The organism is Pseudomonas sp. MF6751, assembly GCF_016613265.1.
Lineage (GTDB): Bacteria > Pseudomonadota > Gammaproteobacteria > Pseudomonadales > Pseudomonadaceae > Aquipseudomonas > Aquipseudomonas fluorescens_BV.
The window spans coordinates 57,219-172,299 of record NZ_JAENSV010000007.1 but is presented as its reverse complement, the minus strand read 5'-3'; the positions used below and the strand labels follow the sequence as shown (position 1 = coordinate 172,299).

General features: G+C 61.5%; 105 protein-coding genes (2 of these 105 only partly in view). 78 read left to right on the top strand and 27 right to left on the bottom strand.

What is annotated here, in order from left to right:
- The 13 genes from cobO to JJD66_RS09115 form a co-directional block, all read left to right on the top strand.
- Positions 1-199: the end of a cob(I)yrinic acid a,c-diamide adenosyltransferase gene (gene cobO / locus JJD66_RS09175; RefSeq protein WP_034128326.1), read on the top strand. 413 nt of this gene lie to the left of the window's left edge; only the last 199 of its 612 coding nucleotides appear in the window; its start codon lies off the left edge, out of view; the stop codon is at positions 197-199.
- Positions 196-1,578, top strand: coding sequence for a cobyrinate a,c-diamide synthase (locus JJD66_RS09170; protein WP_200647995.1), 1,383 nt, complete (start codon positions 196-198; stop codon positions 1,576-1,578). The genes cobO and JJD66_RS09170 overlap by 4 nt, the downstream gene beginning before the upstream one ends.
- Entirely contained in the window at positions 1,575-2,225 is a 651-nt protein-coding gene (gene bluB, locus JJD66_RS09165; RefSeq protein ID WP_054899035.1) for a 5,6-dimethylbenzimidazole synthase, read from the top strand. Before JJD66_RS09170 ends, bluB begins: the two co-directional genes overlap by 4 nt.
- Positions 2,222-3,130, top strand: coding sequence for an adenosylcobinamide-phosphate synthase CbiB (gene cbiB, locus JJD66_RS09160; protein WP_200647994.1), 909 nt, complete (start codon positions 2,222-2,224; stop codon positions 3,128-3,130). Before bluB ends, cbiB begins: the two co-directional genes overlap by 4 nt.
- Entirely contained in the window at positions 3,123-4,112 is a 990-nt protein-coding gene (gene cobD / locus JJD66_RS09155) for a threonine-phosphate decarboxylase CobD (RefSeq protein WP_200647993.1), read from the top strand. Before cbiB ends, cobD begins: the two co-directional genes overlap by 8 nt.
- Entirely contained in the window at positions 4,109-5,560 is a 1,452-nt protein-coding gene (locus JJD66_RS09150; RefSeq protein ID WP_200647992.1) for a cobyric acid synthase, read from the top strand. The genes cobD and JJD66_RS09150 overlap by 4 nt, the downstream gene beginning before the upstream one ends.
- A gap of 130 nt (positions 5,561-5,690) precedes the next feature.
- Positions 5,691-6,212: a bifunctional adenosylcobinamide kinase/adenosylcobinamide-phosphate guanylyltransferase gene (cobU, locus tag JJD66_RS09145; protein ID WP_200647991.1), complete on the top strand. Its 522-nt coding sequence runs from the start codon at positions 5,691-5,693 to the stop codon at positions 6,210-6,212.
- On the top strand, positions 6,209-7,264 hold the full coding sequence (gene cobT / locus JJD66_RS09140) for a nicotinate-nucleotide--dimethylbenzimidazole phosphoribosyltransferase (RefSeq protein WP_200647990.1): 1,056 nt from the start codon (positions 6,209-6,211) through the stop codon (positions 7,262-7,264). Before cobU ends, cobT begins: the two co-directional genes overlap by 4 nt.
- The gene (gene cobC, locus JJD66_RS09135) at positions 7,261-7,836 is read left to right on the top strand and encodes an alpha-ribazole phosphatase family protein (RefSeq protein WP_198716380.1); all 576 of its coding nucleotides are present in this window, start codon (positions 7,261-7,263) and stop codon (positions 7,834-7,836) included. Before cobT ends, cobC begins: the two co-directional genes overlap by 4 nt.
- Positions 7,837-7,838: 2 nt before the next feature.
- Complete coding sequence (locus JJD66_RS09130; RefSeq protein WP_200647989.1) at positions 7,839-8,567, top strand: adenosylcobinamide-GDP ribazoletransferase; 729 nt, start codon at positions 7,839-7,841, stop codon at positions 8,565-8,567.
- A 42-nt stretch (positions 8,568-8,609) separates the two neighbouring features.
- A complete protein-coding gene (locus tag JJD66_RS09125) occupies positions 8,610-9,014 on the top strand; it encodes a MarR family winged helix-turn-helix transcriptional regulator (RefSeq protein ID WP_003193031.1) in 405 nt (134 codons plus the stop codon).
- Positions 9,015-9,068: 54 nt separating this feature from the next.
- A complete protein-coding gene (locus tag JJD66_RS09120; RefSeq protein WP_431191595.1) occupies positions 9,069-10,277 on the top strand; it encodes an MFS transporter in 1,209 nt (402 codons plus the stop codon).
- Between the two features lie 150 nt (positions 10,278-10,427).
- Complete coding sequence (locus tag JJD66_RS09115) at positions 10,428-10,979, top strand: glutathione peroxidase (RefSeq protein ID WP_200647988.1); 552 nt, start codon at positions 10,428-10,430, stop codon at positions 10,977-10,979.
- A 60-nt stretch (positions 10,980-11,039) separates the two neighbouring features.
- Here JJD66_RS09115 and JJD66_RS09110 read toward each other — a convergent pair whose 3' ends face one another.
- The 4 genes from JJD66_RS09110 to JJD66_RS09095 all read right to left on the bottom strand — a co-directional run bounded on the left by JJD66_RS09110 (position 11,040) and on the right by JJD66_RS09095 (position 14,198).
- Entirely contained in the window at positions 11,040-12,317 is a 1,278-nt protein-coding gene (locus JJD66_RS09110) for an OmpP1/FadL family transporter (protein ID WP_200647987.1), read from the bottom strand.
- Between the two features lie 145 nt (positions 12,318-12,462).
- Positions 12,463-12,945, bottom strand: coding sequence for a hypothetical protein (locus JJD66_RS09105; RefSeq protein ID WP_200647986.1), 483 nt, complete (start codon positions 12,943-12,945; stop codon positions 12,463-12,465).
- Between the two features lie 279 nt (positions 12,946-13,224).
- Positions 13,225-13,449 (bottom strand): hypothetical protein, encoded by a 225-nt coding sequence (locus JJD66_RS09100; protein ID WP_003193022.1) that lies wholly within the window; start codon positions 13,447-13,449, stop codon positions 13,225-13,227.
- A gap of 443 nt (positions 13,450-13,892) precedes the next feature.
- Positions 13,893-14,198, bottom strand: coding sequence for a hypothetical protein (locus JJD66_RS09095; protein ID WP_105227642.1), 306 nt, complete (start codon positions 14,196-14,198; stop codon positions 13,893-13,895).
- Between the two features lie 457 nt (positions 14,199-14,655).
- Between JJD66_RS09095 and JJD66_RS09090 the strand changes: the two genes are divergently transcribed.
- Both JJD66_RS09090 and rmuC read left to right on the top strand, forming a co-directional pair.
- Complete coding sequence (locus tag JJD66_RS09090) at positions 14,656-14,979, top strand: hypothetical protein (protein WP_034128342.1); 324 nt, start codon at positions 14,656-14,658, stop codon at positions 14,977-14,979.
- Between the two features lie 175 nt (positions 14,980-15,154).
- The gene (gene rmuC / locus JJD66_RS09085; protein WP_169918249.1) at positions 15,155-16,519 is read left to right on the top strand and encodes a DNA recombination protein RmuC; all 1,365 of its coding nucleotides are present in this window, start codon (positions 15,155-15,157) and stop codon (positions 16,517-16,519) included.
- A gap of 39 nt (positions 16,520-16,558) precedes the next feature.
- Here the strand turns inward: rmuC and JJD66_RS09080 are convergent, their stop codons facing one another.
- The 3 genes from JJD66_RS09080 to JJD66_RS09070 form a co-directional block, all read right to left on the bottom strand.
- The gene (locus JJD66_RS09080; protein ID WP_054899071.1) at positions 16,559-20,029 is read right to left on the bottom strand and encodes a hybrid sensor histidine kinase/response regulator; all 3,471 of its coding nucleotides are present in this window, start codon (positions 20,027-20,029) and stop codon (positions 16,559-16,561) included.
- 119 nt (positions 20,030-20,148) lie between these two features.
- Complete coding sequence (locus JJD66_RS09075) at positions 20,149-20,532, bottom strand: YbaN family protein (protein ID WP_019818414.1); 384 nt, start codon at positions 20,530-20,532, stop codon at positions 20,149-20,151.
- A gap of 20 nt (positions 20,533-20,552) precedes the next feature.
- Complete coding sequence (locus JJD66_RS09070) at positions 20,553-21,140, bottom strand: UPF0149 family protein (RefSeq protein WP_034128344.1); 588 nt, start codon at positions 21,138-21,140, stop codon at positions 20,553-20,555.
- A 276-nt stretch (positions 21,141-21,416) separates the two neighbouring features.
- Here JJD66_RS09070 and recQ point away from each other — a divergent pair, with 276 nt between their 5' ends.
- Both recQ and JJD66_RS09060 read left to right on the top strand, forming a co-directional pair.
- On the top strand, positions 21,417-23,546 hold the full coding sequence (gene recQ / locus JJD66_RS09065; protein WP_200647985.1) for a DNA helicase RecQ: 2,130 nt from the start codon (positions 21,417-21,419) through the stop codon (positions 23,544-23,546).
- Between the two features lie 121 nt (positions 23,547-23,667).
- A complete protein-coding gene (locus tag JJD66_RS09060) occupies positions 23,668-24,102 on the top strand; it encodes a MarR family transcriptional regulator (protein WP_003193007.1) in 435 nt (144 codons plus the stop codon).
- Between the two features lie 120 nt (positions 24,103-24,222).
- On the opposite strand, the gene JJD66_RS09055 is transcribed toward JJD66_RS09060, so the two are convergent.
- A complete protein-coding gene (locus tag JJD66_RS09055; protein ID WP_200648020.1) occupies positions 24,223-26,412 on the bottom strand; it encodes a patatin-like phospholipase family protein in 2,190 nt (729 codons plus the stop codon).
- An 83-nt stretch (positions 26,413-26,495) separates the two neighbouring features.
- On the opposite strand from JJD66_RS09055, the gene JJD66_RS09050 reads away from it, so the two are divergent.
- Positions 26,496-26,783: a SelT/SelW/SelH family protein gene (locus tag JJD66_RS09050; protein ID WP_073527233.1), complete on the top strand. Its 288-nt coding sequence runs from the start codon at positions 26,496-26,498 to the stop codon at positions 26,781-26,783.
- A 35-nt stretch (positions 26,784-26,818) separates the two neighbouring features.
- Here the strand turns inward: JJD66_RS09050 and JJD66_RS09045 are convergent, their stop codons facing one another.
- From JJD66_RS09045 to JJD66_RS09035, 3 genes are all read right to left on the bottom strand, one after another.
- Positions 26,819-27,100, bottom strand: coding sequence for a hypothetical protein (locus JJD66_RS09045; RefSeq protein WP_198716384.1), 282 nt, complete (start codon positions 27,098-27,100; stop codon positions 26,819-26,821).
- Between the two features lie 130 nt (positions 27,101-27,230).
- Positions 27,231-28,115, bottom strand: coding sequence for a DMT family transporter (locus tag JJD66_RS09040; protein ID WP_105227632.1), 885 nt, complete (start codon positions 28,113-28,115; stop codon positions 27,231-27,233).
- Between the two features lie 100 nt (positions 28,116-28,215).
- Complete coding sequence (locus JJD66_RS09035) at positions 28,216-28,965, bottom strand: AraC family transcriptional regulator (protein ID WP_200647984.1); 750 nt, start codon at positions 28,963-28,965, stop codon at positions 28,216-28,218.
- 137 nt (positions 28,966-29,102) lie between these two features.
- Here JJD66_RS09035 and JJD66_RS09030 point away from each other — a divergent pair, with 137 nt between their 5' ends.
- Positions 29,103-29,912 carry a UDP-2,3-diacylglucosamine diphosphatase gene (locus JJD66_RS09030; RefSeq protein ID WP_014719368.1) on the top strand — a complete coding sequence of 270 codons (810 nt, stop codon included), beginning with the start codon at positions 29,103-29,105 and terminating at the stop codon, positions 29,910-29,912.
- A 179-nt stretch (positions 29,913-30,091) separates the two neighbouring features.
- Here JJD66_RS09030 and JJD66_RS09025 read toward each other — a convergent pair whose 3' ends face one another.
- The 3 genes from JJD66_RS09025 to phhA all read right to left on the bottom strand — a co-directional run bounded on the left by JJD66_RS09025 (position 30,092) and on the right by phhA (position 32,531).
- Positions 30,092-31,285: an amino acid aminotransferase gene (locus tag JJD66_RS09025; RefSeq protein ID WP_200647983.1), complete on the bottom strand. Its 1,194-nt coding sequence runs from the start codon at positions 31,283-31,285 to the stop codon at positions 30,092-30,094.
- Positions 31,285-31,641, bottom strand: coding sequence for a 4a-hydroxytetrahydrobiopterin dehydratase (locus JJD66_RS09020; protein ID WP_003192995.1), 357 nt, complete (start codon positions 31,639-31,641; stop codon positions 31,285-31,287). The genes JJD66_RS09025 and JJD66_RS09020 overlap by 1 nt, the downstream gene beginning before the upstream one ends.
- A 98-nt stretch (positions 31,642-31,739) precedes the next feature.
- Positions 31,740-32,531 (bottom strand): phenylalanine 4-monooxygenase, encoded by a 792-nt coding sequence (gene phhA, locus JJD66_RS09015; RefSeq protein ID WP_003192992.1) that lies wholly within the window; start codon positions 32,529-32,531, stop codon positions 31,740-31,742.
- 256 nt (positions 32,532-32,787) lie between these two features.
- On the opposite strand from phhA, the gene JJD66_RS09010 reads away from it, so the two are divergent.
- The 37 genes from JJD66_RS09010 (at position 32,788) to JJD66_RS08825 (ending at position 70,224) form a co-directional block, all read left to right on the top strand.
- Positions 32,788-34,353, top strand: a complete 1,566-nt coding sequence (locus JJD66_RS09010) for a sigma-54-dependent transcriptional regulator (RefSeq protein WP_198716388.1) — start codon at positions 32,788-32,790, stop codon at positions 34,351-34,353.
- 305 nt (positions 34,354-34,658) lie between these two features.
- Complete coding sequence (locus tag JJD66_RS09005) at positions 34,659-35,399, top strand: flagellar basal body rod protein FlgF (RefSeq protein WP_003192988.1); 741 nt, start codon at positions 34,659-34,661, stop codon at positions 35,397-35,399.
- A 62-nt stretch (positions 35,400-35,461) separates the two neighbouring features.
- Positions 35,462-36,247, top strand: a complete 786-nt coding sequence (gene flgG, locus JJD66_RS09000) for a flagellar basal-body rod protein FlgG (protein WP_003192986.1) — start codon at positions 35,462-35,464, stop codon at positions 36,245-36,247.
- A 53-nt stretch (positions 36,248-36,300) separates the two neighbouring features.
- Positions 36,301-36,996, top strand: coding sequence for a flagellar basal body L-ring protein FlgH (gene flgH / locus JJD66_RS08995; protein WP_034126774.1), 696 nt, complete (start codon positions 36,301-36,303; stop codon positions 36,994-36,996).
- 6 nt (positions 36,997-37,002) lie between these two features.
- Entirely contained in the window at positions 37,003-38,112 is a 1,110-nt protein-coding gene (locus JJD66_RS08990) for a flagellar basal body P-ring protein FlgI (RefSeq protein WP_161793221.1), read from the top strand.
- 4 nt (positions 38,113-38,116) lie between these two features.
- Positions 38,117-39,376 carry a flagellar assembly peptidoglycan hydrolase FlgJ gene (gene flgJ, locus JJD66_RS08985; protein WP_105227626.1) on the top strand — a complete coding sequence of 420 codons (1,260 nt, stop codon included), beginning with the start codon at positions 38,117-38,119 and terminating at the stop codon, positions 39,374-39,376.
- A 10-nt stretch (positions 39,377-39,386) separates the two neighbouring features.
- Positions 39,387-41,432: a flagellar hook-associated protein FlgK gene (gene flgK, locus JJD66_RS08980; RefSeq protein WP_034126776.1), complete on the top strand. Its 2,046-nt coding sequence runs from the start codon at positions 39,387-39,389 to the stop codon at positions 41,430-41,432.
- Positions 41,433-41,446: 14 nt separating this feature from the next.
- Entirely contained in the window at positions 41,447-43,051 is a 1,605-nt protein-coding gene (locus tag JJD66_RS08975; RefSeq protein WP_198716389.1) for a flagellar hook-associated protein 3, read from the top strand.
- 276 nt (positions 43,052-43,327) lie between these two features.
- Positions 43,328-44,257, top strand: a complete 930-nt coding sequence (locus JJD66_RS08970; RefSeq protein WP_003192977.1) for a ketoacyl-ACP synthase III — start codon at positions 43,328-43,330, stop codon at positions 44,255-44,257.
- 397 nt (positions 44,258-44,654) lie between these two features.
- Positions 44,655-46,130 (top strand): flagellin N-terminal helical domain-containing protein, encoded by a 1,476-nt coding sequence (locus tag JJD66_RS08965; RefSeq protein ID WP_060764472.1) that lies wholly within the window; start codon positions 44,655-44,657, stop codon positions 46,128-46,130.
- A 74-nt stretch (positions 46,131-46,204) separates the two neighbouring features.
- Complete coding sequence (locus JJD66_RS08960; protein ID WP_060764473.1) at positions 46,205-46,555, top strand: flagellar protein FlaG; 351 nt, start codon at positions 46,205-46,207, stop codon at positions 46,553-46,555.
- 80 nt (positions 46,556-46,635) lie between these two features.
- Positions 46,636-48,027, top strand: coding sequence for a flagellar filament capping protein FliD (gene fliD / locus JJD66_RS08955; protein WP_198715473.1), 1,392 nt, complete (start codon positions 46,636-46,638; stop codon positions 48,025-48,027).
- 139 nt (positions 48,028-48,166) lie between these two features.
- Complete coding sequence (gene fliS, locus JJD66_RS08950; RefSeq protein ID WP_200647982.1) at positions 48,167-48,586, top strand: flagellar export chaperone FliS; 420 nt, start codon at positions 48,167-48,169, stop codon at positions 48,584-48,586.
- A 10-nt stretch (positions 48,587-48,596) separates the two neighbouring features.
- Positions 48,597-48,893 (top strand): flagellar protein FliT, encoded by a 297-nt coding sequence (locus tag JJD66_RS08945; RefSeq protein ID WP_034126783.1) that lies wholly within the window; start codon positions 48,597-48,599, stop codon positions 48,891-48,893.
- 169 nt (positions 48,894-49,062) lie between these two features.
- Entirely contained in the window at positions 49,063-50,535 is a 1,473-nt protein-coding gene (locus JJD66_RS08940) for a sigma-54 dependent transcriptional regulator (RefSeq protein WP_200647981.1), read from the top strand.
- A gap of 110 nt (positions 50,536-50,645) precedes the next feature.
- Positions 50,646-51,857, top strand: coding sequence for a sensor histidine kinase (locus JJD66_RS08935; protein WP_105227616.1), 1,212 nt, complete (start codon positions 50,646-50,648; stop codon positions 51,855-51,857).
- Between the two features lie 7 nt (positions 51,858-51,864).
- Positions 51,865-53,241, top strand: a complete 1,377-nt coding sequence (locus tag JJD66_RS08930) for a sigma-54-dependent transcriptional regulator (RefSeq protein WP_200647980.1) — start codon at positions 51,865-51,867, stop codon at positions 53,239-53,241.
- Positions 53,242-53,372: 131 nt separating this feature from the next.
- On the top strand, positions 53,373-53,702 hold the full coding sequence (fliE, locus tag JJD66_RS08925) for a flagellar hook-basal body complex protein FliE (RefSeq protein ID WP_003192959.1): 330 nt from the start codon (positions 53,373-53,375) through the stop codon (positions 53,700-53,702).
- Positions 53,703-53,718: 16 nt separating this feature from the next.
- Positions 53,719-55,494, top strand: a complete 1,776-nt coding sequence (gene fliF, locus JJD66_RS08920) for a flagellar basal-body MS-ring/collar protein FliF (RefSeq protein WP_014719351.1) — start codon at positions 53,719-53,721, stop codon at positions 55,492-55,494.
- The gene (gene fliG / locus JJD66_RS08915; RefSeq protein ID WP_003192957.1) at positions 55,487-56,503 is read left to right on the top strand and encodes a flagellar motor switch protein FliG; all 1,017 of its coding nucleotides are present in this window, start codon (positions 55,487-55,489) and stop codon (positions 56,501-56,503) included. The genes fliF and fliG overlap by 8 nt, the downstream gene beginning before the upstream one ends.
- Before the next feature lie 10 nt (positions 56,504-56,513).
- Positions 56,514-57,278 (top strand): flagellar assembly protein FliH, encoded by a 765-nt coding sequence (fliH, locus tag JJD66_RS08910; RefSeq protein WP_198715476.1) that lies wholly within the window; start codon positions 56,514-56,516, stop codon positions 57,276-57,278.
- Positions 57,268-58,626 carry a flagellar protein export ATPase FliI gene (gene fliI, locus JJD66_RS08905; RefSeq protein ID WP_003192955.1) on the top strand — a complete coding sequence of 453 codons (1,359 nt, stop codon included), beginning with the start codon at positions 57,268-57,270 and terminating at the stop codon, positions 58,624-58,626. Before fliH ends, fliI begins: the two co-directional genes overlap by 11 nt.
- 3 nt (positions 58,627-58,629) lie before the next feature.
- The gene (gene fliJ / locus JJD66_RS08900) at positions 58,630-59,079 is read left to right on the top strand and encodes a flagellar export protein FliJ (protein ID WP_200647979.1); all 450 of its coding nucleotides are present in this window, start codon (positions 58,630-58,632) and stop codon (positions 59,077-59,079) included.
- A 93-nt stretch (positions 59,080-59,172) separates the two neighbouring features.
- Positions 59,173-59,478 carry an STAS domain-containing protein gene (locus tag JJD66_RS08895; RefSeq protein WP_105227614.1) on the top strand — a complete coding sequence of 102 codons (306 nt, stop codon included), beginning with the start codon at positions 59,173-59,175 and terminating at the stop codon, positions 59,476-59,478.
- Positions 59,475-61,193: a fused response regulator/phosphatase gene (locus JJD66_RS08890; protein ID WP_200647978.1), complete on the top strand. Its 1,719-nt coding sequence runs from the start codon at positions 59,475-59,477 to the stop codon at positions 61,191-61,193. The genes JJD66_RS08895 and JJD66_RS08890 overlap by 4 nt, the downstream gene beginning before the upstream one ends.
- A 30-nt stretch (positions 61,194-61,223) precedes the next feature.
- On the top strand, positions 61,224-61,571 hold the full coding sequence (locus JJD66_RS08885; RefSeq protein ID WP_014719347.1) for an Hpt domain-containing protein: 348 nt from the start codon (positions 61,224-61,226) through the stop codon (positions 61,569-61,571).
- Positions 61,572-61,655: 84 nt separating this feature from the next.
- Positions 61,656-62,960 carry a flagellar hook-length control protein FliK gene (locus tag JJD66_RS08880; RefSeq protein WP_200647977.1) on the top strand — a complete coding sequence of 435 codons (1,305 nt, stop codon included), beginning with the start codon at positions 61,656-61,658 and terminating at the stop codon, positions 62,958-62,960.
- Between the two features lie 129 nt (positions 62,961-63,089).
- Positions 63,090-63,590, top strand: a complete 501-nt coding sequence (fliL, locus tag JJD66_RS08875) for a flagellar basal body-associated protein FliL (protein WP_019818373.1) — start codon at positions 63,090-63,092, stop codon at positions 63,588-63,590.
- A gap of 9 nt (positions 63,591-63,599) precedes the next feature.
- The gene (gene fliM, locus JJD66_RS08870) at positions 63,600-64,568 is read left to right on the top strand and encodes a flagellar motor switch protein FliM (RefSeq protein WP_014719344.1); all 969 of its coding nucleotides are present in this window, start codon (positions 63,600-63,602) and stop codon (positions 64,566-64,568) included.
- Between the two features lie 43 nt (positions 64,569-64,611).
- Entirely contained in the window at positions 64,612-65,079 is a 468-nt protein-coding gene (gene fliN, locus JJD66_RS08865; protein ID WP_003192941.1) for a flagellar motor switch protein FliN, read from the top strand.
- A 1-nt stretch (position 65,080) separates the two neighbouring features.
- Positions 65,081-65,515, top strand: a complete 435-nt coding sequence (fliO, locus tag JJD66_RS08860) for a flagellar biosynthetic protein FliO (RefSeq protein ID WP_034126791.1) — start codon at positions 65,081-65,083, stop codon at positions 65,513-65,515.
- Positions 65,515-66,258, top strand: a complete 744-nt coding sequence (gene fliP / locus JJD66_RS08855; RefSeq protein ID WP_003192937.1) for a flagellar type III secretion system pore protein FliP — start codon at positions 65,515-65,517, stop codon at positions 66,256-66,258. The genes fliO and fliP overlap by 1 nt, the downstream gene beginning before the upstream one ends.
- Positions 66,259-66,262: 4 nt before the next feature.
- Positions 66,263-66,532 carry a flagellar biosynthesis protein FliQ gene (fliQ, locus tag JJD66_RS08850; RefSeq protein WP_003192936.1) on the top strand — a complete coding sequence of 90 codons (270 nt, stop codon included), beginning with the start codon at positions 66,263-66,265 and terminating at the stop codon, positions 66,530-66,532.
- 4 nt (positions 66,533-66,536) lie between these two features.
- Positions 66,537-67,322 carry a flagellar biosynthetic protein FliR gene (gene fliR / locus JJD66_RS08845; RefSeq protein WP_034126792.1) on the top strand — a complete coding sequence of 262 codons (786 nt, stop codon included), beginning with the start codon at positions 66,537-66,539 and terminating at the stop codon, positions 67,320-67,322.
- A 3-nt stretch (positions 67,323-67,325) separates the two neighbouring features.
- On the top strand, positions 67,326-68,462 hold the full coding sequence (gene flhB / locus JJD66_RS08840) for a flagellar biosynthesis protein FlhB (RefSeq protein WP_054920172.1): 1,137 nt from the start codon (positions 67,326-67,328) through the stop codon (positions 68,460-68,462).
- A gap of 676 nt (positions 68,463-69,138) precedes the next feature.
- Positions 69,139-69,342: a cold-shock protein gene (locus tag JJD66_RS08830; protein WP_200647976.1), complete on the top strand. Its 204-nt coding sequence runs from the start codon at positions 69,139-69,141 to the stop codon at positions 69,340-69,342.
- Between the two features lie 672 nt (positions 69,343-70,014).
- Entirely contained in the window at positions 70,015-70,224 is a 210-nt protein-coding gene (locus JJD66_RS08825; RefSeq protein ID WP_105229172.1) for a cold-shock protein, read from the top strand.
- A 140-nt stretch (positions 70,225-70,364) separates the two neighbouring features.
- On the opposite strand, the gene JJD66_RS08820 is transcribed toward JJD66_RS08825, so the two are convergent.
- Positions 70,365-70,619 carry a DUF6124 family protein gene (locus JJD66_RS08820; protein ID WP_200647975.1) on the bottom strand — a complete coding sequence of 85 codons (255 nt, stop codon included), beginning with the start codon at positions 70,617-70,619 and terminating at the stop codon, positions 70,365-70,367.
- A 553-nt stretch (positions 70,620-71,172) separates the two neighbouring features.
- Here JJD66_RS08820 and flhA point away from each other — a divergent pair.
- From flhA to yegS, 15 genes are all read left to right on the top strand, one after another.
- The gene (gene flhA, locus JJD66_RS08815; protein WP_198716714.1) at positions 71,173-73,287 is read left to right on the top strand and encodes a flagellar biosynthesis protein FlhA; all 2,115 of its coding nucleotides are present in this window, start codon (positions 71,173-71,175) and stop codon (positions 73,285-73,287) included.
- Positions 73,288-73,298: 11 nt separating this feature from the next.
- Positions 73,299-74,615: a flagellar biosynthesis protein FlhF gene (gene flhF / locus JJD66_RS08810; RefSeq protein ID WP_003192914.1), complete on the top strand. Its 1,317-nt coding sequence runs from the start codon at positions 73,299-73,301 to the stop codon at positions 74,613-74,615.
- A gap of 105 nt (positions 74,616-74,720) precedes the next feature.
- The gene (gene fleN, locus JJD66_RS08805) at positions 74,721-75,554 is read left to right on the top strand and encodes a flagellar synthesis regulator FleN (protein WP_003192912.1); all 834 of its coding nucleotides are present in this window, start codon (positions 74,721-74,723) and stop codon (positions 75,552-75,554) included.
- Complete coding sequence (gene fliA / locus JJD66_RS08800; RefSeq protein WP_003192909.1) at positions 75,551-76,291, top strand: RNA polymerase sigma factor FliA; 741 nt, start codon at positions 75,551-75,553, stop codon at positions 76,289-76,291. Before fleN ends, fliA begins: the two co-directional genes overlap by 4 nt.
- Before the next feature lie 167 nt (positions 76,292-76,458).
- Positions 76,459-76,833, top strand: a complete 375-nt coding sequence (locus JJD66_RS08795; RefSeq protein WP_003192908.1) for a chemotaxis response regulator CheY — start codon at positions 76,459-76,461, stop codon at positions 76,831-76,833.
- Positions 76,834-76,851: 18 nt separating this feature from the next.
- Positions 76,852-77,640 (top strand): protein phosphatase CheZ, encoded by a 789-nt coding sequence (locus JJD66_RS08790; protein WP_003192906.1) that lies wholly within the window; start codon positions 76,852-76,854, stop codon positions 77,638-77,640.
- Between the two features lie 11 nt (positions 77,641-77,651).
- Positions 77,652-79,838: a chemotaxis protein CheA gene (locus JJD66_RS08785; RefSeq protein WP_200647974.1), complete on the top strand. Its 2,187-nt coding sequence runs from the start codon at positions 77,652-77,654 to the stop codon at positions 79,836-79,838.
- Positions 79,839-79,886: 48 nt separating this feature from the next.
- Positions 79,887-81,017 (top strand): protein-glutamate methylesterase/protein-glutamine glutaminase, encoded by a 1,131-nt coding sequence (locus JJD66_RS08780; RefSeq protein WP_200647973.1) that lies wholly within the window; start codon positions 79,887-79,889, stop codon positions 81,015-81,017.
- Entirely contained in the window at positions 81,017-81,757 is a 741-nt protein-coding gene (locus JJD66_RS08775) for a flagellar motor protein (RefSeq protein WP_003192902.1), read from the top strand. Before JJD66_RS08780 ends, JJD66_RS08775 begins: the two co-directional genes overlap by 1 nt.
- A gap of 205 nt (positions 81,758-81,962) precedes the next feature.
- Positions 81,963-82,850 (top strand): flagellar motor protein MotD, encoded by an 888-nt coding sequence (gene motD / locus JJD66_RS08770; protein WP_105227584.1) that lies wholly within the window; start codon positions 81,963-81,965, stop codon positions 82,848-82,850.
- Positions 82,851-82,901: 51 nt separating this feature from the next.
- Complete coding sequence (locus JJD66_RS08765; RefSeq protein ID WP_014719332.1) at positions 82,902-83,690, top strand: ParA family protein; 789 nt, start codon at positions 82,902-82,904, stop codon at positions 83,688-83,690.
- On the top strand, positions 83,690-84,481 hold the full coding sequence (locus tag JJD66_RS08760) for a CheW domain-containing protein (RefSeq protein WP_200647972.1): 792 nt from the start codon (positions 83,690-83,692) through the stop codon (positions 84,479-84,481). Before JJD66_RS08765 ends, JJD66_RS08760 begins: the two co-directional genes overlap by 1 nt.
- 79 nt (positions 84,482-84,560) lie before the next feature.
- Positions 84,561-85,043 (top strand): chemotaxis protein CheW, encoded by a 483-nt coding sequence (locus JJD66_RS08755; protein WP_003192896.1) that lies wholly within the window; start codon positions 84,561-84,563, stop codon positions 85,041-85,043.
- Positions 85,044-85,436, top strand: a complete 393-nt coding sequence (locus JJD66_RS08750; protein WP_105227582.1) for a DUF2802 domain-containing protein — start codon at positions 85,044-85,046, stop codon at positions 85,434-85,436. It abuts the gene before it with no gap.
- A 515-nt stretch (positions 85,437-85,951) separates the two neighbouring features.
- On the top strand, positions 85,952-86,872 hold the full coding sequence (gene yegS / locus JJD66_RS08745; RefSeq protein ID WP_198716371.1) for a lipid kinase YegS: 921 nt from the start codon (positions 85,952-85,954) through the stop codon (positions 86,870-86,872).
- Here the strand turns inward: yegS and JJD66_RS08740 are convergent.
- The 3 genes from JJD66_RS08740 to JJD66_RS08730 form a co-directional block, all read right to left on the bottom strand.
- On the bottom strand, positions 86,831-87,490 hold the full coding sequence (locus tag JJD66_RS08740; protein ID WP_105227578.1) for a response regulator transcription factor: 660 nt from the start codon (positions 87,488-87,490) through the stop codon (positions 86,831-86,833). The two genes, yegS and JJD66_RS08740, sit on opposite strands and share 42 nt — an antisense overlap.
- Complete coding sequence (locus JJD66_RS08735) at positions 87,487-88,380, bottom strand: sensor histidine kinase (protein WP_034126804.1); 894 nt, start codon at positions 88,378-88,380, stop codon at positions 87,487-87,489. Before JJD66_RS08735 ends, JJD66_RS08740 begins: the two co-directional genes overlap by 4 nt.
- 358 nt (positions 88,381-88,738) lie before the next feature.
- A complete protein-coding gene (locus JJD66_RS08730; protein ID WP_198716370.1) occupies positions 88,739-89,182 on the bottom strand; it encodes a hypothetical protein in 444 nt (147 codons plus the stop codon).
- Positions 89,183-89,729: 547 nt separating this feature from the next.
- On the opposite strand from JJD66_RS08730, the gene JJD66_RS08725 reads away from it, so the two are divergent.
- From JJD66_RS08725 to JJD66_RS08715, 3 genes are all read left to right on the top strand, one after another.
- Complete coding sequence (locus JJD66_RS08725) at positions 89,730-90,665, top strand: chemotaxis protein CheV (RefSeq protein ID WP_034126805.1); 936 nt, start codon at positions 89,730-89,732, stop codon at positions 90,663-90,665.
- Positions 90,666-90,703: 38 nt separating this feature from the next.
- Complete coding sequence (locus JJD66_RS08720; protein ID WP_200647971.1) at positions 90,704-91,510, top strand: MOSC domain-containing protein; 807 nt, start codon at positions 90,704-90,706, stop codon at positions 91,508-91,510.
- A 322-nt stretch (positions 91,511-91,832) separates the two neighbouring features.
- Entirely contained in the window at positions 91,833-92,048 is a 216-nt protein-coding gene (locus JJD66_RS08715; protein WP_158688695.1) for a hypothetical protein, read from the top strand.
- A gap of 249 nt (positions 92,049-92,297) precedes the next feature.
- On the opposite strand, the gene ppnP is transcribed toward JJD66_RS08715, so the two are convergent.
- From ppnP to JJD66_RS08675, 8 genes are all read right to left on the bottom strand, one after another.
- Complete coding sequence (gene ppnP, locus JJD66_RS08710; protein ID WP_105227574.1) at positions 92,298-92,582, bottom strand: pyrimidine/purine nucleoside phosphorylase; 285 nt, start codon at positions 92,580-92,582, stop codon at positions 92,298-92,300.
- A gap of 222 nt (positions 92,583-92,804) precedes the next feature.
- Positions 92,805-93,347 carry an exonuclease domain-containing protein gene (locus JJD66_RS08705; RefSeq protein WP_019818536.1) on the bottom strand — a complete coding sequence of 181 codons (543 nt, stop codon included), beginning with the start codon at positions 93,345-93,347 and terminating at the stop codon, positions 92,805-92,807.
- 74 nt (positions 93,348-93,421) lie between these two features.
- On the bottom strand, positions 93,422-95,305 hold the full coding sequence (locus JJD66_RS08700) for an acetyl/propionyl/methylcrotonyl-CoA carboxylase subunit alpha (RefSeq protein WP_200647970.1): 1,884 nt from the start codon (positions 95,303-95,305) through the stop codon (positions 93,422-93,424).
- 109 nt (positions 95,306-95,414) lie between these two features.
- Complete coding sequence (locus tag JJD66_RS08695) at positions 95,415-96,176, bottom strand: enoyl-CoA hydratase/isomerase family protein (RefSeq protein WP_200647969.1); 762 nt, start codon at positions 96,174-96,176, stop codon at positions 95,415-95,417.
- Complete coding sequence (gene atuD, locus JJD66_RS08690) at positions 96,173-97,330, bottom strand: citronellyl-CoA dehydrogenase (RefSeq protein ID WP_105227568.1); 1,158 nt, start codon at positions 97,328-97,330, stop codon at positions 96,173-96,175. Before atuD ends, JJD66_RS08695 begins: the two co-directional genes overlap by 4 nt.
- A 17-nt stretch (positions 97,331-97,347) precedes the next feature.
- Positions 97,348-98,964, bottom strand: a complete 1,617-nt coding sequence (gene atuC / locus JJD66_RS08685; protein WP_200647968.1) for a geranyl-CoA carboxylase subunit beta — start codon at positions 98,962-98,964, stop codon at positions 97,348-97,350.
- Positions 98,965-98,968: 4 nt separating this feature from the next.
- On the bottom strand, positions 98,969-99,841 hold the full coding sequence (locus tag JJD66_RS08680) for an SDR family oxidoreductase (protein WP_200647967.1): 873 nt from the start codon (positions 99,839-99,841) through the stop codon (positions 98,969-98,971).
- Between the two features lie 12 nt (positions 99,842-99,853).
- Positions 99,854-101,632, bottom strand: coding sequence for an acyclic terpene utilization AtuA family protein (locus JJD66_RS08675; protein WP_200647966.1), 1,779 nt, complete (start codon positions 101,630-101,632; stop codon positions 99,854-99,856).
- 153 nt (positions 101,633-101,785) lie between these two features.
- Between JJD66_RS08675 and JJD66_RS08670 the strand changes: the two genes are divergently transcribed.
- Positions 101,786-102,409: a TetR/AcrR family transcriptional regulator gene (locus tag JJD66_RS08670; RefSeq protein ID WP_034126813.1), complete on the top strand. Its 624-nt coding sequence runs from the start codon at positions 101,786-101,788 to the stop codon at positions 102,407-102,409.
- Positions 102,410-102,501: 92 nt separating this feature from the next.
- On the top strand, positions 102,502-103,290 hold the full coding sequence (locus JJD66_RS08665) for a substrate-binding periplasmic protein (protein WP_200647965.1): 789 nt from the start codon (positions 102,502-102,504) through the stop codon (positions 103,288-103,290).
- Positions 103,291-103,674: 384 nt separating this feature from the next.
- Here the strand turns inward: JJD66_RS08665 and JJD66_RS08660 are convergent, their stop codons facing one another.
- Positions 103,675-104,226: an RNA polymerase factor sigma-70 gene (locus JJD66_RS08660; protein WP_032904207.1), complete on the bottom strand. Its 552-nt coding sequence runs from the start codon at positions 104,224-104,226 to the stop codon at positions 103,675-103,677.
- A 301-nt stretch (positions 104,227-104,527) separates the two neighbouring features.
- On the opposite strand from JJD66_RS08660, the gene JJD66_RS08655 reads away from it, so the two are divergent.
- Together JJD66_RS08655 and JJD66_RS08650 are read left to right on the top strand one after the other, a co-directional pair.
- Positions 104,528-105,280: a thioesterase II family protein gene (locus JJD66_RS08655; RefSeq protein WP_020302031.1), complete on the top strand. Its 753-nt coding sequence runs from the start codon at positions 104,528-104,530 to the stop codon at positions 105,278-105,280.
- A gap of 51 nt (positions 105,281-105,331) precedes the next feature.
- Positions 105,332-115,081: the 5' portion of a non-ribosomal peptide synthetase gene (locus JJD66_RS08650; protein ID WP_200647964.1), read on the top strand. It continues 3,147 nt past the right edge of the window; 9,750 of the gene's 12,897 nt are visible here — the first part of the coding sequence; its start codon is at positions 105,332-105,334; the stop codon falls past the right edge of the window.

Genomic DNA, 115,081 nt, shown 5'->3' with positions numbered 1-115,081 from the left:
CGCCCTCAAGCACGGTTACCTTGACCTGGACCAGGTACTCAGCGATCTGCAAGCGCGCCCGCCCATGCAGCATGTGGTGGTCACCGGCCGTGGCGCCAAGCCTGAGCTGATCGAAATGGGCGACACCGTCACCGAAATGGGCATGCTCAAGCACGCGTTCCAGGCCGGTATCAAGGCACAGAAAGGCGTCGAACTTTGAATCAGCCCCGTCATTGCCCGGCCGTATTGATCGCCGCTCCGGCGTCTGGCCAGGGCAAAACCACGGTCACCGCCGCGCTGGCCCGTTTGCACCGCAACCTGGGGCGCAAGGTGCGCGTGTTCAAATGCGGGCCGGACTTTCTCGACCCGATGATCCACGAGCGTGCCAGTGGCGCGCCGGTGTACCAGTTGGACATGTGGATGGTGGGCGAGCAGGAAAGCCGCCGCCTGCTCTGGGAGGCAGCGGGGGAAGCTGACCTGATTCTCATCGAAGGCGTCATGGGCCTGTTCGACGGCACGCCTTCGAGCGCTGACCTGGCGCGGCACTTCGGTGTACCGGTGCTGGGCGTGATCGATGGCACCGCCATGGCCCAGACGTTCGGCGCCCTGGCCTTGGGGCTGGCGCGCTATCAGCCCGACCTGCCGTTCGCCGGCGTGCTGGCCAATCGCGTCGGCACCCTGCGCCATGCGCAATTGCTTGAAGGCAGCCTCACCGAGGGCTTGCGTTGGTACGGCGCGTTATCCCGTGAGACTGGCATCGAACTGCCCAGCCGCCACCTGGGCCTGGTGCAAGCCAGCGAACTGAATGACCTTGATATACGCCTGGATGCCGCCGCCCAGGCGTTGGGCAGCAGTTGCGAAGTGGCTCTGCCGCCGCCGGTGACCTTTGCCGCGCCGCAAGTGATGGAGGCCGAGCCCTTGCTGGCCGGTGTGCGGATTGCCGTGGCCCGTGACGAAGCCTTTGCCTTTACCTACGGTGCCAGCCTGGATTTGCTGCGGGCGATGGGCGCCGAGTTGAAGTTCTTCTCACCGATCCATGATCGCCAATTGCCTCAAGCTGACAGCCTCTATTTGCCCGGCGGCTATCCGGAACTGCACCACCAGGCATTGTCGGCCAATACCTCGATGCTGGACGCCATTCGTGCTCATCACGCCGCTGGCAAGCCACTGCTCGCTGAATGTGGCGGCATGCTCTATCTGCTCGACTCCTTGACCGATGTGGACGGTACACGCGCCGAACTGGTTGGCTTGTTGCAAGGCGATGCGGTGATGCAAAAGAAACTCGCGGCCCTGGCGCTGCAAAGTGTCGAGCTGCCGGAGGGGACCTTGCGTGGGCATACCTATCATCATTCCCTGACCAGTACCGAATGGGCGCCGATTGCCCGTGGGCTTAGCCCTAACGGCGGGCGCGGTGCCGAAGCGGTCTATCGACAGGGGCGGATGACGGCGTCCTATGTGCACTTTTATTTTCCGTCGAATCCTGGCGCGGTGGCCGCGTTGTTTGCGCCTGACCTTGAGACAGCTATCGCAGGCAAGCCAGCTCCCACAGGGGAATGCATTCCAAATGTGGGAGCGGGCTTGCTCGCGAAGAGGCCATGACTGACAACGCTTTCCCCCAAGCCGATCGCGAGGCCGTCTATCGCGCCATCGCCGAACGCCGCGACATGCGCCACTTCCGCGGTGGCAGCGTCGCGCCTGAGCTGCTGCAACGCCTGCTCCACGCCGCGCACCAGGCGCCCAGTGTCGGCCTGATGCAGCCGTGGCGTTTTATCCGCATCAGCGACCGTTCGTTGCGCAGCCAGATTCAACAGTTGGTGGAAGAAGAGCGCGTGCGCACCGCTGAAGCATTGGGCGAGCGCTCCGATGCGTTCATGAAGCTCAAGGTCGAAGGCATCAACGACTGCGCCGAGGTACTGGTCGCCGCCTTGATGGACGATCGTGAGCGCCACATTTTCGGGCGCCGCACCTTGCCGGAAATGGACATGGCCTCGCTCTCCTGCGCCATCCAGAACCTGTGGCTGGCGGCGCGCGTGGAAGGGTTGGGCATGGGCTGGGTTTCGCTGTTCGACCCCCAGGCCCTGGCCGAGTTGCTGGGTTTGCCACCCGGCGCAAAGCCCCTGGCAGTGTTGTGCCTGGGCCCGGTGGCAGAGTTTTACCCAGCACCGATGTTGCAGCTCGAGGGCTGGGCCGAGCCGCGACCGCTAAGTGACATGCTGTATGAAAACAAGTGGGGAGTGAGTCAATGAGTGTGGCCTTGCTGTGTGTCGCTGCGGTGGCGCTGGATGCGCTGCTGGGTGAGCCCAGGCGCTGGCATCCGCTAGTGGCGTTCGGCAATTTCGCCGGGCGCATCGAGCAACGTTTCAATACTGGCGGGCGTGGCTGGCGCAGCCATGGTGTGACCGCGTGGTTTATCGCGGTGGTGCCGCTGACCCTGCTGGCCACGGCGTTGTCGTGGGCGCCTTATATCGGCTGGCTGCTGGAGATCCTGGCGCTGTACTGCGCCTTGGGCATGCGCAGCCTGGGCGAGCACGTGATGCCGGTGGCCCAGGCCCTGCGCAGTGACGACCTGGACGAAGCGCGTACACGTGTGAGTTACCTGGTCAGCCGCCAGACCAGCGAACTGGACCACACGGAAGTCGCGCGCGCAGCCACCGAATCGGTGCTGGAGAACGGCAGCGATGCGGTATTCGCCGCGGTGTTCTGGTTCGTGGTGGCGGGTGTGCCGGGCGTGGTGCTCTATCGTCTGAGCAACACCCTGGACGCCATGTGGGGCTATCGCAATGAGCGCTTTGAGCGCTTCGGCTGGGCAGCCGCCAGGATCGATGATGTGCTCAACTATATTCCTGCGCGCTTGGTGGCTTTAACCTACGCGCTATTGGGTAAAACCCGCCTGGCGCTCAAATGCTGGCGCACCCAGGGGCCTACCTGGGACAGCCCCAACGCCGGCCCGGTGATGGCGGCGGGGGCCGGTGCCTTGGGTGTGGAGCTCGGCGGCGCGGCGATTTATCACGGCGAGGTGCATCAGCGCCCGCCATTGGGCGAAGGCCCGCCGGCCGACGCCGATTCCATTGATCGCGGCTGGCAACTGGTGCAGCACGGCGTATGGCTGTGGCTGCTGGTCCTGTGCGTGGGGGCGCAAATCTATGCTTGAACATGGTGGTCGGCTGCGTAAGGCCGCGATTGAGTACGGCATTGCCGAAGCGGATTGGCTCGACCTGTCCAGCGGCCTGGCGCCCTGGCCGTGGCCGATTCCCGAGATTCCCTTGCGTGCCTGGGCGCGCTTGCCGGAAACCGATGACGGCTTGGAGAAGGCTGCCAGCGAGTATTACGGTGCCGGCCCGTTGCTGCCGGTGCCGGGCTCCCAGGCAGCGATTCAACTGCTGCCGCGCCTGCGTCGTTCCGGTAAGGTCGGCGTGCTTTCGCCCTGTTACGCCGAGCACGCCGAAGCCTGGCGCCGCGCCGGTTATGTGGTGCGCGAAGTGCAGGAGCAGGAAGTCGACTTCTTTCTCGACAGCCTCGACGTGCTGGTGGTGGTCAACCCCAACAACCCCACGGGCTTGAGCCTGAGCCCGCAACGCCTGCTGGACTGGCATGCGCGGCTGGCCCAGCGCGGTGGCTGGCTGGTGGTGGACGAGGCGTTCATTGACGTGACCCCGGACTTGAGCCTGGCCAGCCATGCCGATCAGGTCGGCTTGATCGTGCTGCGCTCATTCGGCAAGTTCTTCGGCCTGGCCGGCGTGCGCCTGGGCTTTGTGCTGGCCGAGCGCAAGTTGCTCAAGCTGTTGGCCGAACAGGTCGGGCCCTGGGCCGTCAGTGGGCCGACGCGGGTGCTGGGCAAAGTGTGCCTGCGCGACACCGACGGGCATGCGCGCCAGCGCAGTCGTTGCATCGCAGCCGGCCAGCGTCTGTTTGAGTTGCTTGAGCGCCGCGGCCTTCAACCTCAGGGTGGCTGCGCATTGTTCCAGTGGTTGATTACCCCCCACGCTGAACGGCTTCACGAGTTCATGGCCCAGCGCGGCATCCTGCTGCGCCTGTTTGTGCACAACAGCAGCGTGCGCTTGGGCCTGCCCGACACCGAAGCTGACTGGCTGCGCCTTGATGAAGCCCTGGCCGCCTACAAGGACGCCACATGACCACGTTGATGGTGCAGGGCACCACCTCCGACGCCGGTAAAAGCACCCTGGTGACTGCGCTGTGTCGCTGGCTGGTACGCCAGGGTGTCGCGGTGGTGCCGTTCAAGCCGCAGAACATGGCGCTCAACAGCGCGGTGACCGCCGAAGGCGGCGAGATCGGCCGCGCCCAGGCGGTGCAGGCCCAGGCTGCCAACCTGGCGCCCCACACCGACATGAACCCGGTGTTGCTCAAGCCCAACAGCGACACTGGCTCCCAAGTGATCATCCATGGCCGTGCTGTCACCAGCATGAATGCCGTGGCCTATCACGACTACAAAGCCATTGCGATGCAAGCGGTGCTGGCCTCCCACACGCGTTTGAGCCAGGCCTACCCGGTGGTGATCGTCGAAGGCGCGGGCTCACCGGCCGAGATCAATTTGCGCGCCAATGACATCGCCAACATGGGCTTCGCCGAAGCGGTGGACTGCCCGGTGCTGTTGATCGCGGACATCAACCGCGGCGGCGTGTTTGCCCATCTGGTTGGCACCCTGGAGCTGCTGTCGCCCAGTGAACAGGTGCGGGTCAAGGGCTTCATCATCAACCGTTTTCGCGGCGATATCGCGTTGCTGCAACCAGGCCTGGACTGGCTCGAAGCGCGCACCGGCAAACCGGTAGTCGGCGTGCTGCCCTACGTGATGGACCTGCACCTGGAAGCGGAAGACGGCATCGACCAGCGCCAGATCGACAAGGCCGCCCAGGTGCTCAAGGTGGTGGTGCCGGTGCTGCCGCGCATCAGCAACCATACCGACTTCGACCCGCTGCGCTTGCACCCCCAGGTGGACTTGCAGTTCGTCGGGCCGGGCCAGGCGATACCTGCCGCTGACCTGATCATCTTGCCGGGCTCGAAAAGCGTGCGCAGTGACCTGGCCTATCTGCGTGCCAACGGCTGGGATACTGCCGTGGCGCGGCATCTGCGTTATGGCGGCAAGGTACTGGGGATCTGCGGCGGGTTGCAGATGCTCGGCGAGCAAGTCCACGACCCGTTGGGCCTGGAAGGGCTGGCCGGTTCCAGTGATGGCCTTGGGTTGCTGGCGTTCAGCACCACCCTGGAACAAGAGAAACAACTGCGCAATGTGCGTGGGCGTCTGGTATTGGAAGATGCCGACGTCAGCGGTTATGAAATCCATGCGGGGGTGACCTGCGGCGCTGCCTTGGCAAGCGCTGCGGTCCTGCTGGACGATGGTCGCAGCGATGGCGCGCAGAGCCCCGATGGGCAAATTCTAGGCACCTACCTGCACGGCCTGTTCGAGACCCCGGCAGCGTGCAGCGCGTTGCTGCGTTGGGCCGGGTTGCAGGATGTGCAAGAGGTGGATTATCACCGCTTGCGCGAGCGCGATATCGAGCGGTTGGCGGACTTGGTGGAGCACCACTTGGACACCGATTTGTTGCGCAAGCTATGTGGGATCTGACGGTGTTCACACGATCCGATTGTGGGAGCGGGCTTGCTCGCGAATGCGGTGGGTCAGCCATAGGTGCATTCACTGATACACCCTATTGGCGAGCAAACCCGCTCCCACATTGTTTCTCAGGGGCCTTTGCATGTATCAATTGATCCTCGGCGGCGCCCGTTCGGGCAAGAGCCGCCTGGCCGAAAAGCTTGCCGCAGAGAGCGGGCTTGCCGTCATTTATATCGCAACCAGCCAGCCGCTCGACGGTGAGATGAACAAGCGTGTCACTTTGCACCGCCAGCGTCGCCCCGGCCATTGGGGCCTGGTTGAGGAGCCCATCGAGCTGTCGCGCGTGCTGCGCGAGAACGCCGCCACTGATCGCTGCCTGCTGGTGGATTGCCTGACCTTATGGCTCACCAATCTTCTGATGCTCGAAGACCCGGCGCGCCTTGCGTGCGAGCGTGATCAACTGTTGCAAACCCTGGCCTCGCTGCCGGGGGAAATCATTTTTGTCAGCAACGAGACCGGTCTGGGTGTCGTGCCGCTGGGCGAATTGACTCGCCGTTATGTGGATGAAGCCGGTTGGCTGCATCAAGCCTTGGCCGAGCAATGTCAGCGCGTTGTGCTGACGGTCGCCGGCTTGCCCCTGACTTTGAAAGGTACTGCGTTATGACCGATTCCTGGTGGCTCAACCCCTGTAAGGCGGTGAATGCCACAGCCCACGAACAGGCGCTGGCGCGTCAGCAGCAGTTGACCAAGCCCGCTGGCTCCCTCGGCCAGTTGGAGGCCCTGGCGGTGCGGTTGGCGGGTTTGCAGGGCCAGGTCAAACCGTCGGTTGATCACCTGTGGATCGCGATTTTTGCCGGCGATCACGGTGTGGTCGCTGAAGGTGTGTCGGCGTTTCCCCAGGAGGTCACCGGGCAGATGCTGCAAAACTTCGTCACCGGTGGTGCGGCAATCAGCGTGTTGGCGCGGCAACTGGAAGCGCAATTGGAAGTGGTTGATCTTGGCACGGTCACGCCTTCCCTGGCTTTGCCTGGCGTTCGTCACCTGAATATCGGTGCGGGCACGGCCAATTTTGTCCATGCCCCGGCGATGACCCAGGCCCAGGGCCAGTTGGCCCTGCAAGCCGGGCGAGACAGCGCACACCGCGCCCTGCAAAGCGGGGCACAGCTGTTTATCGGCGGCGAGATGGGCATCGGCAACACCACCGCGGCCAGTGCCTTGGCCTGCGCATTGCTGGATTGCCAAGTCACTGACCTTGCAGGCCCTGGTACCGGTTTGAACGCCGCAGGGGTCAGCCATAAGGTCGCGGTTATCGAGCGCGCCTTGGCGTTGCACGCCGGTCAGCGCGGCGATGCATTGCAAACCCTGTTCAATCTCGGCGGTTTTGAAATAGCCGCGCTGGTCGGTGCTTACTTGGCCTGCGCCCAGGAAGGCATCGTGGTGCTGGTGGATGGGTTCATCTGCAGCGTGGCCGCGCTGGTGGCGGTGCGCTTGAACCCGGCATGCCGCGAATGGCTGGTGTTCGGCCATCGGGGTGCCGAGCCGGGTCATCGCCATGTGCTGCACAGCCTCGATGCGCAACCGTTGCTGGAACTGGGCCTGCGCCTGGGCGAAGGCAGCGGCGCGGCGTTAGCGGTGCCCTTGTTGCGCCTGGCGTGTGCGCTGCACGGGCAGATGGCGACCTTCGCCGAAGCCGCCGTGGCGGACCGCCCCGCATGACCTTGCGCCTGGACCTGCTGCGCCACGGCGAAACCGAGCTGGGCGGCGGCCTGCGTGGCAGCCTGGACGATGCGCTGACCGCCAACGGCTGGCAGCAGATGCGCGACGCAGTGGTGGGGCAAGGGCCGTGGGATCGGCTGATCAGCTCGCCGCTGCAACGCTGCGCTCTGTTCGCCCAGGAGCTGGGGACGCAACTTGATTTGCCGGTGAGTCTGGAGCCTGACTTGCAGGAGCTGCACTTCGGCGCCTGGGAAGGGCAGAGTGCGGCCGCGTTGATGGATACCGATGCCGAAGGGCTGGGCTTGTTCTGGGCCAACCCCTATGACTTCACGCCGCCGGAGGGTGAGCCTGTCATCCAGTTTTCCGGGCGGGTGCTTGGCGCTATCGCCCGGTTGCATCAGGCCTATGCTGGTCAGCGGGTGCTATTGATCAGTCATGGCGGTGTGATGCGCCTGCTGCTGGCCCAGGCGCGAGGGTTGCCCCGTGAGCAACTGCTGAATGTCGAAGTTGGTCACGGCGCCTTGTTCGGCCTGCAGGTTGAGGCCGATGGCGTGTTGAAGGAAGGGCGCTGACGATGCTGCCGTTCTGGATCGCCCTGCAATTTCTCAGCAGCCTGCCCATTCGCTTGCCGGGCATGCCGCAGCCTCAAGAGCTGGGCCGTTCGTTGCTGTTTTATCCGCTGGTAGGGTTGCTGTTCGGCGTGCTGTTATGGGGCCTCAACCAAATGTTGCAGGGCGCCCCGTTGCTGTTGCACGCCGCGTTGCTGCTCACAGCCTGGGTGTTGCTCAGCGGTGGCCTGCACCTGGACGGGCTGGCCGACAGCGCCGATGCCTGGCTGGGTGGTTTTGGCGACCGCGAGCGCACCCTCAGCATCATGAAAGACCCGCGCAGCGGCCCGATTGCGGTGGTCACCCTGGGCCTGGTGCTGCTGCTCAAGTTCAGCGCCTTGGTGGCGTTGATCGAGCAACACAATGGCGCCGCCTTGATCCTGGCGCCCCTGATCGGACGCGCTTCGATGCTGGCGCTGTTTCTCACCACGCGCTATGTGCGGGCGGGCGGATTGGGCCAGGCACTGTCAGACCATCTGCCGCGAATTGTCGGCCAACAGGTGCTGATCCTCAGCGGGTTAGCCTGCATTCTGATCGGCGGTTTCAGCGGCGGCATCGCGGTGTTGCTGGCGGTACTGTGTTTCGTGTGGCTGCGCCAGTTGATGGTCAAGCGTCTGGGCGGTACCACCGGCGACACTGCTGGCGCACTGCTGGAGCTGCTTGAAGTCGCGGTGCTGGTCGGGCTGGCGTTGTAACGCTTTCTTGCAATTGATTAACTCCGGGTATATACACGCTCTATGCTTGCCTCCCAATGTTTATGCACCAACCTGCGACGCGCCGCTCGTGGCGTCAGCAGGCACTACGACGGCGCTCTCGACGGCTTCGGGATCAACGTTGCCCAGTATTCTCTGTTGTGCAACCTGCAGCGCCTCGATCAACCGAGCATTTCCAGCCTGGCGGACGCCATGGGCCTGGATCGCAGCACCCTGGGGCGCAACCTGCGCGTCCTGGAAGGTGAGGGGCTGGTGCAGTTGGTGGAGGGCGATGATTTGCGCAACCGCCTGGTGGTGTTGACTGACGCCGGCCATGAACGGCTAGCTGCTGCGTTGCCGGCATGGGAGGCGGCGCAACAAAAATTGATTGATAAGCTCGGCGCCGAAAAGCGCGAAATGTTGTTGGCCTTGCTGGATGAACTCGCCTGAACGGCGGTTTGTTCGACTACAAGCGGGTATATACCCGCGAACGGAGAATAAGAAATGACCTCGATGTGGCGCACCAGTGGTTGGGTCCTTTTAGGGAGTGCGCTGATCCTGGCGTTGTCCTTGGGCGTACGGCATGGCTTTGGCCTGTTCCTGGCGCCGATGAGCAGCGAATTCGGTTGGGGGCGTGAAACCTTTGCCTTTGCCATCGCCTTGCAGAATCTGATCTGGGGCTTGGCGCAGCCATTTACCGGGGCCTTGGCCGACCGTTTCGGCGCGACCAAGGCGGTGTTTGTCGGCGGGGTGTTGTACGCCGTCGGCCTGGTGCTGATGGGCATGTCCGACTCCGCGTGGTCCCTGTCGTTGAGTGCAGGTTTGCTGATTGGCATTGGCCTGTCCGGCACCTCGTTCTCGGTGATTCTCGGCGTGGTTGGCCGCGCCGTTGCGCCGGAAAAACGCAGCATGGCCATGGGCATTGCCAGCGCCGCCGGCTCGTTCGGCCAGTTCGCCATGGTGCCCGGCACCCTCGGCTTGATTGGTTGGCTGGGCTGGTCCGCAGCGTTGCTGGCGCTGGGCTTGATGGTGGCGTTGATCCTGCCGCTGGTCGCCATGCTCAAGGACCGGCCGCTGGCGGTTACGGTGGGCCAGCAAACCCTGGGCGAAGCGCTGAAAGAGGCTTGTTCTCACTCCGGCTTCTGGCTGCTGTCCTTCGGCTTCTTTGTGTGCGGTTTCCAAGTGGTTTTTATCGGTGTGCACTTGCCGGCGTACCTGGTCGACCAGCATCTGCCAGCCACGGTGGGCACCACGGTGCTGGCCTTGATTGGCCTGTTCAACGTATTTGGCACCTACACGGCGGGTTGGCTCGGTGGCCGCATGTCCAAGCCGCGTCTGCTCACCGGCTTGTACCTGTTGCGGGCGGTAGTGATTGTGTTGTTCCTGTGGGCGCCGGTCACCGAAGTCACGGCGTATCTGTTTGGCATGGCGATGGGCTTTTTGTGGTTGTCCACGGTGCCGCTGACCAATGGCACCGTCGCGACCCTGTTTGGGGTGCGCAACCTCTCGATGCTCGGCGGGATTGTGTTCCTGTTCCACCAGCTTGGCTCGTTCCTCGGCGGGTGGCTGGGCGGGGTGGTCTATGATCGAACCGGCAGCTACGATTTGATCTGGCAGGTGGCAATTTTACTCAGCCTGCTCGCCGCCGTGCTGAATTGGCCGGTGCGTGAGCGGCCGGTGGCGCGCATTCAGGCGCAGATGGAGGCGGCATGAGCATGACAGCGCGTCTTATGCTGTTGGCTGTGGGGCTGGGGTTATTGCTGCTGGCCTGGTGGGGTTGGCAACGGGGCGGCCTGGCGTTGATGCAACTGGGCATGGCGATCTGCTAAGTTGTGGGTCTGAACTGACTCAAGGACTTTTGACATGCAGATGCGCTGGCTCGCTGTACCCGTCCTGATGGCTATTGGCAGCGTGGCGATGGCCGCCAGTTGCCCACCGTTGCTGGAGGGACAACTGCCCAAGCTGCGGGCCAAGGAATCCATCGACCTGTGCCAGCAATTCGCTGGCAAGCCCTTGGTGATCGTCAACACGGCGAGCTTCTGCGGCTTTGCCCCGCAATTCAAAGGCCTGGAAGCGTTGTATCAGCGCTACAAGGGCGAAGGCCTGGAAGTGATCGGCGTGCCGTCCGATGACTTCAAGCAGGAAGCCAAGACCGGGGAAGAAACCGCCAAGGTCTGCTACGTGAATTATGGCGTGACCTTCACCATGACCGAGCCGCAGAAGGTCAGGGGGCCGGATGCGGTGCACCTGTTCAAGGTACTTGCACAGCAGGCCGACGCGGCGCCCAAGTGGAACTTCTACAAGTATGTGGTGGATCGCCAGGGCAATCTGGTTGCCAGTTTTTCCAGCCTGACCAAGCCGGACAGTCCAGAGCTGATCGAGGCGGTGGAACAGGCATTGGCTTCCAAACCCTGATCACCAAACAAAAGCCCCGCCTCCTTCACAGGAGAGCGGGGCTTTTTATGCGACTGCGGGTTAGAACTTGTAGGTCATGCCCAAGCCGAAACCGTTGGCGCTGTTTTCATACTTGGCGTTGTAGCTGGCCAATTGGTTGGAGCGTGAAACCTTGACGTCCTCTTCCTTCAGGTAGGAGTAGGCCAGGTCGATGGTCATGTTATCCATGACCTGGTAGCCCAGGCCCAGGCTGAAGATAGTACGGTCGCCGGTCGGGATGCGCGGTGAGCGATCCGTGTTGTTGGTGGGCGACTGGTCGAATGTCAGGCCGGTACGCAGTACCACTTGCTTGGTGAGCTGGTACGAAGTACCCACAGCGTAGGCCCAGGTGTCGTGCCAGTTCTGGTCTTCCTTGATTGTGCTGACCAGGCCTGGGGCAAGCGCGCCGCCAGTAGCGCCGCTGACGCCTTCGTTCTTGACGGTGATGTCTTTCAGGCGGCTCCAGCGTGTCCAGGTTGCACCGGCATAGAGTTTCCACGCGTCGGTCAGGTCTTGAGTGACGGACAGGTCGTAGGACTCAGGTGTGTCGATTTTCAGCGAGGCGTCATAGCGGTTGCTGCGCAGGAACGGCGAGGTCGCGGTCGGTGCGGTGACTTCGGTGTGGCCGTCCAGCTTGTAGCTGACCTTGGAGTGGTAGGTCAGGCCGACGCGGGTGGTATCGGTGGCTTGGACCAGTACGCCGATGTTGAAGCCCAGCGCGGTGTCGTCACCCTTGATCTTGATATTGGTGTCTGGCGCGCGAGGGTTCAGCGTCAGGTCCGATTCCAGGGTGCCGGCGATGCGGTTGATGGTCGGGCCAAAACCCACGGAAACGCGGTCGTTGAAGGCGTAGCTGACGGTCGGTTGCAAGGTGATGACTTTCACTTCGCTCTTGCTGCCAAAGCCACGGCCCTGGAAGCCGCTTTCGTAGTCGGTCACCAGGCCGAACGGCGCATAGACGCCGAAGCCGACAGCCCACTGGTCATTGAGCTTATTGGTGTAGAAGCCGAAAGGCACGGCAGTGAAAGGCACCATATCGCCTTTGTTGCTGCCAGCGGAGCGGCCGCTGACATTGCTGATATCGGTGGAGGCATCAATGGCTGCAACGCCACCGGTGATCTGTTGGCCTTCCAGGCGTGCCATACCGGCAGGGTTACCGAACACAGTGCTCGCATCATCGGCAGAAGAAGAGCGACCTGCGAAACCGGTACCCATCCCGCTGACGCTCTGTTCGTTGAGGGCAAAGCCGCTGGCGAACAGTTGGGAGGATGCCATGGCAATGGCGAGGCCAAGTGTGGTCTTGAGCATTACTTTTTTCATTATTAGAACTCCGTGTGATCACCGCAGCGGAAAGTATCAATAAATTTCACATCGCGCTATAGGCTGTAATGCAGGAGATAGAGCGGTTTTGTAGGACAATCCGACCAAAATTGCCGTTTTTTGCCGAATCTTGCAATTTGCCCGGTCAGCAAGCTGCCTGTTTAATGGGGCTTACACAGGTTTGCCACGCTTGGGTGAAATCTCGCAGGCGGCCTTGTGGATGGAATATTTCTTTCCAGATACGCGCCATGGCCAGCACATCGCCGGGTGCGGGTAGGGCAGGGCGCTGTTGTTCCACCAGCAACCAGGCGATGGCCGTGGCGTAGCGCAGGTTCACCGTCAACTCCAACTGAGGCGCGCTGAGGAACGCATGTTGGCTGGCCAGCCCGCGCACCAGGCTGGCGCGTTCCGGGTCCAGGGCCAGGTAGTCATCCCAGAGAGCGCGGTGACGTGGTTCGGTGATGCTGTAGAGGCCATGGCCGCGCCGGTCATGCAGCGCCGAGCCCAGTTCTGACTGGCTGGCGGCAATGCCCAGCAGCAGGGATTCGGCTGTCGAGCTGTGACGGCCGAGGTACATCAGCGTCGGCCGGATCACATAACGACACAATTCACTGGCGGCAATACCCATACGAGCCTCAGTCCTTGCAAAGGGTGGACGAGCCTGAGAAGGGGGAGCTTGGCAGCAATAAATCGGATCTCAGGCCCGTCGTAAGCGGATCAGGCCGCTTGAGTTGAAGTGTAGTGTTATATTCCTGATGTAAAGGACTGTTTTTAAAACATCTTCTGCAATCGGTTATAACGTTTATATCGATTTGTACTTAGCGCCACCGACTCAAGGCCAAATTCCAGGCAATAAAAAACCCTGTTATTCAAACAGGGTTTTTGAGGTTTCAGCGACGCGGGTCGATCAGGCAGTCAGTGCCTGACGGGTACGATCAATCACGGCCTGCAGCGGTTCTGCGCTGGAGTATTGATCGGGGTACAGGCGTTCGCTGTGACGAGCGATGCCGTGTTCGTTGACCAGGGTGAAGCTGAAGCAGCCTTTGCGAGCGGCCATGATTAGGCAGTTCATTGGGGCAAAAGCGTTGGTGAGGGTGCGAATGGCATCCTGAGTGTGGATTTGAGCGTTCATATTATTGGTGTTCCTACAAATGACACGGATAAGAACCGTGCAACGTTAAAACGTTCCAGTAACGCTGATCACCATTGATCAAACGAAGAACCCGACTGGAACAAAGCAGCCAGTTTGAAGCGCTATTGAATTAGGCGCGCTTGGGCTGGCAGGTAGGTACTTAGGAGGGCAGGCAACACAACAGGGGCAAAGGTTCTGGGCCCGGGGTGAAGATCCTGATCAATTTGCAGGTTGGTTCGGTCAGAGTATTGGAACTTCGCGGCACCCTTTGCTTGTTCAAAGGCAGTGTCGTCGCAAGGAATACCTGGAAACCATCGAGGTGGCCGATCCCATGTGGTTCAGGGGACGTATTCGACCAGAATTGACTTTCAGCTTGGTACTAACGCCGCGGATAGTAACGGATTGAAACAGGGAAGGGAAGGCCGATTGCAAAAAAACTTCGATCAGCCGCCGAGCAACTCGCGATAGACCAGCACGGTCATGGACGCGGCCAGGGCGCACCCCAGCCCGTAGGCGGCGAGCGTCAATCGCAAGGACTGGCCGGTCTCGATCATGTGGATCACTTCGCGCATGTCATTGATCCTTCCGTCACTGAGTTCGATGCACAGGACCACGGCGGTAAAGGCGGCTGACAGCAAGATAGCAATGGCGAACAGTGCGCCGTCCGGAGAGGGGAGTGCGGCATTGATTCCCAGGGAGATCGCGCAGATGGCCAGTAGCAGCCCGGCGAATATCAGAATTCCTTTCATCGGCCCTACTGGTTTGCATTGTCGGTGGCGCAGTGTGGCGAGCCGAGGCGGATTTGAAAAGCCCTCGGGTTTGCCCGATCAGTAACATGTTTAACCGGAGTTGAATCAAAAAGCGCCGACGATATAACCAGTTGATCGGGACTTGTGCACATTTGTGGCCGAGGGTGTAACCCTGCTGTCACTGATCTGCAAGTGCGCCCATTTGCCTGTAATCAAAATTTAAGTCAATGAAAAATCTCGCTTTTTTTTATTGGTGAAAAAATCGTCAGTTTGACTGCGGCCCCCGTTCCATGGGGCTTTGCGCCTGTTCAAGGGGGGTTGTCCACTGAGTTATCCACAGCTTCTGTGGATTGTCCAGAGCGCTTGCTCTAGGACGGGCGTGCACGGTTTTTTCAGCTTTACCTGTACGAAAAAAAGAGTAGAGTGGCGCGCCTTCCGTTCTGCCCCACAGTGCTTTATGAAGTTTCGCTCAGTATCACCTTCTGTTACCGACACGCCCCAAACTGTTACCGCACCCAAGCGTTTTTCCTTGAAGGTCGCTTTGTGGCTGCTCGACAGCCCGCGCCTGGGGCAGAGCACCAATATCAAGCATCTCGCCGGACGCTTGCTCAAGCAACCTGCCCGCGAAGGCGTGGTGGCCGCGCAGAGCCGTCTTGGCCAACTGATGTGCCGCGAGTGCGGAAACGCCCGTGACCGGCGCATCGGCCACGATTTGTTGCGTTCGGCTGCTCGCGCCGGCGACCGTCGCGCCCAGCGCGAACTGGGCCAGGTCGAAGACTGAGCTGTCCTCCGGCCTTAGGCTTGGTTACCCTTGATCTTTTTCGGTGATGGCAGAAATGGCTATGGTGTTTGACTGGACCAGTATCGCCTTGGGTCTTGTGGGCGCAGCCGTGCCGCTACTGGCATTGTGCTGGCAACTCCAGCGGCGCCTGACCGCACGCACCACCGGTTGGGAGCTGCTGGAGGAACGCCTGGCTACCGCACAACTGGCCCAGGAAGGGCTCGCCGCCCAACTGGACGCCAGCCGCGATGAGATCAGTGACCTGAGCCAGGCCAATGCCGCCAAACAAGCCGACCTGGCGGCGCTGCGCCGTGAAGTCGAGTTGTTGCAGATCGACCGCGATAACGCCCGCGATGCCGCGCACGCCTGGAACCTCGACCGCAGCGCCAAGGAAACCGAACTGCGTCGCCTCGACGCCTTGGCCGCTGCCCTGAGCGCCGAATTGCGCGAGCAGCAAGAGAGTCATCAGCAACGCCTCACCGACCTGCAAGGCTCACGAGACGAGCTGCGTGCGCAATTTGCCGAGCTGGCCGGCAAGATCTTCGACGAGCGTGAGCAACGCTTTGCCGAAACCAGCCAGGAACGCCTCGGCCAACTTCTGGACCCGCTCAAGGAACGTATCCAGTCCTTCGAGAAGCGTGTCGAAGAAAGCTATCAGAACGAAGCCCGAGAGCGCTTTTCCCTCGCCAAAGAGCTTGAGCGCCTGCAGCAATTGAACCTGCGTCTGTCGGACGAAGCCACTAACCTGACCCGCGCCCTCAAGGGCCAGAAAACCCAGGGTAACTGGGGTGAGCTGATTCTTGAGCGGGTGCTGGAGCACGCGGGCCTGGAGAAGGGCCGTGAGTACCAGACCCAGGTCAGCCTCAAAGGCCCGGATGGCGAGCGTTTTCAGCCCGACGTGCTGATCATGTTGCCGGGCGACAAGCAGGTAGTGGTCGACTCCAAGGTCAGCTTGACCGCCTATCAGCAGTACGTCGCGGCGGATGACGAGGTGATTGGCCAGGCCGCCTTGAAGCAACACGTGCTGTCCCTGCGTAATCATGTCAAAGGCTTGGCCGGCAAGGACTACAAGCGCCTGGAGGGGTTGCACAGCCTGGATTTCGTCCTGCTGTTCGTACCGATCGAGGCTGCCTTTTCTGCGGCATTGCAGGCCGAGCCCAACCTGTTCCAGGAAGCCTTCGACCGTCATATCGTAATCGTCAGCCCCACGACCTTGCTCGCCACCCTGCGCGTGATCGACAGCCTGTGGAAGCAGGAGCGCCAGAGCCAGAACGCACGAGAAATTGCCGAGCGTGCCGGTTGGCTGTATGACAAGTTCGTGCTGTTTATCCAGGACCTGGACGAAGTGGGCAACCGGCTACAACAGTTGGACAAGGCCTACAGCGCGGCGCGCAACAAGCTGACGGATGGGCGTGGGAACCTGGTCAGCCGTACCGAGCAACTCAGGTTGCTCGGTGCCCGCGCCAGCAAGAGCTTGCCGGCGGATCTGCTGGAGCGGGCGATGACCGATTCGGATGGCGTGGCGCATCTCCCGGAATAAATAAATACCTGAATTGTGAATAGATCGAATACAGCCCCGTTACAGGGGCAGATGTCTGCTCAATAGCGCCCGCAACGCCGCCGGCTTTACCGGCTTGGCCAAGTAGTCCAACCCCGCCCCATGTACCTCGGCAACCATCTCCGGTCGCCCATCGGCACTGATCACTACGCCGGGAATCGGCTCGGCCAGTTGCGCACGCAGCCAGCCCATCAACTCGGTACCGGTTTCGCCGTGGTCCAGGTGGTAATCCACCAACGCCAGTTGCGGGCGGATGCCCTCGGCCAGCAATGCCGCGCATTCGGCCTGATTGGCGGCCGTCCAGACTTCACAGCCCCAGCGCGTGAGCAGGCTGCGCATGCCGATCAGGATGCTGTCTTCGTTATCCACACACAGCACGCGTGCGCCACTCAAGGGCAGGCCGGTTTCTGCGGGCGCCTTGGGTTGCACGCTGGTCTGGTTACGGGCCAGCGGCACGCACACGCTGAAGACGCTGCCTTTGCCCGGCCAGGAGCGCACGCTCAGGCGATGGCCCAGCACGCGGCACAGGCCGTCGGCAATCGCCAGGCCCAGCCCCAGGCCCTTTTCGGCACGGGTCTGGTGACTGTCCAGGCGCTTGAACTCTTCGAAGATCACCTTTTGTTTATCGGGCGCAATACCAGGGCCGCGATCCCAGACCTCCAGGCAGAGCTCGCCCTTGCGACGACGTACGCCCAGCAGCACTGGGCCGTCGGCATAACGGAAGGCATTGGTCAGAAAATTCTGCAAAATCCGCCGCAGCAGCTTGATGTCGCTGTCCACTCGCAAACGGCTGCCGCGCCAGCGGAAGCGCAAGTGTTGCTCTTGGGCCAGCGCCTTGAATTCTGCGCCCAGGGTGTCGAACAGCTCGTTGAGGACAAAGGGCTGGCGTTGTGGGTTGATCTTGCCGTTTTCCAGGCGCGAAATGTCCAGCAAATCGCTGATCAGGTCTTCGGCCGAGCGCAGTGAGCTATCCAGATGCTGCACCAACTGCCGTGCCTCGCCGGACAGGCCATCGGTCTGGTGGGAGAGGGCGGCGGAAAACAACCGCGCAGCGTTCAGCGGTTGCATCAGGTCATGGCTCACGGCCGCCAGGAACCGCGTCTTCGACTGGCTGGCGGATTCGGCCACGCCCTTGGCGTCGGTGAGGGCCACGTTCAGTTGCGACAGTTCATGGGTGCGCTCGGTCACCCGCTGCTCCAGGCCCTCATTGGCCTCGGTCAGCGCTTGTTCGGCTTCGCGGAAGGCGGTGATGTCGGTGAAGCTCATGACAAACCCGCCGCCGGGCATCGGGTTGCCGATCAACTCGATCACCCGGCCATTGGGGAACAGGCGCTCGGAGGTGTGCGCACGCCCCTGGCGCATCCAGTGCAGGCGACGCGCCACGTGCACTTGCGCTTCACCGGGGCCACACAGGCCGCGCTCGGCGTTGTAGCGAATGATGTCTGCAATGGGCCGGCCGACGCTGATCAAGCCGTCCGGGTAGTTGAACAGTTCCAGGTAGCGCCGGTTCCAGGCCACCAGCTTGAGCGACTGGTCCACCACGCTGATGCCCTGGGTGATGTTCTCAATGGCACCTTGCAACAGAGCGCGGTTGAACTGCAGCACTTCCGAGGCTTCGTCGGCGATACGGACCACGTCCTCCAGTTGCATTTCCCGCCCTTCAATCGCCGCTTTCACCACCGCCCGCGTCGAGGAGGCTCCGAGTACGCCGGCCAGCAAGCGTTCGGTGTGGGCGATCCAATCGTTATCGGCATTCTGGTTGGGGTTGAAGCCTTTGCCCTGGCGATAGGCGAAGCGAATAAAACTCTGCTGGGCCCGTTCTTCCCCAACGAAGCGTGCCGCCAGGCTGAGCAGGTCGCTGATCTGCACCGACAGCATGGAGCGCGCACTCGCACGCTGGCTGATTTCCTGGCCGATAAAACGGCCTGCCTGCCAGTGCTCGGAAACCCGTGTGCGCGACAGCATCGACACCCACACGAAGAGAGTGAAGTTACCTGCCAGGGAGAACACGGTGCCCAGGGTCAGCGAGGTGACCGACAGCCCGAACGGGTGGGAGTGCATCCAGGTCAGGCCGGGGAAAAGGTTGAGCGACCAGCCCAGACTTTTCGCCGTCACTGGCAAGACCAACGTGTAGAACCACAGGAAAGTACCGGCGGCCAAACCGGCAAACACCCCACGCCGGTTGGCCTGCTTCCAATAGAGGGCGCCGAGCATCGCCGGGGCCAGTTGGGTCACAGCGGCAAAGGCGATCTGGCCGATGGTCGCCAGGCTGGCGGTGGAGCCCAGCAAACGGTAGCTCACGTACGCCAGCAGCAGGATGATCACAATGCTCACCCGGCGAACCGACAGCATCCAGTGACGGAAGACTTCGAATGGCCGCTCGGCGCTGGATCGGCGCAACAGCCAGGGCAGCAGCATGTCGTTGGAAACCATGGTCGACAAGGCGATGCTCGCCACGATGACCATGCCAGTGGCCGCCGATGCACCGCCAATGAATGCCAGCACGGCGAGGGCAGGATGGGCCTCGGCCATTGGCAGGCTGATCACATAGGAGTCCGGCAGCACCGAGCTGGGCAACAGCATCTTGCCGCCCAGGGCGATGGGCACCACGAACAGTGCCGCGAGGATCAAATAAGCCGGGAACACCCACTTGGCCAGGCGCAAATCCTGGGGGTCGATGTTCTCCACCACCGTCACATGAAATTGTCGCGGCAGGCAGATGATCGCCATCATGGCGACGCCGGTCTGTACCACCATCGAAGGCCAGTTGATGGTCTCTTTCCAGTATTCCTCCAGGCGCGGGGCGAGCATGGCCTGGCTGAACAAATCGCCGAAACCGTCGTACAAGCCGTAGGTGACAAACGCACCGACGGCGAGAAAAGCGAACAGCTTGACCAGCGACTCAAAGGCAATCGCCAGCACCATGCCGCGGTGGTGTTCGGTGGCGTCGAGGTTGCGTGTACCGAACACGATGGTAAACAGCGCCAATACCAGCGACACAATCAAGGCCGTGTCCTGGGCGCGGGTGCCGGTGGTGTCGGGGCCGGCGCCGATCAGCAGGTTCACGCCCAGCACGATGCCTTTGAGCTGCAACGCGATATAGGGCAGCACGCCGACCAGGCAGATCAACGCCACCACCACCGCCAGGGACTGGGATTTGCCGTAGCGGGCGGCGATAAAGTCGGCGATTGAGGTGATGTTTTCCTGCTTGCTGATCAGGATCATCTTCTGCAGCACCCAGGGTGCCAGCACCAGCAGCAGCACAGGTCCCAGGTAGATCGGCAAGAATGCCCACAGCTGTTCGGCCGCTTGGCCTACGGCGCCGAAGAAGGTCCAACTGGTGCAATACACCGCCAGCGACAGGCTATAGACCCAGGCACGCACGCGCGGCGGCAGCGGCGCATGGCGGCGGTCACCGTAAAAGGCGATGGCAAACATAGTGGCCATATAGGCCAGGGCAACGGCGGCGATCAGCCCGCTGGACAGCGTCATGGTAACTCCGAGCATAAGAACACCCGGGCATTCCAGGCCCGGTTGGACAGTCTCGCATGATGCCTGGTGTTAGTCAGTGTCGACCAAGGTCGTGTGGGATCGAATGTCGCAGGCGGCGCTCAGCGTGGCGGCAGGGTTTTCTGGCGCAGGATGTAGATCGTCACCAGCACCGCACTGGTCAGCATAAAGCCCCGTGCCCATGGCAGTGGCACCAGGTAGCAGGAAATCGAGATGCTCAGCCACATCAAGCCGATGGCGTAGACCTTGCCTTTGAGCGGGATGCCATTGCCGTCGAGGTAATCGCGCACCCAGGGCCCCAGGCGCGGGTGTTCCACCAGCCAGTGGTAGAAGCGCGGTGAGCTGCGAGCGAAGCAGGCGGCGGCGAGTAGCAGGAAGGGTGTGGTCGGCAGTACCGGCAGGAAAATACCGATGACTCCCAGCGCTACGCTTAGCCAGCCGATGGCCAGCAGCGCATAGCGCAGGAGCAGTGGACGGTTGCCCATGGGTTCCACGGGCAAGCGACTCAGTGGTGACGTGGCTTGAGGATCGCCGGTTTTTCGTCAGGCGCGTTGCACAGCAGGTACAGCGCGGTCAGGGCTTCCGGGATCTGCACGATCATGTCGTCCATCAGGTTGGCGTCGGCGGCGATGTCGGAGAACTCTGCTTCTTCTTCGAACAGGCCCGAACCGACCATGATCGGCAGCAGCATTTCGCTGACTTCTTCTTCGGCGGTTTCGAACCAGGCGGCTTCGCGCAGGAATACGCCTTCCATGAAACCGATGCACCAGCCGCGCAGGTCGGAGTCATCCGGATCGTCGCCCAGGTCCAGCTCGCACGGCAACTCGAACTCTTCGTCGGAGGCCAGTTGGCGCGCGATGTGGGCCTTGAGGGCGATCAGGGTGGATTCGATTTCTTCGCGATGGGCGGCGTCGCTGTAATGAGGCTCTTCAGCGAACAGCGCGTCGATCCATTCACGGTCCGGGACGGGGTCGGAGCAGATCGACAGGGCGGTCAGGTAGCCGTGGGCGGCCACGTAGTCCAGCGCCTCGTCATGCAGCTCATCGGCGTCGAGGAAGGCTTGCAGGCGGGTTAGTTGCTCAGCGAAGGACATTGAAGGGCTACCTTGGGAATAAACGATGCTGAATTCTAGGCTTTCTTGAGCGCCCAGGCCAGCCGCACGGCATATTTGCCCGGTTTTAGCCTGGTGCGTCTATTCGTCAGTCGCGCCCTTTGGTGGATAACGCTCGGGTATACTGCCGCGTTTTGTGATGCCCCTGCAGGCCCAGCGCCAATCCGGGAAAACTTCGCTTACGGATTATTTTTCGTGAGCGCGGATATTTTCGGCCAGCCTGTATTGAGGGATTTCGGCACCATTTTGGAGTTTTACATGCTCGAGCAGGCTCAACGCGTCCTCAAGGACATCTTCGGCTACGACAGTTTTCGTGGCCGCCAGGGTGCGATCATTGAGCGCGTGGCCAGTGGCGGCGATGCCCTGGTGCTGATGCCTACCGGTGGCGGCAAGTCGCTGTGCTTCCAGGTGCCGGCGCTGTTGCGCAATGGCCTGGCCGTGGTGGTGTCGCCGCTGATTGCGTTGATGGACGATCAGGTCGCCACCCTTGAAGAACTCGGTGTCGCCGCCGCGTCGTTGAACTCCACCCTCAGCGCCGAGCAGCAGCGCGACCTGGCTGCACGCATTAAGCGGGGCGAGGTTAAAATGCTTTACCTGGCGCCGGAGCGCCTGGTGCAGCCACGCATGCTGGCCTTTTTGCAGAGCCTTGAGATCGCTCTGTTCGCCATCGACGAAGCCCACTGTGTGTCGCAATGGGGCCACGATTTCCGCCGCGAATACCTGCAGCTTGGCCAATTGGCCGAACTGTTTCCCGATGTGCCGCGTATCGCGCTTACCGCCACCGCCGACAAGCGCACCCGCGAAGAGATCGTCGAGCGCCTGCATTTGCAGAACGCCGAGCGCTTCCTGTCGAGTTTTGACCGGCCCAATATTTTCTACCGCATCGTGCCCAAGGAGCAGCCGCGCAAGCAGTTGCTGGCGTTCCTGTCCGAGCGGCGTAGTGACGCGGGCATCGTGTATTGTCTTTCGCGCAAGAAAGTCGACGAGGTCGCGGCGTTCCTCTGTGAACAAGGCTACCCGGCGCTGCCTTACCATGCCGGGCTGCCCAATGAAACGCGATCAGCGCACCAGAAACGCTTCCTGAACGAGGAAGGCCTGATCATGGTGGCGACCATTGCCTTTGGCATGGGCATCGACAAATCCAATGTGCGTTTCGTGGCGCACATGGATCTGCCCAAGTCCCTTGAGGCTTATTACCAGGAAACCGGGCGTGCCGGCCGCGATGGCCTGCCGGCGGATGCCTGGATGGTCTACGGCCTGCAAGACGTGGTGATGCTCAAGCAGATGCTGCAGAACTCCGAGGGCGACGAGCGTCACAAGCGCCTGGAGCAGCACAAGCTCGATGCCATGCTGTCGTTGTGCGAAGAGACCCGCTGCCGCCGCCAGACCCTGCTGGCGTATTTCGACGAAGACATGCCTGAGCCCTGCGGCCACTGCGATAACTGCATCGACGGCGTGCAAACCTGGGACGCCACCGAACCGGCGCGCCAGGCGTTGTCGACGATCTATCGCACCGGCCAGCGTTATGGCGTGGGCCATCTGGTGGATGTTCTGCTGGGCAAGGACAACGAAAAAATCCGCAGCTTCGGCCACGAAAAACTCTCGGTGTACGGTGTCGGTAAAGCTCGCGCCGAAGGTGAGTGGCGTTCGCTGTTTCGCCAGATGGTTGCCCGTGGGCTTGTCGACATCGATATCGAAGGCTACGGCGGGCTGCGCCTGAATGACAGTTGCCGGCCGTTGCTCAAGGGCGAAGTGAGCCTCCAACTGCGCCGTGACCTCAAGCCGCAGACCACCGCCAAAAGCAGCAGCACCAGCCAGGCCAGCCAACTGGTGCGGGGTGAAGAGCGCGAACAATGGGAAGCCTTGCGCACCCTGCGGCGCAAACTGGCGCAGGAACACAGCGTGCCACCCTACGTTATCTTCCCCGACTCCACCCTGCTGGAGATGCTCCGCGAGCAGCCCACCACCATGGCCGAGATGGCTCGGGTCAGCGGTGTGGGCGCACGCAAACTGGAGCGCTACGGCCAGGCCTTCCTGGAAGTGCTCGGCGGCCAGGCCGAAGCGCCGAAGGAAATCGCCGATATTCGCCACGAACTGATCAGCCTGGCCCGTGCCGGTATGACCCCGATCCAGATCGCAGGCCAACTGCAATGCTCGGAAAAAAACGTGTACACCTTGCTCGCCGAAGCCATCGGCAAGCAGCAATTGTCCCTGGAGCAGGCCCTTGATTTACCTGAGGATTTGCTCGGTGAAATCCAGGACGCCTTTCTCGATGGAGAAGGCGAATTGCCAGCTGTCACCGAAATTGCGCCGTTGTTTACCGGGCGTGTTCCGGAAGGCGTTTTGTACTGCGTGCGTGCCGCTTTGCAGTCTGAATTCGAAATTTAGTGTGCCAATTACGACAATGTAACGAATCAGTACATAGCGGGCCTTGCCTATGGGCAGGGCTCATGCTTAGCTGACTAATAATTAGCCATACTTTATTTTCAGTCTTAAACACGAGTTTTTTATGCCGTTAACCGATCAACACCGTTTTGGCATGCAGTTGGCGCAAATGTCGCGAGGGTGGCGCGCCGAACTGGACCGCCGCCTGGCGGGGCTGGGCTTGTCCCAGGCGCGCTGGTTGGTGCTGCTGCACCTCGCCCGTTTTGTCGAAGCACCCACCCAGCGTGAATTGGCGCAAAGTGTCGGCGTGGAAGGCCCCACCCTGGCTCGTCTGCTCGACAGCCTCGAGGGCCAGGGCCTGGTGCAACGCCAAGCCGTGGTGGAAGACCGTCGTGCCAAACGTATCCTGCTGTGCGACACCGCCCAACCGTTGATCGACCAGATCGAAACCATTGCCACGGCGTTGCGCCATGAATTGTTCGTGGGCGTGAATGAAGAAGACCTGCGGGTGTGCATGCGGGTGCATGAGCACATCCTGGCGAACCTGGAAAAGTCCTGATCTAAATAATGTGAGAGCTGGCTTGCCTGTGATGACGGACGTTCAGTCAAGTGATTAGCTGACTGACGCACCGCTATCGCAGGCAAGCCAGTTCCCACATTGGGTTTCGTGTTCGGCTTCTTAGAACGTCTGGCCCAGGTTCAAGTACACCGCCTTCTGATTATCATCATTGAACCCATAGCTGAAATTCAGCGGGCCCAAGGGTGTGTCAAACCCCAGGAAAATACTCGCAGCGTTGATATAGCCGCTGTCGAACTCGTTATCGTTGTTCCACGCCCGGCCCCGTTCCAGGGATGCACCCAGGTACAACGGGAAGTCCAGCGGCAGGTAAGAGCGTGGGGTGAGCCTGCGGAAGTACACCGCGCGCATGAGGCTGATGTTCTGCCCCGAAATCGCATCCTGGCGGAAGCCCGACAATTGCCGTGCGCCCCCCAGCAGGAAGCTGGAAATCACCACATCCGAATTATCCAGTGTGCGACCGTAACGACCGCCCAGTATCAAGGTGTCCGGCCCGTGGCTCATGGCCTTGTCCAGCTTGAATTCCCACTGGCGATAGCGCTGGTCGGAGCCCAAACCGGGTTCGAATTCGCGAAAGGCCAGGCCGATGTCTTCGCCACTGTGGGGGAAGTACACGTTGTCCAGGGAGTCGAAGGAGTATTTGAGTTCATAGAAACCTTCGCTGAAGCTCACGCTCGGCAGGTCGCGGTCACCAATGCGCACGTCCGCCTTGCCCCAGGCTTCGCCCACGCCAAAGCGGATCTCGCCGCTGTTGCCGATCTGCCGGCCCACATTCAGACCAAAGCCATAGCGTTCCAGGCGGTATTCGGAGATGGGGTCGTTGTCCAGGATCAGCTCGACGTTCTGTGCCTCGGCCCTGATGTAGGGGGCCACAAAGTAGCGTGAGCCGGTGTCCATGGGTTGGTAGAACTCGCTGTAGAGCTCCTGCCGATCACCAATCTGCACCCGTGTGAGCCATTCCGCGCCGAGGCGGTTGATGCCATTCACACGGTAACTGGCGCCGAGGTTGAAGGCGCTATCACCGCGCATGTCATCCGAGAGGTTCAAGCCCAGGCGCAGGTAGTCGGTGCCGCTGCGCTTGCCGCGTGCGCTGATCACCAGGGTGTTGTCCTGGCCCTTTTTCACTACGCGGTATTGCACCTGCTCGAAGTAATCCAGGCCGTACAGGGTGCCCATGTCCGATTGCAGGCGGCCCAGATTCAAAGGTTCTCCCAGGCCCTGGCGAATGTAGTAGCGGATAACGTCATCGCTGACCTTCGAGTCGTTCTCCACCTGGATCGCGGTGATCACCGGGGTGCGTTCGCCCGGTGTGCGCGCGGCTACCAGGTCGGCGTCGATGGGGTCGGCAGGGCGCAGGTGTGCCAGGCGTACGTCGAGGACACGGGTGGCGCGGTAGCCAGCGTCGATCATGTCCTTGGCGCGGCCAAAGTCGGTGACGCCATAAGCGGCCAGCGGTGGTTGGATCAACACATCCTTGGGGTTCAGGGCCTTGAGCTGCTCTTCGGAGTTGCGCCGGGTCATCAGGGTGATGGACTGGTTGAGCACATCCACCACGGTGGCCAGTTGCTTGCGCGAGCGTAGCGGGGTGCCGATGTCGACCACGATGGCGATATCGACGCCCATCTCCCGCGCCACGTCCAACGGAATGTTGTCGGTCATGCCGCCATCTACCAGCAGGCGGCCATCCAGCTCCACCGGGGCGAACACCGCGGGGATCGACATGCTGGCGCGTATCACCTGGGGCAGGTGGCCTTTGCTGAACACCACTTTTTCGCCGGTGGTGATGTCGGTGGCCACGGCGCGGAATGGGATCGGCAGCTTGTCGAAATTACGTGTGTTGCTGCTGTGGGCGAACATGCTTTCCAACAGCAGTGCCAGGTTCTGGCCCTGGATCACGCCCAGCGGCAGGCCTAGGCTGCCATCGTCGCGGAAACTGAGTTTTTGTTTGACCAGGAAATCCCGGTCATCCTGTTTGCGCCGAAACGGTACGTCTTCACGTGGTGGCGCGTCGGACAGGGCCTGCTGCCAGTCGATACCCAGCGCCAACTTCTCCAGCTCGTCGATCTTGTAGCCTGACGCGTACAACCCGCCAATCACCGCGCCCATGCTGGTGCCGGCAATCGCATCGATATGAATACCTTGCTCCTCAAGCGCCTTGAGCACACCGATATGCGCCAGGCCACGGGCGGCCCCGCCGGACAGCACCAGGCCGATTTTCGGGCGGGGCGCTTCTACCGCGTCGGCAAGTAGGGGGACAAGGCACAGGAACAGGCAAGACAGCAGGCGGCGCATCATCAATCTCGTGGCTGGGCGACAAAGGCCGCTATTATAGCCACCCGATTCGCTGAGCCTGTTACGCCAGGAGCCGCTTAATGATGTCTGCATGCAAACCCGAGATCGTGATCACCTATTGCACCCAGTGCCAGTGGTTGCTGCGCGCCGCGTGGCTGGCCCAGGAGCTACTCAGCACCTTTGCCGATGACTTGGGGCGCGTGGCACTGGAACCGGCCACCGGCGGGGCCTTTCGCATTACCTGCGATGGCGTGCAGATTTGGGAGCGCAAGGCCGATGGCGGTTTTCCCGAGGCCAAGGTGCTCAAGCAACGAGTGCGCGACCAGATTGATCCCGAGCGCGACCTGGGCCATAACGATCGTACGCAATGAAGGTCACCGCCACTGGAGGACGGTGACCCCTCTCGCTATTTGGCGGCGAGTTTTTGCTTGATAAACCCGACCACCCACGTCAGCACCAACCCACCGACACCACCGCCGACAATATTGCTGCCAACCGCGGCCACATCCAGCGCTTCGCCGCTGGTGGTGCCCGTAAGTGCGGCGACAACCTGGCCCAGCACGAGGCCACCGACCCCGCCGAGGAAAGTATTGAGTCCGGTCCCCAGACCTTGTTTGGTCATGCCAGCGATGTTGCCGCCGACGGCACCACTGATAATCTGAACCAGCAAGCTGATGAGCATTTCCATGATGAAGCTCCTGCATCGCATTGAGGGATGACCACTCGCTTGCAGCAACTTCAGAAAACACCATGGCTGTCGTCGAGGAGTCTTTATCCGTTGAACGACTACAGACTGTTGCGGACGTTTAAAGTATAGATCAGGCTGTGGCTGCCGGCTGTTTGGCCTGGCTGGCGCTGCCCATCAGGCCGGAGAGCACGATGGCGACGATGATCAAGGCGCCGCCCAGCAGCATGCGCAGGGTCGGGGTTTCGGCAAACAACAGCCAGGCCACGGTGATGCCGTAGACGGGTTCCATGGCAAACACCACCGACGCGGTGCGCGCCTTGATCACCGCGAGGCTGGCGACAAACAGGCTATGGGCCAGGCCGGTACAGAACACCCCCAGCAGTCCGATCCACAGCCAATCTATCCCACGTACATCCGCCAACCCCGGCGCGGCTACGGGCAGCAGGCACGCGGCGACCACGACGTTCTGGCACAGCGCGGCCTGTACCGCTGGAATTCGCCCGGAACTGGCGCGATTGTTCAACGACAACAACGAGAACAACAGGCCCGAGGCGATCCCCCAGAGCAGCCCGCCGGTGGCTTGGCTGGCGAGGTCGAAATCGGGGGTGACCAGCACCAGGCCAACGGTAACAAGGGCGACCAGCAGCACTTCATTGGGCCGAATACGCTCGCGGAAAATCAGCCCCTCAAGGATCACCGTAAAGGCCGGAAACGCGGTGAACCCCAGGGTCGCCACGGCCACGCCGGCGACTTTGACGGCGATAAAGAACGTCACCCAATGGGCAGCCAACAACACACCGCTGACCAGCAGCCGGCGCCAGTCACGCATCTCCAGTTTTTTCCAGGGAGCGTTGCTGGCAAAGCGCGCAAAGACCGCCAGTGCCAGCACGGCAAACGCCGCCCGGCCAAATACGATGATGGCGGGGGAGGCCGCCGCCAGCTTGCCGAACACGCCAGTGAGGCCAAACATCAATGCGCCGATATGCAGGGCGCCAAGGGCTGAGCGGGGAGTCATTGCGATCCTTGATCCAACAGGGGGTGAGAGCCTCGCAGTCTAGAGGGTTGGCGGGTGGGCGTCTGTCGCGGGTGGGGTGATTTTTAGCGCAAGACTCTTGCTAGCCCGCTCGACGCAACGCACCGGGCGAGGCGCCAAACGCCCGAAGCATGGCCGCGCAAAAGGCACTTTGCGAGGCGTAGCCGACGCGCTCGGCAATCTCGCCGATGGGCAGGGAGGTTTCGCGTAAAAGCCTGAGCGCCATGTGCAAGCGGCGACTGCGTAGATAGTCCATCGGCGTTTGCCCGCACTCAGCCATAAACCGTGCATGCAGGCGCGGCACGGACAAATCGGCAATTCGCGCCAGGTCGGCCACCTGGAGCGGACGCGCCGCATGGCGCTCGATATGGGTATTGAACGCGGCATAAGGCAGGCGTCGGCCAGGCAGCGGTTGGGCCTGAGGGTGGTTGAGGCTGGCCAGTAACAACACGGCACCTTGCTGGACGATCAGCGGGTCGTGCACCGGGCTTTGTGCCAGCCACTGCACTAACTGGTGTTGCCGGGCATCCAGCGCCAGGCGCGCGGGTTGGTCGAGCAAGCGGCGGCTGGCATCGGCATGTTCGCCCAAGGATTGCACCACCCAATGCTCGGTCGGTACATCCAGCACCAGGCAGCGGCTGCCATCGCGGCTGATGCAGGCGTGGTGGGCGGAGAAGGGCAGCACCATCACGCTGCTTTCGCGCACCTGGCCGCCACGGCCATCGACTTCCAGGTCCAGGTGCCCGGAAAGGCCGAACACCAACTGCGCATGGTCATGGCTGTGGGCAATGGGCGCTTCGAGGTAGTGGCGTAGCGTGAGGGTCGGGCTCATCGCGGTCTCCAGGGCGGCAAGCCGTCAGTCTACAACGCTTGGCGGGCCGCGGGCGCTGTCATCAGACTGACGCACGCTTGTCATGGGCTATTAATCGCCAAGGCGCAAGCTCGCCAAAACAGCGTCGAGGGATGCCCATGACCCGTGCCGAGTTCACCAAGCCCAGCCGCAAGCAACGGGTGCGAACCCTGTGGATTTCCGACGTGCACCTGGGCACTCGGGATTGCCAGGCCGAACACCTGTCGCACTTTCTCAAGGGCTACCACGCCGACAAGGTCTACCTGGTCGGTGACATCATCGACGGCTGGAAACTGCGCGGCGGCATGTATTGGCCTCAAGCCCACACCAACGTGATCCGCCGCTTGCTGACCATGGCCAAGCGTGGCACCGAGGTGATCTATGTCACCGGCAACCATGACGAGTTCCTGCGCCGCTATTCCAAGCTGATCCTGGGCAATATTCAGTTGGTCGATGAGGCTGTACACGTCACCGCCGATGGCCGCCATTTGCTGGTGATTCATGGCGACCAGTTTGATGTGATCACGCGCTATCACCGCTGGCTCGCCTTCCTCGGCGACTCGGCCTACGAATTCACCCTGACGCTGAACCGCTGGCTGAACCACTGGCGTGCGCGGTATGGCTACGGTTATTGGTCGCTGTCGGCGTACCTGAAACACAAGGTCAAGACGGCGGTGAGTTTTATCAGCGATTTCGAAGAGGCGATCGCCCACGAGGTGACCAAGCGGGAATTGCACGGGGTGGTGTGCGGGCATATTCACCATGCCGAGATTCGCAAGGTAGGCGAGGTGGATTACCTCAACTGCGGGGATTGGGTGGAGTCGTGCACGGCGTTGATCGAGCACTGGGATGGGCATATCGAGTTGTATCGGTTGGCGGATGCGCAGGCCAAAGAGGCACTGCTAAAGGCCGAAATGGTCGCTGGCTGAACCTGTGGCGAGGGAGCTTGCTCCCGTGACGGCCTGACAGCCGACGCTGATCTACCTGACACCCCACGATTCAAATGTGGGAGCGGGCTTGCCCGCGATGGCGGCGGGTCAGGCAATTAATCTGCAACTGAACCACCGCCATCGCAGGCAAGCCAGCTCCCACAGTTAATCCTGTTGCTTCAGTTGGAAACGTCGGCGATGGCTTGAGCCAGCAACGTCAAGCGCGTCGCATCAACCCCAGCCACGTTAGCCCGCCCCGAACTGACCATATACACACTGTGCTTTTCGCGCAGTTGCTTGACCTGCTCGGCACTCAAGCCGGTATAGGAAAACATCCCACGCTGCGCGCCGATATGTGCGAATTTCTCGGCCAGGCCATGGGGCGCAAGCGCTTCCACCAATCCTGCGCGCAAATGGGCGATCCGCGAACGCATGGCCTCGACTTCCTCGCTCCACTGCTTTTTCAACTGTGCATCACCGAGGATGGTCGCCACCACGGCGGCACCGTGATCCGGCGGTGTCGACCACAGGTTGCGAGCGATATTCGCCAGTTGGCTACGCACATCGGTGAGCTTTTCAGCATCCGCCGCACACACGATCAATGCACCCACGCGGTCGCGATACAGGCCGAAGTTTTTCGAGCACGAACTGGTGATCAGCACTTCCGGCAGCTCGGCGGCAAACAGGCGCACCGCCCAGGCGTCCTGCTCCAGGCCATCGCCAAAGCCCTGGTAGGCAAAGTCGATCAGTGGCAGCAACTGGCGTTCCCGCACGATCTGCAACACCTGGCGCCAGTCATCCTGAGACAGGTCAAAGCCGGTCGGGTTATGGCAGCACGCGTGCAGCAGCACCACGTCACCCTTGGGTACCGTGGACAGGGTTGCCAGCATCGCCGCCACATCCAGGCGGTTGTCACTGCCCACGTAAGGGTAATGGCTGACCTTGAGCCCGGCCTTGGCAAAAATGGTTTCGTGGATCGGCCAGGTCGGGTTGCTCAGCCACACGCCACGGCCCGGCAGGCTGTGGGCGATAAAGTCGGCACTCAAGCGCAGCGCGCCGGTGCCGCCTGGGGTTTGCGTGGCGCCAGCGCGGCGGTCACGCAGCAAGGCCGAGTCGGCGCCGAGCACCAGTTGGCTGATCAGGCTGCCGAAGGCTGCATCGCCATGGCCACCGATATAGGTTTTGGTCACTTGAGTGTCGACCAGGCGCTGTTCCGCCAGCTTCACCGAGTGAGGAATCGGCGTGAGGCCTTGGTCGTCCTTATAGACACCTACGCCCAGGTCGAACTTGTTCGGGTTGGCGTCCTGGGTATACAGGTCCATCAGCCCGAGGATCGGGTCGCCGGGCACGCGGTCGATGGCATCGAAATGCATTACTTGCGGCCCTCGGCGGTCTTGGCCACTTCGTCGGTGCGCGCGGCCATGATGAAGTCGTTGCGGTGCAGGCCCTTGATGGAGTGGCTCCACCAGGTCACGGTGACTTTGCCCCACTCGGTGAGCAGGCCTGGGTGATGGCCTTCGGCTTCGGAGATTTCACCCATGGCGTTGGTGAAGGCCAGGGCGAATTTGAAGTTCTTGAACAGGAAAACCTTTTCCAGCTGCATCACGCCGTCGCGCACTTCGATGTTCCAGTCAGGGATCTGCTTGATCAGCACCGGCAGTTCTTCATCGCTGACTTGCGGGGCATCGGCGCGGCAGGCTTCGCAGTGGGCTTGGTTCAAGGTGGTCATGGAAGGTGTCCTGAATTCGAATGATTGAAGGTCAGTGGCGTTACCCTAAAGCAACGCGGGGCCAGGGAACAGACTCACCTGGCCTTAAAACGTGAGGTTCACGCGGCTTTGGGCTTGGGTGGGAATTTCGGTGCGTGCAGACCCAACTGCATACCGCGCTCGACCATGCCCATGATGTCCTCCTGCGCCACGTCGAACAGGCGCTTGAGTTCGGGCAAGACGAAGTACAACGGTTGCAGGATGTCGATGCGATAGGGGGTGCGCATCGCTTCCAGCGGATCAAAGGCCTGGTGCTCAGGCTCGTCCGACAGGCAATACACACTTTCTTTAGGCGACGACAGAATGCCGCCACCGTAGATACGCCGGCCCTGGGGCGTGTCCACCAGGCCGAACTCGATAGTCATCCAGTACAGGCGCGCCAGGTACACCCGTTGCTCCTTGGTGGCCGCCAGGCCGAGCTTGCCGTAGGTGTGGGTGAATTCAGCGAACCAGGGGTTGGTCAGCAGCGGGCAGTGGCCAAAGATCTCGTGAAAAATATCCGGCTCTTGCAGGTAGTCCAATTCTTCACGGGTGCGAATAAAAGTCGCCACCGGAAACTGCTTGCTGGCCAGTAATTCAAAAAAGGTCTGGAAGGGTATCAGCGCCGGCACGCGGGCGACTTGCCAGCCGGTGGTGTCGGCCAGCACCTTGTTGATTTCGCCCAACTGGGGAATGCGGTCCAGAGGCAGGCCGAGCTTGTCGATACCGTCCAGGTATTCCTGGCAGGCGCGGCCCTCGATCACTTTCAATTGGCGAGTGATCAGGGTGTTCCACACCGCATGTTCTTCTGGCGGGTAGTGGATAAAACCTTGCGCATCGGGCTCGCGGGCCACGTAGTGCGTCTGCTTCATACGGCTCTCCTGCTAGGCATTCGTTCTTGTTATGTCCTGGGATGCTCCTATTGATAACCGGATAGGCGCCGGTTTCCATCAGCCTTAACGGACTAGCGTAGGAAAAATTACCGATTATCGTAAAGTATTCGTTACGACAGGCCCGCTCGTCGCAGCCATGGGCTGGGAAAAGTCACCGCGCTGTCACATAATCTTGACGACTATCTGCGCCCGGCGACAAAAAGACGCGGCGCCTACTCCCTTTTCGAGTCTTTCCATGCGTATCAAAGTGCACTGCCAGAACCGCATCGGCATCCTGCGGGACATCCTCAACCTGCTGGTGGAGTACGGCGTCAACGTCGCCAAGGGCGAAGTCGGCGGCGAGCACGGCAATGCCATCTACCTGTTCTGCCCCAACCTGGTGAACATGCAATTCCAGGCGTTGCGCCCGCAGTTCGAGGCGATTGCCGGGGTGTTCGGGGTCAAGCGGGTAGGGCTGATGCCCAGTGAGCGGCGGCATATGGAGCTCAATGCGTTGCTCGGCGCCCTGGAGTTCCCGGTGCTGTCCATTGATATGGGCGGCTCCATCGTGGCCGCCAACCGTGCGGCGGCGCAGTTGCTTGGCGTACGGGTGGATGAAGTGCCGGGGATTCCCCTGTCGCGTTACGCCGAGGATTTCGACCTGCCGGAACTGGTGCGCGCCAGCAAATCGCGAATCAATGGCCTGCGGGTCAAGGTCAAGGGCGACGTATTTCTGGCGGACATCGCGCCCCTGCAATCCTCCGAGCACGATGACAGTGAAGCCATGGCCGGCGCCGTGCTCACCCTGCACCGTGCCGACCGTGTCGGTGAGCGTATCTATAACGTGCGCAAGCAAGAGCTGCGCGGTTTCGACAGCATCTTCCAGAGCTCCAAGGTCATGGCCGCAGTGGTACGTGAAGCGCGACGCATGGCGCCCCTGGATGCGCCACTATTAATAGAAGGCGAAACCGGCACCGGCAAGGAGCTGTTGGCCCGGGCCTGCCACTTGGCCAGCCCGCGCGGGCAGTCGCCGTTGATGGCGCTCAACTGCGCGGGGTTGCCCGAGTCGATGGCCGAGACCGAACTGTTTGGCTACGGCCCCGGCGCATTTGAAGGGGCGCGGGCGGAAGGTAAGTTGGGCCTGCTTGAGCTGACGGCGGGCGGTACCTTGTTTCTCGATGGCGTGGGAGAAATGAGCGCGCGCTTGCAGGTCAAGCTGCTGCGCTTTCTGCAGGACGGTTGTTTTCGCCGGGTGGGCAGTGATGAAGAGGTGTACCTGGACGTGCGGGTGATCTGCGCGACCCAGGTAGATTTGTCGGAACTCTGCGCCCGGGGTGAGTTTCGTCAGGACCTTTATCACCGGCTGAATGTGCTGTCGTTGCATATCCCGCCGTTGCGCGAATGCCTGGATGGCCTTGCGCCGTTGGTCGAGCACTTTCTCGACCAGGCCAGTCGGCAGATCGGTTGCCCACTGCCCAAGCTTGCACCTGCGGCCATGGACAAGCTCAGCCACTACCACTGGCCGGGCAATGTGCGGCAGCTGGAAAACGTGCTGTTCCAAGCGGTGTCGTTGTGTGAGGGCGGTACGGTCAAGGTTGAGCATATTCGCTTGCCGGATTACGGCGTGCGTCAACCGCTGGGCGATTTTTCCCTGGAGGGTAGCCTGGAGGATATCGTCGGGCGCTTTGAAAAGGCGGTGTTGGAAAGCCTGTACGCCGAACACCCGAGCAGTCGCCAGTTGGGCAAGCGCCTGGGGGTGTCGCACACCACCATTGCCAACAAACTGCGTGATTACGAAGTGCTCAAGGCCGCCCGCAGTTAAAACGGTGGGAGCTGGCTTGCCTGCGATGGCGGACTGTCAGTTGGCATATCAGTGCCTGCCCAACCGCTATCGCAGGCAAGCCAGCTCCCACATTTGATCTCTACCGGTTTGAGGGCCGGTGTTTGCCGCAGGCGGCAGTAGTCCGCCGTTTTTTCGACTGTTTCTCCCCTGCCAATTTCACATACCTCCACGAAACCCCCGCCGCGCCTGGGTTTGCGTCTCTTTTGAAAAGTTGGTTCGCAAATTGCTTAAGCCTCCTCAGTACAGCGGTGGGCGGCAAGCGTCCGTCAGAAAGAGGATAGAGCGTGGACAAGTACCTTTATGTGGCAATGACCGGCGCCAGCCAGAATGCACTGGCGCAGAAGGCCCATGCCAACAATCTGGCGAACATTTCCACCAACGGCTTCCAGCGCGACCTGGAACAGGCGCGTTCGATGCCGGTGTTCGGTGACAGCTTTCCGGCGCGGGCGTTTGCCATGACCGAACGTCCGGCTACCGACTTTTCACCGGGCGCGATGATCGAGACCGGCCGCGACCTGGACGTAGCCGTCAGCGGCGACGGCTGGATGGCGGTGCAGACCCCCGATGGCGGCGAAGCCTACGTGCGCAGCGCCAGCATGAACGTGGATGCCTTGGGCGTGCTGCGTGCCGGCAACGGTATGCCGATCATGGGCAACGGTGGCCCGATCGCCGTGCCGCCCCAGCAGAAAATCGAAGTGGGTTCGGACGGCACTATCAGCATCCGCGCCATGGGCGAAGGCCCGCGAGTAATGGCTGAAGTGGACCGTATCAAGATGGTCCAGCCTGACCTCAAGAACATGACCAAGGGCCTGGACGGCACCATCCACACCAAGGATGGCCAACCGGCCCAGGCCGACGCGAACGTGCGGCTGACCTCGGGTTTCCTGCAGGCGAGCAACGTCAATGCCGTGGAAGAAATGACCGCAGTGCTGGCGCTGGCCAAGCAGTTCGAGCTGCACATCAAGATGATGAACAGCGCTAAAGAAGACGACCAGGCCATGACGCGCGTCATGCAGATGAGCTGATCCAAGCCCATTAACTAATTTGCAACGCAGCGCCAACCATCCGGCGCACGAAGGAGAACAGCATGCTTCCGGCTCTATGGGTTGCCAAGACAGGCCTGTCCGCCCAGGACACCAACCTGACGACCATTTCCAACAACCTGGCAAACGTGTCGACCACGGGCTTCAAACGTGACCGCGCCGAGTTCCAGGACTTGCTCTATCAGATCAAGAAGCAACCGGGCGCCCAATCGACCCAGGACAGCGAACTGCCGTCGGGCCTGCAACTGGGTACCGGTGTGCAGATCGTCGGCACCCAGAAAAACTTCAGCGCCGGCAACCTGCAGCAAACCGGCCAGCCCCTGGACATGGCGATCAACGGCCGGGGCTTTTTTCAAGTGCTGCAACCGGATGGCACCACTTCTTACACCCGTGACGGCACCTTCCACCTGGACTCCAACGGCCAGATCGTGACCGCCAACGGTTTCGCCCTGGAGCCTGCTGTCGTGGTGCCGCCCGACGCCAAGACCTTCACCGTTGGCAACGACGGCACCGTGTCCATCACCGTCGCTGGCAACCCAGCGTCCCAGGTGATCGGCAACCTGCAAACCGCCGACTTCATCAACCCGGCCGGCCTGCAGGCCATGGGCAACAACCTGTTCCTGGAAACCGCCTCCAGTGGCGCGCCGCAAATCGGCACCCCTGGCTTGAACGGCTTCGGCACCACGCTGCAAAGCACTCTGGAAACCTCCAACGTCAGCACCGTTGAGGAGATGGTCAACATGATCACCACCCAGCGCGCCTACGAGATGAACTCCAAGGTGATTTCCACCGCCGACCAGATGCTTTCGTTCGTTACGCAGAATCTGTAATCAAGTCTATGGGGCGCCCTTGAGGGGGCCTGCAACACCGTGAGGTTAGGGTCATGAATCGCTATGTTTGTGTGTTGGCATTGAGTGGGATCGCCGTGCTTGCGGGCTGTGTCGCCCCCACGCCAAAGCCCAATGACCCGTACTACGCGCCGGTGTTGCCACGCACGCCGCTGCCTGCGGCGGCCAACAATGGCTCGATCTACCAGGCCGGTTTCGAGCAGAACCTGTACAGCGACCGCAAGGCGTTCCGGGTCGGTGACATCATCACCATCACCCTGAACGAGAAGACCCAGGCCAGCAAGAACGCCAACTCGCAGATCGGCAAGAACAGCAAGACCAGCATCGGCTTGACCTCGCTGTTCGGCGGCGGCCTGAACACCAACAACCCACTGGGCGGTGGTGACCTGAGCCTGGACGCCGGCTACAGCGGCGACCGCGCCACCAACGGCAAGAGCGCGGCCGGGCAGGGCAACAGCCTGACCGGTTCGATCACCGTGACCGTCGCCGATGTATTGCCCAACGGCATCATTGCCGTGCGCGGTGAAAAGTGGATGACTCTCAACACCGGCGACGAGCTGGTGCGCATCGCCGGCATGGTCCGCGCCGATGACATCTCCACCGACAACACCGTGCCGTCGACGCGCATTGCCGATGCACGCATTACCTACTCGGGCACCGGTTCGTTCGCCGATGCGAGCCAGCCGGGCTGGTTCGACCGCTTCTTCCTCAGCCCGCTGTTCCCTTTCTAGGTGGCCATTTTGAAGTTCAAACAGCTGATGGCGATGGCGCTTTTGCTGGCCTTGAGTGCTGTGGCCCAGGCCGAGCGCCTGAAGGACATCGCCAGTATTTCCGGCGTGCGCTCCAACCAGTTGATCGGCTATGGCCTGGTCGTGGGGCTCAACGGCACGGGTGACCAGACCACCCAGACGCCGTTCACCCTGCAAACCTTCAACAACATGCTCTCCCAGTTCGGCATCAAGGTACCGCCAGGCTCGGGCAACGTGCAGTTGAAGAACGTCGCGGCGGTGTCGATCAGCGCCGATCTGCCTGCGTTCGCCAAGCCGGGGCAGGTGGTGGACATCACCGTGTCGTCCATGGGTAACTCCAAGAGCCTGCGTGGCGGTACCTTGCTGATGACGCCGCTCAAAGGTATCGACGGCAACGTCTACGCCATCGCCCAGGGCAACCTGGTGGTCGGCGGTTTTGACGCCGAAGGCCGCGATGGTTCGAAGATCACCGTCAACGTGCCGTCGGCCGGGCGTATCCCCGGTGGCGCCACGGTTGAGCGCACCGTGCCGAGTGGTTTCAACCAGGGCAACAGCCTGACCCTGAACCTCAACCGCTCCGACTTCACCACCGCCAAGCGCGTGGTCGACAAGATCAACGACATGCTCGGCCCTGGCGTGGCCCAGGCCATCGACGGCGGCTCGGTTCGCGTCACTGCGCCTTTGGACCCGAGCCAGCGCGTGGACTACCTGTCGATCCTGGAAAACCTTGAAGTGGACCCAGGCCAGGCCGTAGCGAAAGTCATCATCAACTCGCGCACCGGCACCATCGTGATCGGCCAGAACGTCAAGGTCTCGCCAGCGGCGGTAACCCACGGCAGCCTGACGGTGACCATCACCGAAGACCCGATCGTCAGCCAGCCTGGGCCGTTGTCCGGTGGCCAGACTGCCGTGGTCCCGCGCTCGCGCGTCAATGCCCAGCAAGAAGCCAAGCCGATGTTCAAGTTCGGCCCCGGCACCACCCTGGACGAGATTGTCCGTGCGGTGAACCAGGTGGGCGCTGCGCCCGGCGACTTGATGGCGATCCTCGAAGCTTTGAAGCAGGCCGGCGCGTTGCAAGCCGACCTGATCGTGATCTGAGGCCATGGCCATGGATATGCGCAAGAGCGGCATCAGCAGCACAGCAGACTCGGGGTCTTACTCCGACCTGAACCGGCTTAACCAGCTCAAAGTCGGTGACGACAAAAACAGCGAAGGCAACCTGCGCAAGGTGGCGCAGGAGTTCGAATCGCTGTTTTTGAACGAGATGCTCAAGTCCATGCGCTCGGCCACCGATGCCCTGGGCAAGGACAACCCGTTGAACACCCCGGCCGCCAAGCAGTACCAGGAAATGTACGACCAGCAACTGGCGGTGTCGATGTCCCGCGAAGGTGGCGGTATCGGCCTGGCCGATGTGCTGATGCGCCAGATGCAGAAGAACAAGCCGGTGGAGGCCCAGGCCGCCACCTTGCAAGGCCCGGCGGCGGACGCGCCGGTGAAGAAAGTCGATGTGCCGACCGAGATTGCCGCCGGTACCCAGGCCGAAGGCCCGTTGGGCCGCTCCAATGGCCAGCGGCCTTTGTGGGCGTATCGCGTGGCCGTGCCTGAGGGCGCCAGCACCCATGCCAACGACATGGAACTGATGAACCAGCGCCGTATCGCCTTGCCCAGCAAGCTGGCCGACCGCCTGCTGGCGGGCATCGTGCCGAACGCTCCGGTCGAAGCCAAAGCCGCGCCCCTGCGTAACAGCGCTGCCGACGACACGGTCATCAACAGCAGCGCGCGTAGCTTTGCCGTGCCGAGCGGGCGCATGCAGGTGTATGGCCGCGCCATTGCCCAGCCACCGCTGGCGCCGGCCAAGAAAGCCTTCAGCTCCCAGGATGAATTTGTCGCCACCATGTTGCCGATGGCCAAGGCCGCTGCCGCACGGATTGGTATCGACCCCAAGTACCTGGTGGCCCAGGCGGCACTGGAAACCGGTTGGGGCAAATCAGTCATGCGTGCCGAAGACGGCAGCAGCAGCCACAACCTGTTCGGCATCAAGGCCGGGCAGAGCTGGCAGGGCGGTCAGGCCCGGGCGATCACCAGCGAGTTTCGCGATGGGGCGATGGTCAAGGAAACGGCGCAATTCCGTTCCTACAGCTCCTACCAGGACAGCTTCCACGACCTCGTGACCCTGCTGCAAAGCCATGATCGCTATAAAGAAGTTGTGAAATCAGCCGACAACCCGGAACAGTTTGTACGCGAGTTGCAAAAAGCCGGTTATGCAACCGACCCGGATTACGCCAGCAAGATTTCGCAGATCGCAAAAACCATGAACAGTTACCAGAACTACGCTGCCGCTGGCGCAACCACACATTTATAAGGTCTGAACCATGAGTTTGCTCAGTATCGGGATGTCAGGGCTCAATGCCGCTCAAGGATCGTTGTCGGTCTTGAGTAATAACATCGCCAACGCCAACACCTCGGGTTATTCGCGCCAGCAGACCACGCAGAATGCGAGTGCCAACAACCCCTACGGCGGTGTGTACATTGGCAGCGGCACCACGCTGGCGGATGTGCGTCGGGTCTATAACGAGTTCCTGGATGCGGCCTACCAGAACAGCACGGCGCTCAATAACGATGCCAAGGCTTATTCCAGCCAGGCCAGCGCCATCGACAAGACTTTGTCGGACAAGACAACCGGCATGTCTTCGGTGCTCAGCGCGTTTTTTGCCGCTGTGCAGACCTCCGCGGCCAACCCCAGCGACGTGTCTGCCCGGCAAGTGCTGCTGACCAGCGCCCAGACCCTGAGTAACCGTTTCAACGCCATCTCCAGCCAATTGACTCAACAGAAAGAGTCGATCAATGGCCAGTTGAGCACCATGAGTGACCAGGTCAACCAGTTGACCTCCTCGATTGCTTCGCTCAACAAGCAGATCACCCAGGCCCAGGGCTCAAGCAACAGCGCCCCGGCCAACCTGCTGGACGCCCGTAACGAGGCGGTGCGCTCGCTCAATGAACTGGTGGGTGTGACCACCAGTGAACAGAATGGCGTGTTCAGCGTCAGCACCGGTACTGGCCAATCCCTGGTATTGGGCGACCGGTCCAACACCCTCTCGGCAGTGCCGAGCGCTAGCGACCCAAGCCAGTACACCATTGCGCTCAATGCTGGCGGCGGTACGGCGATCGACCTGGGCAACGTGCTCAGTGGGGGCAGCATCGGCGGCCTGTTGCGTTATCGCAGTGATGCCCTGATGCCGGCCATCAATGACTTGGGGCGTATCGCCCTGGCGACAGCCGATACCATCAACAGCCAACTGGGGCAGGGCCTGGACTTGAACGGTGACTTCGGCTCATCGCTGTTCAAGGACATCAACAGCGCGGCGGCCATTGCTCAGCGCAGTCAGGGCGCGCTGGGCAACAGCACGGGCTCCGGCAATTTGAATGTGACCATTGCCGACACCAGCAAGCTGTCGACCTACGACTACAAAGTGACCTTTACCAGCGGCAACAACTACACGGTGGTGCGTTCCGACGGCAAGGCCATGGGCGCGTTCGACACCAATACCGCGCCGCCGCCGGTGATCGATGGCTTCACCCTGGCGCTGGATGGCAAGGGGCCGATGGCGGCGGGCGATAGTTTCAAAGTCAGCCCTACCGCCAGCGGTGCGACCAACATCGGCACGACTTTGACGGACGCCAATAAAATCGCGTTCGCCGGGCCATTGCTGGGCGAGGGCAGCAAGACCAACCAGGGTACCGGCACCTTTACACCGCCGACCCTGACCCTGCCTATCGATATTCATGGTGGCGCCGATACCGCGCAACTGCGTACCGGCATTGAGCACTCGATGCCAGTGAAGATGGTATTCGGCAAGCCGGCCGCCGACGGCACCCAGGGCTACACGCTCAACGATGCCCAGGGCAACCCGATTGGCACCGGCACCATCGTGCCGGGCCAAGGCAACAAAATCACGGTCGATGTACCGATGCGGGATGCCAACGGCACGCTGCTGGTGCCGGCCAAAAGCTTCAAGTTCGATACCACGGTCGCCGGGTCGCCCGCCGCTGGCGACAGCACCACGTTTTCCTTCAACGCCTCGGGCAAGTCGGATAACCGTAACGCCCAGGCGTTGCTCGACCTGCAAACCAAAGCCACCGTCGGCCTGTCCGATGGCAGTGGCGGCGGAGTGAGCCTGGTGGCGGCCAACAGTCGCCTGGTGTCGACCGTCGGGGCCAAGGCCGCGTCGGCCAATACCGACACCACGGCCACGGGCGCCTTGCTCAAGGCCAACCAGGATGCGCGCAACTCCGTGTCCCAGGTCAACCTCGATGAAGAGGCGGGCGACATGATCAAATTCCAGCAGTACTACACCGCCTCGTCGCAGATCATCAAGGCTGCGCAAGAAACCTTCAGCACGCTGATCAATAGTCTTTAAGGGAGTCTGGGACGATGCGTATTTCCACTGCACAGTATTTTGAAACCAGTGCCGCCAAGTACACGGACAACTATTCCAGCGTGGTGAAGGCCCAGGAGCAGGCCAGTTCCGGTGTGCGCGTGCAGACCGCAGCGGATGACCCGGTGGCGGCGGCGAGGTTGTTGTTGCTGCAACAGCAGAAGGACATGCTCGGGCAGTTCAACGGCAATATCACCAGTTTGAAGAACTCGTTGACCAACGAGGAAAGCGTATTGGGTGCAATCAACGAGGCGCTGCAGGCGGCCAGTACCTTGGCCATTGAAGCGGGCGGTTCGCGCAGCGATGCCGACCGCAAGTCGATTGCCGGCCAGATCGGTGCGCTTGAAGACCAAGTGCTGGGCTTGCTTAACAGCAAGGATTCCTCGGGCAACTATCTGTTTTCCGGCTCCAAGACCTCGACACCGCCCTATAGCCGTAACAGCGACGGCACCTACACCTATCAGGGTGATGAAACGCCGCTGAGCCTGCAGGTTTCCGATTCCCTGAGAGTCAGTGCCGGTGACACCGGCAAGAGCATCATGGACGGTGCCGTTAACTCGGGCCGCACCCAGGCGACCTGGATCGCACCTGCCATCGTGCCGCCGGCAACGGCGCCAGTGCCCAATGATCATAAAGTCTCAGTGTCGGCCGGCCTGGTGACTTCAGGCTCGGATTACACGAATAAATTCGCCGATGGCGAGCCATACAAGCTGACCTTTACCAGCAGCACCCAGTACAAGGTCTCCGACAAGAACGGTAATGACGTCACGTCGGAGATCCCTGGCAACGGCACCTTTGATTCCACCAAGGAAGGCGGCTCCACCGTGAGCCTGCGCGGCGTGAATTTTGATATTGCGGTGGATCTCAAGGATATAGCGACGGGGCCGGACGCCGATGCGTTGGTCAAGGACCGGTCGTTCAGCCTGGCCGCCAAGCCCGACACCTTCAGTGTTTCGCGCACGCCCAGTAATACCTCCACTGCGCAGCTGACGAATGCGCAGGTGAGCAACCCGGCCACCTATGCCAGTACGTTCCCGGCTAACAGCGGGGCGGTGATCAAGTTCACCAGTGGCACGGCGTATGAAGTCTATGCCCAGCCCTATAGCGCCGACAGCAAAGCGATCGCCACCGGCGACACCGGTGGCGGTACGACCGTGACGGCAGCGGGCGTGACCTTTGATGTCAGCGGCACACCGCAAGCCGGCGATCAGTTTGCGGTCGCTGCCAGCACTGCCAAGACCCAGAACGCGCTGGATACCCTGAGCCAACTGCGCAAGGCGCTGGAGCAACCGGCCGACGGCAACCCGGCGGCGATGGTCAAGCTCAAGGATGCGCTCGACGCCTCCATCAGTAATTTTGCCAATTCACGTGCCCAGGTCGACAACGTGCGCGGTTCCATCGGGGCCCGCGAAGCCGCGCTGGATATCCAGTCGGCGGAAAACATCAGTATCGGTACCGCAAACAAAAGCACCATGAGCGACCTGGCGAACATTGACATGGGCGAGGCGGCGATCAACCTCACGTTGCAGCAAACCATGTTGCAGGCCTCGCAACTGGCGTTCGTTAAAATCTCCCAGCTGAACCTGTTCAGCCGCATGTAATCGTCGCAATGAACAACGGCCTCCCCTGGCGACAGGGGAGGCCGTTGTCGTTTCTGGCCTGGAAATGTTGCCGGTTTTTGCACAAAGCGCGCAAAATTGAGTGACCTGTGAGTCATAAAGCGCATCTTCACTGTATCGTGTGAAAAGGATAAGTCGTCACAGGGCCTTTATCGGGCGGCTTTCAGCGAGATTTTCATGGGGTTATCCCCTTTATTGTCAGCACTCCCGGCGTAGTCCGAGGGGTGTTCTCCAGCTATTTAGTATTGGGAAGCCACAATGATTGGCATAAAAAGCATCGCCAGTTACGTGCCGGCAGACGGGATCGATAACTACGCCCAGGGTGCCAAATTCGCCAAGGATGAAGAGTTCATCATCGGCAAGATCGGTTCGGCCTTCCTGCCGCGCAAGGAAGCTGCACAGGAGACTTCCGACCTGTGCGTCGAAGCCGTCAATGCATTGTTTGCCAACAACCCGGATTTGAAGCGCGAGTCCATCGACGCGCTGATCGTCGTCACCCAGAACGGCGATGAAGAGGGCTTGCCCCACACCGCCGCCATCGTCCAGGACAAACTGGGCCTGCCCACTCACGTGGCCGCCTTCGATATTTCCCTGGGCTGCTCCGGCTACGTCTACGGCATCTACGCGATGAAAGGCTTCATGGAAGCCGCCGGCCTGAAAAACGGCCTGCTGATCACTGCCGACCCGTACTCCAAGATCGTCGACCCGGAAGATCGCAACACCACCATGCTGTTCGGCGATGCTGCCACCGCCACCTGGATGGGCGAGGACGCGCCGTGGTTGCTGGGCAAATCCAAGTTCGGTACCGACGGTTCCGGCGCGCCGCACTTGAAGGTCAGCGATGGTGTGTTCTTCATGAACGGCCGCCAGGTGTTCAACTTCGCCTTGCTCAAGGTGCCGGCACACTTGCACGAGCTGCTCAATGAGTCGGACCTCAAGGCAGATGACATTGATGCGTTCTGCATCCACCAGGGCAGCGCGGCCATCGTTGACGCTGTGGCGCGTCGCTTTGAAGAAGCGCCGGTGGACAAGTTCATCAAGGACATGGTCGAGACCGGCAATACCGTGTCATCGAGCATTCCGTTGCTGCTGGAAAAGCACGTGATGGACGCCACCTGGAAGCGCGTGGCAATCAGCGGCTTTGGTGTGGGGCTGTCGTGGGGCTCGGCGATTCTCTATCGTCCGTGATGCTTTAGCAGCTTCATGAAAAACGCCGATGATCGAATGATCATCGGCGTTTTTTTTGCGCCCCCCTGTAGGAGCGAGCTTGCTCGCGAAGCACCTGAGGGCGCCGCGTGCATCCTGAATGCCCGCGTCATCGTTAACGTTCTTCGCGAGCAAGCTCGCTCCTACAAGGGGGGACGTCTTGAAGGCGGAGTTTTGGCGCCAGTAACCCGTGATTACTGGCGTTTCACGCCTCTATAAACCGTTGAAATACAAGGGCTGGCACAGGGCTAGTAAAAAAAATCAAAAAAACCCTCAAGCAACCGGCTACCACGACGATAACTATTACGTAGGTTCTCAGGCCACACCCGGCGGTTGCCAGGGCCGGAAGCCGCAGTATCCATCCAACGAGGATTTCGTCATGGCTTTAACAGTAAACACCAACATTGCTTCCATCACGACTCAGGGCAACCTGAACAAAGCTGGCGGCGCCCTGGCCACTTCCATGCAGCGCCTGTCTTCCGGCCTGCGTATCAACAGCGCTAAAGACGACGCTGCCGGCCTGCAGATCGCTAACCGCCTGACCAGCCAAATCAACGGCCTGGGCCAAGCTGTAAAAAACGTGAACGACGGCATCTCCATCGCTCAGACCGCTGAAGGCGCGATGCAGGCTTCGACCGACATCCTGCAAAAAATGCGTACCCTGGCCCTGTCCTCGGCTACCGGCTCCCTGAGCGCCGACGACCGTAAGTCGAACAACGACGAATACCAGGCCCTGACCGCAGAACTGACCCGTATCTCGCAAACCACCACTTTCGGTGGCCAGAAACTGTTGGACGGTTCGTATGGCACCAAGGCTATCCAAGTGGGTGCCAATGCTAACGAAACCATCAACCTGAGCCTGGAAAACGTTGCCGCCAACAATATTGGTTCGCAGCAGATCAAGAGTGTTGCAATTACTCCTACCGAGAATGGTATCGGCAGTGCAGCTGGCACTATTACCGTGACCGGTAATGGCCAGGTGAGCAGTGCAATTGCTGTCCCGGTTGGTGCTTCGGCGCAGAGTATCGCCAGCAAAATGAATGGTGCAATTGGCGGCCTCACAGCTACCGCGAGCACTGAAGTTCAGATTGAAGTTGATAATGCCGCGTTTACCACGGGCGCTACACCTGCCGCTGCTGCCACGTTTTCAATGACTGTCAATGGCCAGACTGTCACAATGACGGGCGTAACTAGCCAGGCTGGCTTGGCTGATCAATTGAAGTCCAACGCCGCCAAGCTGGGTATCAGTGTCAACTTCGACGAAGCCAAGAAAACGCTTTCGGTCAAGTCCGATACTGGTGAGAACATCGAGTTTGGTGCTGTTGCAGCCGGCGCTGCCAGTGCGGCCGCTATCACTATCAAATCCAAAGATGGTTCCGGTGCATACCCTACCGGCGCAGGCACCGCTCTGTCCGATACAACCAAGATGACTGCCACCGGCCAAGTATCGCTGGATTCCTCCAAGGGTTACTCCTTGTCGGGGGATGGTGTTGGGGGGCTGTTCGGTGCAGCTGCGGCTACCACTGCTGCTTCCACCAAAACCACCATCGCCAATACTGATGTGACCAGCGCTGATATGGCTCAAAACGCACTGTCGGTTATCGACAAGGCCATCGGCACCATCGACAGCGTTCGTTCGGGTCTGGGTGCCACCCAGAACCGTCTGACTACCACTGCAGACAACCTGCAGAACATCCAGAAAAACTCTACCGCTGCGCGTTCCACCGTTCAGGATGTCGACTTCGCTGCCGAAACCGCCGAACTGACCAAGCAACAAACCCTGCAGTCGGCTTCCACCGCGATCCTGTCGCAGGCTAACCAACTGCCATCCGCTGTACTGAAACTGCTTCAGTAATCAGCGCGCTTGGTAACTAACGGAAGGGCGCGTTTACGTGCCCTTCCGTTTTTTCGGTTTAGAGGAGATTGGACATGGACATGAGTGTAAAGCTGAACCAGTCTTATCCGCCGGTTGCCCCTCAAGGCGCGCCTCCCAAGGCAACTGCCGATCAAAACAGCAGCAAGGCTCAGGAAGTGGCGGCAACCGGCAAAGAGCCTGAGCGCGCGGACCTGGAAAAAGCAGTAACCGACATTCGCGAGTTCGTCCAGGCTGCCCAGCGCAGCCTGGATTTTTCCATTGATGATTCGACCCACCGGGTCGTGGTCAAGGTCATTGCCACCGACAGCGGTGAAGTGATCCGTCAGATTCCGTCGGAAACGGCGTTGAAACTGGCACAAAACCTTTCCAGCGCAAGCAACGTGTTGTTTGACGACAAGGTGTGAGCTGGCATGAAATTTGTTGCTGTCAGGTCTTGAGGCGCAATAAGTCAAGATAACGGCAGCCACCGAACAGGAGATAGATGATGGCGGGTTCAACGGTAAGTGGTATCGGTTCGAACATCGATACGCAAGCGATCGTGAAGTCCTTGGTGGACGCCGAAAAGGTGCCCAAGCAGACGCAGATCAATACCGCGTCCCAGAAGGCGACCACCACGCTGTCTTCGATCGGCAAGATTCAGGCGGCACTGGATGCGTTTCGTAGTGCTTTGGACGCCATGACCAAAGACAGTAGTTTCACCGGATTGACCGGCTCGTCCTCGGATGAAAAAACGGCGACCATGACTGCCAATAACACGGCTTCGAACGGCAGCTTCCGACTGATCGTTGACCAGTTGGCCCAGGCGTCAAAATTATCCAGCAAGAACTTCTCCGGTGGCACCTCTTCTGTGGTGAACGCTACGGATAAGCCGACCACCTTGACCATCTCTCAGTCGGGCAAGGATTACAGCGTCAATGTTCCAGCCGGCGCGACCTTGCAGCAGGTGCGGGATTCGATCAATACCCAGTTTGGTACTTCCGGGCTCAGTGCCAACATCCAGACCGACTCCAATGGTTCTCGATTGATCCTGACCTCTACCACCATGGGGACCGGTTCCGACCTTACGCTTTCCGGCACCTCCGGCCTGGATGTGGGTTCAACGGTCGTCGACGTGCCCAAGGATGCGCTGTACAGCATTGATGGTGTTGCGTCTGTGTCCAAGACCAACAGTATCGAGGGAGCGCTCAGTGGTGTGAACATCAAGTTGGTGGCGCCGTCGACTTACAAGACGGGCACCTCTGGCGATAAAAACGCTACGCTGATCACCGTCAGTACCAACAACACGGCGCTCAAGTCCGGAGTCAAAGGCTTCATTGATACCTACAACGCCTTGATCACCGCAATGAACGCCGAAACCAAGGTCACCAAGAATCTTGACGGCAGCACGACGGCTGCGGCATTGACGGGTGACTCGACCATGCGTTCGCTGCAGGCGGCGATCCGGAATGAATTCAATACCCTTTCGGGGACTGGCACTTTCAAGTCGTTGGCTCAATTTGGCGTGAGCACAAGCTCTACTACCGGCTTGCTGACAATCGATGACAAAAAGTGGGACGCCGCCGTCAAGACTAATGCAGCCGATATCAACAGTATGTTCACCGGCAAAGACGGCATGTTGGCCCGCATGAAAAGTGCAACAGATGATTTTGCCAAGGCCTCTACCGGGGTTCTGGCAACGCGTTCTACATCGTTGACCGATAGCCTCAAGGACATCGCAAAGCAGCAGGAAACCCTGAACGAGCGCATGGAACTGCTGACCAACAGCCTCTCCGCCAAATACAACGCCATGGACACCCTGGTTGCCCAACTGCGCCAGCAAAGCACCAGTGTCATGACCACGCTCAATGCCTTGAACAACCCTAAAACCAATAACTGATCGCCACTCACGCAAAAGGCCAGGCAACCTGCCTGGCCTTTTCGTACCGAAAGACGACCGGTGTTAAAGCTTTTTGCGGCCCAGTCGACATATTGGTTACTAGAATCCTTTTCGCTGTCGCCTGTCACGAGGTAGAAACATGAACCCCATGCGAGCCCTTCGCCAATACCAGAAGGTCAATTCCCACGCACAGATCTCCGAAGCCAGCCCGCATCGCCTGGTGCAGATGCTGATGGAAGGTGGCCTGGATCGCATGTCCCAGGCCAAGGGCGCCCTGGCGCGTGGTGACATCGCACAGAAGGGTTTGATGCTCGGCAAGGCCATCGACATCGTTATCGGGCTGCGCGATGGCCTGGATGCTGAAAAGAGTGATAACCCGGCTTACGTTCAGCAGTTGGAAAGCCTTTATGTGTACATGACCAACCGGTTGATGGAGGCTAACCAGCAAAACGACGCCGAGATCATCGACGAAGTCGCTCGATTGATGATTACCGTAAAAGAAGGCTGGGATGCTATCGGCGCGCCACAAGGCGCAGCAGAATCAGGCCTTGGGCCTTGAGGAACTCGTCATGAGCCACGCACTGCAACGCATTGATGAAACCCGTGAAGCCCTGGTCGACGCGCTGGCCGCGCGCAACTGGGATGCCATCAGCGAGCTCGACCTGGGCTGCCGCAGTGTGATCGATCAGGTGCTGAGCGAAGCGCCGGTGGATGAGGATGCGCTGCGTGGAAAGCTGGAAAGCCTGTTGGCGGTTTACCAGCAGTTGCTTGAGGTGACGACCGGCGAGCGCCAGGCGATTTTCGAAGAGATGTCGCAGATCAACCAAGCGAAAAATGCGTCAAAGGTTTACCATCTGTTCGGTTGAAAGGGCGCAGTTAATCCGAACGGTGCGTCATATATTTGACTGTGCCAGCATTTTTGACTTAACTAGTGCTGTTTTCAGATTTCAGACGTCTAGTAGGTAACAAATCTTACAGACGTCTAGATTGCCCTCATTCCGGGGCAGGAAGTTTTACTAGGGAAGTTGCTATTGCATGTGGCGTGAAACCAAAATTCTGCTGATCGATGACGATAGCGTCCGCCGCCGCGATTTAGCGGTGATTTTAAATTTTCTTGGTGAAGAAAATTTGCCCTGCGGCAGCCACGATTGGCAGCAGGCGGTCAGCTCGTTGTCGTCGAGCCGTGAAGTCATTTGTGTATTGATCGGGACGGTAAACGCTCCTGGCGCAGTTCTGGGCCTGTTAAAGACACTGTCTACCTGGGATGAGTTCCTTCCGGTGTTGCTAATGGGCGATATTTCTTCCGTGGACCTGCCGGAAGACCAGCGCCGCCGCGTGCTTTCCAACCTGGAAATGCCGCCCAGCTACAGCAAATTGCTCGATTCCCTGCACCGTGCTCAGGTCTATCGCGAGATGTACGACCAGGCCCGCGAGCGCGGCCGTCACCGTGAACCCAACCTGTTCCGCAGCCTCGTCGGCACCAGCCGCGCCATCCAGCACGTGCGCCAGATGATGCAGCAAGTGGCCGACACCGACGCGAGCGTGCTGATCCTCGGCGAGTCGGGCACCGGCAAGGAAGTGGTCGCGCGCAACCTGCACTATCACTCCAAGCGCCGCGACGGGCCCTTTGTGCCGGTCAACTGCGGGGCGATCCCGGCAGAGCTGCTGGAAAGCGAATTGTTCGACCACGAGAAGGGCGCCTTTACCGGGGCGATCACCAGCCGTGCCGGGCGCTTTGAGCTGGCCAATGGCGGCACCCTGTTCCTCGACGAAATCGGCGACATGCCGTTGCCGATGCAGGTCAAGCTGCTGCGCGTATTGCAGGAGCGCACCTTCGAGCGCGTGGGCAGCAACAAGACCCAGAGCGTGGACGTGCGCATCATTGCCGCCACCCACAAGAACCTCGAAAGCATGATCGAGGTCGGCAGCTTCCGCGAAGACCTGTACTACCGCCTCAACGTATTCCCCATCGAGATGGCCCCGCTGCGCGAGCGCGTGGAAGACATCCCGTTGCTGATGAACGAACTGATCTCGCGCATGGAGCACGAGAAACGCGGTTCTATTCGGTTCAACTCCGCGGCAATCATGTCCCTGTGCCGCCACGGCTGGCCGGGCAACGTGCGTGAGCTGGCCAACCTGGTGGAGCGCATGGCGATCATGCATCCGTACGGGGTGATCGGCGTGGTCGAGTTGCCGAAGAAATTCCGCTACGTCGACGACGAGGACGAGCAGATGGACAGCCTGCGCAGCGACATGGAAGAGCGCGTGGCAATCAACGGCCATACTCCAGACTTCGGCGCTAGCGCGATGTTGCCGCCCGAAGGCCTGGATCTCAAGGACTACCTCGGCAACCTGGAGCAAGGCCTGATCCAACAGGCGCTGGATGATGCCAACGGCATCGTCGCCCGGGCCGCCGAGCGCCTGCGTATCCGTCGCACCACCCTGGTGGAGAAGATGCGCAAGTACGGTATGAGCCGCAAAGAGGGTGATGAACAGGCGGATGATTGACGCCTGTTTTTCAACTACCTGATTTATAGGTAGTTTTTTTTCGGCACGGGTATTGCTACAGCCCTCGCAACGTTCCGTTTAACTGACGGTCAGCCAAGCGAGAGAGCATCATGCCCCACGCCGCCCAACTATCTTCGGCCCCTGCCATCCAGGGGCTGGTTTCGCCTGTAGAGCCGCCGACCCGCCAGGGCCTGGAGCACGCGCTCTCGCAGTTCAACCAGATGTCGAACCAGCTGACCGACTCCTACAGCCTGCTTGAGGCCCGGGTTTCGGAGCTTAAAGGCGAACTGGCGGTGGTCAGCGCCCAGCGCATGCAAGAGCTGGCCGAGAAAGAACGCCTGGCCAACCGCCTGCAAAACCTGCTGGACCTGTTGCCCGGTGGCGTGATCGTCATCGACGACCAGGGCCGCGTGCGCGAAGCCAACCCGGCCGCCTGCGACCTGCTTGGCTTGCCCCTGGAAGGCGAGCTGTGGCGTGAAGTCATCACCCGCTGTTTTGCCCCCCGTGAAGACGACGGCCACGAAGTCTCCCTCAAGGACGGGCGCCGGCTGTCCATTGCGACCCGTTCCCTGGACGCCGAGCCGGGCCAGCTTGTGCTGCTCAATGACCTGACAGAAACCCGGCACCTGCAAGATCAGTTGGCTCGCCATGAGCGGCTGTCGTCGCTGGGGCGGATGGTCGCTTCCTTGGCCCATCAGATTCGTACGCCGTTGTCGGCGGCATTGATCTACGCCAGCCATTTGACTGACGAGCAATTACCAGCGGCCACCCACCAACGCTTTGCCGGGCGCCTCAAGGAGCGCCTGCATGAGTTGGAACACCAAGTACGTGACATGCTGGTATTTGCCCGCGGCGAACTGCCGCTGACCGATCGCGTTACCCCTGCCGGTTTGATGCAGTCGCTGCAAGCGGCAGCGGCGACCCATGTGCAGGAGGCCAACCTGCGCTGGCAGTGCGACAGCCACCAGGGCGAATTGCTGTGCAACCGCGACACCCTGGTGGGCGCGCTGCTCAACCTGATCGAAAACGCCACCCAGGCCAGTGGCCCCGGGGCGCGCCTGAAAGTGCACCTGTACACCCGCGGGCAAACCCTGCGCCTGTGCGTCAGCGACAGCGGCAGCGGTATCGCCCCGCAGGTGCTGCAGCGCCTGGGCGAGCCGTTTTTTACCACCAAGACCAACGGCACTGGCCTGGGCCTGACCGTGGTCAAGGCAGTGGCCCGTGCCCATCAGGGACAATTGCAACTGCGTTCGCGCCTGGGGCGTGGTACCTGTGCATTGATGACCTTGCCGCTGTTTTCCAGCGCGGCAAGCGCGGAGTAAGAGGATGATGGCTATCAAGGTTTTATTGGTGGAAGACGATCGCGCCCTGCGTGAAGCATTGGCTGACACGCTGCTGTTGGCGGGCCATGACTACCGTGCGGTCGGCTCTGCCGAGGAAGCCTTGGAGGCGGTCGAGCAGGAAACCTTCAGCCTGGTGGTCAGCGACGTCAACATGCCCGGCATGGACGGCCACCAGTTGCTCGGCCTGCTGCGGGTGCGCCAGCCGCAGCTGCCGGTGCTGCTGATGACCGCCCATGGCGCGGTGGAGCGGGCGGTGGATGCCATGCGTCAGGGCGCGGCGGATTACCTGGTCAAGCCGTTCGAGCCCAAGGCGTTGATCGAACTGGTCGCCCGGCATGCCCTGGGCGTGATACCCGCAGCCGACGGCGATGGCCCGATTGCCTTTGAGCCGGCCAGCGCGCAGTTGCTTGAACTGGCGGCGCGGGTGGCGCGCAGTGATTCCACTGTGCTGATTTCCGGCGAGTCCGGCACCGGTAAAGAAGTGCTGGCGCGTTATATCCACCAGCAATCGGGCCGTGCCAAACAACCGTTCATTGCGATCAACTGCGCGGCGATCCCCGACAACATGCTGGAAGCCACCTTGTTTGGCCATGAAAAGGGCTCGTTCACCGGCGCCATCGCGGCCCAGGCCGGCAAGTTCGAACAAGCCGACGGCGGCACCATTCTGCTCGACGAAATCTCGGAAATGCCCCTGGGCCTGCAAGCCAAGTTGCTGCGGGTATTGCAGGAGCGTGAAGTGGAGCGGGTGGGCGCACGCAAGCCGATCCAGTTGGATATCCGCGTGGTTGCCACCACCAACCGCGACCTCGCGGGCGAAGTGGCGGCGGGGCGCTTCCGGGAAGACCTGTTCTACCGGTTGTCGGTGTTCCCGCTGGCCTGGCGCCCATTGCGTGAGCGCCCGGCGGATATCATTCCCCTGGCCGAGCGCCTGCTCAACAACCACGTCAAAAAAATGAAGCATGCCCAGGCGCGTTTATCGCCCGAGGCCCAGGCCTGCCTGGTCAGTTACCCATGGCCGGGCAACGTGCGCGAGCTGGACAACGCGATCCAGCGTGCGCTGATTTTGCAGCAGGGCGGTTTGATCCAGCCCCAGGATTTCTGCCTGGCCATGGGCAATGGCGCTGCGCCGTTGCCGAGCCTGGCCCCGGCTCCAGTGGTCGCCGAGACGGAATCAGCCGGTGCCCTGGGCGATGACCTGCGCCGCCGTGAATTCCAGATGATCATCGACACCCTGCGCGCCGAACGTGGCCGCCGCAAAGAAGCGGCCGAGCGCCTGGGCATCAGCCCGCGTACCTTGCGCTACAAGCTGGCGCAGATGCGCGACGCCGGTATGGATGTGGAAGCGTATCTTTTCGCCACATGACCGGTAACAAGTTCGACAAGCTTTGTCGCCTTTTCTTACGAGTTGCTCCAGAGCTGGCACCCTTGTTGCTACCACCCCTAGTAACCGCTGCGTAGTGTCAAAAAATTGCGGGTCGTCGGAGAGAGAAGGTCATGAGCCAGGGTATTGAGTTCAATCGGTTGATGTTGGATATGCGCGCCATGCAAATGGATGCCATGGCTCAACCGAAATCCGTCGCGCCAGCGCCGGAATTGGGCCAAAGCAATTTTGCCGACATGCTCGGTCAGGCAATCAATAAAGTCAGCGATACCCAGCAGGCGTCCAGCCAGTTGGCGACGGCCTTCGAGATCGGTAAAAGCGGCGTGGACCTCACCGATGTGATGGTCGCCTCGCAAAAGGCCAGTGTGTCCTTCCAGGCCTTGACCCAAGTGCGTAACAAGCTGGTTCAGGCGTATCAAGACATCATGCAGATGCCGGTTTAAGGACGAGATTTAAGTCATGGCTGAAGCAGTCTCCGACAACCTCCCCGCCAAGGCCGACGGCAAACCGCCGTTGTTTGGCCTGTCGTTCCTGGAAAACCTCTCGGAAATGACCATGCTGCGTCAGGTGGGCCTGATGGTGGGCCTGGCAGCCAGCGTGGCGATTGGTTTTGCCGTGGTGCTGTGGTCGCAGCAACCCGATTACCGCCCCCTGTACGGCAGCCTGTCGGGCATGGATTCCAAGCAGATCATGGAAACCCTCGCCGCCGCCGACATCGCCTACACCGTGGAGCCCAACTCCGGCGCCTTGCTGGTCAAGGCGGATGACGTAGCCCGCGCCCGGATGAAACTGGCCGCCGCTGGCGTGGCGCCGTCCGACAGTAATATCGGTTTTGAAATCCTCGACAAGGACCAAGGCCTGGGCACCAGCCAGTTCATGGAAGCCACCCGCTATCGTCGTGGCCTGGAAGGCGAACTGGCGCGCACCATTTCCAGCCTCAATAACGTCAAGGCCGCCCGTGTGCACCTGGCGATTCCGAAAAGCTCGGTGTTCGTGCGTGACGAACGCAAGCCCAGCGCCTCGGTCTTGGTCGAGCTGTTTGCTGGCCGCTCCCTGGAGCCTGGCCAGGTACTGGCGATCGTCAACCTGGTTGCCACCAGTGTTCCCGAATTGAGCAAGTCGCAAATCACCGTGGTGGACCAGAAGGGCAACCTGCTGTCCGACATGGCCGAAAACTCCGCGCTGACCCAGGCCGGCAAGCAGTTCGACTACAGCCGCCGCATGGAAAGCATGCTCACCCAGCGCGTGCATAACATCCTGCAACCGGTACTGGGCAACGACCGCTACAAGGCTGAAGTGTCGGCCGACGTGGACTTCAGCGCCGTCGAGTCCACCTCCGAACAGTTCAACCCGGACCAGCCGGCCCTGCGCAGCGAGCAGTCCACCAGCGAACAACGCACCGCCAGCAATGGCCCCCAAGGTGTGCCAGGCGCCCTGAGCAACCAGCCACCCGCGCCGGCCTCGGCACCGCAAACCACTGGTGGCGCCGCCGCCACGGCTGGCGCGATCCAGCCTGGCCAGCCGCTGTTGGACGCCAACGGCCAGCAGATCATGGACCCGGCCACCGGCCAGCCGATGCTTGCGCCATACCCTGCGGACAAGCGTAACCAGTCCACCAAGAACTTCGAACTCGACCGTTCCATCAGCCACACCAAGCAGCAACAGGGCAAGATCAATCGCCTGTCGGTGTCGGTGGTGGTCGATGACCAAGTCAAGGTCAACCCTGCGGACGGCGCGGTGACCCGTGCGCCGTGGACGGCTGACGAACTGGCGCGCTTTACCCGCCTGGTGCAGGACGCCGTTGGCTTCGACGCCAGCCGTGGCGACAGCGTCAGCGTGATCAACATGCCGTTCTCCGCCGAGCGCGGTGAAGTGATCGCCGACCCGGCGTTCTACACCCAGCCGTGGTTCTGGGACATCGTCAAGCAAGTGCTGGGGGTGCTGTTCATCCTGGTGCTGGTGTTTGGTGTATTGCGCCCGGTGCTCAACAACATCACTGGCGGCGGCAAGAAGCAACTGGCACTGGCCGGTGGCGACGTCGAGTTGGGTGGCATGGGCGGCCTGGACGGCGAACTGGCCAACGACCGCGTCAGCCTCGGCGGCCCGCAAAGCATCCTGTTGCCAAGCCCGAGCGAAGGCTATGACGCTCAGTTGAACGCAATCAAGAGTCTGGTGGCAGAAGACCCGGGTCGTGTGGCTCAGGTCGTGAAAGAGTGGATTAACGCAGATGAATGATCGAGCCGCTGTGGCCAAGCTGTCCCGGGTCGACAAAGCCGCCGTGCTGCTGCTGTCCCTGGGTGAAACCGACGCTGCCCAAGTGCTGCGCCACATGGGCCCTAAAGAGGTCCAGCGAGTGGGCGTGGCCATGGCGCAGATGCGCAATGTGCACCGCGAGCAAGTCGAGCAGGTGATGAGTGAGTTCGTCGAGATCGTCGGCGACCAGACCAGCCTGGGCGTCGGCTCCGACAGCTACATTCGCAAGATGCTCACCTCGGCCCTGGGCGAAGACAAGGCCAACGGCCTGATCGACCGCATCCTGCTGGGTGGCAACACCAGCGGCCTGGATAGCCTCAAGTGGATGGAGCCGCGTGCGGTGGCCGACGTGATCCGCTACGAGCACCCGCAGATTCAGGCGATCGTGGTGGCCTACCTGGACCCCGACCAGGCCGGCGAAGTGCTTGGCCACTTCGACCATAAAGTGCGCCTGGACATCATCCTGCGTGTGTCGTCGCTGAACACTGTGCAACCGGCGGCGCTCAAGGAGCTCAACACGATTCTGGAGAAGCAGTTCTCCGGCAATTCCAACGCCTCGCGCACCACCCTGGGTGGCATCAAGCGCGCAGCCGACATCATGAACTTCCTCGACAGCTCGGTCGAAGGCCAGTTGATGGACTCGATCCGCGAGATCGACGACACCCTGTCCGGCCAGATCGAAGACCTGATGTTCGTGTTCAACAACCTGGCCGATGTCGACGACCGTGGCATCCAGGCGCTGCTGCGCGAAGTGTCCTCGGACGTGCTGGTGCTGGCGCTCAAGGGCTCGGACGAAAACGTCAAAGAAAAGATCTTCAAGAACATGTCCAAGCGCGCCTCGGAGCTGTTGCGCGACGACCTGGAAGCCAAGGGCCCGGTGCGCGTCAGCGACGTGGAAACCGCTCAGAAAGAAATCCTCACCATTGCCCGCCGTATGGCCGAAGCCGGAGAAATCGTTCTCGGCGGGAAGGGCGGCGAAGAAATGATCTAAGGCGCCTTGCATGTCGAATAAAGATGAGGCGCCCAGCGATCTGATTCGCGCGCGGGATGTCGGCGGCTTCGACATCTGGTCGCTGCCCAGCTTCGACCCCCATGTGCCGGAGCCCGAGCCTGAACCGGTTGAAGAACCTCCGGCAGAGATGGAAGAAGTGCCACTGGATGAAGTCCAGCCGCTGACCCTCGAAGAGTTGGAAACCATTCGCCAGGAGGCCTACAACGAAGGCTTTGCGGCGGGGGAAAAAGACGGTTTTCGCAGCACCACCCTCAAGGTTCGCCAGGAGGCCGAGGTGGCGCTGGGCGCCAGGCTGGACAGCCTGGAGCGCTTGATGGGCAACCTGTTCGACCCTATCGCCGAACAGGACTCGCAGCTGGAAAAATCCATGGTCGGCCTGGTGCAGCACATTGCTCGCCAGGTGATCCAGCGCGAACTGGTGCTCGATTCCAGCCAGATCGAAGGTGTGATGCGTGAAGCCCTCAAGCTGCTGCCCCTGGGCGTCGGCAATGTGCGGCTGTACATCAACCCGCAGGATTTCGAACAGGTCAAAGCCCTGCGCGAGCGTCATGAAGAAACCTGGCGCATCGTCGAAGACGCTTCGTTGCAGCCGGGTGGCTGCCGCGTCGAGACCGAACACAGCCGCATTGACGCGACAGTGGAAACCCGTATCAGCCAGATCATGGCCAAGTTGTTTGATCAACTGCATGAACAGGCCCTGCATCCCGCCGAGCCTGACCTGAGCGTTGACCTGGACGCCACCGATGCGCCTTGATCGCACCAGCTTCGCCAAGCGCCTGGGCAGCTACGCCGAGGCCACCGAGTTGCCCGGCCAGCCGATCCTTGAAGGACGCTTGTTGCGCATGGTCGGCCTGACCCTTGAAGCCGAGGGCCTGCGCGCCGCCATGGGCAGCCGCTGCCTGGTGATCAACGACGACAGCTACCACCCGGTGCAGGTCGAAGCCGAAGTGATGGGTTTTTCCGGCAGCAAGATTTTCCTGATGCCGGTGGGCAGCCTGGCGGGTATCGCTCCCGGCGCCCGCGTGGTGCCGCTGGCCGACACTGGCCGCCTGCCCATGGGCATGAGCATGCTGGGTCGCGTACTCGACGGTGCCGGCCGTGCGCTGGACGGCAAGGGCGGCATGAAGGCCGAAGACTGGGTGCCGATGGACGGCCCCACCATCAACCCGCTCAAGCGCAACCCCATCAGCGTGCCGCTGGACGTGGGCATTCGCAGCATCAACGGTTTATTGACGGTCGGTCGCGGCCAGCGCCTGGGCCTGTTCGCCGGTACCGGCGTGGGTAAGTCGGTGTTGCTGGGCATGATGACGCGCTTTACCGAGGCCGACATCATCGTGGTGGGGCTGATCGGTGAGCGGGGCCGCGAAGTGAAGGAGTTCATCGAGCACAGCCTCGGTGAAGAAGGGCTCAAGCGTTCCGTTGTCGTCGCTTCTCCGGCAGACGATGCACCGCTGATGCGCTTGCGTGCGGCGATGTACTGCACGCGCATCGCCGAATATTTCCGCGACAAGGGCAAAAACGTCCTGTTGCTGATGGACTCGCTCACGCGTTTCGCCCAGGCCCAGCGCGAGATCGCCCTGGCCATCGGTGAGCCGCCCGCGACCAAGGGTTACCCCCCGTCGGTATTTGCCAAGCTGCCCAAGCTGGTAGAGCGTGCCGGTAATGCCGAAGCCGGCGGTGGCTCGATCACCGCGTTCTACACCGTGTTGTCTGAAGGCGACGACCAACAGGACCCGATTGCCGACTCGGCCCGGGGCGTGCTCGACGGCCACATCGTGCTGTCGCGGCGCCTGGCGGAAGAGGGGCATTACCCAGCCATCGATATCGAAGCGTCCATCAGCCGGGTGATGCCGGCGGTGGTCACGCCGGAGCATATGGCCCGTGCCCAGCAGTTCAAGCAGCTGTGGTCGCGTTACCAGCAAAGCCGTGACCTGATCAGCGTCGGCGCCTATGTGGCCGGTGGCGACCGCGACACCGACCTGGCCATCGCCTTGCAGCCGCAACTGGTGACCTACCTGCGCCAGGGTCTCAACGACAAGATCACCATGGGCGAGAGCCAGTCGCACTTGCAGTCCATCTTCGCCCCGGCGCCGGGCGGCTAAGCCATGGCCAACAGCCGCGCAGCACGCCTGGCCCCGGTGGTAGACATGGCCGAAAAGGCCGAGAAAGCCGCCGTACAGCGCCTGGGTTACTTCCAGGGCCAGGTGCGGTTGGCCCAAAGCAAGCTGGGCGACCTGGAGCGTTTTCGTGGCGAGTATCAACAGCAGTGGATCGAGCGCGGCAGCCAGGGTGTTTCCGGCCAGTGGCTGATGGGGTACCAGGGCTTTCTCAATCAGCTTGAAACCGCCGTCGGCCAGCAACGCCAGAGCCTGGCCTGGCACGAGGCCAACCTCGACAAAGCCCGCGAGGCCTGGCAACAGGCGTTTGCCCGGGTCGAGGGGCTGCGCAAGCTGGTGCAGCGCTACATCGACGAAGCGCGAGCCATCGAAGACAAGCGCGAGCAAAAACTGCTCGATGAATTGTCCCAGCGCCTTCGCCGCCCAGAACAGTTCTAACCGGCACCACAAATCCAATGTGGGAGCTGTGTTGCTCAGATGCGGTTCAGCTGCTACACCTTGTGTCTAGTGCAATGACAAGGAAGCAGTCACATGTCAGTCGAGTCAGAAGTATCCCTGGATGGGAAAAAGTTGACGATCGCAATCAAGGGCCGGTTCGATTTCGGCAGCCACCAGGCGTTTCGGGAAGCCTACGAGCGTTTCTACAAGGTCCCCGAGACCTACATCGTCGACCTCAAGGATGCCACCTACATGGACAGTTCAGCCCTCGGCATGCTGCTGTTGCTACGGGATCATGCCGGCGGCGATGACGCCGAGGTCCGCGTGACGAACAGCAACTCCGACGTGCGCAAGATCCTCGCCATCTCCAACTTCGACAAACTGTTCGATATCAATTGAGCGCCTTGGCCCCTGTCCTGGAGGCGCTGACCATCCTGATCGCCGAAGACAGCGCCGCCGACCGCCTGTTGCTGGCGAGCATCATCCGCCGCCAGGGCCATCAGGTGCTGACTGTCAGCAATGGCGCCGAAGCGATTGAGGTGTTTGCCCGCGAGCGTCCGCAACTGGTGTTGATGGACGCACTGATGCCAGTCATGGATGGCTTTGAAGCCGCGCGGCAGATCAAGCAACTGGCGGGGGAGGCGCTGGTACCGATCATCTTCCTCACGTCGCTGCGCGAAAGCGAAGCCCTGGCCCAGTGCCTGGACGCCGGCGGCGATGACTTTCTGCCCAAACCCTATAACCCCTTGATCCTGGCGGCCAAGATCAACGCCATGGACCGCCTGCGCCGCCTGCAAGCCACGGTTTTGCAACAGCGTGACCTGATCGCCAGGCATCACGAACACCTGATGCATGAGCAGCGGGCGGCCAAGGCGGTGTTCGACAAGGTCGCCCATTCCGGTTGCATCAACGCCGCGCCGAATATCCGCTACCTGCAATCGCCTTATGCGTTGTTCAACGGTGACCTGTTGCTGGCGGCCTACACACCGTCCGGCGATATGCACGTGCTGCTAGGGGATTTCACCGGCCATGGCTTGCCGGCCGCCATCGGCGCCATGCCCCTGGCCGAAGTGTTCTACGGCATGACCGCCAAGGGCTACGGCCTCACGCAGACCCTGCGGGAAATGAACGCCAAGCTCAAGCGCATCCTGCCGGTAGACATGTTCTGCTGTGCCACCTTGCTGTGCCTGAGCGCCCAGCGGCGTGCGGTGGAGGTGTGGAACGGCGGCATGCCCGAAGGCTATGTGCATGAAGTCGCCACGGGCAGGCGCACGCCATTGATATCGCGGCACCTGCCCTTGGGGGTGTTGTCGGCAGAGGCGTTCGATGACAGCACCGAGGTCTGGCCCATGGCGTTGGGCGACCGGGTATTCCTGCTCTCCGACGGCGTGCTGGACACCGCTGACGCCAACGATCAACTGTTCGGTGCCGAGCGCTTGCAGCAGGTGTTCGCCGCCAACCGCGAGCCCGACCGCCTGTTCGAGGACATCGAGCAGGCCCTGGCGGCCTTTCGCGGCCAGGCGCGCGATGACGTCAGCATGGTCGAGATCACGTTGCAGGCGGGCCAACCCTTGCGGGCGGCCGAGCCGATGTATGCCGACAGCGGCCAGTCGTGTCCACTGGATTGGTCGGTGAGTTTCGAATTCCGCGCCCAGACGCTCAGGACCTACAACCCGCTGCCGTACCTGCTGCAACTGCTGTTGGAAATCCACGGCCTGCGCGAGCAGAGCGGGGCGCTTTACAGTGTGATGGCCGAGTTGTATTCCAACGCGCTGGAGCATGGCGTACTGGGCCTGGACTCACGGCTCAAGCGCGATGCCCAGGGGTTTGCGCAGTATTATCGCCAGCGCCATGAGCGCCTGGCGCAGTTGGACAGCGGCTATGTGGGCGTGCATATGCAGGTGGTGCCCACCGACAAGGGCGGCAAACTGACCTTGCGCCTCGAAGACAGCGGGCAGGGTTTTGATGTGGAGCAAGAGCTGGCGCGCCCCGTGGACATCGACCGTCTGTCTGGTCGGGGACTGAGCCTGGTGCGTCAGTTGAGCAACGCGGTACGCTGGTCCGATGGCGGTCGCAGTGTCTGCGTGGAGTTTTGCTGGAAGGCTCTGGCATAATCCGCCGATTCTTGATCAAGGAGCGAGCAAGTGGCTGAGATTCATATGGACCCCGAGGTGTTGTCGGGTTTGCAGGAAGTCATGGAAAGCGAATACCCCACGCTGCTGGACACCTTTCTGCATGATTCTGAAGAGCGCGTGCAAGCGCTGCGCAAGGCGCGGGACGACGCCAAAACGTTGGGGCGCATCGCACACAGCTTCAAGGGCAGCAGTGGCAACTTGGGGGCGCTGCGGTTGGCAACGTTGTGTGAGCGGTTGGAGACCGAGTCCTTCAAGTCTGCTTCCGACTTGGGGGCGTTGGTGGATCAGATTGATCGTGAGTTTGCGCTGGTTCGCCCGCTGTATGAGCATGAACGGGAGCGGTTTTCTGGGGTTTGATATTTTATCGGCCTGACTTGGCCCGACTCTTGCTCTACCTCCATAGACTGCATCCCCGACCCCATGCAGTGGAGACCCTTACTTATGCCAGTCGCTCCCAATTCGCTTCTTCAGGCTGCCACTGCGGCCAAGCCTCAAGCGCCGGCCGCCACGCCTGCGGTAGCGCCTGCGGCTCCGCGGGACAAGGGCGCTGGCTTCGCTCAAGTGTTTGCCAAGCAAGCTGCCAAGCCGCAGGCCAAGAGCGACGACGCGCCAGCCAAACCGGTGCGCGACAAGGCTTCTGATGCCAGCGCCAAACCGGCCGCCGGCGACGATAAACCTGCCGCCAGCGCGCCAGCGGTTGCCGATAGCGGCAATCCCTTGCCTGCCAAGCCGGCCAAGAGCGACGACCACGCTGACAGTGAAGGCGAGCCACCTGCCGACCCGTCCCTGGCGCTGCAACCGGTTGCCGACCCGGCGCTGGTTGCCACCGTGACGCCTGTGGCGGTCCCCGTGCCGGTACAAGCGCCTGCTGTCATGGCCGCAGATGACAACGCCCAGCCGCTCATCGCGGTAACCGAGGAGCCCAAGCAGCCGGCCTTCGACCCTGAGGCCGACCCGCTGGATTCGATGCCGGCCGTGCGCCTGGCGATGGAGCAGGGCGGTCATGTCTCGGCCAGCAGCCAGGCGCCGCAGAAAGCCGCGCCCACCACTCAGGACCAGCCGACCGCCGCGCAGAGCTTTGCCGCCGGCCTGGCCAACATGGTCGACCAGCAAGCCACCAAGGACAGCACCGACCAGGGGGGTGACAAGGCCTTCGGCGCGCTGATCGATGACGGCCTCAAGGACCTCAAGAACGCCAGCAGCGACACCCGTGTGGATGACTTCGCCAACCGCCTGGCGGCGCTGACCCAGGCGGCCACGCCGAAAACCGCGAATGCCTTGCCGCCCGTCCCCAATGCGCCCCTGGCCATGCACCAGAGCGGCTGGACCGAGGAGGTGGTCAACCGCGTAATGTACCTGTCCAGCGCCAACCTCAAGTCGGCCGAGATCCAGTTGCAGCCCGCTGAGCTGGGGCGCCTGGACATCAAGGTCAACATGACGGCGGACCAGCAGGCCCAGGTCAACTTCATGAGCGGCCATGCGGTGGTGCGTGAAGCGCTGGAAAGCCAGTCTGGCCGTTTGCGCGAGATGTTTGCCCAGCAGGGCATGGGGCAGGTGGATGTGAATGTCTCCGACCAGTCGCGGGGCCAGGACCAGCAGCAACAGCAGAGCCAGGCGCGAGGCGTCAGTAGCAGCGGCAGGCGCGCTGACAGCGGCGACGCCGGTGGCCCTGTGGATGTGGCCGAAGTGGCAGCGCCCGTGAGCCAGAGCGTGATCGGCTCCAGCGCCGTCGACTACTACGCCTGACTTCCTGCTCAAACCCGGCCAGCTCCCACATTTGATTTAGGTTGTCTTCGCCTAAGACAACTCTGGCATAACACTTGCTCTTGCCTTGCCATAGATCTACGAATCCCCGAATAGTGACGGATTATTGGCATGGCGAAGAGCGACGACGCAGCAACTCCCCCCGCAGGCAAAGGCAAGCTCAAGCTGATCCTGTTGATTGTGCTCGGCCTGCTCCTGGCGATCGGTGCCTCGGTGGGCGGCACCTGGTACATCATGCACAGCAGTGCGAGCAAACCGGCGCCCACCGCCGAAACTGCCACGAACGTCAAGCAACCGGCAATCTTCGAGCAGATGCTTCCGGCCTTTGTCGCCAACTACAACCAGAATGGTCGTCAACGCTACCTGCAGGTGAGCATCACCTTGTTGGCGCGCAACCAGGCGGACCTGGATGCCCTCAAGGTGCATATGCCGGTGATCCGCAACAACCTGGTGATGCTGTTCTCCGGGCAGAGCTTCGACAGCCTGGCCACGCCAGTCGGCCAGGAAATGCTGCGCCAGAAGGTCACTGCCAGCGTGCAGGAAGTGGCCCAGAAAGAACTCGGCAAAGTCGTGGTCGAGCAGGCGCTCTTCACTAACTTCGTATTGCAGTAGGATCACGACATGGCCGTGCAAGACCTGCTGTCCCAGGATGAAATCGACGCGCTGTTGCATGGCGTGGACGATGGTCTGGTACAGACCGAAATGGCTGCCGAACCCGGCAGCGTCAAAAGTTATGACCTGACCAGCCAGGATCGCATCGTGCGGGGACGCATGCCGACCCTGGAGATGATCAACGAACGCTTTGCCCGCTACACCCGCATCAGCATGTTCAACATGCTGCGCCGCTCGGCGGACGTGGCCGTGGGCGGCGTGCAGGTGATGAAGTTCGGTGAGTACGTGCACTCGCTGTACGTGCCCACCAGCCTCAACCTGGTCAAGATCAAGCCTTTGCGCGGCACTGCGCTGTTCATCCTCGACGCCAAGCTGGTGTTCAAGCTGGTGGACAACTTCTTCGGTGGCGACGGCCGTCACGCCAAGATCGAAGGGCGTGAATTCACCCCCACCGAACTGCGGGTGGTACGCATGGTGCTGGAGCAGGCCTTCATCGACTTGAAGGAAGCCTGGCAGGCGATCATGGAAGTCAATTTCGAGTACATCAACTCGGAAGTGAACCCGGCCATGGCCAACATTGTCGGCCCCAGCGAGGCCATTGTGGTGTCGACCTTCCACATCGAACTCGATGGCGGTGGCGGCGACCTGCACGTGACCATGCCTTACTCGATGATCGAACCGGTGCGCGAAATGCTCGACGCCGGCTTCCAGTCCGACCTCGACGACCAGGACGAACGCTGGGTCAAGGCCCTGCGTGAAGACCTGCTGGACGTCGACGTGCCGCTGAGCGCCACCGTGGCCCGCCGCCAGTTGCGCCTGCGCGATATTTTGCACATGGCGCCTGGGGACATCATCCCCGTCGACTTGCCGGAAGAGCTGATCATGCGCGCCAACGGCGTGCCGTCGTTCAAGGTCAAGCTCGGTTCCCACAAGGGCAACCTGGCGCTGCAAGTGGTTGAGCCGATCAACCGCCGCTGATTCAACCCCAATTCATGATTGTTTGCTGCGCCGAGGACATGTAATGGCTACCGAACACGAAAACACTTCCGCCGAAGACCAGGCCCTGGCTGACGAGTGGGCTGCGGCCCTGGAAGAAACCGGCGACGTTGGCCAGGACGACATCGACGCGCTGCTGGCCGCCGACGCCGCCACCGCGCCGGCCGGCAACCGCCTGGCCATGGAAGAATTCGGCAGCGTGCCGAAGAACAACGACCCGGTGAGCCTCGACGGCCCGAACCTGGATGTGATCCTCGACATCCCGGTGTCGATTTCCATGGAAGTGGGCAGCACCGAAATCAACATCCGCAACCTGTTGCAGCTCAACCAGGGCTCGGTGATCGAACTGGACCGCCTGGCCGGCGAGCCGTTGGACGTGCTGGTCAACGGCACCCTGATTGCCCATGGCGAGGTGGTGGTGGTCAACGAGAAGTTCGGCATCCGCCTGACCGACGTGATCAGCCCGAGCGAACGCATCAAGAAGTTGCGCTGAGATGAAGTACTCGATGGCGGGACTGTTGCTGGCGCTGCCATTGAGCGCGTTGGCGGCTGAGCCGGTGGCGCAGGTGGCTGCGGCGCCAGCGGTCGGCAGCGTCGGCGGGCAGTTGACGCAACTGGTGCTGGGCCTGTTGTTGGTGATCGGCCTGATCTTCCTGCTGGCCTGGTTGATGCGCCGTGTGCAGCGTATCGGCCCGGGCAACGGCCAGGTGATCGAGCTGGTGGGCTCGCGCGCCCTCGGCCCGCGTGATCGGCTGGTGCTGGTGCAAGTGGGCGAAGAGCAGATCCTGCTCGGCATCACTCCCGGCCGCATCACCCCGCTGCATGTACTCAAGACCCCGGTGGACGCGGTCAAGACCGAAGCCGCCACGCCAGAATTCGCCCAGCGCCTGATGGAGTTGCTGGGCAAGGATCAGAAGGATAAGAAGTAATGCGCGTTTTGTTGACGCTCATGCTGTTGCTGGCCGCGCCGATGGCCCTGGGCGCCGACCCGTTGTCGATCCCGGCGATCACCCTGGGCACCAACGCGGCGGGCGCCCAGGAATATTCGGTCAGCCTGCAGATCCTGCTGATCATGACGGCGCTGAGTTTTATCCCGGCGTTCGTCATGCTGATGACCAGCTTTACGCGGATCATCATCGTCTTCTCGATCCTGCGCCAGGCCCTGGGCCTGCAGCAGACGCCGTCGAACCAGATCCTCACCGGCATGGCGCTGTTTTTGACGCTGTTCATCATGGCGCCAGTGTTCGACAAGGTGAACCAGCAAGCCCTGCAACCTTATCTGGCGGAAAAGCTCACGGCCCAGGATGCCATCGACAAGGCCCAGGGCCCGATCAAGGACTTCATGCTGTCGCAAACGCGATCCAGCGACCTTGAGCTGTTCATGCGCCTGTCCAAGCGCACCGACATCGCCACCCCGGACCAGGCACCGCTGACCATCCTGGTACCGGCGTTCGTCACCTCCGAATTGAAGACCGCGTTCCAGATCGGCTTCATGATCTTCATCCCGTTCCTGATCATCGACCTGGTGGTGGCGAGCGTGTTGATGGCCATGGGTATGATGATGCTGTCGCCGCTGATCATCTCGTTGCCGTTCAAGATCATGCTGTTTGTGCTCGTGGACGGTTGGGCGCTGATTATTGGCACCCTGGCCGGCAGTTTCGGAGGGGTATAGCGCTATGACGCCAGAAGTCGCCGTCGACCTGTTCCGAGAAGCGCTGTGGCTGACCACCCTGATGGTCGCCGTGCTGGTGGTGCCGAGCCTGTTGGTCGGCCTGCTGGTGGCGATGTTCCAGGCCGCCACCCAGATCAACGAACAAACCCTGAGCTTCCTGCCGCGCCTGCTGGTGATGCTGGTGACCCTGATTGTCGCCGGCCCGTGGCTGGTGCAAACCTTCATGGAATACATCCTGCAGTTGTATGGCAGTATTCCGCAGTTGATCGGCTGAGCCGATGCAATCCTTGCTGGCCTTGACCGACACCCAGATCAGTACCTGGGTGGCCTCGTTCATCCTGCCGCTGTTTCGCGTCACGGCCATGCTGATGGCCATGCCGGTGTTCGGCACCACCCTGGTACCGCGTCGTGTGCGCCTGTATTTCGCGGTGGCGATCACCGTCGTAATCGTGCCTGGCCTACCGCCGATGCCGCCGGTGAACGCCCTCGACCTGAGCGCCTTGCTGCTGATTGCCGAACAGATTCTGATCGGTGCCATGCTGGGGTTTTCCCTCATGCTGTTCTTCCAGGCGTTTGTGATCGCCGGGCAAATCATCTCGATCCAGATGGGCATGGGCTTCGCGTCCATGGTCGACCCCACCAATGGCGTGTCGGCGGCGGTGATCGGGCAGTTTCTGACCATGCTGGTGACCTTGCTATTCCTGGCCATGAACGGTCACCTGGTGGCATTCGAAGTGTTGACCGAGAGCTTCACGACCTTGCCGGTGGGCTCTGGCTTGGTGGTCAACCATTTCTGGGAACTGGTGGGGCGCCTCGGTTGGGTGCTGGGGGCTTCGCTGTTGCTGGTGCTGCCGGCGATCACGGCGCTGTTGGTGGTCAATATTGCGTTTGGCGTGATGACCCGTGCAGCGCCGCAACTGAACATCTTCTCGATTGGTTTCCCGCTCACCCTGGTGTTGGGTATGGGGATTTTCTGGGTCGGCCTGGCTGACATTCTCAATCAGTATCAACCGCTGGCCACCGACGCCTTGCAGTTCTTACGTGACCTGGCACGGGCGCGCTGAGCCATGGCCGAGAGCGAGAGTGGTCAGGACAAAACAGAAGACCCCACGGAGAAACGTAAAAAAGACTCCAGGGAAAAGGGCGAGATCGCTCGCTCCAAAGAGCTCAACACCTTCGCCACCATGATCGCCGGTGCAGGCGCCTTGCTGATCTACGGCGGTGGCCTGGCGCTGGACCTGCTGGAGATGATGAAACACAACTTCAGCTTGCCCCGCGAAGTGTTGCTCAACCCCGATGCCATGGGCCAGTACCTGCTGCATTCGGGCAAAATCGCGCTGCTGGCGGTGCAGCCGATCCTGATCACCTTGTTGCTGGCCGCGCTGATCGGCCCGGTGGCCCTCGGCGGTTGGCTGTTTGCCGCGGGCAGCATGGCGCCCAAGTTCAGCCGCATGAACCCGGGGGCGGGGCTCAAGCGCATGTTTTCCGCCAAGGCCCTGGTGGAATTGCTCAAGGCCCTGGCCAAGTTTTTCCTGATTCTGTTCGTGGCGTTGGCGGTGTTGTCGTCCGACATCGACGATTTGCTGCGCATCGCCCATGAGCCGCTGGAATCAGCGATCATCCACAGCGTGCAAGTGGTGGGCTGGAGTGCGCTGTGGATGGCGGCCGGGCTGATCCTCATCGCCGCCGTGGATGCGCCGATCCAGTTGTGGGAAAGCCACAAGAAACTGCTGATGACCAAGCAGGAAGTGCGCGACGAGCACAAGGACCAGGAAGGCCGCCCCGAGGTCAAGCAACGCATCCGCCAACTGCAGCGGGAAATGTCCCAGCGCAAGATGATGGCCTCGGTGCCCGACGCCGACGTGGTCATCACCAACCCGACCCACTACGCCGTAGCCCTCAAGTACGACCCTGAAAAGGGCGGTGCACCAATGCTGCTGGCCAAGGGCAGCGATTTTACCGCGCTGAAAATCCGCGAAATCGCGGTGGCCAACGACATTCTGCTATTGGAGTCGCCAGCATTGGCGCGCTCGATTTTCTACTCCACCGATCTGGACCAGGAAATCCCCGCCGGCTTGTACCTGGCCGTTGCACAGGTACTGGCCTACGTTTACCAAATCCGTCAATACCGCGCCGGCAAGGGCAAGCGGCCTGATCCGCTCAAGGATTTGCCGATCCCGCCGGACCTGCGTCGCGATTCCTGAACGCTCCTGTGGTGTGCTGTTTACCTGTCAACTTTGACAGTAGCCATTACGCCGCCTTCACTGTTTGATACAGCGATGAGGCGTGCAGCTCTGCACGACTCGGGAGGCGGTGATGGATAGGGGTACGGTCAGGTGGTTTGATGCGGTCAAAGGCATCGGCTTTATTGCCCGGGATCGCGATGGCAACGAGGTTGCCGTCCAGTCGACAGGCGCTCAACGCGGTGATGTCCCACCCACCTCTTCCAAACCGCGAAAACCCCGCAAGCGCAAGAAACCCTCGGATGCATGAATCTTCTGCTGTTCCACCGCTACCACCCATCGGCAGCTCGCGTCTACCTGTCAACTCTGACAGTAGCCAAAGGATATTTCCCGTTGTTCTATGACTGAACCAAACACTGCGCGTATGTAGTAAACGAGATGCAGGGAGAGCGGGATTGAAGGTGGCTACAGGAACTGTCAAATCCTATGACTGGGTCAGGGGCGATTGGCTGATCGAATTGGATGATGAGGCAGAAGAGGTATTTATCAATCGCAAGGATTGGCGTTGCACAGCGCTGTCGGTGGGTAAGCAACTGAGGTTTCAAATGGTCCATCGGCCCAAGGGCGTCTATGCGTTGCCCGTCAGGGTGCATCACCGGGGTGGGTTGGGTTCTGAGTAAGGGTAAGGAGAGCGGCAATGGCAACGGGTACTGTGAAATGGTTTAACGCGGAGAAGGGGTTTGGTTTTATTACCCAAGATGATGGAGGGCTCGATGTGTTTGCCCATTACTCGGCAATTACGACGGCTGGGTACAAAAGCCTGGATGAGAATCAAAAAGTAGAGTTTGACATCACACAAGGTCCAAAAGGCCCACAGGCTGAGAATATACGACCTGTTTAGAGCGCACCCAATCATCCCCAGACAGAAATCAGTCCAAATGTGGGAGGGGGCTTGCCCGCGATAGCAGTGGCTCAGTCAATGAATCCATTGCCTGATACACCGCGATCGGAGGCAAGCCCCCTCCCACAGTTTTGACCGTGTCACCCGCTACCTGCGGTGTTCGTCGGTCTTGCTCCAGCTCGATCAACTGCGCAACGCCGAGCAATTCCAGTGTGAAACGTTTGATTTGAGCGAGGCTGCCACTTAATCGCCCCGCGCAGTCGCCATAACGACGAACAGTGCGCCTTTTTTTCCTCCGATAAGCCCTCTCGGCTCTTGGGCAGGTTGGCTGTATCAACTACCTGTCAACGTTGACAGTAGTCAGCGTCGGTTCCAGCTGTTCTATTACCTATGCACGTATGCAGTAAACGAGATGCAGGGAGTGCGGTCTTGAAGGTGGCTACGGGTACGGTCAGGTATTACGTCTGGCTCAGAGGCGATTGGTTGATCAAACCCGATGGCGGGAGAGAGGATGTGTTTATCAATGGCAGGGACTGGCGTTGCACTGCGCTGTGGTTTGGCAAGTGCATGGAGTTCCAAATGGTCCATCGACCCGAGGGTATTTATGCGCTGCCTATCAAGTCGCACAGCCCACGTGAGTCGGGTCTCAAATGAAGTGTAGGGAGAATGGCAATGACAACTACAACTGGCAGAGTGAAGTGGTACAACGATGAAAAAGGGTTTGGTTTTATTACTCGGGATGATGACGGGACGGACATTTTTGCCCATTTCAAGGACATCCAGTCAGATGGTTTTAAATCTCTGATGGAGGGTCGGGAAGTAGAGTTTGAGGTCGTACAAGGTTCAAAAGGCCTGAAAGCTGTGGCAATACGGTATATTTAAAGCCCACCCAATCATCCCAGACAGAACTCAGTCCAAGTGTGGGAGGGGGCTTGCCCCCGATAGCAGTGGATCAGTCAATGAATCCATTGCCTGATACACCGCGATCGGGGGGCAAGCCCCCTCCCACAGTTTGGACCGTGTCACCCGCCGCTTGCGGCGCTCTTTATTCCGACGCCAACGGGCAAGCGATCAGCCAGTAACTGCGCCAGTTCGATCAACTGCGCAACGCCGAGTAATTCCTCTCGTTTCGAACCTTCCAGGTCAAAGGCCAGGTCGCAGCTCAAGGCGTTGGCCGAGGCGAGTGTTTCACTGAGGTTGACCAGCAGGTCTTCGGTGCTGATGCCGTCGGCTACGGTAAACAGCCGGGCGGGGGGATTTGGGGTAGGTTTGATCACTGTGAAGCTCCTTATGAAAGTGAAGCCGCCACTGATCGCCGCGACGCGATGGAGGGTGGCAGCTGTACGCAGGTTCGCGGACCGGTGAAGGAGCAACCCGGCATACCCGAAGGTATCCCGCGCACAGCCGCCATAGCGCCGCACAGTAGACGATAAAAAACCGCTTACTGAAAGGGAGATGGTGCTTTTGCTCCGTTGTGAACCGGGCCGCGACGCCCGTCCGCTGCGTTTGCAGCGGTGTACGGAGACTAGAGATCACATTTCCTAGGGGCAACCCCAAATCCATGTCGGAAATTTCCTCGATATCCACGATGCACACAAATCCAAATGTGGGAGCTGGCTTGCCTGCGATAGCTGACTCACAGCCACTATCCCAGTGCCTGACACACCACATCGCAGGCAAGCCAGCTCCCACACTTGAATAAGTTACCACCCGACGATCGTCCCGAAAGCAAAGTTGGAAGGCTTCTTGCAACCCCGCCTCCAAGTCGCCCTCCAGCGTCAAAACTTTGCTTCAAGGACCCGAGGAATACCGGTGGTAGATCGCTCTCAAATGCTCAACACGGCCCGTGGCACCCTGACTGACCTGTCGCGGGGCAATCTGGGTGTGCCGTTGTTGTTGCTGGTGATGCTGGCAATGATGATGTTGCCGATGCCGCCGTTCCTGCTCGACGTGTTCTTTACCTTCAACATTGCCCTGTCCGTCGTCGTGTTGCTGGTGTGCGTGTACGCCTTGCGGCCGCTGGATTTCGCGGTGTTCCCGACGATTCTGCTGGTGGCGACCCTGCTGCGCCTGGCATTGAACGTCGCTTCCACGCGGGTGGTGATGCTCCACGGCCAGGACGGCCACGCCGCCGCCGGTAAGGTGATCCAGGCCTTCGGTGAGGTGGTGATCGGCGGTAACTATGTGGTCGGTATCGTGGTGTTCGCGATCCTGATGATCATCAACTTCGTCGTGGTGACCAAGGGCGCCGGGCGGATTTCCGAGGTGAGCGCGCGGTTTACCCTCGACGCCATGCCCGGCAAGCAGATGGCCATCGATGCCGACCTCAACGCCGGCCTGATCGACCAGAACCAGGCCAAGTCGCGCCGGGCCGAAGTTGCTCAGGAAGCCGAGTTCTACGGCTCCATGGACGGCGCCAGCAAATTTGTGCGCGGCGACGCCATCGCCGGCCTGTTGATTCTGTTCATCAACCTGATCGGCGGCGTGGCCGTCGGTATGTTTCAGCACGGCATGACATTCGGCGATGCCGGCAAGGTGTACGCCTTGCTGACCATCGGTGACGGTTTAGTGGCGCAATTGCCATCACTGTTGTTATCCACAGCGGCGGCCATCATGGTTACCCGTGCTTCGGGCTCCGAAGACATGGGCAAGCAGATCAGCCGGCAGATGTTCGCTTCGCCCAAGGCCCTGGCCGTGGCGGCGGGCATCATGGCGATCATGGGCATTGTGCCGGGCATGCCGCACTTCTCGTTCCTGAGCATGGCGGCCCTGGCGGGTGGTGCGGCGTACCTGTTCTGGAAAAAGCAGAACCAGGTCAAGGTCCAGGCTCAACAGGAAATCGCCCGTCAACAGGAGCTGCTGCCATCCCCGGCCCGCGCCCAGGAAACCAAGGAGTTGGGCTGGGACGACGTCACGCCCATCGACATGATCGGCCTGGAAGTCGGTTACCGCCTGATCCCGCTGGTCGACCGCAACCAGGGTGGGCAACTGCTGGCGCGGATCAAGGGTGTGCGCAAGAAACTGTCCCAGGACCTGGGTTTCTTGATGCCCACTGTGCATATCCGTGACAACCTCGACCTGGCCCCCAGCGCCTATCGCCTGACCCTGATGGGGGTAATCCTGGCCGAAGCCGAGATCTACCCGGACCGCGAACTGGCGATCAACCCCGGCCAAGTGTTCGGTACGCTCAACGGTATTACCGCCAAAGATCCGGCTTTCGGCCTGGAAGCGGTGTGGATCGAAGTCAGCCAGCGCAGCCAGGCGCAGTCACTCGGTTACACCGTGGTGGATGCCAGCACCGTGGTCGCCACGCACCTCAACCAGATTCTCTACAAGCACTCCCACGAGTTGATCGGCCACGAGGAAGTCCAGCAATTGATGGGCTTGCTGGCCAAATCGTCGCCAAAACTGGCCGAAGAACTGGTGCCTGGCGTGCTTTCACTGTCGCAGTTGCTCAAGGTGTTGCAAGCGCTGTTGGCCGAACAGGTGCCCGTGCGCGACATTCGCAGCATTGCCGAGGCCATCGCCAACAATGCCGCCAAGAGTCAAGATACTGCCGCTCTGGTGGCGGCGGTGCGTGTCGGCGTGTCCCGCGCAATCGTGCAAAGCATTGTAGGGACTGAGTCCGAGCTGCCTGTGATCACCCTGGAGCCCAGGTTGGAACAAATATTGCTCAATAGTATTCAGAAGGCAGGGCAAGGCCAGGAAGAGGGCGTTTTACTGGAGCCAAGCATGGCTGAAAAGCTGCAGCGTTCGTTGATCGACGCCGCACAGCGCCAGGAAATGCAGGGCAACCCGGTGATCCTGCTGGTGGCCGGCCCGGTTCGCGCGATGTTGTCGCGGTTCGGACGCCTGGCTGTACCGAATTTGCACGTGTTGGCTTACCAGGAAATTCCTGACAATAAGCAAGTGACTATTGTCGCGACAGTTGGGCCCAATGGCTGAGGTAGTGGGTTATGCAAGTTAAGCGTTTTTTCGCCGCCGATATGCGTCAGGCCATGAAACTGGTCCGTGATGAGCTGGGCGCCGATGCCGCGATTATCGGTAACCGTCGTATCGCCGGCGGTGTCGAGCTGACGGCTGCCCTGGATTACACGCCGCAGGCGCTGGCCCCGCGCGTGCCGAACATGGAGCTCGAAGACGAGCTGCGCAAGACCGCCTCGCGCATTGTGTCGGCCCAGGCTGAACTGAGCATGCGCGGTGACAGCGATGCCAGCACCAATCGCCAGTTGTTTGCCGGCCTGCCGCTGACCGCCGCCGAGCCGCTGGTTGAACCCACCTTTGTCGAACCGCCGCGTCCTGCAGCGCCTGCCCCGGCTGCCGCAGTTGACCAGCGCGTGATTGACTCGATGCGTTTTGAACTCAACGGCCTGCGTGAATTGCTCGAAGTGCAGCTCGGCTCGCTGGCCTGGACCCAACTGCAAGGCAGCAAGCCGCAGCAAGCCAACCTCTGGCGTCGCCTGCAACGCATCGGCCTGTCCGGCCCGTTGTCCCGCGACCTGCTGGCTTTGACCGCCGAAGTCGAAGAACCCCGCCAGGCCTGGCGCATGCTGCTGGCGCACTTGGCGCGCATGATTGCCACGCCGGAAATCGAACCCCTGGAAGAGGGCGGTGTAATCGCCATGGTCGGCCCCGCCGGCATGGGCAAGACCACCACCCTGGCAAAGCTGGCGGCCCGTTACGTGCTTAAATATGGCGCGCAGAATATCGCCCTGGTGAGCATGGACAGTTACCGTATCGGCGCTCAGGAGCAGCTCAAGACCCTGGGCCGCATCCTCAACGTGCCGGTGACCCATGTCGACCCGGGCCAGTCCCTGGCCAATGCCCTCGACCCGTTGCTGCGCAAGCGCGTGGTGCTGATCGATACCGCCGGCCTGCAAGCCAGTGATCCGGCGCTGCGCATGCAGCTCGAGAGCCTGGCCGGGCGAGGCATCAAGTCAAAAAATTACCTGGTGCTTGCAACCACCAGCCAGAAACAGGTTCTTACCGCTGCTTATCACAGTTACAAGCGTTGCGGCCTGGCCGGTTGCATCCTCACCAAGCTCGATGAAACCGCGAGCCTGGGCGAGGTGTTGAGCCTGGCCATCAGCCATGAATTACCGGTTGCCTACCTCACCGACGGGCCGCGGATCCCGGATGATCTGCATCTGCCGCGCCGTCATCAGTTGGTCAGCCGTGCCGTGAGTGTGCAAATGCAAGACGAGCCTAGCGAGGAAGCGATGGCCGATATGTTCGCCGACCTTTACCACCACCCGGCTAAACGGGTGGGTTGAGGCAGGATGAACACCGTGAAATGTACCTACATCGATGGTCTGCAAGCGATTCACGCGGCCAAGCCATGTAGCCTGCGTCTAAGCAAGACAAGGTAAAGAAATAAAATGGGCAGCATGCATCCCGTACAGGTGATCGCGGTGACCGGCGGCAAAGGTGGCGTCGGCAAAACTAACGTGTCAGTGAATTTGTCCCTGGCCCTGGCAGAGCTTGGCCGTCGCGTCATGCTGCTGGATGCTGACCTGGGCTTGGCGAACGTGGACGTTCTGCTGGGGCTGACACCCAAACATACCCTGGCCGATGTGATCGAGGGCCGCTGTGAGCTGCGCGACGTGCTGCTCCAGGGCCCCGGAGGCATTCGCATCGTGCCGGCGGCCTCGGGCACCCAGAGCATGGTGCACCTGAGCCCCGCGCAGCATGCCGGGCTGATCCAGGCGTTCAGCGACATCGGCGACAACCTCGACGTGCTGGTGATCGACACCGCCGCCGGGATCGGCGAGTCGGTGGTCAGCTTCGTGCGCGCAGCGCAGGAAGTGCTGTTGGTGGTGTGCGACGAGCCCACCTCGATCACCGATGCCTACGCGCTGATCAAACTGCTTAACCGTGACTACGGCATGAACCGCTTCCGCGTTCTGGCCAACATGGCACAGAGCCCGCAGGAAGGGCGCAACCTGTTCGCCAAGTTGACCAAGGTCACGGATCGCTTCCTCGATGTGGCTTTACAATACGTCGGCGCAGTTCCCTATGACGAGTGTGTGCGCAAGGCCGTGCAAAAGCAGCGTGCGGTCTACGAAGCGTTCCCTCGTTCGAAATGCGCACTGGCGTTCAAGGCCATTGCCCAGAAGGTCGATACCTGGCCGTTGCCCGCCAACCCGCGGGGGCATCTGGAGTTTTTCGTCGAGCGTTTGGTGCATCAGACGAGCGCAGGACCGGTGCTATGACATCCAGCGGCTACAACCTTTACAAAAAGTCGGCACGTGACAGCCAGGGCGAATTGATCGAGCGCTATGCGCCGTTGGTCAAGCGCATTGCCTATCACCTGTTGGCGCGCCTGCCCGCGAGTGTGCAGGTCGAAGACTTGATCCAGGCCGGCATGATCGGCCTGCTTGAAGTCTCGACCAAATACGACGCCAGCAAGGGTGCCAGTTTCGAAACGTATGCGGGTATCCGTATCCGTGGCGCGATGCTCGACGAAGTGCGTAAAGGCGATTGGGCGCCGCGTTCGGTACACCGCAATACGCGCATGGTCAGCGATGCAATTCGTGCAATTGAAGCAAAAACCGGTCGTGACGCTAAAGATCATGAAGTTGCGGCCGAACTCCAATTGAGTCTCGACGATTACTACGGGATTTTGAACGATACCTTGGGCAGCCGCCTGTTCAGTTTCGACGACCTTTTACAGGACGGCGAGCACGAAGGGCTGCACGAGGACGGCGCGAGCGCGCATACGGAGCCGTCACGCGATCTGGAAGATGAACGTTTCCAGGGCGCGTTGGCCGATGCAATCGCCAATTTGCCAGAGCGTGAGCGGCTGGTGCTGGCGCTGTACTACGACGAAGAGCTGAACCTCAAGGAAATCGGTGAGGTCCTGGGGGTCAGCGAATCGCGTGTCAGCCAGTTGCATAGCCAGTGCGCAGCCCGCTTGCGGGGGCGATTGGCCGAGTGGCGCGCGCGCTGACAGGCAGTGTGGGGGCACTGCAGACGCTGCCGTGAGATCGCAAGGTTTCGCGGGTGTGTGCCGTGGTGCCCTGGGCAGTCCTTTTTGTGTAACGCCTGTTGATTGAAATGGCGCGTCCAGGTGCTGGGCGCGTTTAAGACTGCTTGGAGGTCGAATTGGACAAGAACATGAAAATCCTCATCGTTGATGACTTCTCAACGATGCGGCGGATCATTAAAAACCTGTTGCGTGACCTTGGGTTCACCAACACGGTCGAGGCGGATGACGGCCTGACGGCCATTCCGATTCTCAACAGTGGGAGCATCGACTTTCTGGTGACCGACTGGAACATGCCGGGCATGACCGGTATCGACCTGCTGCGCCATGTGCGCGCCGATGAAAAACTGCGCAGCCTGCCTGTGCTGATGGTGACCGCCGAAGCCAAGCGCGAACAGATCATCGAAGCCGCCCAAGCCGGGGTCAACGGATACGTGGTCAAGCCATTCACGGCACTGGCCTTGAAAGAGAAGATCGAGAAAATCTTCGAACGCATCCACGGCTAATGCCATCGCGGGGGAGCTATGGAGCATAACGAAACGTCACAGGGCGACTTTGAGTCGACCCTGAAAAAACATGCTCACCAGTTGGTCGACAGCCTGGAAAAAGGCCAGTTCGCCGATGCGGTGCAGTTGATCCATGAGCTTAACCAGACCCGTGACCGCGGCCTGTACCAGGAAGTGGGCAAGCTCACACGCGAGCTGCACAGCGCAATCGTCAATTTCCAGATTGACCCGCGCATGCCCCAGGCCGAAGAAATTTCCCAGATCACTGATGCCACTGAGCGCCTGTCCTATGTGGTCAGGCTGACTGAGGCAGCGGCCAACCGCACCATGGACCTGGTGGAAAACGCCACGCCCCTGGTCAACGGCATGGCCACCGAAGCCCAGGCCTTGAGCCAGGACTGGGGCCGCTTCATGCGCCGCGAAGTGGGCGCTGAAGAGTTTCGTGAATTGGCGCGTCGCGTCGACGGGTTCTTGTCGCGCAGCGAACAGGAAAACCGCACGGTGGCCAGCAACCTCAACGACATCCTGCTGGCCCAGGATTACCAGGACCTCACCGGCCAGGTGATCAAGCGCGTGACCCAGTTGGTCACCGAAGTGGAAAGCAACTTGCTCAAATTGGTGCTGATGGCCGGCCAGGTCGATCGTTTTGCCGGCATCGAACATGACCGCGAAGCGATCCTCTCGGAAAAAGATCCACAAAAACATCTCGCCAAGGGTGAAGGTCCGCAGATTCATGCCGATAAACGTGAAGACGTTGTGTCAGGTCAGGATGACGTAGATGACCTGTTATCCAGTTTAGGCTTCTAAGGAGCACCCACATGAGCTTCGGCGCCGATGAAGAAATCCTTCAGGATTTCCTTGTAGAGGCCGGCGAAATTCTAGAGCAACTGTCCGAACAACTGGTCGAGCTGGAAAGCCGACCGGATGATGCGAACCTGCTCAATGCAATTTTTCGCGGTTTTCACACTGTAAAAGGGGGCGCCGGCTTCCTCCAGCTCCATGAGCTGGTGGAGTGCTGCCACATCGCCGAGAACGTCTTCGACATCCTGCGCAAGGGTGAGCGTCACGTCGACTCGGAATTGATGGACGTGATTCTCGAAGCACTGGATGCGGTCAACGGCATGTTCAGCCAGGTGCGTGAACGTGCACCGATCACTGCCGCCACGCCGGAACTGCTGGCTGCCCTGGCGCGCCTGGCCGAACCTGCCGACACCGCGGCTGCGCCGGTGGTCGAGGCCGCGCCGGAGCCGGTGGCGCAAGTCGAGCCGGACGTGACCGACAGCGAGTTCGAACAACTGCTCAACTCCCTCAGCGCGGTCAAGGCCGAAGCTGAAGCGCCGGTGCAGCCCGCCGCGACGCCGAGCAGTGAAGACATTACCGACGCCGAATTCGAGTCGTTGCTCGACCAGTTGCACGGCAAAGGCCAGTTCGCAGCAGATGCCGTGGCCCCGCCTGCCGCTGCGCCAGAAGCACCCGCTGCCAACGCCAGCACCGACATCACCGACGACGAGTTCGAGGCACTGCTCGACCAACTGCACGGCAAAGGCACCTTCGTGGCCGAAGCGCTGCCGGAAGTTGCGGCCACGGCTGCCGCTCCGGCTGCCAAGGCTGGGCCAGCCGACGACGGGCTGATCTCCGATCACGAGTTCGAAGCGCTGCTGGACGAGCTGCACGGCAAAGGCAAGTTCACCGAAGTGGCCCCGGCTGCCGCCGCAGCGGTCGCCACCGCAGCACCGGCGGCTGCCAAAGCGCCTGCGCCAGTTGCCAAGCCAGCACCCGCGCCGGCACCTGCCCGTGCAGCGGCACCGGCCGCGGCGGAAAAGCCCGCCAGTGAAGCCGAAACCACCGTGCGCGTGGATACCGCGCGCCTGGACGACATCATGAATATGGTGGGCGAACTGGTGCTGGTGCGTAACCGCCTGGTGCGCCTGGGCCTGAACAGCGGCGACGAAGCCATGCAGAAGGCCGTGTCGAACCTCGACGTGGTCACCGCCGACCTGCAAACCGCGGTGATGAAAACGCGGATGCAGCCGATCAAGAAAGTCTTCGGCCGTTTCCCGCGCCTGGTTCGCGACCTGGCGCGCCAGCTCAAGAAAGAAATCAACCTGGAGTTGGTGGGCGAAGAAACCGACCTCGACAAAAACCTCGTCGAGGCTCTGGCCGACCCGCTGGTCCACTTGGTGCGCAACGCGGTCGACCACGGTGTAGAAACCCCGGAAGAACGCGAAGCCGCCGGCAAGTCCCGCAACGGCAAGGTGATTTTGGCGGCGGAGCAAGAGGGCGACCATATCCTGCTGTCGATTACCGATGACGGCAAAGGCATGGACCCGACCATTTTGCGCAATATCGCGGTCAAGCGCGGCGTGATGGACAAGGACGCCGCCGACCGCCTCACCGATACCGAGTGCTACAACCTGATCTTCGCCCCGGGCTTTTCGACCAAAACCGAGATCTCCGACGTGTCCGGGCGTGGCGTGGGCATGGACGTGGTGAAGACCAAGATCAGCCAGCTCAACGGCTCGATCAATATCTACTCGACCAAGGGCCAGGGCTCAAAGATCGTCATCAAGGTGCCGTTGACCCTGGCGATCATGCCGACCCTGATGGTGATGCTGGGCAACCAGGCGTTCGCCTTCCCGCTGGTCAACGTCAACGAGATCTTCCACCTCGACCTGTCGCGCACCAACGTGGTGGACGGCCAGGAAGTGGTGATCGTGCGCGACAAAGCGTTGCCGCTGTTCTACCTCAAGCGCTGGCTGGTGGCCTCGGCCGCCCATGAAGAACAGCGCGAAGGCCATGTGGTGATTCTGTCCGTGGGCACCCAGCGCATCGGCTTTGTGGTCGACCAACTGGTGGGCCAGGAAGAGGTGGTGATCAAGCCTTTGGGCAAGATGCTGCAGGGCACCCCGGGCATGTCGGGCGCAACCATTACCGGTGACGGTCGCATCGCACTGATTCTCGATGTTCCGAGCATGCTCAAGCGTTACGCCGCACGGCGTATTTGATTCTGGTGGGGCAGGGCGGTCATGCCCGCCCCGCCTAACGGAGTGTTTATGGCAGTCAAGGTCCTGGTGGTGGACGATTCGGGTTTCTTCCGCCGCCGCGTCTCGGAAATTCTTTCCGCTGATCCAACGATCCAGGTGGTCGGCACGGCCACCAACGGCAAAGAGGCGATCGATCAAGCCATTGCCTTGAAGCCGGACGTGATCACCATGGACTACGAGATGCCGATGATGGATGGCATCACGGCCGTGCGCCACATCATGCAACGCTGCCCCACACCGGTATTGATGTTCTCGTCGCTGACTCACGAAGGCGCGCGGGTGACCCTCGACGCCTTGGATGCCGGCGCGGTGGATTTTTTGCCGAAGAATTTCGAAGACATCTCGCGCAACCCCGACAAGGTCAAGCAGATGCTGTGCGAGAAGGTGCACAGCATTTCCCGCAGTAACCGTCGCAGCTTGTTCAGCACGCCCGCGGCAGCTGCCACGCCTGCGCCCGCAGCAGCGGCGCCGACCTCGTCGTTTGCGCGCCCGGCGCCTGCGCCCGTGGCCCGGCCTGCGGTCGCGCCGGTACGTGCCGCCGCAGCGCCGAGTGCGCATTCGCCCGCGCCCAAGCGCAAGGCTTACAAGCTGGTCGCCATCGGCACCTCCACCGGCGGCCCGGTGGCCTTGCAGCGGGTATTGACTCAACTGCCGGCCAACTTCCCGGCGCCGATTGTGCTGGTGCAACACATGCCGGCGGCGTTCACCAAAGCCTTCGCCGAGCGCCTGGACAAGCTGTGCCGTATCACCGTCAAGGAAGCCGAGGATGGCGATATCCTGCGTCCTGGCCTGGCACTGCTGGCGCCGGGCGGCAAGCAGATGATGGTGGATGGGCGTGGCGCGATCAAAATCCTGCCGGGCGATGAGCGCCTGAACTATAAGCCGTGCGTGGACATCACCTTCGGTTCTGCAGCCAAGTCCTACGGCGACAAAGTTCTGGCGGTGGTGCTCACCGGCATGGGCGCCGATGGCCGTGAAGGTGCGCGCCTGCTCAAACAGGGCGGTAGCGCCATCTGGGCCCAGGATGAAGCCAGTTGCGTGATCTATGGCATGCCCATGGCCATCGTCAAGGCTGACCTGGCCGATGCGGTCTACAGCCTGGACGACATCGGCAAGCACCTGGTGGAGGCCTGCCTCTGATGGATGTCTTGAGCCTGATCGGCATCACCATGGCATTTGTCGCCATCATTGGTGGCAACTACCTGGAGGGCGGCCACCTCGGCGCCTTGGCCAACGGCCCGGCAGCGCTGATCGTGATCGGTGGCACCGTGGGCGCGGCGTTGTTGCAGTCGCCCCTGAGCTCGTTCAAGCGTGCCATGCAGATTCTGGTGTGGATCATTTTCCCGCCACGGGTCGACCTGGCAGGCGGCATCGACCGCGTGGTCAATTGGAGCCTCACCGCCCGCAAGGAAGGCCTGCTGGGCCTGGAAGGCGTGGCCGATGCCGAACCTGACAGCTACGCGCGCAAAGGCCTGCAGCTGTTGGTCGATGGCGCCGAACCGGAAGCGATCCGCAGCATCCTCGAGGTGGATTTCTACACCCAGGAAAGCCGTGACATCAATGCGGCCAAAGTCTTTGAAAGCATGGGCGGCTACGCGCCGACCATCGGCATCATCGGCGCGGTAATGGGCCTGATCCACGTGATGGGCAACCTGGCCGACCCCTCGCAACTGGGCAGCGGCATTGCCGTGGCGTTTGTCGCGACCATCTACGGCGTGGCCAGTGCCAACCTGGTGTTGCTGCCGGTGGCCAGCAAGCTCAAGTCGATTGCCATGCGCCAGTCGCGTTATCGCGAGATGTTGCTCGAAGGCATCCTGTCGATTGCCGAGGGCGAAAACCCGCGCTCCATCGAATTGAAGCTTCAGGGCTTCATGGATTGATGGGTATGCACATTGAGCTGTGGCCAGTGAGCTTTATGTGGCGAGCGAGCTTGCTCGCGCTGGGCTGCGAAGCAGCCCCAAAACCAGGCACCGCAATCTGTCTGAACAAACGCGTTGCCTGGATGGGGGCCGCTTCGCGCCCCAGCGCGAGCAAGCTCGCTCGCCACAGTAAAGCGGCCAATAGCGGTCAGGGAGGTATTTGCCTGTGAGCCGTCGCCGTCGCGAGCCTGAAGAGCACGTCAACCACGAACGCTGGCTGGTGTCCTACGCGGACTTCATCACCTTGCTGTTCGCGTTTTTCGTGGTGATGTACTCGATCTCGTCGATCAACGAAGGCAAGTACAAGATTATTTCCCAGGCGCTGGTCGGTGTGTTCAACGATGCCGAGCGGGCGCTCAAGCCGATCCCCATCGGCGAAGAGCGGCCCAAGACCGTGACCCCGGCCAAGCCCCTGGTCAATGACAGTGAGGAAACCGCCGCCGGCATCCAAGGCACCAGCGACCCGCTCAAAAGCATCGCCGATGATATCAGTGCCGCTTTTGGCGACCTGATCAGTTCCAACCAGATGACCGTGCGCGGCAATGAGTTGTGGGTGGAGATCGAGCTGAACTCCAGTCTGTTGTTCGCCAGTGCCGATGCGTTGCCCAGTGACCAGGCGTTCACGATCATCGACAAGGTGGCGGCGATCCTCAAACCGTTTGAAAACCCGATCCACGTAGAAGGCTTCACCGACAATTTCCCTATCAGCACTGCGCAGTACCCGACCAACTGGGAACTGTCCTCGGCCCGCGCATCGAGCATCGTGCGCATGTTGGCCATGCAGGGCGTGAACCCCCAGCGCCTGGCGTCGGTGGGCTATGGTGAATTCCAGCCGGTGGCCAATAACGCCACGGTGGAAGGCCGCGCCCGTAACCGCCGGGTGGTGCTGGTGGTCTCGCGTAACCTGGATGTGCGTCGCAGCCTGACCGGTACTGGCACCGCCAATGCCACCCCGGATGCGGCGTTGAAGCGTGCTGGCACACAAACTGCACCGCCCGTTGTCAAGCCGCCGGTCCGACCGAGTAACGTCAATTCTCCGTCGCTGGCTCAATAACCGTATGCAATGTCTCGGTCGCGCCTGTGCCCGCCGGGAGGAACCAACCGAATGAGAGTCTGGGCAGTTGCCAATCAAAAGGGTGGGGTCGGCAAGACCACCACTTCCATCGCCTTGGCCGGCTTGCTGGCCGAAGCGGGCAAGCGTGTGGTCGTGGTCGACCTGGACCCCCACGGTTCCATGACCAGCTATTTCGGCTACGACCCGGATGCGCTGGAACACAGCTGCTATGACTTGTTTTTACACAAGGGCAGCGTGCCGGCGGATCTGCCTGGGCAACTGCTGTTGCCCACCAGCAACGAAAGCATTTCCCTGCTGCCGTCGAGCACCGCCCTGGCCACCCTGGAGCGCCAGTCGCCAGGCCAGAGCGGCCTGGGCCTGGTGATCGCCAAGACCCTGGCGCAGCTGTGGCAGGACTTCGATTACGCGATCATCGACAGCCCGCCGTTGCTCGGCGTGCTGATGGTCAATGCGTTGGCGGCCAGCCAGCAATTGGTGATCCCGGTGCAGACCGAGCACCTGGCGGTCAAGGGCCTGGAACGCATGGTCAGCACCCTGGCGATGATCAACCGTTCGCGCAAGCAGGCGCTGCCGTTCAGCATCGTGCCGACCTTGTTCGACCGTCGCACCCAGGCGTCCCTCGGCACCTTGCGCGTATTGCGCGATGCCTACCCGGACACCATCTGGAATGGCTACATCCCGGTGGACACGCGCTTGCGTGACGCCAGCCGTGCCGGGCTCACACCGTCGCAGTTCGACGGCAAGAGCCGTGGCGTGCTGGCCTACCGTGCGTTGCTCAAGCACCTGCTGTCGCAACAGCTTGTGGCGCAGGTGGCGTGATGAACCGTCCTGTCGAATTCAAGACCCGCCCGCAACTGGCTCTGGAATCCTACCTGGATGCCTTGCTGCAGGATGCGACGGCCGAGGAACTGCCAGAACCGATTCTGGTACTTGAGCCTGCTGTCGAACCCGAAAGCCCGCTGGGTGAATTCCAGCAGGCGGTGATGGAAGAACAGGCGCGGGATGCGCAGGTGGTGGAGGCTCCCGTGGTGGTGCCGAGCGCCCCGGCAGTGGTGGCCCCCCCGGTGGTCGAACCGCTGGTGGACGTGCACTTGCCGCCCAGCATCACGCCGCCGCCGGTGACGGGCGACGGTCGGCCCTCATGGGCTGCCGAGCCGTTCGAGTGCCTGCTGTTCGACGTCGCCGGGTTGACCCTGGCGGTGCCGCTGGTGTGCCTGGGCTCGATCTATTCCCTGGAAGGCCAGGAGCTGACGCCGCTGTTCGGGCAGCCGGAGTGGTTCCTCGGCATCCTGCCCAGCCAGGCTGGCAACCTCAAGGTGCTGGACACGGCGCGCTGGGTGATGCCCGACCGCTACCGCGATGATTTTCGCCAGGGCCTGCAATACGTGATCTCGGTGCAGGGCTACGAGTGGGGGCTGGCGGTGCATCAAGTCAGCCGCTCGTTGCGCCTGGACCCCAATGAAATCAAATGGCGCAGCCACCGCGGCCAGCGGCCGTGGCTGGCGGGCACTGTGATCGAACACATGTGCGCGTTGCTGGATGTCGCCGAACTGGCCGAGTTGATCGCCAGCGGTGCGGTGAAAGCAATGCCACAGAACAAACGCAGTTGATTGAACAATAAGGGCCGTGCGGTTGCACGGCCTACGTGCACACACGCCGTCGATAGCGGCATTTGAAGGGGTCAGATGAATGAACAAGTCAGCGTCCGCACAAGGTTTGGATGATCCGATCCTGCAATGGGTGACCTTCAAGCTGGACAACGAAACCTACGGCATCAACGTGATGCGCGTGCAGGAAGTGTTGCGCTACACCGAGATCGCCCCGGTTCCAGGCGCGCCAAGCTACGTGCTGGGCATCATCAACCTGCGCGGCAACGTGGTGACGGTGATCGACACCCGCCAGCGGTTCGGCCTGGACACGGTTGAAGTCAGCGACAACACCCGTATCGTGATCATCGAAGCCGACAAGCAAGTGGTCGGCATCCTGGTCGACAGCGTGGCCGAGGTGGTTTACCTGCGCCAATCGGAAGTGGAAACCGCACCGAACGTGGGTAACGAAGAGTCGGCCAAGTTCATCCAGGGCGTGTGCAACAAGAACGGCGAACTGCTGATTCTGGTTGAGCTGGACAAGATGATGAGCGAAGAAGAATGGTCGGAACTGGAGAGCATCTGATTGTTCCTTGAGGCAGCGGTGATTGTCCTGGCCCTGTTGTGGGCCGGGACCTTGGCGTTTGTGCTGCGCTATCTGCGCCAGCAGCGGGAGTCGGCCTTGCAACAGGCCGAGCGCGATGCGGTGCGCGACCGGCGCATTCTGGAACTGGTCAAGCGTGTTGATCACTTCCAGCAAAGTGCGGTGCGGGTTGGGGATGAAGTGCATGAACTGCGCGCGATTCTCGCGCCGTTGCCCGACAGGTTGGTGCAGTTGGAGCAGCGTGATCCGTCGAACCTGTCGTTTGCCCAGGCGGCCAAGCTGGTCGGCATGGGGGCTACGGTGGATGAGTTGACTCAGTCATGTGGGCTGACCCAGGCTGAGGCGCAGTTGATGAGTAAGTTGCACAAGGGCTGATTCTCGACGCGGCTTGGCCGCCGCAGCGATCAACTGTGGGAGCTGGCTTGCCTGCGATGACGGCCTACCAGCCGACACCTCTCTACCTGACACCCCCCGATCCAACTGTGGGAGCGGGCTTGCTCGCGAAGGCGGCCTGACAGGCGACGCTGTTATAGCGAGTACATATCCATTCCTGCGGTAACGGCCACTTAGGGTTCCGCCCTGACGGCGGCTAACCCGGCGTCCTGCCGGGTTACCCACGAATTCAAGCCTGCGTTCGGCCAGCGTGGTTTAACGGGGCGCCTGAGATCAAAAGCAGAGCAAGATCAAGATCAAGAGCGGCTCGCTTCGCATCGTGGTTACCGTTGGGTGGCAGATTTGAGGTCTTTGTCGATTGAACCGCCGCCATCGCAGGCAAGCCAGCTCCCACTTTTTGATCTGTGTACTTCAATCAATTTTCTCCAGCCACAGACTTTTCCTGTTCCCCAAAGGTCAACATCCTTCAAGCACCTTGACCCAGGAGATTCTCCCAAATGACCGCCCCCAAAGCCCTGTTGATCCTCCACGGCAAACAAGCCCTCAACGAGGATGTGCGCGCCGCCGTGCTGGCCCGGCGTGAGCAGGGTTGGGAATTGGCCGTGCGGGTGACCTGGGAGGGCGGCGATGCTCGGCGACTGGTCAATGAAGCCCTGGCCGAGGGGTACACCCATATCATTGCCGGCGGTGGCGACGGCACCTTGCGCGATGTGGCCGAAGCCATGGCCCATGCCAACACTGACGCCAGCCTGGTGCTGATGCCCCTGGGCACCGCCAATGATTTCGCCAAGGCCGCCGGCGTGCCGTTGGAGCCGGCTGGCGCCCTGGCCTTGCTGGACGTACAGCCCAGGGCGATCGACCTTGGCCAGGTGGGTGGGCAAATCTTCTTGAACATGGCCACCGGTGGTTTTGGCAGCCAGGTCACGGCCAACACGTCCGAAGACCTGAAGAAGGTCCTGGGCGGTGCCGCGTACCTTTTTACCGGTTTAACCCGCTTCAGTGAATTGAAAGCCGCCTACGGTGAATTGGAAGGCCCGGATTTCCATTGGAAAGGCGAGTTGCTCGCGCTGGGCATCGGCAACGGTCGCCAGGCCGGTGGCGGGCATGTGCTGTGCCCGGGTGCATTGGCTGATGACGGGCTGTTGGATGTCAGCATCTTGCCGGCGCCTCAAGAGGTGGTCGGCACGTTGCGTGAGTTGATGAACAACGGCTGGGGCCTGGACACCATGTTCGTGCGCGCACGCTTGCCCTGGGTGAAGATCAAGGTCGCGCAAGGCTTGTACATCAACCTCGACGGCGAGCCGCTGGAAGGCGACGACCTGCACTTCGAGGCGCTGCCCAAGGCCCTGCGCGTGCACTTGCCGCTGGGTTCGCCGTTAGTCGTCCAGGCTGATGATCTGCTCACGCACGGCAAATAGCACCAGGCCCGCCACGTCAAAAATCTGCAAGCGCTTCATGATCTGCGAGCGGTGGGCTTCGACGGTCTTGATACTCAGGCCCAGGCCGTGGGCAATTTCCCGGGTGGATTTGCCGCGCACGATCAAGCGCAGGATTTCCAGTTGTCGCGCCGTCAGGTTGTGGCTGTGGGCGACAGGCGCGCTGGAGCTCTGGCTACGGATCAGCGCCTGGTTGATCACTGTGTGGGCGATGGCGGGGCTCAGGTAGCGTTCGTTGTTACGCAGCGCCTGCAGGGCATGTTCCAGCTCGTTGGCGGTGGTGTCCTTGAGCAGGTAGCCGTGGGCACCAGACTCAAGGGCGCGCATGATCATCTCGGGATCGGTGTGCATCGACAGGATCAGCACTTTGCACTTGGGGTAGGCGCGCTTGAGTTGCTGCAAGGCATCCAGACCCCCGGTGTGTTTCATCGACAGGTCCAGCAGCACAATGTCGGGCTGCAGGGCGCAGAATTTCTCAAGCAGTTGCGCGCCATCGCTGGCCTCTCCAACGACGGCGTAGCCGGGGATATCCAGGATCAGCGCACGCACGCCGGCGCGGATCAAGGCATGGTCATCGACCAGGAGCAGATTGCAGGTCACCGGAGAACCTTATGGGCACTGGCCCGTTCGAGGGCGCGGGGGGCCCAGGGGAAAAGTGCGTGGATGCGTGTGCCGTTGCCCGGCTGGCTGCTGACGGACACGGTGCCGCCCAACTGGTGGGCCCGTTCGCACATGCCGGCCATGCCCCGTTGGCCTTCCTTGCCGGGGTCGGCGGCAGGTGCGAAGCCTTGGCCGTCATCGCATATCGTCAGGGACAGCCCTTCCGGCAAGCGTTGCAGGCGCACCAGCAGGTTGTGTGCCTTCGCATGGCGCAGCATGTTGGTGACCGCTTCCTGGGTGATGCGAAAGGCCGCCACGGCCATTTCTTCGGGAATGCCGGTGAGGCGTTGCTGGCACTCCAGGCTCCAGCACACCTGGGTATTTTCCAGGGCCTTGAGCAGGTGCGCGCGCAGGCTGGCTTCCAGCCCCAGGCTTGCCAGTTGGCGAGGGTTGAGAATGGCGGACACGTCGCGCACCTTGGCCAGGGTTTCATTGAGCGTATTGCACAGCACCGAGCAATGAATTTGCAGGTCTTGGGGCAGTCGACGCTGCAACCATTCGCTCTGCAACTTGGCGGCGGTCAGCAGTTGGCCGATGTCATCGTGCAGCTCGCGGCTGAGGCGGTGGCGTTCGTTTTCCTGGACTTGCAGCAGGCGGTCGGCCAGCTCCTGGGGCTGGAACTTGATGGCTTTGCGCGAGCGCCACTGGTGCAGGGCGACCACTGCCAACGTGACCAGGTTGAGCAACACAATCACTAACGGCAGCGGCGCGCCTTGCAGGTAAACCCACAGGCTGACCAGCAGTGAGCACAGGCACAGGGCAAGGATGAGGGGGCGCGCATGGCGGCGGGACACGAACCTTGCGATGAGTGACTTGAGGCTGGCGTACATAGCGGATGGAGCCAATGAGGGTTCACTGCGCGAAGACCGGTCACGGCGGTTGACTGGGCTCTGTCGAGAGTGCGGTGCCGGATCGTGGTTATCCATAATGAAGTTGCTTCATTTCGAGCGGGGCATGGTACCACCACTATTACCGTTGGTCGCCTGGCATATTCCTCGGTCGATATATTAACCACATCAATGCCCTGACCGTCAGGTCAGCGCTCTTGAGTTGTATTAGTTAGACTGATTTGTACAATTTTTAAGGTGCTGGCTAATTGATATTTCTTTAGCCTCTAGAAGTGTTTCATCTTTGCCTTAAACGGTCGCTTTTAGATAACGCGGGTATTAAATACGACCTTTCCTGGCTTTAAGACCTCTGCTGTAGACGCTGGTGATGGCCGTAGTCTTTTTGCGGAATCTGCGAGGTCACCGTTGCAATCAGCGAAGTTTGCTCACTGTCATCCAGGCCCAGTTCCCCGGTACGGATGTCAATCAGCTCCAGTTGCCAAGCCAGTAGCCTCAGGCAGTCGTGCAACGCATCCAGGGCCTGGTCATGCAGTTGCACCGGGCTCACGGCATTGGCGATCAGGTATTGAATATGCCGGGAGAACTCGCTGATCGCCTGCAAGGCCAGGCCATCGGCTTTTTCTGCCAGTTTGGCCAGGCTGTTTTTCATGCAGTCGATGGCGTCGCTGTCATTGCGGATCAAATGCAGGTGGTTCAGGCATTCCTCGGACTTGGCCAGCAGCATTTCGGCTTCCAGCAAAAACTCGGGAAGCGCGGTTTGCCATTCGTTCGCGCTATTCATCATGCAAGTCTCCACAACTTAAGGTCGGGTGATGAGATGTCGCACCGGGTGAATGGCTTAAAACTAGCGCTGAAATACGACTGGGGCGTGTAGGTTGCTTCCGATAATCCAGTAGGACGTTTATTGAAAAGCTCACGAATGCCGCCTTTAGCCGCTGTTAGGCGGGATGACGCAACTTCAGTTGCCGATACGTGAGTGCCTGAAAGGCCCGTAGACCAAGGGCTTGGGTTGGCAAACAAAAGCCTGACTCCATTCATGCAATGAGAATGGCGTCACATTAATGGCTATTAGATATCGCGAATATCAGGTTGGGCCTGATTGCGCATAGGGGAATCCCCTATGTGGTGGAACTGCACGTCAATTCGACTGTCGCGCAAGGCGGTTTGAAAGAGCATCAAGGGCGCACGAAGTAAAGCATGATGTCAGTGTGACATCAATGAATTTGCATGGCATTTTATTGGGGTCAAGGTCCGGCGCTTGCCGCCGATAACGTGCTTATACAGCTGCACACCCTTTCACGCGCCTGCGGCGTGTACACCAGGAGTTTTTAATGGCCGGCATTCTCGACACGGTAGATCAACGCACGCAATTGGTGGGTGAGAATCGCCTGGAAATTCTCATGTTCCGCCTCTTCGGACGGCAGTTGTTCGCGATCAACGTGTTCAAAGTGCAGGAAGTGCTGCAGTTGCCCAAGCTGACCCTGATGCCCCAGCGCCACCCGTTCGTGTGCGGGGTGGTCAACCTGCGTGGCCAGACCCTGCCGGTGATCGACCTGTCCCAGGCCATCGGCATGCGTCCTTTGGTGCCGGGACCCAACAGCACCATTATCGTCACCGAATATAATCGCTCGGTGCAGGCGTTCCTGGTGGGCGGCGTCGACCGCATCGTCAACATGAACTGGGAAGCCATCCTGCCGCCGCCGACCAGCGCCGGTCGCCAGCACTACCTCACCGCCATCAGCAAGGTCGATGAGCAACTGGTGGAAATCATCGACGTGGAAAAAGTCCTCGCCGAGATCGTGCCCTACAACGCCAAGGTCTCCCGGGACAAACTTGAAGACCCGGTGCTGGAGCGTGCCCGTGGCCGCGAAGTGCTGCTGGTGGATGATTCCAACGTGGCGTTGTCGCAGCTGCGTGACACCCTGGGCCAGTTGGGCGTGAAGATGCACGTCGCCAGCGACGGCCTCAAGGCACTGAACATGCTCAAGGCCTGGGCCGACAGCGGCCAGGTGATGACCGACAAACTGCTGATGATCTTCACCGACGCCGAAATGCCCGAGATGGATGGCTACCGTCTCACTACCGAAATCCGCAACGACCCGCGCCTGCGTGGTCTGTACGTGGTGATGCACACTTCGCTGTCGGGCAGCTTCAATGACTCGATGGTCAAGAAGGTCGGCTGCGACAATTTCCTCTCCAAATTCCAGCCGGACAAGCTGGTGGACGTGGTGCGCCAGCGACTGATGTTGGACGAAATGCCCGCCTGACTTTAGGATGACACTTTGTTTCCTAGGAAGGCAGGCCCATGCTGCGTCTCAGCGCGTTGTACCGTTACCCCTTGAAGTCCGGCAAGGCTGAAGCCTTGCAGCAGATTGGCCTGGATAAACTCGGGTTGGACGGGGATCGACGCTGGATGCTGGTGGATGAAGCCAGCGGGCGGTTCCTGACGCAGCGGGCCGTGGCGAAGATGAGCCAGCTCTCGGCGTTGTGGAACAGCAGCGGGGGCCTGACCCTGAGTTCGCCGGGCTACGCGCCATTGGATGTGGAATTGCCGGGCAGCGCCAGCGAACTGCGTGGTGTGACCATCTGGCGCGACACCCTGCGTGTGCCGGATGCTGGCGATGAGGCCGCGGCCTGGGTCAGCGCATTCATTGGCAAGCCGACGCGCCTGGTGCAACTGCCCCTGGAACGTGCGCGCACCACCGAAGCCGGGTATGGCAAGGATGACGACAAGGTCGGCTTCGCTGACGGCTACCCGTTGCTGTTGATCGGCCAGGGCTCCCTCGACGACTTGTGTGAAAAAATCGGCCGCCCGATGGAGATGCTGCGTTTTCGTCCCAACCTGATCATCGAAGGCGCCGAGGCTTTCGCCGAAGACGGCTGGAAGCGCTTGCGCATCGGCAGCGTAGAGTTTCGGGTGGTCAAGCCGTGCTCGCGGTGCATCCTCACTACCGTCGACCCCCAGACCGGTGAGCGCAGCCCCGACCGCGAGCCTTTCGCGACGCTGGAAACCTACCGCAAGACTGAAAAGGGCGCGATGTTCGGCCAGAACCTGGTCAACGATGGCATCGGGCGCCTGGAAGTCGGCATGCCGGTAACGGTGCTGGAATAAAAAAGCCCGTCTCGCAGCAGGAGAGCAAGATCGACGCTCTTGGCCCCCCCTAATCCTTATAGGAAAGTATGTTGTGCAGTGGGAATATGTCTCTGTTACAGATCACTCCCAGCGGTTGATCAGCAGGGGCGTGCCTGACGGGAGTGCTCAGCCCCAATCAATCTGTTCGCCACACCCCTTATCAGTAGTCATCAAAATGCCCGGCACTATGACGAATGAATCTAGAAACCTGTCAAATCTGACAGTTTAAGCACTCCAAGCCAAGTGGGAATATCCCGGTAGCCCTGTTATCTCAACTGGGCGATGGATATCAGGAGAGTGAATGATGGAATTTATCGTAGAGTTGCCGAGAGATGACGTGACCGAAAGTGCCGCACGTGCGAAATTTCTGGCCATAAAAGGATTTAATCAAAACAATCCCGTCTGTTTCTATGACATATCAAAGGTGGAACTGCGTCCAGCTACTCACGCGGCCACCATTTTTTATGAGGAGCGAGCCAATCCTAATTTTGTGCCTTCCCGCCATGAAGTTCGTTGATGGCGAGCTGCATAAGTTAGTAGGTTTGGTTAAAGAGTTGTCCAGCCAGGATATTCGAAAATAGCCGGATATTTTCCGGCTATTTGTCGTTCTTGGAGTGGGTACCGCGTTTCAGGATTTCATTGCGCCCAGTCGCGCGACTGAGTGCGAACATGAACGATCGCAAAGGATACTCTCGGCAGAACCTGCTCCCGCCCAGCTCGGCATGCTGAACCAGGTTAGGGAAGTATTTTTTGCGAAATTAAAGATTTAGCCACGGTATTCGCACAAGTAAGCGGTATCGACCGTCACTTTGAGTTGAAACTTGCTGTTGGCCGGTACGTTGAACTGGCTACCGGCAGCGAAGGTTTCCCAGTCGCTGCTGTCGGGCAGCTTCACGGTCAGGGCGCCGGAGACAACGTGCATGATTTCACGTTGGGCGGTGCCGAATTCGTATTCACCGGGAGCCATCACGCCGATGGTCGCCGGCCCTTCTGCGGTGCCGAAAGCGATCGACTTGACGGTGCCGTCGAAGTACTCGTTGACTTTGAACATGGGTGGATCCTCGGAAAAGATGGATGCTTACGCTCATCACTGCAGGCGCGGGCTTCTGTGGCGAGGGAGCTTGCTCCCGTTGACTGCGTAGCAGTCCCCGTTTTTTGGGGGCGCTTCGCACCCCAGCGCAAGCAAGCTTGCTCGCCACAGGATTTCGTTGGTGCAGGTGGGCAGCATCAAAGGAAATTGGTTGGCCAGTATGCCCAAGGCTGCAAGCGCTGCCTAGACCGGCAAAATCAGTGGCAGCAGGCGCGCGGTGTTGCGTGCATCCTCCAGGGCGCGATGCTGCTGGCCATTGAACTGCATTCCGGCCAATTGCAGCGCACCATTGAGCCCCAGCGGCTTGTCCAGGCGCCGGGCCTTGGCAAAGCGTTGCTTGAGGTTCACATGCGGCGTGTCGCCCAAGGCGCTGGCGAGGCCATGGCGCTGCCACTCCAGCTCAAGCTGCACGCGATCATAGTCACCCCAGCTGGCCCAGCCTTCCAGGCGTGGCTGATGTTGGCCCAGCCAGCGCTCGAACAGCGGCCACACCTCGGTGATCGGCGCGGCCATGTCGATATTGGCCTGAGTGATATGGGTGAGTTTGCGGCAAAAGGGTGTCAGCAATGGCCGCCGCAAGGGCCGCACAAAGCGCTGAAAGTGGTCCAGTTCGCGGCCCTGGCGGTTGACCAGGCTGGCGCCGATCTCGATGACTTCCATCTCTGTCACGGGCCAGCCGCCGTCATCCGTTGTGGCTTCAAGGTCAATAATCAGCCAATGAGGCATGTGCAGGTTCCCGTACTCGTCCCTTCCTGATGGGGATAGAGCGTAGCCCGGCCCTGTAGTTCCGCCTAGGGGCGTTATTCGATCTCCAGCAAAACCTGACGGTTGCGCACCTGATCGCCCGTTATGACGCGCATCTCCTTGACGGTGCCATCGATGCCGGCCTTCAACGGGTGCTCCATTTTCATCGCTTCGAGCACCAGCAACAGTTGGCCTTTGCTGACGGTCTCACCGACGCACACCCGTATATCGACGATGGCGCCGTCCATGGGCGCCTGGACCGTGCCGCTGCTGGCGTCGGCCTGGCGGCTGGCGACTTGCTGGGTGCGGTCTGTGACAGTCAGCCCTGGTAGCCATAGCCGGTTGCCGTCCAGGTGATAAGCGATGCGGCGGCGGACCCCCTTGATGACCAGGCTGGCGTGGCGGCCGTCGGTGGTGAGTTGCAGGTCGTCAACGCTGACGCTGTGGAGTTGTCCATTGGCCTCCAGACGGTACGTTACGGGGACACTCGCCGTATTGCGCCAGCGCGCAAGTGTTTGGGTGTGCTGGTTGGCGCTGTGTTGATAAAACAGCGCGGCGGCCAGCTTGAGCTGTTCAGCGGTCGCCGTGTGCTGTGGGATGACGCTGAAGTGTTCGGCGATCAAGCCCGTGCTGAAGTCGCCGTTGATAAAGTCCGGGTGCTTGAGCAGGTCGATGAGCAAACGCTGGTTGGTCGCCACGCCCAGCAATACGCTGTCTTCCACGGCCCGTAGCAGTTTTCGCCGGGCTTCTTCGCGACTGGCGCCGTGGGCGATGATCTTGCCCAGCATCGGGTCGTAGAACGGGCTGACGGTTTGGCCTTCAAGCAATCCATGGTCGATGCGTACGCCGGGGGCTGGTTCCCAACGCAACACGTCACCGGTTTGCGGCAGGAAGCCCTGGGCCGGGTCTTCGGCGTACAGGCGTACTTCCATGGCGTGGCCGGTCAGGGTCACCTGTGATTGGGTGAGTGGCAGCGGTTGGCCGGCGGCGATCTGCAACTGCCAGTCCACCAGGTCGAGGCCGGTAATCATCTCGGTGACGGGGTGTTCGACTTGCAGGCGCGTGTTCATTTCCAGGAAATAAAACTGGCCGCTGCGGTCGAGCAGAAACTCCACGGTGCCGGCACCCACATAGTTCACCGCCCGCCCGGCCTTGAGCGCGGCTTCGCCCATGGCCTGGCGCAGATTGGGCGTCATCACGGGGCAGGGCGCTTCTTCAATGACTTTCTGATGGCGGCGCTGGATCGAACAGTCGCGTTCGCCGAGGTAAATCAGGTTGCCATGGCTGTCGCCGAACAGTTGCACTTCCACGTGGCGCGGGTCGATCAGCGCCTGTTCGAGGATCAACTCGTCGCTGCCGAACGCATTCATGGCTTCCGAGCGTGCGGTGCGCAATTGCTCCAGCAGCTGTTCGCGCTGGTGCACCAGGCGCATGCCACGCCCACCGCCGCCGGCGCTGGCCTTGACCATCAGCGGGAAGCCGATGCGTTCGGCTTCCTGTTGCAGGGTGGCATCGTCCTGGGCACTGCCTTGGTAGCCGGCGATGCAAGGTACGCCGGCGTCGAGCATGGCGAGTTTGGACAGGCGTTTGCTGCCCATTAGTTCGATCGCCTCGGCGCTGGGGCCGATGAAGGTGAGCGTGGCCTGCTGGCAGGCGCGGGCGAAGTCGGGGTTTTCCGAGAGGAAGCCGTAGCCGGGGTGAATGGCGTCGGCGCCGGTCAGTTGGGCGGCGGCAAGGATGGCCTCTGTGTTCAGGTAGGACTGGTATACGGGCGCCGGGCCGATGTGTACGGCTTCGTCGGCCATCTGCACGTGCAGGGCGTCGGTATCCGCGTCGCTGTACACGGCCACGGTGCGGTAGCCGAGGGCCTGGGCAGTGCGCTGGATGCGGCAGGCGATTTCACCGCGGTTGGCGATCAGGATCTTGGTGAATGCGGGCATTGGGTTATCCCTTGATGAATGTGGCGTGTGTTGGGGCCTCTTCGCAGGCAAGCCAGCTCCCACATTTGAAATGTGTTCCCCTGTGGGAGCTGGCTTGCCTGCGATGGCGTCATCGAGACCAACTCGGCTTTCGCTTCTGCACAAACGCCTGCGTCCCCTCAACCCCTTCTTCACTCCTCACCGCCTCGGCAAACCACTGCGCCCCGCGATCCAGCACGGCCTCAAGGGGCTCATCCACACTGGCCAGCAACAGCGCTTTAGTCCGTGCGTTCGCCCCCGGCGCACACTGCAACACCTGCCCCAATACCTCATCCACCCGCTGCGCCAATGCCTGGGCGTCGTGCTCGACAAAATGCACCACTCCCAGCCGTCCAGCCTCCACCCCATCAAACCGCGCCGCCGTCAGCGCCAGGCGCCGCGTGTGAGTAAGGCCAATACGCTTGACCACAAACGGCGCAATCTGTGCCGGCAACAACCCCAAGCGGGTCTCGGGCAAGCCGAACTGCGCCTGGCCCTCTGCAATCGCAACATCACTCACGCACGCCAGCCCGAACCCACCGCCCAGCACCGCGCCTTGCAGCACCGCGATCACCACGGGTGCCAGTGCCTGCACCTCTTGCAGCAAGGTGCCAAATGCGCGGTTCAACGCTTGCAGTTGATCCCCCGCGCTGACCAGATCCTTCACATCGGCCCCCGCGCAAAAATGCCCGCCCGCGCCGCTGATCACCACGGCGCGCACCTGGCTGTCCAACTGCGCCAGTACCGCACGCAGCTCATTGACCATTTCAAGGCTCATTGCATTGCGGCATTCGGGCCGGTTGAGGGTGATATGCAGCACGCCGTTGTGGGCTTCTAGCAGCAAGGTGTTCATGGCTTTTTACCGGGCAGGGTGCCCATCAGTTTGCAGATGATGCCCAGCATGATTTCGTCGGCACCGCCGCCAATCGAGACCAGGCGCACGTCGCGATAGGCGCGGGCTACCGGGTTGTCCCACATGAAGCCCATGCCGCCCCAATATTGCAGGCAACTGTCGCTGACCTCACGGCCCAGGCGCCCGGCCTTGAGTTTAGCCATGGAGGCCAGCCGCGTGACGTCCTGGCCCTTGATGTACTGCTCGGTGGCCTGGTAGACCAAGGCGCGCAGGCATTCGATTTCGGTGGCCAGTTCCGCCAGGCGGAAGTGGATCACCTGGTTGTCGATCAACGCCTTGCCGAACGTCTGGCGCTCTTTGCAGTATTCAATGGTGCTGTCGATGCAGTACTCCAGGCCCTTGATCATATTGGCCGCGCCAAACAGGCGTTCTTCCTGAAACTGCAACATCTGCATCATGAAGCCCGCGCCTTCGTGGCCGATGCGGTTGCGTTGCGGTACGCGCACGCCGTCGAAAAACACCTGGGCGGTCTCGGAGCTGTGCATGCCGAGTTTTTCCAACGGCGGGCTGACGCTGATGCCGGGGCTGTTCATCGGCACCATGATCAGGGATTTGTTGATGTGCGGCTTGTCGTCCGAGGTGTTGGCCAGCAGGCAGATGAAGTCAGCGCTGGGCGAATTGGTGATCCACATCTTGCTGCCATTGATCACGTAGTCATCACCGTCCTTGCGCGCATGGGTCTTGAGCCCGGCCACGTCGGAGCCGGCGCCGGTTTCCGAGACGCCGATGCAGCCCACTTGTTCGCCGCTGATGGCCGGGCGCAGGAACTCTTCGCGCAGTTCATCGGAGCCGAAGCGCGCCAGGGCCGGGGTGCACATATCGGTCTGCACGCCGATGGACATGGGGATGCCGCCGCAGCGGATGGTGCCGAACTCTTCGGCGGCGACAATGGAGTAGCTGTAGTCCAGGCCCATGCCGCCGAATTTTTCCGGTTTGGAGATGCCCAGCAGGCCGAGGTCGCCGGCCTTGCGGAAGATTTCGTGAATGGGGAAGCGCCCGGCTTTTTCCCATTCATCTACGTGCGGGTTGATCTCGCGGTCGACGAAGGCGCGCACGGTGCGGCGCAGTTCCTGGTGTTCCTGGGTGAAGATCATTTTTATTGTTCTCCTGATTAGAACCGCGCCACACCAAAGCTGTTCGGTTGCAGTTGCCGCAGTTCTGCTTCGTGACAGATATCCAGCAAAAATCCGAGCAAGGTGCGGGTATCCCGTGGGTCAATCAGCCCGTCGTCCCACAGGTTGGCGCTGCCGTAGAGGGCGGTGGACTGGCTGTCGAGCTTCTGCGCGGTGACCTGTTCGAGCATGTCGAGCACCTTGGGGTCGGGCACCAGGCCGTCCTTGAGTTGCTTGGCCTCGGTGACAATGCGCAGCACCTTGCCCGCTTGTGCGCCGCCCATCACCGCGGTGCGGCTGTTGGGCCAGGCGAAGATAAAGCGGGGGTCCAGGCCGCGACCGCACATGGCGTAGTTGCCTGCACCGTAGGAACCCCCGACCACGATGGTGAGTTTAGGCACACGGGCATTGGCCACCGCCTGGATCATCTTCGCGCCGTGCTTGATCACCCCTTGCTGTTCCGACTCGGTGCCCACCATGAAGCCGGTGGTGTTGTGCAAGAACAGCAGCGGCGTGCGGCTCTGGTCGCACAGCTGGATAAACTGCGCGGCCTTGCTCGCGCCCTTCGGCGTGATGGGGCCGTTATTGCCGATCACTCCCACGGCGCGCCCCTGGATATGCAGATGGGCGCAGACGGTGTGGGGATCGAACTCGCCCTTGAATTCCAGCAGGTTGGAACCGTCGGCCAGGCGCGCCAGGATCTCGCGCACGTCATAGGGCTTTTTCGGGTCATCGGGAATCAGCCCCAACAGCTCTTCAATCGGATACAGCGGTTCGCGATAAGCGCGTTGTGGCACGTGCGGCAAACGGTCATTCCAGGGCAGCAGGCCTACAATTTCACGCACGATGCGCACGCCGTCGGCATCGTCTTGGGCCAGGTACTCAGCGGTGCCGGCGGTTTGCGCGTGCATCTGCGCGCCCCCCAGCTCTTCATCGGTGGCGACTTCGCCGGTGGCGGCCTTGAGCAACGGTGGCCCGGCGAGGAACAGCTTGGCCTTGCCGCGCACCACCACCACGTAATCCGACAAGCCCGGCTGATACGCACCACCGGCCGTGGCCGAGCCGTGCACCACGGTGATCTGCGGCAAGCCCATGGCGGACATGCGTGCCTGGTTGGCAAAGCTGCGCGCGCCTTCGACGAAAATCTCGGCAGCGTAGTTGAGGTTGGCGCCGCCGCTCTCGGCGAGGGTCACCACTGGCAGTTTGTTCTCCATGGCGATCTGTTGCAGGCGCAGGGATTTTTTCAGCCCGGAGGGGGAAATGGTGCCGCCCTTGATCGCGCTGTTGTTGGCCACCACCAGCATGCGCACGCCGCTGACATAGCCGATGCCGGCGATCAGCCCGCCACCGGCGGCGCTACCGTCCTTGTCGTCGTGGAGTTTGTAGCCGGCCAGACTGGCCAGCTCCAGGAAAGGCGCTCCAGGGTCCAGCAGCAGGTTGAGACGCTCACGGGGCAGCAATTGGCCGCGCTTGTCGAACTTGGGCTTGGCTTCCTGGGCCTTGGCCAGCAGGGTGTGTTCCAGCTGGCGCAACTGGGCGATGGTGGCCAGCATGGCGTCACGGTTTTGCGCGAACGCTGGGCTGTTAGGGTCGATCATGGTTTCAATGACTGGCATGGCGTTATTGCTCCGCCTTGAGCACATCCGGCAGGTAGGCGCGGTGGAACCCGTTGAACGGCTCGCTTGGCGCCTGCGCCTTGTGCAGCGGCCATGCGCGGCTGCCCAGGCTGGCGGCGCCGTCGATGCGCAGGGTGCTACCGCTGATAAAGGCCGCAGCCGGGCTGAGCAGGAAGACGATGGCCGCGCTGACTTCCGACTCGGTGCCGATGCGCTTGAGCGGCACATGCTCACGCAGGGTGGGAATCACCGCCTTGAAGGCGCCTTCGTAGGTGTCCATGCCGCTGGAGGCAATCCAACCAGGCGCCACGGCGTTGACGCGCACCCCGGCATAGCCCCACTCAAACGCGGCGGTCTTGGTGAAGTTGTCCATCCCGGAGCGCGCCGCGCCGGAGTGGCCCATGCCGGGCATGCCGCCCCACATGTCGGCGAGCATGTTGACGATCGCGCCACCGTGCTTGCTCATCGACTGGTTGAACACTTCCCGCGCCATCAGGAAACCGCCCACCAGGTTGGTGCGCAGTACGGTTTCAAAGCCCTTCTGATTGATCGCGGCCAGTGGCGACGGGTATTGGCCGCCAGCGTTATTCACCAGCCCATGGATGGGGCCATGGTCGTGCAGGATCTGCGTGACCAGCGCTTTCACCGCCTCTTCCCCACGAATGTCACAGGCATGCCAATGGGCGACGCCGCCATCTTCAGCAATTTCCGCCGCGACCTTCTGTAGTTTTTCTGGCTTGCGCCCCACCAGGATCAAGCGCGCACCAAGGGCCGCCAGCTCATGGGCGGTGCAGCGGCCAATGCCACTGCCGCCTCCGGTGACAATCACGGTTTGCCCCTTGAACAGGTCGGCTTTGAAGATCGAGTCGAAGGCCACGGCAACGGTCCTTTAGGTGAGTTGGTCGGCAATGTGCTGCGGTACGGCGATGGGGATTTCCAGCAGTTGCTGAGCGAAGGCCTTGCCTTGCGGGTCGATGCGCAGGCTGGCGATACCGCCGCCGCCCAGGGCATTCTCCAGCAGGAAATTCAGGCTGTGGCTGCCGGGCAAGTACCAGCGCTCGACGCGGCCATGGATCGGGTCGAGCACGTGGTCCATCCAGTCGACGATCACCTCCGGGGTCAGGGCTTCGGCGATCCACGGCAGGTAGTCGGGGTGGCGGGCGATCACGCCAATATTGCTGTGGTTGCCCTTGTCACCTGAGCGCGCCACGGCGAGTTTCACCAGCGGTACGCTGGCGTCGGCACGGCCCTGGGGCTTGGCCGGCTCGATGGGTACATCCGGAGTGAGCAGAGGCGCGGAGGCGGGCAGCTCGACGGCATAACGTTGGCCTTGGTACTCGATGGCGACGCTACACCGTGATTTGTCGACCAGGAACGAAAACAGCCGAATCAGCGGATACACCGTCGGCCGCCCGCCGACAATGCCGGTCAGGCCCGGTGCCATGCCGGTTGCCGCCTGGGCGATCTCGCGGGCGAACAGCACCAGCGCCTGCTTGCTCGGGTGCCGCACCGCCAGCTTCACCACCACTTCACGGCAATCCGCACGCCGGGCGTGGGCGCCGTAGGTGGCTTCGCTGCCGAGCAGTTCGATATCGACGTCGGTGTAGGGCGCCCAGCCGCGCTGGCTGAACAGCTCCGAAGTCTTGTTGATGAGCGCCTGGCTGACCCGCTCGGCCTTGGCCACCGCGTCGATGCCAGCGAGCAGGCAACTGGCGGTGCAGCGAAAGCCATCGGGGTAAGTGGCGCTGACCTTGTACTGGTCGGTGGGTGGCAGGCCCTTGGCGCCGTGCAGGCGCACCGCGTGTTTGCCTTGTTGCTGCAGTTTGACCTGGCTGAAATCGCAGATCACGTCCGGCAGCACATAGGCGCGCGGGTCACCGATTTCATACAGCAGTTGTTCGGCCACGCTGAGTTCGCTGATCAGCCCGCCGCTGCCTTCGACCTTGTTGACGGTGAACTGGCCGTCGGCGCTGACTTCGACGATAGGGAAGCCGATGTGTTCGTAGTCGGGCACGTCACGCCAGTCGGTGAAGTTACCGCCGGTGCATTGGGCGCCGCATTCGATGATATGCCCGGCCAGGGCGGCCTGGGCCAGGTGATCGTAGTCCTGCCATGACCAATTGAATTCATGCACCAGTGCCGCGCTGACCACTGCGCTGTCGACCACCCGGCCGGTGATGACAATATCGGCGCCGAGCTCCAATGCCTGGGCAATGCCCGGTGCGCCGAGGTAGGCGTTGGCGGACACGCACAGGGGCGGCAGCGGGGCGCCGTTGTACAGGTCGGTGACAGTCGGCATCTGTTTGAGTTGAGGGTGCAGGTCATCGCCGAGCAACACGGCGATTTTCAGCGGGATGTGGGCGTTATCGCAGGCTGCTTGCAGGGCGGCGGCGCAGGCCTGGGGGTTGATACCGCCGGCATTGCTGATCACCCGGATGCCCTGGCGCTGGATATCCGCCAGCAGGGGCGTAAGCACCTCGACAAAATCCGTGGCGTAACCGGCCTTGGGGTCTTTCAGGCGGGCACCGGCGAGGATCGACATGGTGACTTCCGCCAGGTAATCGAACACCAGGTAATCCAAGGCACCGCCCTGCACCAATTGGGCGGCGGCGGTGCATGTGTCGCCCCAGAAGGCGCTGGCGCAGCCGATACGTACCGTCTTGCTCATGAGAAATCCTTCCTCCAAGGGCTGGTGCCGAGACTACCAAGCAAGCGCTTGGTTTGTAAACTCCAGTCACAAGTTTTACCCAAGCGCTTGCTTGGGTGGCAGTCACGGCCTAAATTGCCGGCCAAGACGACAGTAGACGTGAAGGAGAGCAGCATGGATGAGCACAAAGCCCTGGGGGTGATGCGCACCATGGTCGATGGTGGCCAATTGACCGACCCCGAGAGCGCCCGCGGCAAGTTGCTGCAAACCGCAGCTCATCTGTTTCGTAACAAGGGGTTCGAGCGCACCACTGTGCGAGATCTGGCCAGCGCCGTGGGCATCCAGTCCGGCAGCATCTTTCATCACTTCAAGAGCAAGGATGAGATATTGCGTGCGGTGATGGAGGAAACCATCCATTACAACACCGCGATGATGCGCGCTTCACTGGAGGAGGCGAGCACGGTGCGCGAACGCGTGCTGGCGCTGATCCGCTGCGAGTTGCAGTCGATCATGGGCGGCAGTGGCGAGGCCATGGCGGTGCTGGTCTACGAATGGCGCTCGCTGTCGGCCGAAGGCCAGGCGCACGTGCTGGCCCTGCGTGACGTGTATGAGCAGATCTGGTTGCAGGTACTTGGCGAGGCCAAGGCCGCTGGCTACATTCGGGGCGATGTGTTTATCACCCGGCGCTTCCTCACTGGCGCCTTGTCCTGGACCACCACCTGGTTTCGCGCCCAAGGCAGCCTGACCCTTGAAGAGTTGGCCGAAGAGGCTTTGTTGATGGTGCTGAAGTCGGACTGAGGCGCAAGTTATTAATTTGCTGGCGAAAGTTGTCTCCCCCAGCAAAAACGCCTAGCTTATCGGCATTGAACTCTTCAACGGTGCGTGCCTCGATGTTTTCGCCATGGCGGCTGGCTGCAGGACTTACTTTATGGGCACTGGGCACCGCCGCGTGGACGCAGGCCGGTGCCGCGCAGTTGGTGAGAATCGGCGCGGCGCATTTTCCGCCCTACACCGTACGCCCTGAACAAGGCGCCGACACCGGGTTGCTGCCGCAATTGGTCGAGGCGTTGAACGCTGCGCAAACCGACTACCAGTTTGTGGTGGTGCCTACCTCAATCCCCCGGCGTTTTCGTGACTTCGAGCAAGGCCGGGTCGACATGGCCATCTTCGAAAACCCGTCCTGGGGTTGGCAGAATATTGCCCATACCAGTGTTGATATGGGGCTGGAAGATGCGGAAATATTCGTTGCCCAGCGTCAACCCGGGCGCGACCAGAGCTACTTCGCCGACCTCTCCGGTAAGCGCCTGGCGGTATTCAGCGGGTATCACTATGCCTTTGCCGACTTCAATCCCGATCCCAAGAACATGGCCGAGCGTTTCAATGCGACGTTGACCTATTCCCATGACAGTAATCTGCTGATGGTTGCTCGTGGGCGTGCGGATATTGCGCTGGTTACCCGCTCGTACCTGAGTGATTTCATGGTGCGCAACGCAGACATGGCGGGGCAGTTTTTGGTGTCGGAGCGTATTGACCAGGTTTATCACCACTACGCGTTGCTGCGACCAAAGGCGCCGATCACCGGTCCGGCGTTTGCCGAATTGCTCAAGCGTCTGCGCGACAGTGGCCAGATGCTGAAGATTTTTGAGCCGTATCGTATTGATGTGACGCCGCTGCCCTGAGGTCTTTGTAAATAAAATCTTTCGGGCTCAGTGGGATCAACTGTGGGAGCTGGCTTGCCTGCGATGGCGGCCTGACAGTCGACACAGATATAACTGATGCCCCGCGATCCAATGTGGGAGCTGGCTTGCCTACGAAGACGGCCTGACAGTCAACACAGTTGGACCGTGTACATACAAAAAGCGCAAAAGTAAGCAAAACGCTCTTGCCCCACCACTCGGCACCTCGCCTAGGCTCGGTGTGCCCGTAATCCGCCAGTGATTTGGGGGGGGGGGGGCGCCCAAGATCAAAAGCCAGATCAAGATCACAAGCAGATCAAGATCAAGAGCGGCTCGCTTTGCATCGTAGTCACCGTGGAGCCCTTACCCCCATATGTCTGCGCTGCATTAAACCCGCCGCGCAAACGTATCACTATGACTGCCCGACACCTTGCGGCAATGCACCAGCGCATCGCGAATCATGAAGTTCACCAAGGTCGGAGACACCCCAAGTTCCTTGGCGATGTCTTTTTGCGGCACGCCATGCAAGCGGTACATCTCGAACGCGTAGCGGGTGCGCTGGGGCAGTTGCGTCAGGGCGTCAGCGATGTTTTCCAGGGTGTTGAAATTGATGTGCGAGGTTTCCGGTGAAGCGCCGTGAATAACCACATTCAAGCCTTCCTCTTCGGTCCCGGAGTATTTGAGCTCCAGAGCCTGCTTGCGGTAATGATCGATCGCCAGGTTGCGCACGATCTGAAACAGATAACTCAGTTGGGCCTTGAACGATGAGGTGATGGTCGGCGCCGACTGCAGCCGGAAGTAGGCGTCCTGCACCACGTCTTCGGCGCGGGAGCGGCACCCGGTGATACGGGCCGCGATCTTCACCAAAATCAGTCGATTGTCGACGAACGCCTGGAGAAGGGGTGAATCGCACCTGCCTGTGGATACTTGTTCCGTCATGGAAATCACCTTGCTGCGAATAGGTTAGGGGAGGGCATCCCTGCTGAGGCCTCCTACATATCGGGCAACAAATTATGCTTAATGATAATGATTGTCAAATGAGAAGGCGAACTAATCTTATGCCTTGGGCAAAGGTGTGAACCACGTCTCGCTCGCCCCCGGCGACTAATTATTTGAAGACTCCGTCCGTTCTCATGGGTGACAGGTTCGTTAGTACAACGGCCAAGGATCAGCACCCGCAGGAGGACCAGATGGGTTTTTATCGTGCATTCAGCGTGTTTCAGTTCGGAGTCCTCGCGGGATGAGTACGTCCCTGCGGCTGCGCCTGTTTTGCCTGCCCCACTCAGGCGCCAGCGCCTCGGTCTACGCTCGCTGGCGCCGGGTCCTGCCGGACTGGCTGCAAGTGTGCCCGCTGGAATTGCCGGGACGCGGCATGCGCATGGACGAGCCATTGCAGCGCGATATCAAGGCATTGGCCGCGCAGCTTGCTGAAGAAATCAGCCGTGATCTCGATGGCCCTTATGCCTTGTTCGGCCACAGCCTTGGCGGGCTGTTGGCGTTTGAATTGGCTCACGCTCTGAACGCGCGCAATCTGCCCGCGCCCCTGGCGTTGTTCGCGTCCGGCACGGCGGGCCCGGCGCGTCGTGATGTGAGCGAGTACGCCGTCGAAAAGACCGATGCCCAACTGATTGCCCGACTGCGCGAATTGCAGGGCACCGCCGAAGAAGCCCTGGCCAACCCCGAGCTGATGCAACTGATGTTGCCGATACTGCGCGCTGATTTCCTGCTGTGCGGCAGTTTCACCTATGGCGAGCGCCAGCCCCTGGCGCTGCCGATCCATGTGTTCGGTGGCAAGCAAGACAGCGTGCGTGCCGACCAGTTGCTCGACTGGCAACTCGACGCCGCCAGTGGGTTTTCCCTGGACATGTTTGACGGCCATCACTTCTTCCTCGTGCAGCACGAAAGCGCCGTGCTGCGCTGCGTGCGTCGCTATGCCGACGAGCACCTGGCGCGCTGGCGCATTGGCGCGGCGCGCCAGCTCGTCGCCGGCTGAACCCCACCGACTTCCCGAATTTCCCGTAAGCCGATTTCAGGCAGGAACCCCATGATGGACGCCTTCGAACTCCCCCGCACCCTGGTCCAGTCCCTTCAACAGCGTGCTGCGCAGACGCCGGACCAGGTGGCGTTGCGCTTCCTCGCCGAGAGTGCCGAGCACAGTGTGGTGCTCAGTTATCGCGACCTCGACCAACGCGCCCGCACCATCGCCGCTGCCTTGCAAGCCAACGCTGGCCTGGGCGAGCGTGCGGTGTTGCTGTTCCCGAGTGGCCCGGACTATGTGGCGGCGTTCTTTGGTTGCCTGTACGCCGGGGTGATCGCGGTGCCGGCTTATCCACCGGAGTCTACGCGCCGTCATCACCAGGAGCGTCTGCTGTCGATCATCAGCGATGCCGAGCCGCGGCTGCTGTTGACCATTGCCAGTCTCAGCGAGGGCCTGGCGCAGATTGAAAACGCGCCCAAGGTGTTGAGCGTCGACACCCTGGAGGCGCAGCAGGCCGACCAGTGGGTCGAGCCCGACCTCAAGGCCGACGACATCGCGTTCCTGCAATACACCTCCGGCTCCACCGCATTGCCCAAAGGCGTGCAAGTCAGCCACGGCAACCTGGTGGCCAACGAAGTGCTGATCCGCCGTGGTTTTGGCATCGACCTCAACCCCGACGACGTGATCGTCAGCTGGTTGCCGCTGTACCACGACATGGGCCTGATCGGCGGCCTGCTGCAACCGATCTTCAGCGGCGTGCCCTGCGTGTTGATGTCGCCGGCCTACTTCCTTGGCCGACCTTTGCGCTGGCTGGAGGCGATCAGCGAATACGGCGGCACCATCAGCGGTGGCCCGGACTTCGCCTACCGCCTGTGCAGCGAACGGGTCAGTGAGTCGGCCATGGAACGCCTGGATTTGAGCCGCTGGCGCGTCGCCTATTCGGGTTCCGAGCCGATCCGCCTCGACACCCTGGAACGCTTCGCGGAAAAATTCGCGGCCTGTGGTTTCACCCCGAATAATTTCTTCGCCTCCTACGGCCTGGCCGAAGCCACCCTGTTTGTCGCCGGCGGTACCCGTGGCCGTGGCATTCCCGCCCTGCGCCTGGACGAACAGGCGCTGGCCGCCAACCGTGCCGAACCGGGGCAGGGCCCTGCGATCATGAGTTGCGGCACCAGCCAGCCGGACCACGCCGTGCTGATCGCCGACCCGCACACCCTCACCGAGCTGCCCGACCAGTGCGTCGGCGAACTCTGGGCCACGGGCCCGAGTATCGCCCACGGCTACTGGCGCAACCCGCAAGCCAGCGCCAAGACCTTCGTCCAGCATGCTGGCCGCACCTGGTTGCGCACCGGTGACCTGGGTTTTATCCGCGACGGTGAGGTGTACATCACCGGGCGCCTGAAAGACCTGCTGATCGTGCGCGGCCACAACCTTTACCCCCAGGACATCGAACAGACCATCGAGCGCGAAGTGGAAGTGGTGCGCAAGGGCCGGGTCGCCGCGTTTGCGGTCAATGACCAGGGCCTGGAAGGCATCGGCATCGCCGCGGAAATCAGCCGCAGCGTGCAGAAAATCCTGCCGCCCGAAGCGCTGATCAAAGCGATCCGCCAAGCCGTGGCCGAGGCCTGCCAGCAAGCCCCGAGCGTGGTGGTGCTGCTCAACCCAGGCGCTTTGCCGAAGACCTCCAGCGGTAAAGTGCAGCGTGCCGCCTGTGCGATTCGGCATGCCGATGGCAGCCTCGACAGCTACGCGCAGTTCCCCGGGCAGCAGGGGCCGGCGAGCGAAGTGGCGCTGGAATCGGACCTGCAACAGCAGATCGCGGCGATCTGGTGCGAACAGCTGCAACTGGCTCATGTGGCGGGCGACGATCACTTTTTCCTGCTGGGGGGCAACTCCATCACCGCGACCCAAGTGGTCGCCCGCCTGCGCGAAAGCCTGGGGCTGGAACTGAACCTGCGCCTGCTGTTCGAAGCGCCGACCCTCGCCACCTTCGCCACGGCCGTCGCGCAACTGCAACAGGATGGCGGCGTGGCCCAAGGCGCAATGCACGCCTTATCACGTCAAGAAGACCTGCCCCAATCCCTGGCACAGAACCGCCTGTGGATCACCTGGCAATTGGACCCTCACAGCAGCGCCTACACCATTCCAGGCGCCCTGCACCTGCGCGGCGAGCTGGATGAAGACGCACTGCGCCACAGCTTCCAGCAACTGATCCAGCGTCACGAAGCCCTGCGCACGCGCTTCTACGAGCGCGACGGCCAGGCGTTTCAGCGTGTCGAGGCTACGGCGGATTTCGAACTGCCGATCATCGACCTCAGTGACCTGCCCAACACCGAGCGCGAAGCCCGTGCGCAACAGGTCCGCGAAGACCAGGCGTGCAGCCCGTTCGACCTGGAAAAAGGCCCGTTGCTACGGGTTACCCTGGTGCGCCTGGGCGATGAAGAGCACCAACTGCTGGTGACGCTGCACCACATCATTGCTGACGGTTGGTCGCTGAATATCCTGATCGACGAGTTCTCGCGCCTGTACGCCGCTGCCGCCCAAGGCCAGTCCCTGGAGCTGCCGCCGCTGGCATTGCAATACGCCGACTACGGCAGCTGGCAGCGCCAATGGCTGGCCGAAGGCGAAGGCCAGCGACAGCTGACGTACTGGAAAGCGCAGTTGGGTGACGAGCATCCGGCCCTGAACCTGGCCACCGATCACCCGCGCGCCGCCCAGCATCGGCACAGCGCCTCGCGCCATAGCCAGCGCCTGGATGCGCGCCTCAGTGCGGCGATCCGCCAGACCGCCCAGGCCCATGACTCAACACCGTTCATGCTGTTGTTGGCGACGTTCCAGACCTTGCTCTATCGCTACAGTGGCCAGCGCGATATCCGTATCGGCGTGCCCAATGCCAACCGCCCACGCCATGAAACCCAGGGCCTGATCGGCTTCTTTATCAACACCCTGGTGCTGCGCGCCGAGCTGGACGGGCGCCTGCCGTTCAACCAGCTGTTGGCCGCCACCCGCGAGACCACATTGGCCGCCCAGGCCCATCAGGACCTGCCCTTCGAACAACTGCTGGAAGCCTTCCCCCAGGCCCGCGAGCAGGGCCTGTTCCAGGTCATGTTCAACCACCAGCAGCGCGACCTCAGTGCCTTGCACCGCCTGCCGGGCCTGCTGGCCGATGAGTTGCCCTGGCACAGCCGCGAAGCCAAGTTCGACCTGCAACTGCACAGCGAAGAAGACCGCAATGGGCGCTTGAGCCTGTCGTTCGACTACGCCGACGAGCTGTTCGATTGCGCGACCATCCAGCGTCTGGCCGAGCACTTCATCCATCTACTTCACGCTGTGTGCGCGCAACCACAACACGCCATCGGCGATCTGCCGTTGATGCAGGCTGACGAACAGCAACCCTGGAGCGAAGCCCCCTGCGCGCCGGCCCGGCACTGGCTGCCCGAGCTGCTCAACCAGCAGACGTCGGACGCCACCGCATTGGTCTGGCAGGACGGCAGCCTGACCTTCGCCCAATTGCACACCCAGGCCAACCGCCTGGCCCATTACCTGCGCGACAAAGGCGTCGGCCCGGACGTGTGCGTAGCCATCGCCGCCGAGCGTTCGCCGCAACTGCTGATCGGCCTGCTCGCCATCATCAAGGCCGGTGGCGCCTACGTGCCGCTGGACCCGGATTACCCCGCCGAACGCCTGGCCTACATGCTCAAGGACAGCAGCGTGCAACTGCTGCTCACCCAGACCGCGTTGCTGCCCCAACTGCCCAGCGCCGAAGGCGTGTGCGTGATTGCCATGGACAGCCTGCACCTCGACAGCTGGCCGACCCAGGCGCCAGGCTTGCACCTGCACGGCGATAACCTCGCCTACGTGATCTACACCTCCGGTTCCACCGGCCAACCCAAAGGCGTGGGCAACACCCACGGCGCCCTGGCCGAGCGTTTGCAGTGGATGCAGGCCACCTATCAACTGAACGAAACCGATGTGCTGATGCAAAAGGCGCCGATCAGTTTCGACGTGTCGGTGTGGGAATGCTTCTGGCCATTGATTACCGGCTGCCGCCTGGTATTGGCCGGGCCGGGCGAACATCGCGACCCGCACCGCATCGCGCAGCTTGTGCAGGAGCATGGGGTGACCACGCTGCACTTCGTGCCGCCGCTGCTGCAGCTGTTTATCCACGAGCCGCTGGTGGCCGAATGCACCAGCCTGCGTCGCCTGTTCTCCGGCGGCGAAGCCTTGCCCGCCGAACTGCGTAACCGCGTACTGGCGCGCTTGCCAGCGGTGCAATTGCACAACCGCTATGGCCCGACCGAAACCGCGATCAACGTCACCCACTGGCAGTGCGCCGCCTCGGATGGCGAGCGCTCGCCGATTGGCCGGCCATTGGGCAATGTGATCTGCCGCGTACTGGACGAGCAGCTCAACCCGTTGCCGGCCGGTGTGCCGGGCGAACTGTGCATCGGCGGTATCGGCTTGGCGCGGGGTTACCTGGGCCGTGCCGGGCTGACGGCCGAACGTTTTGTCGCCGACCCGCTGGGCGCGGCGGGCGCCCGCTTGTATCGCACCGGTGACCGTGCGCGCTGGAACGCCGATGGTGTGCTCGAATACCTCGGACGCCTCGATCAGCAGGTCAAACTGCGGGGTTTCCGGGTGGAGCCGGAAGAAATCGAAGCGCGCCTGCTGGCCCAGGTAGGCATTGCCCAGGCCGTGGTGCTGGTGCGTGATGCACAGTTGATCGGCTACTACACCGCCGACACCGAACTGGATGAGCAAAGGGTCAAAACCGCCCTGGCTGCCGAGTTGCCGGAGTACATGGTGCCCGCGCTGCTGATGCGCCTGGACGCCATGCCCCTGAGCCCCAGCGGCAAGCTCGACCGGCGTGCCTTGCCAGAGCCGGTATGGCAAACCCGCGAACACGTCGACCCGCACACACCTTTGCAACTGCAAATCGCCGCGATCTGGCGCGAGGTGCTTGGCCTGCCACGCATCGGCCTGCGCGATGACTTTTTCGCACTCGGCGGGCACTCGTTGCTGGCCACGCAAATCATCTCCCGCACCCGCCAGGCCTGTGACGTCGAACTGCCCCTGCGCACCCTGTTCGAAGCCAGCGTGCTGGGCGATTTTGCCCAGCAGGTCGGGCTGATCCAGGCGGCGGGCCAGCGCAACCAACAGACGGCCATCGGCAAGGCCGACCGCAGCCAGCCGGTCCCCTTGTCCTATTCCCAACAGCGCATGTGGTTCCTCTGGCAGATGGAACCGGACAGCCCGGCCTACAACGTCGGCGGCATGGCGCGCCTGCGCGGGGTCCTGGATGTGGGGCGTTTCGAGGCCGCCTTGCAGGCCTTGATCATGCGTCATGAAACCCTGCGCACCACCTTCCCAAGTGTCGATGGTGTGGCCTGTCAGAAGGTCTCGGCGCAAACCGGCGTGCGCATGGACTGGCAGGATTTCTCCGCGCTGAATGAGCCGCAGCGCCAGCAGCGTTTACAGCAACTGGCCGATGTCGAGGCGCACACGCCGTTCAACCTGGAAACCGGGCCGCTGTTGCGCGCCTGCCTGGTCAAGGCCGGCGAGCAAGAACATTACCTGGTGCTGACCCTGCACCATATCGTCACCGAAGGCTGGGCCATGGACATCTTTGCCCGTGAACTCAGCGCCTTGTACGAAGCCTTTATCGACGAGCGCGACTCACCGCTGCCAGCGTTGCCGGTGCAGTACCTCGACTATAGCGTGTGGCAACGCCAGTGGATGGAAGCCGGTGAGCGCCAGCGTCAGCTGGACTACTGGACCGCCCAACTGGGCGACGAACACCCATTGCTGGAACTGCCCGGCGACCGTCCGCGGCCACCGGTGCAAAGCCATCGGGGCGAGCTGTACCGGTTTGATTTGAGCGATGAGCTGGCCGCCCGCGTGCGTGCCTTCAACGCCCAGCACGGCCTCACGCTGTTCATGACCATGACCGCGACCCTGGCAGTGTTGCTCTACCGCTACAGCGGCCAGACCGACCTGCGCATCGGCGCGCCAGTGGCCAACCGTATCCGCCCGGAAAGCGAAGGCTTGATTGGCGCGTTCCTCAATACCCAGGTGCTGCGTTGCCAGCTCAACGGGCAGATGCGGGTCAGCGAGCTGTTCGAGCAGGTGCGCCATACCGTGATCGAGGGCCAGTCCCATCAGGACCTGCCGTTCGACCATCTGGTGGAAGCCCTGCAACCGCCGCGCAGCGCGGCGTACAACCCGTTGTTCCAGGTGATGTGCAACGTGCAGCGCTGGGAATTCCAGCAAAGCCGCCAACTGGCTGGCATGACCGTGGAGTACCTGGCCAACGATGCGCGGGCGACCAAGTTCGACCTCAACCTGGAAGTCACCGACCTCGACCATCGCCTGGGTTGCTGCCTGACCTACAGCACCGACCTGTTCGACGAGCCGCGTATTGCGCGCATGGCCGAGCATTGGCGCAACCTGCTCGAAGCGTTGGTCGCCGATCCCGGCCAGCGCCTCAGCGAATTGCCGTTGCTGAGCGCAGATGAACAACGCGCCTTGCAAGACAGCCTTGGGGTGGAGAAGGGCGAGCATCGCCTCGACCAGTGCATCCATCAACTGTTCAGCCAGCAGGCCAGCCAGCGGCCGGAGGCCCCGGCGCTGACCTTTGCCGGTGTGACCCTCTCGTATGCGCAACTGGATGAGCGCGCCAACCGCCTGGCCTGGATGCTGCGCGAGCGTGGCGTGGGCCCGCAGGTGCGCGTGGGTCTGGCGCTGCCGCGTTCGCTGGAAATGGTCGTCGGTTTGCTGGCGATCCTCAAGGCCGGCGGTGCCTATGTGCCGCTGGACCCGGAATACCCGCTGGACCGCCTGCATTACATGATCGAAGACAGTGACATCGCTCTGCTGCTCAGTGATGCGGCGCTGTTCGAAGCTCTGGGTGAGTTGCCGGCGACGGTGGCGTGCTGGTGCCTGGAGGATGACTCGCCGGTGCTGGCGAATTACCCCGCCGAAGCGCTGCCGTTCGTGAGTCTGGCGCAACACCAGGCGTACCTCATCTACACCTCGGGTTCCACGGGCAAGCCCAAAGGCGTGGTGGTGTCCCACGGTGAGATCGCCATGCATTGCCAGGCGGTGATCGAGCGGTTTGACATGCGCCCGGATGACTGCGAGCTGCACTTTTACTCGATCAACTTCGACGCTGCCACCGAGCGTTTGCTGGTGCCGCTGCTGTGCGGGGCGCGGGTGGTATTGCGCGCCCAGGGCCAGTGGGATGCGGAGGAAATCTGCGCGCTGATCCGTACCCATCGCATCAATGTGCTCGGTTTCACCCCGAGCTACGGCAGCCAGTTGGCGCAGTGGCTGGCGACTCAGCAACAGACGCTGCCGGTGCGCATGTGCATCACCGGTGGCGAAGCCTTGACCGGCGAACACCTGCAACGCATCCGCGCAGCGTTCACGCCCCAATTGTTCTTCAACGCCTACGGCCCCACCGAAACCGTGGTGATGCCCCTGGCCAGCCTGGCGCCCGAGCAGTTGGAGGAGGGCGCAGGCAGCGTACCGATCGGCAGCATCGTCGGCGAGCGCGTGGCTTACATTCTCGACGCCGACCTGGCGCTGGTGCCCCAGGGCGCCAGCGGTGAGCTGTACATCGGTGGCGCCGGCCTGGCCCAGGGTTATCACCAGCGGCCGGGGATGACGGCGGAGCGCTTTGTCGCAGACCCGTTTGCTGGCAAGGGCGGGCGCCTGTACCGCACCGGCGACCTGGTACGCCAACGCGCCGATGGCCTGGTGGAGTACCTGGGGCGCATCGACCATCAGGTGAAGATCCGCGGTTTTCGCATCGAGCTGGGCGAAATCGAAACGCGCTTGCTCGAACATGACGCTGTGCGCGAAGCGGTGGTGCTGGCACTGGATGCGCCGAGCGGCAAGCAGTTGGTGGCGTACCTAGTCAGCGATGCCGAGCACGCCGCCTTGCGCGACGCGTTGAAGGCGCACCTCAAGGCGCAACTGCCGGACTACATGGTGCCCGCGCATCTGATCGTGCTGCAGAGCATGCCGCTGACCGCCAACGGCAAGCTCGACCGCCGCGCCTTGCCTGAGCCGGACCCAGAGGCCAATCGCCAAGCCTACGTGGCGCCCCGCAGCGAGCTGGAGCACAGCCTGGCCGCCATCTGGTGCGCGGTGCTGAACGTGGAGCAAGTGGGCCTCGACGATAACTTCTTTGAACTGGGCGGCGACTCGATCCTGTCGATCCAGGTGGTGAGCCGGGCGCGCCAGGCCGGCATTCATTTCAGCCCCCGTGACCTGTTCCAGCACCAGACGGTTCAGAGCCTGGCTGCCGTGGCCACCCGCTCGGAGCGCGTCATCGCCGAGCAAGGGCTGCTGACCGGTCCCTCGGGCCTCACGCCGATTCAGCACTGGTTCTTCGACACCGATATCCCGGCGCGCCAGCACTGGAACCAGGCATTGGTGCTCAAGCCACTGCAACTGCTCGATGCCCATCGCCTGGAGCAAGCGCTGCTGGCGGTGCTGGAACACCACGACGCGCTGCGCTTGAGCTTTACCCCGCGCGATGCGCAATGGCATGCCGAACACCTGGGCGTGCCGGAAGGCGGCGTGCTGCTGCAGGCGCAGGTGCGCGATATGCAGGCGTGCACGGCGTTGTTCACCGACACTCAGCGCAGCCTCGACCTGGCACAGGGGCCGCTGCTGCGCGCCTTGCTGGTGGACGGGCCGCAAGGTCAGCAGCGCTTGCTGATCGCCATCCATCACCTGGTGGTGGACGGCGTGTCGTGGCGCGTCCTGCTGGAAGACCTGCAAAACGTTTATCGCCAACTCAGTGACGGCCAGTCCGTCAGCCTGCCGGCCAAAACCAGCGCGCTGCGTGATTGGGCTGCGCGCTTGCAAGCCTATGCCCACAGTGAATCCCTGCGCGAAGAGTTGAGCCTGTGGCAAGCGCAATTGGCTGGCCCCGCCTTGGCCTTGCCAGTACAGCGTCCCCAAGGTGCGCGGCGCAATAGCGATGCCGAAACGGTGAGCGTGCGCCTGGATGCCGAGCGCACCCGGCAGTTGCTGCAACAGGCGCCGAGTGCCTATCGCACCCAGGTCAACGACCTGTTGCTGACCGCCCTGGCCCGCGTACTGTGCCGCTGGAGCGGGCAGGCCTCGGCACTGATCCAACTGGAAGGCCATGGCCGCGAAACCTTGTTCGATGACATCGACCTGACCCGCAGCGTGGGTTGGTTCACCAGTGCTTACCCGTTGCGCCTGACGCCGCTGGCCGAGCAGGGCGACTCGATCAAGGCGATCAAGGAGCAACTGCGTGGCGTGCCCCATAAAGGTTTGGGGTATGGCGTGCTGCGTTACCTGGCCGATGACCTGTGCAAGCAGAGCATGGCCGCATTGCCGAGCGCGCAGATCACCTTCAACTACCTGGGTCAGTTCGACCAGAGCTTTGGCACTGAGGCGCTGTTCCATCCGCTGGAGGAATCCGCCGGCCTGGCCCATGACCCGGATGCGCCGTTGCCCAATGAACTGAGCATCGACAGCCAGGTCTACGGCGGCGAGCTGGTGCTACGCTGGACGTTCAGCCGTGAGCGGCATGATCAGCAGGTAATTCGCGATCTGGCCGAAGCTTACCTGGCCGAATTGCACAGCCTGATCGCCCATTGCCTGCAGGACGATGCCGGCGGCCTCACGCCGTCCGACTTCCCCCTGGCGCGCCTGACCCAGGTGCAACTGGACGCCTTGCCGGTACCGGCCAGCACTATCGAAGACGTCTACCCGCTGACCCCGATGCAGGAGGGCTTGCTGCTGCACACCCTGCTGGAGCCCGGCACTGGCCTG

Excerpts from the sequence above, each read along its gene's own strand:
- bluB (WP_054899035.1), top strand. The coding sequence starts at position 1,575 with ATGACTGACAACGCTTTCCCCCAAGCCGATCGCGAGGCCGTCTATCGC.
- cbiB (WP_200647994.1), top strand. The coding sequence starts at position 2,222 with ATGAGTGTGGCCTTGCTGTGTGTCGCTGCGGTGGCGCTGGATGCGCTG.
- cobD (WP_200647993.1), top strand. The coding sequence starts at position 3,123 with ATGCTTGAACATGGTGGTCGGCTGCGTAAGGCCGCGATTGAGTACGGC.
- JJD66_RS09150 (WP_200647992.1), top strand. The coding sequence starts at position 4,109 with ATGACCACGTTGATGGTGCAGGGCACCACCTCCGACGCCGGTAAAAGC.
- cobU (WP_200647991.1), top strand. The coding sequence starts at position 5,691 with ATGTATCAATTGATCCTCGGCGGCGCCCGTTCGGGCAAGAGCCGCCTG.
- cobT (WP_200647990.1), top strand. The coding sequence starts at position 6,209 with ATGACCGATTCCTGGTGGCTCAACCCCTGTAAGGCGGTGAATGCCACA.
- cobC (WP_198716380.1), top strand. The coding sequence starts at position 7,261 with ATGACCTTGCGCCTGGACCTGCTGCGCCACGGCGAAACCGAGCTGGGC.
- JJD66_RS09130 (WP_200647989.1), top strand. The coding sequence starts at position 7,839 with ATGCTGCCGTTCTGGATCGCCCTGCAATTTCTCAGCAGCCTGCCCATT.
- JJD66_RS09125 (WP_003193031.1), top strand. The coding sequence starts at position 8,610 with ATGCTTGCCTCCCAATGTTTATGCACCAACCTGCGACGCGCCGCTCGT.
- JJD66_RS09120 (WP_431191595.1), top strand. The coding sequence starts at position 9,069 with ATGACCTCGATGTGGCGCACCAGTGGTTGGGTCCTTTTAGGGAGTGCG.
- JJD66_RS09115 (WP_200647988.1), top strand. The coding sequence starts at position 10,428 with ATGCAGATGCGCTGGCTCGCTGTACCCGTCCTGATGGCTATTGGCAGC.
- JJD66_RS09110 (WP_200647987.1), bottom strand. The coding sequence starts at position 12,317 with ATGAAAAAAGTAATGCTCAAGACCACACTTGGCCTCGCCATTGCCATG.
- JJD66_RS09105 (WP_200647986.1), bottom strand. The coding sequence starts at position 12,945 with ATGGGTATTGCCGCCAGTGAATTGTGTCGTTATGTGATCCGGCCGACG.
- JJD66_RS09100 (WP_003193022.1), bottom strand. The coding sequence starts at position 13,449 with ATGAACGCTCAAATCCACACTCAGGATGCCATTCGCACCCTCACCAAC.
- JJD66_RS09095 (WP_105227642.1), bottom strand. The coding sequence starts at position 14,198 with ATGAAAGGAATTCTGATATTCGCCGGGCTGCTACTGGCCATCTGCGCG.
- JJD66_RS09090 (WP_034128342.1), top strand. The coding sequence starts at position 14,656 with ATGAAGTTTCGCTCAGTATCACCTTCTGTTACCGACACGCCCCAAACT.
- JJD66_RS09080 (WP_054899071.1), bottom strand. The coding sequence starts at position 20,029 with ATGACGCTGTCCAGCGGGCTGATCGCCGCCGTTGCCCTGGCCTATATG.
- JJD66_RS09075 (WP_019818414.1), bottom strand. The coding sequence starts at position 20,532 with ATGGGCAACCGTCCACTGCTCCTGCGCTATGCGCTGCTGGCCATCGGC.
- JJD66_RS09070 (WP_034128344.1), bottom strand. The coding sequence starts at position 21,140 with ATGTCCTTCGCTGAGCAACTAACCCGCCTGCAAGCCTTCCTCGACGCC.
- recQ (WP_200647985.1), top strand. The coding sequence starts at position 21,417 with ATGCTCGAGCAGGCTCAACGCGTCCTCAAGGACATCTTCGGCTACGAC.
- JJD66_RS09060 (WP_003193007.1), top strand. The coding sequence starts at position 23,668 with ATGCCGTTAACCGATCAACACCGTTTTGGCATGCAGTTGGCGCAAATG.
- JJD66_RS09055 (WP_200648020.1), bottom strand. The coding sequence starts at position 26,412 with ATGCGCCGCCTGCTGTCTTGCCTGTTCCTGTGCCTTGTCCCCCTACTT.
- JJD66_RS09050 (WP_073527233.1), top strand. The coding sequence starts at position 26,496 with ATGTCTGCATGCAAACCCGAGATCGTGATCACCTATTGCACCCAGTGC.
- JJD66_RS09045 (WP_198716384.1), bottom strand. The coding sequence starts at position 27,100 with ATGGAAATGCTCATCAGCTTGCTGGTTCAGATTATCAGTGGTGCCGTC.
- JJD66_RS09040 (WP_105227632.1), bottom strand. The coding sequence starts at position 28,115 with ATGACTCCCCGCTCAGCCCTTGGCGCCCTGCATATCGGCGCATTGATG.
- JJD66_RS09035 (WP_200647984.1), bottom strand. The coding sequence starts at position 28,965 with ATGAGCCCGACCCTCACGCTACGCCACTACCTCGAAGCGCCCATTGCC.
- JJD66_RS09030 (WP_014719368.1), top strand. The coding sequence starts at position 29,103 with ATGACCCGTGCCGAGTTCACCAAGCCCAGCCGCAAGCAACGGGTGCGA.
- JJD66_RS09025 (WP_200647983.1), bottom strand. The coding sequence starts at position 31,285 with ATGCATTTCGATGCCATCGACCGCGTGCCCGGCGACCCGATCCTCGGG.
- JJD66_RS09020 (WP_003192995.1), bottom strand. The coding sequence starts at position 31,641 with ATGACCACCTTGAACCAAGCCCACTGCGAAGCCTGCCGCGCCGATGCC.
- phhA (WP_003192992.1), bottom strand. The coding sequence starts at position 32,531 with ATGAAGCAGACGCACTACGTGGCCCGCGAGCCCGATGCGCAAGGTTTT.
- JJD66_RS09010 (WP_198716388.1), top strand. The coding sequence starts at position 32,788 with ATGCGTATCAAAGTGCACTGCCAGAACCGCATCGGCATCCTGCGGGAC.
- flgG (WP_003192986.1), top strand. The coding sequence starts at position 35,462 with ATGCTTCCGGCTCTATGGGTTGCCAAGACAGGCCTGTCCGCCCAGGAC.
- flgH (WP_034126774.1), top strand. The coding sequence starts at position 36,301 with ATGAATCGCTATGTTTGTGTGTTGGCATTGAGTGGGATCGCCGTGCTT.
- flgJ (WP_105227626.1), top strand. The coding sequence starts at position 38,117 with ATGGCCATGGATATGCGCAAGAGCGGCATCAGCAGCACAGCAGACTCG.
- flgK (WP_034126776.1), top strand. The coding sequence starts at position 39,387 with ATGAGTTTGCTCAGTATCGGGATGTCAGGGCTCAATGCCGCTCAAGGA.
- JJD66_RS08975 (WP_198716389.1), top strand. The coding sequence starts at position 41,447 with ATGCGTATTTCCACTGCACAGTATTTTGAAACCAGTGCCGCCAAGTAC.
- JJD66_RS08970 (WP_003192977.1), top strand. The coding sequence starts at position 43,328 with ATGATTGGCATAAAAAGCATCGCCAGTTACGTGCCGGCAGACGGGATC.
- JJD66_RS08965 (WP_060764472.1), top strand. The coding sequence starts at position 44,655 with ATGGCTTTAACAGTAAACACCAACATTGCTTCCATCACGACTCAGGGC.
- JJD66_RS08960 (WP_060764473.1), top strand. The coding sequence starts at position 46,205 with ATGGACATGAGTGTAAAGCTGAACCAGTCTTATCCGCCGGTTGCCCCT.
- fliD (WP_198715473.1), top strand. The coding sequence starts at position 46,636 with ATGGCGGGTTCAACGGTAAGTGGTATCGGTTCGAACATCGATACGCAA.
- fliS (WP_200647982.1), top strand. The coding sequence starts at position 48,167 with ATGAACCCCATGCGAGCCCTTCGCCAATACCAGAAGGTCAATTCCCAC.
- JJD66_RS08945 (WP_034126783.1), top strand. The coding sequence starts at position 48,597 with ATGAGCCACGCACTGCAACGCATTGATGAAACCCGTGAAGCCCTGGTC.
- JJD66_RS08940 (WP_200647981.1), top strand. The coding sequence starts at position 49,063 with ATGTGGCGTGAAACCAAAATTCTGCTGATCGATGACGATAGCGTCCGC.
- JJD66_RS08935 (WP_105227616.1), top strand. The coding sequence starts at position 50,646 with ATGCCCCACGCCGCCCAACTATCTTCGGCCCCTGCCATCCAGGGGCTG.
- JJD66_RS08930 (WP_200647980.1), top strand. The coding sequence starts at position 51,865 with ATGGCTATCAAGGTTTTATTGGTGGAAGACGATCGCGCCCTGCGTGAA.
- fliE (WP_003192959.1), top strand. The coding sequence starts at position 53,373 with ATGAGCCAGGGTATTGAGTTCAATCGGTTGATGTTGGATATGCGCGCC.
- fliF (WP_014719351.1), top strand. The coding sequence starts at position 53,719 with ATGGCTGAAGCAGTCTCCGACAACCTCCCCGCCAAGGCCGACGGCAAA.
- fliG (WP_003192957.1), top strand. The coding sequence starts at position 55,487 with ATGAATGATCGAGCCGCTGTGGCCAAGCTGTCCCGGGTCGACAAAGCC.
- fliH (WP_198715476.1), top strand. The coding sequence starts at position 56,514 with ATGTCGAATAAAGATGAGGCGCCCAGCGATCTGATTCGCGCGCGGGAT.
- fliI (WP_003192955.1), top strand. The coding sequence starts at position 57,268 with ATGCGCCTTGATCGCACCAGCTTCGCCAAGCGCCTGGGCAGCTACGCC.
- fliJ (WP_200647979.1), top strand. The coding sequence starts at position 58,630 with ATGGCCAACAGCCGCGCAGCACGCCTGGCCCCGGTGGTAGACATGGCC.
- JJD66_RS08895 (WP_105227614.1), top strand. The coding sequence starts at position 59,173 with ATGTCAGTCGAGTCAGAAGTATCCCTGGATGGGAAAAAGTTGACGATC.
- JJD66_RS08880 (WP_200647977.1), top strand. The coding sequence starts at position 61,656 with ATGCCAGTCGCTCCCAATTCGCTTCTTCAGGCTGCCACTGCGGCCAAG.
- fliL (WP_019818373.1), top strand. The coding sequence starts at position 63,090 with ATGGCGAAGAGCGACGACGCAGCAACTCCCCCCGCAGGCAAAGGCAAG.
- fliM (WP_014719344.1), top strand. The coding sequence starts at position 63,600 with ATGGCCGTGCAAGACCTGCTGTCCCAGGATGAAATCGACGCGCTGTTG.
- fliN (WP_003192941.1), top strand. The coding sequence starts at position 64,612 with ATGGCTACCGAACACGAAAACACTTCCGCCGAAGACCAGGCCCTGGCT.
- fliO (WP_034126791.1), top strand. The coding sequence starts at position 65,081 with ATGAAGTACTCGATGGCGGGACTGTTGCTGGCGCTGCCATTGAGCGCG.
- fliP (WP_003192937.1), top strand. The coding sequence starts at position 65,515 with ATGCGCGTTTTGTTGACGCTCATGCTGTTGCTGGCCGCGCCGATGGCC.
- fliQ (WP_003192936.1), top strand. The coding sequence starts at position 66,263 with ATGACGCCAGAAGTCGCCGTCGACCTGTTCCGAGAAGCGCTGTGGCTG.
- fliR (WP_034126792.1), top strand. The coding sequence starts at position 66,537 with ATGCAATCCTTGCTGGCCTTGACCGACACCCAGATCAGTACCTGGGTG.
- flhB (WP_054920172.1), top strand. The coding sequence starts at position 67,326 with ATGGCCGAGAGCGAGAGTGGTCAGGACAAAACAGAAGACCCCACGGAG.
- JJD66_RS08830 (WP_200647976.1), top strand. The coding sequence starts at position 69,139 with ATGGCAACGGGTACTGTGAAATGGTTTAACGCGGAGAAGGGGTTTGGT.
- JJD66_RS08825 (WP_105229172.1), top strand. The coding sequence starts at position 70,015 with ATGACAACTACAACTGGCAGAGTGAAGTGGTACAACGATGAAAAAGGG.
- flhA (WP_198716714.1), top strand. The coding sequence starts at position 71,173 with ATGCTCAACACGGCCCGTGGCACCCTGACTGACCTGTCGCGGGGCAAT.
- flhF (WP_003192914.1), top strand. The coding sequence starts at position 73,299 with ATGCAAGTTAAGCGTTTTTTCGCCGCCGATATGCGTCAGGCCATGAAA.
- fleN (WP_003192912.1), top strand. The coding sequence starts at position 74,721 with ATGGGCAGCATGCATCCCGTACAGGTGATCGCGGTGACCGGCGGCAAA.
- fliA (WP_003192909.1), top strand. The coding sequence starts at position 75,551 with ATGACATCCAGCGGCTACAACCTTTACAAAAAGTCGGCACGTGACAGC.
- JJD66_RS08795 (WP_003192908.1), top strand. The coding sequence starts at position 76,459 with ATGAAAATCCTCATCGTTGATGACTTCTCAACGATGCGGCGGATCATT.
- JJD66_RS08790 (WP_003192906.1), top strand. The coding sequence starts at position 76,852 with ATGGAGCATAACGAAACGTCACAGGGCGACTTTGAGTCGACCCTGAAA.
- JJD66_RS08785 (WP_200647974.1), top strand. The coding sequence starts at position 77,652 with ATGAGCTTCGGCGCCGATGAAGAAATCCTTCAGGATTTCCTTGTAGAG.
- JJD66_RS08780 (WP_200647973.1), top strand. The coding sequence starts at position 79,887 with ATGGCAGTCAAGGTCCTGGTGGTGGACGATTCGGGTTTCTTCCGCCGC.
- JJD66_RS08775 (WP_003192902.1), top strand. The coding sequence starts at position 81,017 with ATGGATGTCTTGAGCCTGATCGGCATCACCATGGCATTTGTCGCCATC.
- JJD66_RS08765 (WP_014719332.1), top strand. The coding sequence starts at position 82,902 with ATGAGAGTCTGGGCAGTTGCCAATCAAAAGGGTGGGGTCGGCAAGACC.
- JJD66_RS08760 (WP_200647972.1), top strand. The coding sequence starts at position 83,690 with ATGAACCGTCCTGTCGAATTCAAGACCCGCCCGCAACTGGCTCTGGAA.
- JJD66_RS08755 (WP_003192896.1), top strand. The coding sequence starts at position 84,561 with ATGAACAAGTCAGCGTCCGCACAAGGTTTGGATGATCCGATCCTGCAA.
- yegS (WP_198716371.1), top strand. The coding sequence starts at position 85,952 with ATGACCGCCCCCAAAGCCCTGTTGATCCTCCACGGCAAACAAGCCCTC.
- JJD66_RS08735 (WP_034126804.1), bottom strand. The coding sequence starts at position 88,380 with ATGTACGCCAGCCTCAAGTCACTCATCGCAAGGTTCGTGTCCCGCCGC.
- JJD66_RS08730 (WP_198716370.1), bottom strand. The coding sequence starts at position 89,182 with ATGATGAATAGCGCGAACGAATGGCAAACCGCGCTTCCCGAGTTTTTG.
- JJD66_RS08725 (WP_034126805.1), top strand. The coding sequence starts at position 89,730 with ATGGCCGGCATTCTCGACACGGTAGATCAACGCACGCAATTGGTGGGT.
- JJD66_RS08720 (WP_200647971.1), top strand. The coding sequence starts at position 90,704 with ATGCTGCGTCTCAGCGCGTTGTACCGTTACCCCTTGAAGTCCGGCAAG.
- JJD66_RS08715 (WP_158688695.1), top strand. The coding sequence starts at position 91,833 with ATGATGGAATTTATCGTAGAGTTGCCGAGAGATGACGTGACCGAAAGT.
- ppnP (WP_105227574.1), bottom strand. The coding sequence starts at position 92,582 with ATGTTCAAAGTCAACGAGTACTTCGACGGCACCGTCAAGTCGATCGCT.
- JJD66_RS08705 (WP_019818536.1), bottom strand. The coding sequence starts at position 93,347 with ATGCCTCATTGGCTGATTATTGACCTTGAAGCCACAACGGATGACGGC.
- JJD66_RS08700 (WP_200647970.1), bottom strand. The coding sequence starts at position 95,305 with ATGCCCGCATTCACCAAGATCCTGATCGCCAACCGCGGTGAAATCGCC.
- JJD66_RS08695 (WP_200647969.1), bottom strand. The coding sequence starts at position 96,176 with ATGAACACCTTGCTGCTAGAAGCCCACAACGGCGTGCTGCATATCACC.
- atuD (WP_105227568.1), bottom strand. The coding sequence starts at position 97,330 with ATGATCTTCACCCAGGAACACCAGGAACTGCGCCGCACCGTGCGCGCC.
- atuC (WP_200647968.1), bottom strand. The coding sequence starts at position 98,964 with ATGCCAGTCATTGAAACCATGATCGACCCTAACAGCCCAGCGTTCGCG.
- JJD66_RS08675 (WP_200647966.1), bottom strand. The coding sequence starts at position 101,632 with ATGAGCAAGACGGTACGTATCGGCTGCGCCAGCGCCTTCTGGGGCGAC.
- JJD66_RS08670 (WP_034126813.1), top strand. The coding sequence starts at position 101,786 with ATGGATGAGCACAAAGCCCTGGGGGTGATGCGCACCATGGTCGATGGT.
- JJD66_RS08665 (WP_200647965.1), top strand. The coding sequence starts at position 102,502 with ATGTTTTCGCCATGGCGGCTGGCTGCAGGACTTACTTTATGGGCACTG.
- JJD66_RS08660 (WP_032904207.1), bottom strand. The coding sequence starts at position 104,226 with ATGACGGAACAAGTATCCACAGGCAGGTGCGATTCACCCCTTCTCCAG.
- JJD66_RS08655 (WP_020302031.1), top strand. The coding sequence starts at position 104,528 with ATGAGTACGTCCCTGCGGCTGCGCCTGTTTTGCCTGCCCCACTCAGGC.